The 115,343-nt window shown below is 73.5% G+C and carries 50 protein-coding genes and 1 pseudogene (2 of these 51 only partly in view); 18 read left to right on the top strand and 33 right to left on the bottom strand.

The window, feature by feature from the left end; translation table 11 throughout:
* The 10 genes from AC068B_RS28525 to AC068B_RS28480 form a co-directional block, all read right to left on the bottom strand.
* Positions 1–334, bottom strand: partial view of a class I SAM-dependent methyltransferase gene (locus AC068B_RS28525; RefSeq protein WP_478674472.1) — the 5' portion only. The gene continues 662 nt to the left of window position 1, outside the view; only the first 334 of its 996 coding nucleotides appear in the window; its start codon is at positions 332–334; its stop codon lies off the left edge, out of view.
* Entirely contained in the window at positions 331–1,485 is a 1,155-nt protein-coding gene (locus AC068B_RS28520; protein ID WP_478674471.1) for a DegT/DnrJ/EryC1/StrS family aminotransferase, read from the bottom strand. The genes AC068B_RS28525 and AC068B_RS28520 overlap by 4 nt, the downstream gene beginning before the upstream one ends.
* A 5-nt stretch (positions 1,486–1,490) precedes the next feature.
* Positions 1,491–2,045: a cupin domain-containing protein gene (locus AC068B_RS28515; RefSeq protein ID WP_478674470.1), complete on the bottom strand. Its 555-nt coding sequence runs from the start codon at positions 2,043–2,045 to the stop codon at positions 1,491–1,493.
* A gap of 76 nt (positions 2,046–2,121) precedes the next feature.
* Positions 2,122–3,183, bottom strand: a complete 1,062-nt coding sequence (locus AC068B_RS28510) for a type III polyketide synthase (RefSeq protein ID WP_356268740.1) — start codon at positions 3,181–3,183, stop codon at positions 2,122–2,124.
* 2,548 nt (positions 3,184–5,731) lie between these two features.
* Complete coding sequence (locus AC068B_RS28505; RefSeq protein ID WP_478674469.1) at positions 5,732–6,697, bottom strand: aromatase/cyclase; 966 nt, start codon at positions 6,695–6,697, stop codon at positions 5,732–5,734.
* Positions 6,698–7,042: 345 nt separating this feature from the next.
* Entirely contained in the window at positions 7,043–7,864 is an 822-nt protein-coding gene (locus tag AC068B_RS28500; protein WP_356256006.1) for an AfsR/SARP family transcriptional regulator, read from the bottom strand.
* 489 nt (positions 7,865–8,353) lie between these two features.
* Positions 8,354–9,256, bottom strand: coding sequence for an AfsR/SARP family transcriptional regulator (locus AC068B_RS28495; RefSeq protein ID WP_478674468.1), 903 nt, complete (start codon positions 9,254–9,256; stop codon positions 8,354–8,356).
* Between the two features lie 879 nt (positions 9,257–10,135).
* Positions 10,136–10,828: a ScbR family autoregulator-binding transcription factor gene (locus tag AC068B_RS28490; RefSeq protein WP_478674467.1), complete on the bottom strand. Its 693-nt coding sequence runs from the start codon at positions 10,826–10,828 to the stop codon at positions 10,136–10,138.
* A gap of 229 nt (positions 10,829–11,057) precedes the next feature.
* Complete coding sequence (locus AC068B_RS28485; RefSeq protein ID WP_478674466.1) at positions 11,058–12,650, bottom strand: acyl-CoA carboxylase subunit beta; 1,593 nt, start codon at positions 12,648–12,650, stop codon at positions 11,058–11,060.
* Positions 12,651–12,788: 138 nt separating this feature from the next.
* On the bottom strand, positions 12,789–13,001 hold the full coding sequence (locus AC068B_RS28480) for an acyl-CoA carboxylase subunit epsilon (protein WP_478674465.1): 213 nt from the start codon (positions 12,999–13,001) through the stop codon (positions 12,789–12,791).
* Between the two features lie 779 nt (positions 13,002–13,780).
* Here AC068B_RS28480 and AC068B_RS28475 point away from each other — a divergent pair.
* Entirely contained in the window at positions 13,781–14,449 is a 669-nt protein-coding gene (locus tag AC068B_RS28475; protein ID WP_478674464.1) for a ScbR family autoregulator-binding transcription factor, read from the top strand.
* A 543-nt stretch (positions 14,450–14,992) separates the two neighbouring features.
* Positions 14,993–15,763 carry a glucose 1-dehydrogenase gene (locus AC068B_RS28470; protein WP_478674463.1) on the top strand — a complete coding sequence of 257 codons (771 nt, stop codon included), beginning with the start codon at positions 14,993–14,995 and terminating at the stop codon, positions 15,761–15,763.
* 1,079 nt (positions 15,764–16,842) lie between these two features.
* On the opposite strand, the gene AC068B_RS28465 is transcribed toward AC068B_RS28470, so the two are convergent.
* Together AC068B_RS28465 and AC068B_RS28460 are read right to left on the bottom strand one after the other, a co-directional pair.
* Positions 16,843–17,505 carry a ScbR family autoregulator-binding transcription factor gene (locus AC068B_RS28465; RefSeq protein WP_306338656.1) on the bottom strand — a complete coding sequence of 221 codons (663 nt, stop codon included), beginning with the start codon at positions 17,503–17,505 and terminating at the stop codon, positions 16,843–16,845.
* 1,914 nt (positions 17,506–19,419) lie between these two features.
* Positions 19,420–20,070 carry an HAD family hydrolase gene (locus AC068B_RS28460; protein WP_478674462.1) on the bottom strand — a complete coding sequence of 217 codons (651 nt, stop codon included), beginning with the start codon at positions 20,068–20,070 and terminating at the stop codon, positions 19,420–19,422.
* A gap of 1,691 nt (positions 20,071–21,761) precedes the next feature.
* Here AC068B_RS28460 and AC068B_RS28455 point away from each other — a divergent pair.
* The gene (locus AC068B_RS28455) at positions 21,762–22,745 is read left to right on the top strand and encodes a ScbA/BarX family gamma-butyrolactone biosynthesis protein (RefSeq protein WP_478674461.1); all 984 of its coding nucleotides are present in this window, start codon (positions 21,762–21,764) and stop codon (positions 22,743–22,745) included.
* Between the two features lie 559 nt (positions 22,746–23,304).
* Here AC068B_RS28455 and AC068B_RS28450 read toward each other — a convergent pair.
* The 12 genes from AC068B_RS28450 to AC068B_RS28395 form a co-directional block, all read right to left on the bottom strand.
* Positions 23,305–23,967 (bottom strand): O-methyltransferase, encoded by a 663-nt coding sequence (locus AC068B_RS28450; protein ID WP_478674460.1) that lies wholly within the window; start codon positions 23,965–23,967, stop codon positions 23,305–23,307.
* Between the two features lie 38 nt (positions 23,968–24,005).
* Entirely contained in the window at positions 24,006–25,103 is a 1,098-nt protein-coding gene (locus AC068B_RS28445) for an HAD-IIIC family phosphatase (RefSeq protein ID WP_478674459.1), read from the bottom strand.
* A 108-nt stretch (positions 25,104–25,211) separates the two neighbouring features.
* A complete protein-coding gene (locus AC068B_RS28440; RefSeq protein ID WP_478674499.1) occupies positions 25,212–26,366 on the bottom strand; it encodes an acyl-CoA dehydrogenase family protein in 1,155 nt (384 codons plus the stop codon).
* A 46-nt stretch (positions 26,367–26,412) separates the two neighbouring features.
* Positions 26,413–26,703 carry an acyl carrier protein gene (locus AC068B_RS28435; protein ID WP_478674458.1) on the bottom strand — a complete coding sequence of 97 codons (291 nt, stop codon included), beginning with the start codon at positions 26,701–26,703 and terminating at the stop codon, positions 26,413–26,415.
* Positions 26,703–27,593: a 3-hydroxyacyl-CoA dehydrogenase family protein gene (locus AC068B_RS28430; RefSeq protein ID WP_478674457.1), complete on the bottom strand. Its 891-nt coding sequence runs from the start codon at positions 27,591–27,593 to the stop codon at positions 26,703–26,705. Before AC068B_RS28430 ends, AC068B_RS28435 begins: the two co-directional genes overlap by 1 nt.
* 95 nt (positions 27,594–27,688) lie before the next feature.
* Positions 27,689–33,991 (bottom strand): type I polyketide synthase, encoded by a 6,303-nt coding sequence (locus AC068B_RS28425; RefSeq protein ID WP_478674498.1) that lies wholly within the window; start codon positions 33,989–33,991, stop codon positions 27,689–27,691.
* A gap of 55 nt (positions 33,992–34,046) precedes the next feature.
* Positions 34,047–44,447, bottom strand: a complete 10,401-nt coding sequence (locus tag AC068B_RS28420; RefSeq protein WP_478674456.1) for a type I polyketide synthase — start codon at positions 44,445–44,447, stop codon at positions 34,047–34,049.
* Positions 44,448–44,493: 46 nt separating this feature from the next.
* Positions 44,494–56,487 carry an SDR family NAD(P)-dependent oxidoreductase gene (locus AC068B_RS28415; protein WP_478674455.1) on the bottom strand — a complete coding sequence of 3,998 codons (11,994 nt, stop codon included), beginning with the start codon at positions 56,485–56,487 and terminating at the stop codon, positions 44,494–44,496.
* Between the two features lie 54 nt (positions 56,488–56,541).
* Entirely contained in the window at positions 56,542–71,706 is a 15,165-nt protein-coding gene (locus AC068B_RS28410; protein ID WP_478674454.1) for a type I polyketide synthase, read from the bottom strand.
* Positions 71,707–71,722: 16 nt separating this feature from the next.
* A complete protein-coding gene (locus AC068B_RS28405; protein WP_478674453.1) occupies positions 71,723–86,086 on the bottom strand; it encodes a type I polyketide synthase in 14,364 nt (4,787 codons plus the stop codon).
* 115 nt (positions 86,087–86,201) lie between these two features.
* Positions 86,202–87,284 (bottom strand): arylcarboxylate reductase, encoded by a 1,083-nt coding sequence (locus tag AC068B_RS28400; RefSeq protein WP_478674497.1) that lies wholly within the window; start codon positions 87,282–87,284, stop codon positions 86,202–86,204.
* Between the two features lie 13 nt (positions 87,285–87,297).
* Positions 87,298–88,266, bottom strand: a complete 969-nt coding sequence (locus AC068B_RS28395) for an ACP S-malonyltransferase (RefSeq protein ID WP_478674452.1) — start codon at positions 88,264–88,266, stop codon at positions 87,298–87,300.
* A 556-nt stretch (positions 88,267–88,822) separates the two neighbouring features.
* On the opposite strand from AC068B_RS28395, the gene AC068B_RS28390 reads away from it, so the two are divergent.
* From AC068B_RS28390 to AC068B_RS28380, 3 genes are all read left to right on the top strand, one after another.
* Positions 88,823–89,302: an HIT family protein gene (locus tag AC068B_RS28390; protein WP_478674451.1), complete on the top strand. Its 480-nt coding sequence runs from the start codon at positions 88,823–88,825 to the stop codon at positions 89,300–89,302.
* A gap of 276 nt (positions 89,303–89,578) precedes the next feature.
* Positions 89,579–90,013, top strand: coding sequence for a VOC family protein (locus AC068B_RS28385; RefSeq protein ID WP_478674450.1), 435 nt, complete (start codon positions 89,579–89,581; stop codon positions 90,011–90,013).
* Between the two features lie 269 nt (positions 90,014–90,282).
* Complete coding sequence (locus AC068B_RS28380; RefSeq protein WP_478674449.1) at positions 90,283–91,470, top strand: alanine--tRNA ligase-related protein; 1,188 nt, start codon at positions 90,283–90,285, stop codon at positions 91,468–91,470.
* Between the two features lie 47 nt (positions 91,471–91,517).
* On the opposite strand, the gene AC068B_RS28375 is transcribed toward AC068B_RS28380, so the two are convergent.
* Together AC068B_RS28375 and AC068B_RS28370 are read right to left on the bottom strand one after the other, a co-directional pair.
* Complete coding sequence (locus AC068B_RS28375) at positions 91,518–92,012, bottom strand: DinB family protein (protein WP_478674448.1); 495 nt, start codon at positions 92,010–92,012, stop codon at positions 91,518–91,520.
* 75 nt (positions 92,013–92,087) lie between these two features.
* The gene (locus tag AC068B_RS28370; RefSeq protein WP_478674447.1) at positions 92,088–92,870 is read right to left on the bottom strand and encodes a DJ-1/PfpI family protein; all 783 of its coding nucleotides are present in this window, start codon (positions 92,868–92,870) and stop codon (positions 92,088–92,090) included.
* Positions 92,871–93,071: 201 nt separating this feature from the next.
* On the opposite strand from AC068B_RS28370, the gene AC068B_RS28365 reads away from it, so the two are divergent.
* Positions 93,072–93,692 carry an L-threonylcarbamoyladenylate synthase gene (locus AC068B_RS28365; RefSeq protein ID WP_268769108.1) on the top strand — a complete coding sequence of 207 codons (621 nt, stop codon included), beginning with the start codon at positions 93,072–93,074 and terminating at the stop codon, positions 93,690–93,692.
* Between the two features lie 50 nt (positions 93,693–93,742).
* Here the strand turns inward: AC068B_RS28365 and AC068B_RS28360 are convergent, their stop codons facing one another.
* From AC068B_RS28360 to AC068B_RS28345, 4 genes are all read right to left on the bottom strand, one after another.
* Entirely contained in the window at positions 93,743–96,994 is a 3,252-nt protein-coding gene (locus AC068B_RS28360) for an amidohydrolase family protein (RefSeq protein ID WP_478674446.1), read from the bottom strand.
* 66 nt (positions 96,995–97,060) lie between these two features.
* Positions 97,061–98,848: an Imm49 family immunity protein gene (locus tag AC068B_RS28355; protein ID WP_478674445.1), complete on the bottom strand. Its 1,788-nt coding sequence runs from the start codon at positions 98,846–98,848 to the stop codon at positions 97,061–97,063.
* A 68-nt stretch (positions 98,849–98,916) separates the two neighbouring features.
* Positions 98,917–101,736, bottom strand: a complete 2,820-nt coding sequence (locus AC068B_RS28350) for a CHAT domain-containing protein (RefSeq protein ID WP_478674444.1) — start codon at positions 101,734–101,736, stop codon at positions 98,917–98,919.
* 63 nt (positions 101,737–101,799) lie between these two features.
* Positions 101,800–102,858, bottom strand: a complete 1,059-nt coding sequence (locus tag AC068B_RS28345; RefSeq protein WP_478674443.1) for a hypothetical protein — start codon at positions 102,856–102,858, stop codon at positions 101,800–101,802.
* A gap of 108 nt (positions 102,859–102,966) precedes the next feature.
* Here AC068B_RS28345 and AC068B_RS28340 point away from each other — a divergent pair, with 108 nt between their 5' ends.
* From AC068B_RS28340 to AC068B_RS28310, 7 genes are all read left to right on the top strand, one after another.
* Complete coding sequence (locus AC068B_RS28340) at positions 102,967–103,617, top strand: DUF6338 family protein (protein ID WP_478674442.1); 651 nt, start codon at positions 102,967–102,969, stop codon at positions 103,615–103,617.
* A 38-nt stretch (positions 103,618–103,655) separates the two neighbouring features.
* Entirely contained in the window at positions 103,656–103,874 is a 219-nt protein-coding gene (locus tag AC068B_RS28335; RefSeq protein WP_478674441.1) for a hypothetical protein, read from the top strand.
* Positions 103,875–104,043: 169 nt separating this feature from the next.
* Positions 104,044–105,246, top strand: a complete 1,203-nt coding sequence (locus AC068B_RS28330; protein WP_478674440.1) for an alpha/beta hydrolase family protein — start codon at positions 104,044–104,046, stop codon at positions 105,244–105,246.
* A 48-nt stretch (positions 105,247–105,294) separates the two neighbouring features.
* On the top strand, positions 105,295–105,723 hold the full coding sequence (locus AC068B_RS28325; protein WP_478674439.1) for a GNAT family N-acetyltransferase: 429 nt from the start codon (positions 105,295–105,297) through the stop codon (positions 105,721–105,723).
* 185 nt (positions 105,724–105,908) lie between these two features.
* Positions 105,909–106,811: a glycoside hydrolase family 16 protein gene (locus AC068B_RS28320; protein ID WP_478674438.1), complete on the top strand. Its 903-nt coding sequence runs from the start codon at positions 105,909–105,911 to the stop codon at positions 106,809–106,811.
* A 397-nt stretch (positions 106,812–107,208) separates the two neighbouring features.
* Positions 107,209–107,697, top strand: coding sequence for a transglycosylase SLT domain-containing protein (locus AC068B_RS28315; protein WP_356265473.1), 489 nt, complete (start codon positions 107,209–107,211; stop codon positions 107,695–107,697).
* 102 nt (positions 107,698–107,799) lie between these two features.
* Positions 107,800–108,936, top strand: a complete 1,137-nt coding sequence (locus AC068B_RS28310) for an LCP family protein (protein ID WP_478674437.1) — start codon at positions 107,800–107,802, stop codon at positions 108,934–108,936.
* A 4-nt stretch (positions 108,937–108,940) separates the two neighbouring features.
* On the opposite strand, the gene AC068B_RS28305 is transcribed toward AC068B_RS28310, so the two are convergent.
* Positions 108,941–109,729 carry a methyltransferase domain-containing protein gene (locus AC068B_RS28305; RefSeq protein ID WP_478674436.1) on the bottom strand — a complete coding sequence of 263 codons (789 nt, stop codon included), beginning with the start codon at positions 109,727–109,729 and terminating at the stop codon, positions 108,941–108,943.
* 28 nt (positions 109,730–109,757) lie between these two features.
* Here AC068B_RS28305 and AC068B_RS28300 point away from each other — a divergent pair.
* The 3 genes and pseudogenes from AC068B_RS28300 to AC068B_RS28290 all read left to right on the top strand — a co-directional run.
* Positions 109,758–109,892 (top strand): annotated as a pseudogene (locus AC068B_RS28300) (MerR family transcriptional regulator); the annotation flags it as partial.
* Positions 109,893–110,109: 217 nt separating this feature from the next.
* Positions 110,110–111,702 (top strand): sigma-70 family RNA polymerase sigma factor, encoded by a 1,593-nt coding sequence (locus tag AC068B_RS28295; RefSeq protein WP_478674435.1) that lies wholly within the window; start codon positions 110,110–110,112, stop codon positions 111,700–111,702.
* Between the two features lie 136 nt (positions 111,703–111,838).
* Positions 111,839–112,348, top strand: coding sequence for a DinB family protein (locus AC068B_RS28290; protein WP_478674434.1), 510 nt, complete (start codon positions 111,839–111,841; stop codon positions 112,346–112,348).
* Here AC068B_RS28290 and AC068B_RS28285 read toward each other — a convergent pair.
* Both AC068B_RS28285 and AC068B_RS28280 read right to left on the bottom strand, forming a co-directional pair.
* Entirely contained in the window at positions 112,326–112,901 is a 576-nt protein-coding gene (locus tag AC068B_RS28285) for a VOC family protein (RefSeq protein ID WP_478674433.1), read from the bottom strand. The genes AC068B_RS28290 and AC068B_RS28285 overlap by 23 nt on opposite strands.
* Before the next feature lie 112 nt (positions 112,902–113,013).
* Positions 113,014–114,315: an MFS transporter gene (locus AC068B_RS28280; RefSeq protein ID WP_478674432.1), complete on the bottom strand. Its 1,302-nt coding sequence runs from the start codon at positions 114,313–114,315 to the stop codon at positions 113,014–113,016.
* A gap of 360 nt (positions 114,316–114,675) precedes the next feature.
* Between AC068B_RS28280 and bdeA the strand changes: the two genes are divergently transcribed.
* A protein-coding gene (gene bdeA / locus AC068B_RS28275) for a bis(hydroxyethyl) terephthalate hydrolase (protein WP_478674431.1) crosses the window boundary here: on the top strand, positions 114,676–115,343 show its 5' portion. The gene runs 229 nt beyond the window's last position; the window shows 668 of its 897 coding nt (coding positions 1–668); it begins with the start codon at positions 114,676–114,678; the stop codon falls past the right edge of the window.

Genomic DNA, 115,343 nt, shown 5'->3' with positions numbered 1-115,343 from the left:
GCGCGGCCAGCTTGCCCATGTGGGTGAGCTTGAGGCGGGCCATCGCGGACAGGTCGGCGGGGCGGCCCTTGACCAGGTAGGTGGAGGCGGCGGCGGTGTTGCGGTAGCGGCCGCCGGTCAGCTCGGTGAGGCCGATGCTGACCAGGCCGTCCAGCAGGGTCTGGGCGCCGCGTTCGGAGATCTGGGCGCGCTGGGCGAGCTGGGCGGCGCTGTCCGCGCCGTTGTCCAGGTGGGTGAACACCTGGTGCTCGGCGGCGGCGCCCAGCAGGCCGGTGGACCAGTAGCCGTTGATGAGCCGCAGGATGGTGTCCGGGGTGGGCTGGTTGTCGCTCATGCGGTTCCTCCCCGGCCCGCGGGGGCCGCGTGGGTTCGAAGTGCGGTGCGCAGGGCTGTCACGACCCGGTCGACCTGGTCGGTGCTCAGCTCGGCGTGCATGGGAATGGCCAGGTGGCGGGCGAACAGGTCGGCGGAGACCGGGCAGGCCTGCTTGCCGGCGAAGACCGGCTGCAGGTGGGTGGCCCAGGTGCCGTGGCCGCAGCCGATGCCCTGGCCGCGCAGGTCGCCGGCCAGCGCCGCGCGGTCCACCCGGGGATCCAGGGCGACCAGGTAGGACTGCCAGGCGTGGGTGCGGTCGGCGGGCACCGTCGGCAGCGTCAGGAGGTCCTCGTCGGCCAGGAGCTGGGCGTACTGGTCGGCCACCGCGGCCCGCCGCTCGAGGAGTTCGCCGATCCGGCCGATCTGGACCTGCAGGATGGCCGCGGCGATGTCGGAGAGTTTGAAGTTGTAGCCGACCTCGGTGAATTCCGGGATGGGCAGGCCGACGATCTTCGACTGGTCGAAGATGCTGCCGATGCCGAAGGAGGAGCGCAGCCGGGCGTCGGCGGCGATGGCCGGATCAGTGGCCAGCAGGGCGCCGCCCTCGCCGCTGCTGGCGCCCTTGCGGCCGTGGAAGGACAGGCAGGCGATGGGGGCCAGCGCGCCGGCCTGGCGGCCCTGGTAGGTGGCGCCGACCGCGCAGGCGGCGTCCTCGATGAGGAACAGGCCGTGCCGGTCGGCCAGGGCCTGCAGTTCGCTGTAGTCGGCGGGCAGGCCCACGGTGTCCACCGCGATGATGCCGGTGGTGCGCGGGGTGATGAGGTCGGCGACCGCCTGGGGGTCCACGGTGTGGGTGTCGGGGCGCACGTCGGCGAAGACGGGCACCGCGTCCAGGTAGCGGACCGCGTGGGCGGGGGCGGGGAAGGTGTAGTCGGCGACGATGACTTCGTCGCCGGGCTTGACGCCCAGTGCGAGCAGCGCCAGGTGCAGGGCGGCGCCGCAGTTGCTGACCGCGACCGCGTCCATGGCGTAGCGCTGGGCCAGCTGGGCCTCCAGGGCCTTGCCCTTGGGGCCTTGGCCGGCCGGCCAGCCGGAGGCGAACACCTCGGCGACGGCGGCCAGTTCCTGCTCGCCCAGGCTGGCGTGGACCAGGGGGATGGGAGGGGTCATGGGGCTCACTTCCCGGGGCCGGCGGTGGCGGCGGTGGCGGTGGCGGGCGGCTGGTAGCGCAGGGGGGTGAGTTCCTCGACGTCGTAGCGCTTGCGCATCTCCTCGACGGCCGAGGGGTCCACCGTGGTGCCGCGCGCCCAGATCTCCGCGATCTCTTCGAAGTAGTGCTCGTGGTCGGGCGAGGGGTAGCTCTGGAAGAGCATCTTGACCGGCTTGTCGGTGGCGTTGCGGAAGGCGTGCGGGGTGCCGGGCGGCACGAACATGCAGCCGCCCTCGGCGGCGCGGATGACCCGTTCGCCGCTGGCGGACTGCCAGTGGTGCCAGGTGTCCTTGGTGCGCTCGGTCGGCTCGAAGCACAGCAGGTCCAGCTCGCCCTCCAGGACGTAGAAGAACTCCTGGGATTCGTGGTGCACGTGGGCTCCGACGTCGAAGCCGGGCGGCACGATCACCTCGAAGACGGAGATGACCGAGCCCTGCGCGTGGGTGGCCTTGAAGGTCACCTCCTGCGCCGGAGTGATCAGCTTGCGTCCCTCACCGGGCGGGACGATCAGGCCAGTCATGTGATGGATTTCCTTCGTTCGTACGGACAACTCGCTCGGCGCGAAGGGCCCCGGTGAGGGGCGCTCGTGGCCACGGTCAGCCGGTGGCGGCGTCGCTGTTCCAGCGGCCCAGGGCCATCTCGGCGGTGATGCCGGGGCCGAAGCCGGCGATCAGGCCGGTGGCGTCGTGCATCGGGGTGTCCTCTTCGAACAGGCGCAGGGCGGCGTCCAGGACGACCGCGCTGGCGATGTTGCCGTACTCGGTCAGCGTCGACCAGCTGTGCCTGAACACCTTGCGGTCCACGTCGAGGAACTTGGCGAGGTCGTTGAGGATCCGCGGGCCGCCGGCGTGGACGATGTAGAAGTCCAGGTTGCTGGCGTCCCACTGGTGGCCGGCGGCGAACTCGCGCAGCACCGGGGCGAGCGGCTCCATGGTGCCGGGCACCCGGCGGTCCAGCTGGAAGTGGAAGCCGGTGTCGCGCACCGAGTAGGAGATCCAGTCCTCGGTGTTGGGGATGAGGTAGGAGGAGTTGCGCTCCAGTTCGATGCCGGTGCCGCCGGTGCCGCGCACCACGGCGGCCGCGACGGCGTCGCCGAACAGGCCGTCGGAGAGCAGCGAGCCGATGTCGTCCATGTCGGGCTGGTAGCACAGCGAGCACAGCTCGCAGGAGACGATCAGGACGTTGCTGCCGGGGTGGGCCACGCAGAAGTCGTGGGCCCGGTTGATCGCGGCGCCGCCCGCGGCGCAGCCCAGCTGGGAGATGGGGATCTGCCGGGTGTCGGAGCGGAAGCCCATCTTGTTGATGAGCCAGGCGGTCAGCGAGGGCATGAGGAACCCGGTGCACGACACGTAGATGATCGCGTCGATGTCCCGGGCGTTGACCTCGGCGTTGGCCAGGGCCTCCTCGACGACCTGGGGGGTGCGCTTCTTGGACTCCGCCTCGTAGATGCGGTTGCGTTCGGTCAGGCCCGGGTGCTCGAGGGTCTTCTCGATGGGCTGGACGATATGCCGCTTCAGCACCCCCGTGTTGCGGATCAGTCGAAGCGCCAAGGGAAGCTGCGGCTTTCCGGCGTGGACCCTCTCGGCAAATTCCAGCGTCTCTTCCGCTGTGATGACGTATTCCGGCACACGCACTGACGGCTTGCATAGCCTAGGCATATCGGGAATCCACTTTCTCTAGAGTCTGCCTTCTGCACGTGAAAGAGCTTTCGCGCACTCCCGGTGCCGCCCGGTTCGGGCGGCGGCGGGGGCAGCTGGGACGGCGTCTGCCGCGCCGCCTTCGCCGGGCCCGGACAACCGGCCCCGGCCGGACCGGGGGGTTGCCCGGGCGCCGGGGAAGGCGGCACGGGAGGGTGCACCGGCGCGGGGGCCGGGTGGTGCGGGAACGCGGAAGTGCGGGAACGCGGAAGTGCGGGCGTGCGGGGCCCCGCGGGCATGCGGGGCCGCGGGAGTGCGGGGGCCCGCGGGCATGCGGGAACGGGCCCCCGGCGGGGCGGGGGCGGCGGGGGTGGGGCTGGAGCTGGGCTGAAGCTGGGCTCGGGCTGGGGCTTGGCGTGCGGCCGGGGTGCGTCAGCGGGGGCGCGCCGCACGCGGGATGCGGGATGCGGGGCCGCCGCGGAGGGGCGGGCCCCGGCGGTGCGCGAGGGGTTCGGGGGTGCTGGATGCCTGGCCCGGCGGTGCCGGGAGGGTGCCGACTTCCTTGGCCCGGCGGTGCCGGAGCGGTGCCAACGCCCCTGGCCTGGCGGTGCCGGAGAGGTGCTGGCTCCTTGATCCGACGGTGCCGGAGAGGTGCTGGCTCCTTGGCCCGGCGGTGCCGGAGCGGTGCCAACTCCCTTGGCCCGGCGGTGCCGGACGGATGCTGGCTCCATGGTCGGGCGGTACCGGAGAGGCGCCGACTCCCCTGCCCCGGCGGTACCGAAGAGGTGCTGGCTCCTTGGCCCGGCGGTACCCAAGAGGTACCAACTCCCCTGGCCCGACGATGCCGAGGGGCGCCAGTTCCTCGGCCCGGCGGTACCGGAGCGGTGCGGACTCCCCCTGGCCCGGCGGTGCCGAGGGGCGCCAGTTCCTCGGCCCGGCGGTACCGGAGCGGTGCGGACTCCCCCTGGCCCGGCGGTGCCAAGGGGCGCCAGTTCCTTGGCCCGGCGGTACGGGAGAGGTGCCGACCCCCTTGGCCCAGCGGTGCCGAAGAGGTGCCAACTCCCCAGGCCCGGCGGTACCGGAAAGGTGCGGGCTCCCTGCTCCGGCGGTACCGGAGCGGTTCCGACCCCCTTGGCCCAGCGGTGCCGAAGAGGTACCAACACCCCTGGCCCGGCGGGTGCCGGAAAGGTGCTAACTCCCCAGGCCCGGCGGCGCCGGAAGAGTGCCAGTTCCTTGGTCGGGCGGCGTCCACCGCCCGTGGCCCGCACCGGTCAGGGTGCGGGCGGGCGGTGCGCGGGCTGCGTACCGGCCGTGCGGGGTACGGGAGTCGGCCCGGTGCGCGCGAGGTGCGGGCGGCGCGGGCCGGGTGACGGGCGTAGAGCAGGACGGCGGGCGGGCCCCGGCGGGCCCGGCCGGGCGGACGGGGCGGCTGGAGGGCCGGGGCGGACGGGCGGTCCGGACGGTGGGGCCGGGCCGGTCGGGGTGCGGGAGAACGGGCCGCGCCCCGCCCCCCTTTCCGGCGCGCCTCTCCCCTTCTTATCGGCGTGCCTCTCCCCTGCTGCCCGTGGTCCGGGCCCGCCCGCCCGGGGGCGCTCACGGGCAGCGGCCCCGGGGGGAAGAACGGGGCAGGGCTGGGGCTGGGGACGTGCCGGGCGGGCCGGGCCGCGGCGCACCGTGGCCCGCGCGGGGCGGGGCCCGGCGCCGTGCGGAGGGGACGGCGCCGCGTGCACCCCGCCTTTTCACCGATACCTTTCCCGGCCCGGATTTCGTATCGGCCGAAAAGAGGAGGGAGATGTCCCCGCCGGGGGCCCGCGGCTGCCGACGCAGGGCGTCACGGCATACGGGCGGAGGAATTCGATGGGGGGAAGCGGCGCCGCGGGGGCATGAACTCGGCATGGCCCGTACAAGGCGGCGGATACGACACTCAACCCACCGCCTCAGAACCGGCTTTGGGCAGGGAAGTCGTGCGGAAATAGTGACACGGATGCCGTCCCCGCACCAAGGGACTCCGAAAGTGACGTAGGTCACTGAGTGGGGTGTTGTGCGGCCCGGGATTCCGGGGCCGGCGCCGGGCCGCGTACGGAGTGTCCGGGTCCGTATCTGCCGCCCGGCCGGGGCGGGCTGGCCGCGGCGGCGCCGGGGCGGGGGTGCGCAACGGGGTGGCGGACGGGGCGGTCGGGGCGGACGGGCGGTGCCGCGCCCGGTGCCGCCTGGGCCCGGCTCCCCGCAGCGCACAGCGCCGGGGCCGGGGCGCGCGGGGCCGTCCCGGCGCTTCCCGTCCGGGCGGGGCGGCCCGGCCTGCCCCTCCCCCGGCGTGTTTCCGGCCCGGCGGCGCCGCAACGGCCGGGCGGCGGCGCGCGGTTGCCACCGCGGGGAGAGGGCGGGGCGCAGGCCCGGCCGGAGGGCGGCGGCCCGGCGTGTCGCCCCGGCGTGTCGCGGGCGGCCGGGCCCGGCGGGTGCGGCCCGGCGGACGGGCCGCCGGGGGCGGTGGGGTGCCGGGGCCCGGCTGCGGGGCCGGGCGGGGGCCGGGCTGGGCTGCCGGGGCGGGAGCGCCGGGGGCGGGGTGGGGTCAAAGGACGCGGATGGCGGATTCGGCGTGGCGGCGGGCCAGTTGCAGGGTCTGGCGGCTGTCGCGGGCGAGGTCGGCGCGGATGCGGCGGCGGGCCTCGGCGAGGCCGGTGCCGGGGCCCAGGATCTGTTCGATGCGGTCCTCGCGCAGCAGGGCGTGGTGCTGGGCGACGACCGTGACGCCGCGTTCGTCGGGCAGGACCGACCATTCGCCGCAGTGCGCGGCGAGCAGCGGGCGGGGCACGGTCGCCTTGTGCACGATGCGTCCGGCGTGCGGGAAGCAGATGCGGATGCCGGCCACGCTGGGGGCGGCGCTGCCGTCGGCGGCGGTGAGGTCCAGGGCGACCTTCTGGATGCCGAGGTGGGGTTCTTCCAGGGCGGCCCCGCGCACGTGCGGGAGCTGGCCGGGCCAGTCGGCGACGTCGTAGAGGAAGCCGTAGACCAGTTCGGCGGGCCCGTTGACGCGGATCGACTCGGCGAAGGAGAGGGCCAGTTCGTCCAGGCGGGGCCAGCGTTCGGCCAGGAACTGCAGGCTGTGCAGGGTGGAGCGGCTGTTGTCGGCGGTGACCTGGGCGAGCCAGTCGGCGTCCTGGGGCCGGTCGGGGGCGGCGGTGAACTCGTGTTCCAGGGTCAGCCGGCAGCGGCCGGGCCCCAGCGGCTGCACGCTCCAGTGGCCGGCCATCGAGGTGGCGGGCTCCACGAGCAGGTCCTGGCGGAAGGTGATGCGGCGGTGCACGGGGTCCTGGACGCGGCGGGCGGTCCAGGAGACGATCTGGCCCTGGGCCAGCGCCCAGGCCCGGATCCGCTCGTGGACGCCGTCGAAGTCCAGGCGCTGGGCGTAGATGTTGCGCGGCAGGTAGAGCGGCCAGCGCTCGGGGTCGGCGATCAGCGCGTAGACGGTGGGGGCGGGCGCGGCCACCTCCAGCGTGTGCGACAGCCGGTGGATGCGCTCGCGCTTGCCGGGCACCGGGCCCCCCTTTCTCTTCGCTTTTCTCTGCGCTCGCGCCGTGTGCGCGTCCGCCGTATCGGGCCGGGCCGGGCCGGGTCGGGTGGCCGGGTCCGGGCGTGAGGGGCGGGTCCGGGGTGGGGCCGGTGGTGTGTGCAGTGTGCCCGCTGCGGCTCGACGCGTGCCCGGAGACGGCTCGAGTCCGCCTCGTCCCCCGGCGGGCGGGGAAGGAGGCGGACCCGGGACGGTTGCGGCGGTGCGGGTGGTTCAGGCCCTGCGGGTGGCCCCGGCAGGGCACGTGGTGCGGGCACTACAGGTGATGCGGGTGGTGCACGCGGTGCGGGTAATACGGGTGGTGCGGGTGGTTCAGGCGGCGTAGAGGTCGAAGGTGGAGGTGCGCCGGGGTCCGGCCGTCACGTCCAGCTGGGGGTCGACGGCCAGCATGGCCTGGTGCAGCCGCTGGACCTGCGGGGAGGGCTCCACCCCCAGTCCTTCGATCATGCGGATGCGCAGCTTGCGGTAGATCTCCAGGGCCGAGGCCTGCCGTCCCGAGCGGTAGAGCGCCACCATGGCCTGCGAGTGCAGTCCTTCGTGCTGGGGGTAGCGCGCGGTCAGTTCGGTGAGTTCGGCGATGAGTTCGGAGTGGCGGCCCAGGCGCAGGTCGGCGTCGATGCGCCGCTCCACGGTGCCCAGGCGGGACTCCTCCAGGCGCATGACCTCGATCTCCAGGATGGGTCCGACCCGCACGTCGACCAGGGCGGGCCCGCGCCACAGGGCCAGGGCCCGGCGGAAGCGGTCGGCGGCGGTGGCGTCGTCGCCGGTCTCGAAGGCGGTGCGGCCCTCGGTGGCCAGGCGGTCGTACTCGTGTACGTCCACGCCCTCGGCCGGTATCTGCATCAGGTAGCCGCCGTGCCGGGTGGCCAGGACTTCCTTGGCCGTGCCGGGGGTGCCGGGTCCCAGGGCGGTGCCCAGGTGCCGGCGCAGCTGGAGGATGTAGGTCTGCAGGGTGGTGAGTGCGCTCTGGGGCGGCTCGGTGCCCCAGAGTTCCTCCATGAGCGTGGGGACAGGCATCACCTGTCCGGGGTAGAGGGCAAAAAGGGACAGAATCTGCCGCGGCTTGCGTGCCGTCGGAACAATCGATCCCCCGTTGACCTCGGCGCTCAACGGACCCAGAACCTGAATCTTCATGGGGTTTCTCCGTACTTCGTCGAGTTCTTTTCTTGACTGCATTCCGTCGCCGCGGGCGGTCGCATGCCGTTCGTGGGGCGTCCTCCTTTCGCCGTGCCGGGTGGGTGAGACGGTGTCAGGCGCCCGGTGGGGCAGGCCTGTTGGGCCGGTGGCGCGGGCGGGGCCGGTTCTGCACGCTAGGCGGCGCGGACCAGGTGCGCATGGGCCGGGGTGAAGTCCGTGCGGACGGCGGGCAAACGTTGGGCTGCACGGCTCTTTTCCCCCTCGGGTCCTCGGGTGCCGGTTTCACGGGCGGGTCCGGTCCGCGGCGCTCTCGCGGCGGGCGCGGTGGTGCGCGGTGGGGCGTGGCCGGTGGGGGGCGGCGCACGCGGGACAGAACGCGGCTCGCCCGCCGCAGATCTCGCGGCGGGCGAGTGCGTGGGAGGGGACAGGCAGTCAACAGGCGGGCCGGGGCGGGGCGTCAGCGGTGTCCCGGGCCGGGGCGGCGGCTCACCCGGTGGGCACCAGCCGCTCCCCGGCCGCGGTGGCCGCGGCCACCGCCGCGGCCGCGGGTGCCGTGGGGGGCACCGGGGGCACGGGGTGGGCGGGAGGCTGGGCCGCCAGGTCGTGGCCGGCGGTCAGGATGGAGCGCTGCAGGCGCCGCAGCCGGGCCGAGGGCTCCAGGCCCAGCTCCTGCACCAGGGTGGTGCGCAGCCGCTGGTAGGCGTCCAGCGCCTCGCCGCGCCGGCCCGAGCGGTGCAGCGCGAGCATGTACTGGGCGTGCAGGCTCTCGTGGGTGCGGTAGCCGTTGACCAGCACGGTCAGTTCGGCCAGCAGTTCGCGGTGGCGGCCCAGGCGCAGGTCGGCCTCGATGCGCCGGTCCAGCGCGCACAGCCGGCTCTCGTCCAGCCGCTTGATCTCCATCTGCAGCTGCGGGCCGGCCTGTACGTCGGCGAAGGCGGTGCCCGACCACAGGGCCAGCGCCTCGCGCAGCTGGCGGGCGGCGCCGGTGCAGTCCCCGGCGTCCATCGCCCGGTAGCCGGCGCCCGCCAGCCGCTCGAAGGTGCGCACGTCGCTCGCGCCGCCCCCGCCGCACAGCAGATAGCCGCCGGGCATCGTCACCAGCACGTCCTTGGCGCTGCGGGGCGGCTCGCCCGCCCCGCCAGCGGCGGCGTCCCGGTCCAGCGCGGCGGCGATCAGCTCGCGCAGCTGCAGCACATAGGTCTGCAGGGTGGTGCGGGCGCTGCGCGGCGGCGCCGCGCCCCACAGCTCCTCGGTCAGGGCGGACACCGGCACCATCCGGTCGGCGTGCAGCGCCAGCAGCGCCAGCACCTGCCGGGGCTTGGGGGCCGTGGGCGTGATCGACCGGCCGTTCTCCCGCACCGCCAGCGCACCGAGTACCTCGATGTCCACAGCGTCCCCCTGAAGGTGGTTGATGCCGCTCGCGCCGTCTGCCGCTCGCGGGTCCGATCCCCTTACCGCACCCAGATTCAAATAGATTCGCGGAGCCCTGTCAATACAAAACCGCGTAGCTGGTTTCTAGCAGTGCTGCACCTGACCTCAGGCGATCTACCTGCCATTTCTTGAGTGGATCTTGAGGAAGGGGCAGGTCACACGGGTGCAGACCGGCTGGTTTTGGCCGCGGGTGGCCGGTCCGGTAGGGGTGCGGGCGGGTGCGGAACCCGGTCTTAACGTAAAAACAGCAGGTGTTCGCTGTTTTACGTTGGGTCTAACAGGGGTTGAAATCGCGGGGCGGGGCGGGGCTTTGGGCGGGGCCGGGGCCGGGGGCCTCCCGGGGCCCGGCGCCTCCCCGGGAGCCTCTGGGGGGCCGGGGGCCGGGGGCCTCGGGGTGGGCCGGGTTGGGCCCGAGGGCCTCCCTAGGGGCCCCGGGGGGCCTGGGTGCTTCTGGGGCCTGGCCCGGGGGCCTTCGGGTGGCCTGGGTGCCCCGGGGAGGGGCAGGGGCGCGGGGGCAGGCGGTTTCTGGGGGCGGGGGCCAGGGTTCCGGGGTTTCGGGGTTCCGGGGTTCCGGGGGGCGAGATCTGGGGGCACGGGCCAGGACCTGGGGGCGGGGCCTGGGTCTGGGGTCGGGGCCTGGGTCTGGGGTCGGGGCCTGGGTCTGGGGTCGGGGCCTGGGTCTGGGGTCGGGGCCGGGGTTTTCGAGGGGACCGGGACCCGGGGGCCCGGGGTCCGGGGTCCGGGCCGGAGGTCGAGGCCGGGGTCCGGGCCTGGGGTCAAGGCCGGGGCCTGGTCCGGGGTCCGGGGTCCGGGTTCCCGGGGGTCCTGGCGGTGCCGTTACGGGGCCGGGGCGGGCGGACTGCCCGGAGTGTCCGGGGAGTTCGGGGCGGGCGGACGGCCGGGAGGGGGCGGGGGCTGCGGGCGGCTGGGGGCGGTGGGGCTGTCTGGGGGGTTGTGGGTGAGGCGGGGCAGCATGAGGTCCCAGTACTGGGACAGGGTGCGGTGGGAGAGCCATCGGGGGTCGCTGAGGCCCAGGACGGCGAAGCCGACGGTGGCTGCGACGACGGCGGCCGCGGCCCGGGCCGGGCTCACCCCGGCGGCCAGGGTGCCCTCGCGGCGGGCGGTGTGCAGCAGCGCCTCGACCCAGCGCTGCCAGGCGTCGCGCAGGTCCAGCGGGCCGGTGCGCCAGGCGGCGGGGCCCACCAGCTGGAACCCGGCGCGCACCACCACGTCCTGTTCCAGGGCGTGCAGCAGGGCGTCACCGGCGGCGATCAGGCGCGGCAGCGCGCCGGGGTGGCGTTCCTCGGCCTCCCGGGTGATCTGGTGCAGGGTGACCAGGGAGGCCGCCTCCACGGCGCGGGCCAGGGCGTGTTTGTTCTCGAAGTGGAAGTGCAGCGCCCCGGCGCTGACCCCGGCCCGCCGGCTGATGGTGCCGAGGGTGGCCGGGACGAAGCCGTCCTCGGCGAACACCTCGGCGGCCGCCCGCATCAGTGACTCCCGCGTGCGCGCGGCACGCTCCTGCTGCACCATTGGTGGCTCTCCTGGACTGGGCGGGGCCCGGCCCCGCCGCCGGTGGCACGGGCGGGCGGCGGGGCGGTTCTCCCGGCCCGGGGCCGGGGCGGCGGGCAGGGCGGCGGGGCCGTGCGGGGCCGTGCGCGGCCGTGCGGGGCCGTGCGGGGCGGCGGCGTATTCGCCGCGGGCGGGTGCGGGCGGGCGCCGCGGGCGGATGCCGGGCCGGGGATGGCGGGCGGGCCGGGGGTTACTGCGGGGGGTTGCCGTGTTTGCGGGAGGGCAGGTCGGCGTGTTTGGTGCGGAGCATGGCGAGGGATTTGATGAGGATCTCGCGGGTGTCGGCGGGGTCGATGACGTCGTCGACCAGGCCGCGTTCGGCGGCGTAGTAGGGGTGCATCAGCTCGGCCTTGTACTCCTTGGCCACCCGGGCGCGCATCGCCTGGGGGTCCTGGGCGGCGGCGATCTGCTTGCGGAAGATGACGTTGGCGGCGCCCTCGGCGCCCATCACGGCGATCTCGTTGGTGGGCCAGGCGTAGGTGAGGTCGGCGCCGATGGACTGGCTGTCCATGACGATGTAGGCGCCGCCGTAGGCCTTGCGCAGCACCAGGGAGATGCGGGGCACGGTGGCGTTGCAGTACGCGTACAGGAGTTTGGCGCCGTGGCGGATGATGCCGCCGTGTTCCTGGTCGACGCCGGGCAGGAAGCCGGGGACATCCAGCAGGGTGAGGATGGGGATGTTGAAGGCGTCGCACATCTGCACGAAACGGGCGGCCTTCTCGGAGGCCTCGATGTCCAGGACCCCGGCCAGCGTCTGGGGCTGGTTGGCGACGATGCCCACGACCTGGCCGTCCAGCCGGGCCAGGGCGCAGATGATGTTGCGCGCCCAGCGCTCGTGGACCTCCAGGAACTCGCCGTCGTCGACGAGTTCGTCCAGGACCCGGTGCATGTCGTAGGGGCGGCTGCCGTCGGCGGGCACCACCTGGGCCAGGGCGCCGGTGGCGCGGTCGGCGGGGTCGCCGGCCGGTGCGGCGGGCGGGGTCTGGCGGTTGTTGGCGGGCAGCAGTGAGAGCAGGTAGCGGACCTCGGCCAGGCAGGTCTCCTCGTCGTCGTAGGCGAAGTGGCACACCCCGGAGGTCTCGGCGTGCACGTCGGCGCCGCCGAGCCCGTTCTGGCTGACCTCCTCGCCGGTGACCGCCTTGACCACGTCCGGGCCGGTGATGAACATCTGGGAGGTCTCGCGGACCATGAACACGAAGTCGGTCAGCGCCGGGCTGTAGGCGGCGCCGCCCGCGCACGGGCCGAGCATCACACTGATCTGCGGGATGACGCCGGAGGCCTTCGCGTTGCGCTGGAAGATGCCGCCGTATCCGGCCAGCGCCGCCACGCCCTCCTGGATGCGGGCGCCCGCGCCGTCGTTGAGCGAGACCAGCGGCGCTCCGGCCGCGATGGCCATGTCCATGATCTTGTGGATCTTGGTGGCGTGCGCCTCGCCGAGCGCGCCGCCGAAAATCCGGAAGTCGTGCGCGTAGACGAAGACCGTGCGGCCCTCCACCGTGCCCCAGCCGGTGATCACACCGTCCGTGTACGGCTTCTTGGCCTCCAGGCCGAAGCCCGTGGCCCGGTGCCGGCGCAGCTGCTCGACCTCCTGGAAGGAGTCCGCGTCCAGGAGCAGGCCGATCCGCTCGCGGGCGGTCAGCTTGCCCTTGGCGTGCTGGGCCGCGGTCGCCCGCTCGCCCGGTCCGGCCAGTGCCTGCGCGCGGATCGCGGCCAGTTCGGCCAGCCGGCCCCGTGTCTCGGCCGATGCCGCATCCAGCGCGGAGGGCTCCGTCACCGTCGCCACGACGGTCCCCTTTCTCCTCGGTCGGCCCGGCGGGCGCGGCCGCGGCCGCGCCCGCCGGATTGCTGCCGTGGTGTTCCTGCTCGGGAGTTGTGCGGTGTGGCCGGTGCGCGCCTGGCGCCCGCCGGCCGGTGCGGCGCCTCAGCGCCAGCTGTGCGGCGCCCGGTAGGCCCGGGCGTGCTCCGGCGGGCGCCAGGCATCGGCCGGGCGCCCGGCGCGGGCGGCGTCCTGGCCGCCCGGCGGGCGGCCGGCGGCCAGCGAGAACAGCGTCACGGCGAGCGCGGCGAGCTCTTCGTCGCTGGCCTGCCCGCGCTCGATCCTGAGCAGGGCAGCCCTGCTGTCGACAGCGTCCACGACCCCACCTCCCCTTTAGGGGCCAACGGTCGACCGCCGGGCTCAAAACAGGCTCGGGTCTGCCTGGAGCTCCCCCACGGCGGCACCCAGGAGGCCTTGCCCAGCGGGCCGCTCCCGGGGGCGCCCCGCACGGAAGGCGGGCGGGCACGGAAGGCGGGCGGGCACGGGGAGCGGGGTGAGCCCGGGGTGCGGCGCCGGGGCCGGACCCCGGGCCCCGGGCCCCGGGTCCACGGCCGGGGCCGGACCGGCCCGGACCGCACCGCACCGGGCACAGCGGGCCGGACCACCGCACCGGCGCACCGCACCGGCGCACCGCGCTGCACCATCCGGGCCGGGCCGTCCGGGCCTCACCGTCCGGGCCGGGCCGTCCGGGCCTCACCGTCCGGGCCGGGCTGTCCGGGCGGGGCCGGCCGGGCAGCGGCGGGGTCACCCGGGGGTGTCCGGAAGGGGCAGAGGTGACACACGGTTTGATTAAAAACCGCTTGTACGGTTTTTAATGGGGCTAATGTCACGGGCATGTTCCCCGCAGACAGCTCCGCGCCCCGGCCCGCGGGCGGCCGGAGCGGAACCCCCGGCTTCCGGCCAAAGCGCCGGCGCTGCCCCCGGGCCCGCCCCGTGGACACCTGCCGAGGTGGCCCCCCTGGCGGGCCCGGCGGGCAGGGAAGCGGAATGCGTCACGCCGGGCGGTCCTGGGGGCCGGGTTGCGCCTGCCTCTGGAGATCAAACCGGCAAGTTGGTTTTATACGCCGCCTGGAAACCATTCTTGACGGGAGTCACCAGTGAGCAAGCAGGAACGGGCCACCCGTACCCGCACCGCCCTCATCCTCTCGGCCGCCGACCTGTTCGAGCGGTACGGCTATGTGCGGGCCAGCCTGGATGAGATCAGCTCGGGCGCCGGGGTGAGCCGCGGCGCCCTGCACTTCCACTTCGAGAACAAGGCCGCGGTGGCCGACGCCGTGGAGCAGGCCGCCGCCCAGACGCTGCGGGGGGCCGCGGACGGGGTGCCGCTGGGCCAGGTGAGTGCGGTGCAGTCGCTGATGGACCTCTCGCACCGCATGGTCCACCTGCTGCACGGGGACGTGGTGGTGCGGGCCGGGTTCCGGCTGAACTGCGACACCGGGCCGCGGACCCCGCTGGACCTGCGCCAGGAGTGGCAGGCCTGCGTGCACCGGCTGGTGGCCCGGGCCGCGGACGAACGGGCCCTGGCCGCGGGCGTCTCCCCCGAAGGCCTGGTGGCCACGGTGGTGGCCACCACGGTGGGCCTGGAGGTGCTCAGCCGCGCCAACCGGGGCTGGCTGTCCGCCTCCTCCCTCACCAGCTTCTGGCAGCTCCTGCTGCCCTCGGTGGCCAGCCCGCCGACCCTGGCCGCCCTGCAGCCGGGCGGCACCGGCTCCCCCGCCTTCCCCGATCCCGGCCTGCAGCACACCCACGACACCCCCGCCCGCTGACCCACCCCGCCCCCGCAGTTCGGCCAAGCCCCCGCCGACCCGCCCCGCCCCGGCCGGCGCTCCCCGCCAGAGCCCGCCCCGCACAACCCGCCCCGCAGGCCCCTCCCCCGGACTCCTCCCGCCGGACCCGGCGCGCCCCGGGCCAACGCGCCAACGCCCCGCCCCGCGGCCGGACTCGGCGGGCCGCTGCTGCGGCCCGCAGCAGCGGCCGGGAGCGGGCCCTGGACCGCGGGAACAGGGGGCAGCGCCCGGAAGGCGGGGCGGCCCCGACGGGAGCGCGGAGGGAAAACGGCACCGGGGCAAGGCGATCCCAGGAGGCCGGACGCGATACCCGGAGGGGGACAGCGCCCGCTGGTGCGGGGCGAGTCGGCGCCCCGGGCCGGATCCTGCGCGCACCGCGCCGGGCGGGCACCGGCCCAAGGACGGGCACCACGGCCCCTGTTATCGAACGTGCACGCTAGGCTACCGGCAGGCCCTCCCGTCCCGGCGCGAGCGGGCACCCCGTGCGGCATGCGCCGCCCCAGGCAAGGAGATACGCGGCAGATGACGCAGCAGCAGGGCTCGCTCGCCGGGCAGGTCGCCCTCATCACCGGGGCGAGCAGCGGGATCGGCGCGGCCGCGGCCCGGGTCTTCACCCGGGAAGGCGCCCGGGTGATGCTGGTCGCCCGGCGCGAGGACCGGCTGCAGGCCCTGGTCAAGGAACTGCGCGCCGAGGGCGCCGAGGCCGCCTGCTGCACCGCGGACGTCCAGGTCGCCGCCGACATGCGGCGGGCCGTGCAGCAGACGGTGGACACCTACGGGCGGCTGGACGCGGCCTTCAACAACGCGGGCGCCGCGGTGGAGAAGAGCCCGCTGCACCTGATGGACGACACCGCCTACGACCTGATCATGGAAACCAACGTGCGCGGCGTGTGGAACTGCCTGCGCCCCGAGATCGGCGCCATGCTCACCACCGGCGGCGGCGCCATCGTCAACACCAGCAGCGTGGCCGGCCTGGTCGCCACCTCCGTGGCCGCCCCCTACATCGCCGCCAAGCACGCCGTGGTCGGCCTCACCAAGGTCGCCGCCGTCGAGTACGCCCCCCACCACATCCGCGTCAACGCCATCGCCCCCGGCCTGGCCCGCTCCGAAATGGTCGAGGACTGGTTCGCCCGCTTCCCCGCCCAGGAAGCCAAGAGCAAAGCCTCCTCCCCCCAGAACCGCATGGCCGAACCCGAAGAAATCGCCGAAGCCGCCGCCTGGCTCTGCAGCGACCGCGCCTCCTTCGTCACCGGCGCCACCCTCCCCGTCGACGGCGGCGCCACCACCTGGTAACCCCACCCCGGCCCGGGGACACCACCCCCCTCAGCCCCGGCACGCCGCACCGGCACACGCCCCCGGCCAGCCGCACACCGATCAACCGCCCTCGCACAGCAGGCAGGCAGGGGCAGGCACCCGCAGCGCGGGGCACCGGGCGGACAGGCGCAGCCACACGGGCAGGAGCGGACACCGCACCGCGGCAGGGAGCAGGAGCGGGCCCCGCACCGCGGGCGAACGCAGCGGGCGGGTGCGGTGCGGACCAGGCCGCAGGCGGCACCGCGCCACCGGCACGGCACGGGTGTTGGGGGTGGGAAGACGCCGGACCCGGCCAGCTCCCACCGGGGCACGGGACCGGCGTGCCGGGCGAGAACGGACCGGGCGCCCCACCCAAGTGCAGGCCCCGGGGGGGGGACCCGAGCGGACCGGGCCACACCGAAGTGCCGTGCGGCGGGCGGGGACCGTGCGGTGCGGTGCGCGGCCGGGTGCACCGCACCGGACACGGTGCCCGGCGCGACCGGGATGCGCTCGGCGCTTCCGCCGCCCGGACCGCGGCGCGGCGCGGACACCGCACCGCGGGGCAGGGACCGGAGCGGGCCCGCACCCCGGACGGGCACGGCAGGCAGGCGGGTGCGGCGGGCGGGTGCTGCGGCAGGCAGGCGGGTGCGGCGGGCGGGTGCGGTGCGGACCGCGGCGTACGCGGCACCGCGCCGCCGGCCCGGCACGGGCCCGGAGATGCGGCGGGCCCGGCCACGCCGGGGTACGCGGCCGGGGCGGAAGCGGACCGCGCTACGCCGGAATGCGGCGGTCGGCGGCGCCCGGGGCGCCGCGGCACACCCCGGGACCGGCAAGGACGAACGGACACACCCCCCGGGGGGGGTGGTGGTCCGGCGCCCGGCGCCGCCGGGCCTGGGAGGCGGCACCCACCCGGGCACCGGGCGCGGCCCGCACCCGAGCGCGGCCCGCGGTCCGCGGCCCGCGGTAGCGACACCGGCCGCCCCCGGGGGGGGCGGGCCGGAGGGTGCGGGGCCGCGGCCGGCGGTGCCGCCAGGCGGAGCCCAGCCGGGGCACGCCGCGACGGGCAGCAGCCCGGCGGGTCAGCCGGTGGTGGGGACCAGGGCGGGCGGCGGGACGGACACCGCCTGCGCATACAGCCGCGCCCCCCGGTCCGGGGCCAGGTCCAGCCGGGCCAGCACGGCCGGCACCGTGATCGCCGGTATCACGTGGTCATACAGCACCGAGATGCGCCGCTCGACGTCCGCCAGCCCGCACTCCAGCTGGGAGAACAGCTGCACCCCGTGAAACGAGGACACAATCAGCTCCGCGGTCTGCCGCGGCACCACATGGGAGAGGATCTCCCCGCGCTCCTTGGCCTCGGCCAGCGTCTGCGCCGACAGCTCGATCCAGGCCGGCCACGCACTGCCGTAGTGCTCCCGGCCCTGCGGATCCGAGGACAGCACCGCCCCCGCCCGCACCACCGGATCCCGCGGCAGCCGGTGCGCCAGCAACAGCCCCGCATCCACCCACTCCTGGACCTTCAGCTCCTGGGGCGGCCCCGCATACGCCACCTGCGCCTGCAGCACCCCTCGCGCCAAGGCCTCCTTGGAATCGAAATGGAAATACAGGGCGCCCTTGGTCACCCCCGCCGCCTGCAGAATGTCCGACACCGTCGCCGCCGAATACCCATGCTCGGCAAACACCGCAGCGGCCGCCTCCAGCACCGCACGCCGCGTACGGACAGCACGCTCCTGCTGCGCCACGTGACCTCCCCTGCACCAAGTGCCCCGATCGGGTATGCAGCGGACCCGAAAAAGAAACCGTCGTGGACGTACCTTACCCACACCACCCCCCACCGACCCCGCCAGGGATCTTGACCCACCCCGCCCCGCCCCACCCCCCGCCCGACATATCCCCACCCACACCCCACACCCCGCACACCCCCCACCAGAAACACCATCCACCCCCCACCACCCCACCCCAACCCGCCAACACCCCACACCCCGCACACAACTGACGACCCCTCACCTGACACCCCCTCACCCACCCCCGCACCAACAGGCACACACCCCAGCCCCCGCAGCCGCACCGCACAGGCGAGAGAGACCACCCCGGGCCAGCCCCCACCCGCACACACGACACCCACGAGTGAAACCCGGCCACGAAACACCCCGCCCCCCCCTGCACCACAAAACCCCGGCCACCACCCACCCCTACCGGGCGCATGGCCGCTCGCCCACCACACAAGCCCCCCCCCGCCGCAGGCCCCACGAGCCCGGCAGAACCGCCCCGGGAGGCAAGGGCACCGGCACACCGGAAGGCAAGACCCCCACCACGGGCCACACAGCCGACCGGCAGACACACAGACACGCAGACACGCAGGCGGGCAGGCGGGTAGGCGAGGGGGAGGCGCCGGCGGGCGGGACACCGGCGCGGGCGGCCGACGTGCCCGCACAGCAGGCGGACTTCCACCCACCGAGCCCACCCACCACGCCGCCCGGACACGACCGCCCACCGGCACCCGAGAAGACAGGCCTCACCCGCCAACCCACCGAAAACAGCAACGCCCCACCCCAGCCGCCCCCCACAACGCAGCACCCACGACACCGCAGGGCACGGCGGACACCGGCCCGATGCGCAGGGCGCGGCAGGCACCCGCCCGACGAGGCACCACACCACGCACAGGACCACCGGCACGGCACAACCGAGTACGGCCACCGGCAGGGCGCGGCAGGCACCGGCCCGACCGGGCACCACAGGCCACCGCCACCGGCACGACCGGCAGGGGCCCGGCGGGCCACCACCACCGGCAGGGCGCGGCCACCGGCACGAACGGGCAGGCGGATCACCGGGCGCCGCGGGGGTGAAACACCCGTGCAGCAGGCGCACTTGGGGACAGACCCGCCGACCCCACCACCCCGGCCGGCCCCGCCGCACGGGAGCCCCCCGACACCCCGGGAGGGGAAGGTCTGGCCAACCGGCCGCATCAACGAAAGAGCCAAGCCGCAACCAGCACAACGGAACACGGCCGGGCCAACCCGCCCGCACGGCGCCCCCCACCCCCCCCGCCCACCACCACCAGGCACACCCCCAGCCCCCGGATGACAGACCCCTCACCCGACGCCCCCAGACCACGCCGACAACAACAGGCGGCCCCGGGGGGAAAGGGGGGAGAACCGGCAGAGGACAGCACCGGCAGGGGGGCAGCACCAGCAGGGGGCAGGGGCACCCGGGGCGATCGACCGACCGAAGGCAGGGCCACCCGGGACGATCGGCCGACCCGGGGAGGGGCAGGGAAACCTGCGGCGATAGAGCCAACCGGCGGCAGGAGCGCCCGGAGACAGGGCCGGGCCGAGGGGTGGGGCACTGCTCACCCGGCAGCGGGACCGGCAAGACCACCCGGAGCGCCCGCGCCAGCAGAGCCAGCAGGGCCACCCCGGGGGCACCGGCAGCGGCCAGGCCGCCCGCAGGGCCGGGCAGGCCGCCCCGGGGTGGCAGGACCGCGGAGGCCGGCGCGGCCACCCGGGGACAGGACCGGGCAGGCCCGCGCGGGCACCCGGGGCGGCAGCACCGGCAGGGCCCGCGCACCCCGCAGCCGAAAAGCCCGCCCCACACCCCCGCCACCCACCCGGCAGGGGCAAGTTGGCCCCGGCCCCGGCGGCGTCTACGGCCGCCCGCTACGCCCCCGGCCCGGGCCAGCTGCGCCCGGCCGCCGCCTCCGCATCCACCCGCCGCAGCAGCTCCTCATCGATCTCCCCCAGCGAACGCACCACATGCCGCGCCCCCGCCCGCTCCATCAACGGCCGCTGGAACCCGTTGTCGTAATCACTGGGATGCCCGATGAACGCCACCCCCAGCTCCCGCGCCGCCTGCGCCACCCGCGCCACATCATCAATGAACACCGCCTGGTCCAGCCGCAGCCCGAACACCTCCTCGGTGATCTCCCGGAGCCCCGGCCGGAAATCATTCGTGCACACATACCCCGGCGCATCGAACAACCCCGCCACATCCCCCAGATACCGGTCGAAATGCGCCCGCTCCAACCCCCCGTAACACACCACCGACACCCCCAGCCCCCGCAACCGCTCCAACAACTCATGCGCCCCCGCAAGCACCCGCACCGGATGCTCCACCAGATACCGCTCCCGCTCCTCGAAATACGCCGCCAGCAACTCCTGCGCACTGCCCCCCAACACCTCCGCCGCCGCCCGCGCCGCCACCCCCTGCGACTGCGACAGCAACGCCTGCTCCAACTCCGCCCCGTACACCCCGCCCCGCGACTCCACCAACCGCCGGATCACCGGACCAAAACTGTCATTCAACAACACACCATCAATATTCACCCCCACCAACCGCACATGCCCCAACCCACCCGCACCCGCACCCGCACCCGCACCGGACCCGACCACACCTTCACGACCCGCCATCACAAACCCACCCCTCACGATCAACAACACCCGACACAAACCGAATAAACCCAGCCGGCCAGCCGGCCATCCGCCCGCCCGGCCCTCCACCGAACCGACACCAGACCCCGGCCATCCAACAAACCACACCACCAGACCCGACAACCGACCCGACCACCCGCCCCAAACCCGCAACCCCGACCCAACCCGACACCCCGACCCAACCCGACACCCGGCCCAGCCCGACCCGACCGCCGACCCGAACCAACGGCCGACCCAAACCCGCAGCCCGGCCCAACCCGACCCGGACCGGACCGGACCGGCCCCGACAGCCGACCCGGACCCGCGGCCCGGCCCAAGCCCGATGAACCAGACCCAACCAAACCCGACGCCCCAACCCGGCCCGGCCCGACAGCCAACCCGGCCCCGGCCCGGCGACCAGCCCGACCCGGCACCCCGGCCCGACGGCCGCCCCACCCGAGGGCCAGACCCGACCCGACGACCAGAACCAGCCCAACGACCCAACCCGACACCATCCGGCAGACAGACCCGCGCCGACCCCACAGCCAGCCCGGACCGACCACCAGCCCCCCCACCGGCCGGCCGCCCGCCCCGGCCATCAAGCCCGCACCCACCCCACAGCCAGCCCCGGCCCGACCCGAGCCCCCACCCAGACCCGGCCCAACGACCAGACCCAACCAGCCCGAGGCCAGCGGCCCAACCAGCCCCGCACCCCGGACCGCCCACCCGCCCACACCCGGCCACACCCCGAACCAACCACCCGGACCAGCCACTTGCCCCGACCGCCCCGACCAGCCACCCAGACCAGCCGCTCCCCCGACCGCACACGCCGGACAGCCGGACCACCACCCCGGACCAGCCACCCGCCCGCACCCGGCCGCACCCCGAACCAACCACCCGGACCAGCCACTTGCCCCGCCCCCCCCGACCAGCCGCTCCCACCGACCGCACACCGGGCGGCCGGACCACCACCCCGGACCAACCAACCACCCACCCCGACCGCACACGCCGGACGCCCCAACCAACACCCCGGACCGGCCACGCGCACCAGCCGCCCGCACCGGCCACCGAACGACGACACCCGCCAACCCAACCCGGACCGGACCGGGCCGCCCCGGGCCAACAGCCAGACCAGGCCCGACCCAACCGGCCCCAACCGAACCGACCGCCCAAACCGAACCGAACCAACCGGCCCGAACCGACCGCCCAGGCCGCACAACCACCCGCCCCGCACCGCCGTCATCCCCGCCGACGGCGCGAAAGCATAACAAGGGAACCGGACGCCCGGTTTTCCACCGCAATAAACGGACTACAGAATTCCCCTTAACCCGGGAAACCGGCCCGGCACCCCTTGCCCGCACACCCCCCACACCCCCCGATTTCCCCCCGGCTTCCCCTCCCACCAGGAAGGCAACTACCCAGCGTCACAGAAACCGGAAACCCCGCCCGGAAACCGGAAACCAGCCCGCCCGAACACCCCCCGCCGAAAACCCCCGCACCACTGCATGTAATCACCACCAACCCTTGAAAAGGAAACCGGTGGGTATGTATGTTATGGCGTCACTTTCATTCACCTCCAGGGGGAGAGGTTCATGAGCAGCAGTCTCGTACTGCCCCAGTCGAAAGACACCCAGGGCACCCGCACCACCACCCGCACCACCACCGACGGCACGCCGGCCCCGCCCCGGCTCACCACCACCGTCCCCGCCGAATACGTCCACCGCGCCGCCCTGGCCGAGGTCTTCCTCACCGGCTGCGAAAAAACCGGCCCCGACACCTACACCCTCACCGGCCAATGGCCCCGCGCCCACACCTTCTTCACCACCCCCGACGGACGCCACGACCACCTCCAGGCCTGCGAAACCCTCCGCCAGACCGGCATCTACCTCGCCCACGCCGAACACGCCATACCGCTGGGCCACCACTTCGTCATGCAGGACATGACCGTCACCACCCACCCCGAACACCTCACCATCGGCACCACCCCCACCCACCTCACCCTCCACACCACCCTCACCCGCCCCCGCCGCAGCCCCCAATTCACCATCACCCTCACCATCACCAACCCCCACCACCACACCCTCGCCACCGGCCACGGCCACTTCACCTGCATCTCACCCGCCGCCTACCACCGCATGCGCACCACCAACAACCCCCACACCGACCCCACCACCCACACCCTCCAACACCTCCACCACACCCCCACCCACCAAAACCCCACCACCTACGGCCGCACCCACCCCCACGACCTCGTCCTCAACCCCACCCACCAACCCCACACCTACACACTCAACCCCCACCCCCACCACCCCATCCTCTTCGACCACGACGGCGACCACCTCCCCGGCATGGTCCTCATCGAAGCCGCCCGCCAAGCCACCCACCCCCACCCCCCCACCACCCACCTCACCCACACCCACACCACCTTCCACCACTACGCCGAACTCACCACCCCCACCACCCTCACCACCACCCCACCCACCCACACCCACAACACCACCACCCACACCATCACCACCCACCAAAACAACACCCCCACCCACACCACCACCCTCACCCACACCCACCACCCCTAACCACACGCACACGCACAGGGACAGGGACAGGGAAGCGCACAACACCAGCAACCAGCACACGAGCACACGAGCACACGAGCACACGAGCACACGAGCACAGGCAACCAACACCACCTATGCGCGCACCCGGGCGGGCAAGCACGCGACACAAGCGGACAGCGCGAACAAAACGCAACCCCCTCACACCCACCAACCAACCCGACCCCTCACCCCCACCCACCCCCAGCCACCGAAACCGAACCCGAACCCGAACCCGAAAAAGAACCACACCCCAGACAGCAGAGACAGAGAAGACACAACACTTCACCACCACAATTCCCCCCACCCACCCCGGCCCGGAGCAAAACATTCCGGAACCAGCCGAACACACAAACAACACCCCCCCCCACACCCCGAACCACGAACCCCACACCACAGAAAAAGAAAGAACAGACCGACACCCCCCACCAACCAAACACCCACCCCCACACACCCACCCACACCAACAATTCAATAACCCGCCACTACTGCCCCCCCCTCCGACGAGCTGATACAACCCCAACACAACCACCACCGGCACTCAGCGTTTGCGAGCCAGCGTGATGCCGTCCGCCATCGTCAGCAGCGAGAGGTCCACGCGCTCGTCCTGGGTGAGTGCCGAGTTGAGTTCGCGGATGGCCGAGGTGTCTGCGTCGTCGGCCTCCAGGTCGGCCACTCGGCCCGAGAAGAGCGTGTTGTCGATGACTATGAGGCCCCCGGAACGGATCAGGGCGAGGGTCTTTTCGTAGTAGGAGAGGTAGTTGGACTTGTCCGCGTCGATGAACGCGAGGTCGAAGGAGTGCGGGCCACGCTCGGCGAGCAGGCCGTCCAGCGTGTCCGTCGCCTCCCCCACGCGCAGGTCGATGCGTTCTTCGACGCCGTCGCGCTTCCAGTACTCGACGCCGACGGAGGGCCACCGGTCAGTGATGTCGCAGGTCACCAGCGTGCCGTCGGCGGGCAGTGCGCGGGCCATGCACAGCGTGCTGTAACCGGTGAAGGTGCCGACCTCCAGCACGGCCCTGGCTCCGGTCAGCCTGACGAGCAGGGCCAGTAACTGTCCTTCCTCCGCCATGACTTGCATCGCGACGCCGCCGGGCAGCTGCGCCGTCTCCGTCCGGAGTTCCAGCAGGGTGGCATCGTCACGCAGGGATACGTCCCTGACGTAGGAAAGGAGGTCGGGGGTGAAAGCAACCTGGTTCGCCATGGGGTCGTTTCCTTGTCCATATGAGGGATTACATACTGTTACGTCCGCGGTGCGGCCAGAGGCACTGCCACCACCCGCGTCGTCGTGGAGTGCGGGCGGCGTGCCGGTACCAGGTGCAGGCGTTGCAGGTCGGCGGTCGGTGGCTCGGGGAGCGCTCCGGTGCAGGGGCACGCGCTCTGTTCGAAGCCCGCAAAACGGTAGGCGATCTCCATCATCCGGTTGCGGTCGGTCGGCCTGAAGTCCGCTGCCAGGTGGACTCCCGCGCCTGCCGCCTCGTCGATGAGCCAGTTCAGGATGGTGGCCCCCGCGCCGAAGGACACCACGCGGCACGAGGTGGCCAGGAGTTTGAGGTGCCACAGGTCCCGGTGGCGTTCCAGGAGCAGCACGCCGACGGCGCCGTGCGGGCCGAAGCGGTCGGTGAGGGTGACCACCAGGACCTCGTGGGCGGGGTCGGTGCGGAGGTGGCGCAGGTCGGAGTCCGAGTAGTGCACGCCCGTGGCATTCATCTGGCTGGTCCGCAGGGTGAGTTCCTCGACGCGGGACAGCTCCTCATCGGTGGCCCGGCCGATGCGCATGTTCAGTTCGAGGGTGCGCAGGAAGTCCTCGTCCGGTCCACTCGTCTCGGCCCTGGCGGCCTCGCGGCGGAAGCCCGCCTGGTACATCTCGCGGCGCCGCCGGGAGTCCACGGTCTGGACGGGCGGGGTGAACTCGGGCAGCCGTTGCAGGCCGGTCGCGGTCTCGGCCGGGTAGCAGCGGACCTCGGGGTGGTGGTAGGTGACCTCCGCGCGTTCGGTCGGCTGGTCGTCGATGAACGCGATGGCGCCGAGCGCGAAGTTGAGGGTGTCCGCGATGCGGCGTACCGACTCCGACTTGGGGCCCCAGCCGATCTCCGGCAGGACGAAGTAGTCGGCGACGCCGAGTTTCTCCAGGCGTGCCCAGGCCGCCTCATGGTCGTTCTTGCTGGCCACCGACTGCAGGATGCCTCGGGAGTCCAGCTCCACGATGACGTCCCGGATGGTGTCGGGCAGGGAGACGTCGCCGTCCTCGATGAGGGTGCCCTGCCAGAGGGTGTTGTCCAGGTCCCAGACCAGGCACTTGACGAGCTGCGCCGGGGGCGGGGCGGGGGCCTCGGTCATTCCTGTTCCTTTCTTCCCGTGTACTTCACGCGGTTCTTCCCGTGTACTTCACGCGGTGCCGGTGTGCTTCACGCCGTGCTGGTGTGCTTCACGCCGTGCCTGTGTGCTTCACGCCGTGCTGGCCAGGACGTGCCGCGCCAGCATCAGTTGGCACATTTCGTTGCTGCCTTCGATGAGTTCCATCAGCTTGGTGTCGCGGTAGGCGCGGGCCACGACATGCCCGTCCTGGGCGCCCGCGGACGCCAGGACCTGGACAGCGGTGGCCGCGCCGCGGGCCGCGTGGCCCGCGCTGACGTGTTTGGCCAGGACGGTGGCTGTGACTTGGTCCGGCGACCCGTCGTCCCAGCACCGGGAGGCGTGTTCACAGGCCCGGGTCGCGGTCTGCTCGGCGACGTACAGTTCGGCGAGGTGGCGGGCGACCAGCTGGTGCTCGGCGAGGGGCACGCCGAACTGGCGGCGCACCGAAGCGTGTTGGGCGGCAGCGGTCAGACAGCCGCGCAGGATCCCCGCGCAGCCCCAGGCCACGGACATGCGGCCGTAGGCGAGTGCCGTGGTGACCAGGAGCGGCAGCGGCAGACCCGCACCGCCGAGGAGGTTCTCGGCCGGTACGCGTACGCCGTCGAGGGTGATGTTGGCGTGTCCGGCAGCCCGGCAGCCGAGCGGGTCGGGGATGCGTTCGATGGTGACGCCGGGGGTGGCTGCGGGGACCACCACGGCCGCCGCCTCGGCGCCGGGTGCCGCAACGCCCGGCTCCGACTGCCCGTCCGCATCCTCGTACGACTCCTCGTACGACTCCTCGAGTGTCCCGAACAGGATCAGCTGGTCGGCGTAGTGAGCAGCTGTCACCCAGGCCTTGTGTCCGTCCAGGACGACCCCGTCGCCGTCGCGGCGGATGCGGGTCGTCATGGCGGACAGGTCGCTTCCGGCGCCGCGTTCGCTGAATCCGGTCGCCGCGAGGGCGCCGCCGGTGAGCTGCGGCAGGAAGGCGGCCTGCTGCTCCGGGGTGCCGAAGCGCTCGATGGTCCAGGCGGCCATGCCCTGTGAGGTCATGACGCTGCGCACGGAGCTGCAGAGGCTGCCGACGTGGGCGGTGAACTCGCCGTTGGCGGCGCTGGTCAGGTCCCGGCCGCCGTACGCTGCCGGGACCTGCGCGCACAGCAGTCCGTCGGCGCTCAGTTTGCGCAGCAGGTCCACGGGCAGCAGGCCCGCGCGGTCCCAGGCGTCGGCATCGTCCGCGATGAGGTCGGTGAGCAGGGCGGAGATTGCCGGGACTGCGGAGGTGTGGGTGGTGGCCCCGGGCGAGGGTTGGTCACGCACCGGTTCCTCCGGGGGTGGTCCGGAGGCGGCCCACGAGTGCCGTCATCGAGGTGACGGTGCGGAAGTTGTCGAGCCGGAGGTCGGCGCCGCGGATCGAGACGTTGAAGGATTTCTCCAGGTGCACCACGAGTTCCATCGCGAACAGCGAGGACAGGCCGCCCGAGGCGAAGAGATCCTGGTCGGTGGTCCAGGAACGCTTGGTCCGGGTCTCCAGGAAGCGCAGGATCTCCTTCTCGGTGGCTGCGGAAGCGTCGTTCGTGGCCTGGTTGTCGTGGGTGTCCATCAGTTCTCCTCCTGGTAGTCGTAGAAGCCGCGGCCGCTCTTGCGGCCGAGCTCGCCCTTCTGGACCTTTTCGAGCAGCAGGTCGCACGGGGAGCAGCCGTCGTCGCCGGTGTGCTGGTGCAGCACGTTGAGCGAGTCGACGAGGTTGTCGATGCCGATGAGGTCGGCGGTGCGCAGGGGGCCGGTGGGGTGGCCGAGGCAGCCCTCCATGAGGGCGTCGACGGCTTCGGCGGTGGCGGTTCCTTCCTGTACCACCCGGGCCGCGTCATTGATCATGGGGTGCAGTACGCGGCTGGTGACGAAGCCCGGGGCGTCCCGCACGACGACCTGACGCCGATGGAGCGCCGTGAGCAGCGAGCCGACCGCGGCCATGGTGTCCTCGCCGGTCCGTGCGCCCCGGATGACCTCGACGGTCGGGATGAGGTACGGCGGGTTCATGAAGTGGGTGCCGACCACGTCCGAGGGGCGTATCGCGTGGCCCGCGAGTTGATCGATGGGGATCGACGAGGTGTTGGAGATCAACGGCGTGCCGGGGCGCACCCGCGCCGAGACGTCCGCGAGGGCTTCGGCCTTGAGTTCGGTGATCTCGGTGATGGCCTCGATGACTGCGGTGACGTCGCCGACCACGGCGGTCGTCGTGGCCGTCTCCAGGCTTCCGGGGGTGGTCCCCGTCGGCAGCCGACCCATCAGCTGCGCCATGCGCAGTTCCTGATCGATGCCGGTCTTCGCCCGGTCGAGCTGCTGGTCGTCGGTGTCGACCAGGAGGACCGGCACGCCGTGCCCGACGGCCAGCGCGGCGATACCCGTGCCCATGACTCCGGCGCCGAGGACGGCGATGCGGTGGGAGGTGTGCTGGTGCGGAGGTGTGTCCTGGCGCGGTGCTGGTGTCATGCGTCTCTCCTTGATTGCCCGGGTGTTCGGTCGTTGGTTGCCCGGGTGTTCGGTCGTTCCGGTCCGGGTCGTGCGGGGCTCGTCAAGGGCGTGCCTCACGAGGGGGTCGGGTCGGCGAGGATGTCGGTGAGCCAGCCGGAGATGGTCCGGGCCGTGGTACCGACGTGTTCCTCCATGAGGGAGAAGTGGTCGCCCGGCACGTCCACGACCGTGTGGGCGGTGGGCCAGGCGGCGCGCCAGTCGCCCGCGTCGGGGGCCGGTTCGCCGAGCGGCTCACCGGCGCGGACCAGGAGTGTCGGGGCGTGGACGGCGGGCGGCGTCCAGTCGTCCAGGAGGCGGAAGTAGCGGCCCATCGCGGTGAGGCGGGTGCCGTCCATGGGGGCGGCGCGGCCTTCGCGGGCGAACATCCCGCCGATCAGTACGTCGTTGAACTGGGTCATCCCTTGGTTGTCCGACAGGAAGGTGTCGACCAGGACGACCGCGGCGGGCCCGGCGTCCAGTGCTTCGAGGCGGGCCGCCACGCCATGGGCGAGGGTGCCGCCCGATGAGGAGCCGAGGAGGACCAGGGGCCGCTCCCCCAGGCCCGCCCGCAGGGTTGCGGCCTGGAAGTCCAGGAGCGCGTTCATGTCGGCCGGTACCGGCTCGCCGGGCAGGAAGCCGGGGGCTGCCAGGGCGCTGACTCCGTAGCGGCCGCGGAAGTGTGCGGCGAACCGGGCGTACTGCTGTGCGCCGCCGATGGCGACGACGGAGCCGAAGCAGACCAGGTGCGGGGCGTTGTCGTGCCGGGCCAGGTGCAGCAGTTCGGGGCGGGCGGTGCCGGTGGTCAGGAGGTCGGCTGCGGTGGTGAACTCGGCGCGCAGGGCGGCGGCGTTCTTCAGGAGCGCGATGCCCTCGTCGGTCTTGCCCTGTTCGCATGCCTGGCGGAAGAGGGCTGCGACCGGGTCGGCGGCGGCGCTCGTCGCGGGCTCGTCGCCGCCGGTATCAGTGGTGCTGATTCCGGTTGCGGGGGCACGGTCCTGGGAGGAGGCTGCTTCGGCGGTCAGTTCGTTGCTCAGCAGCTTGGTACTCACTAGTTCATTGCTCAGCAGTTCGGCGAGGCGGGCCGGGGTTCCGCTGTCCAGGACGCTGGTGGGCCGCAGGCGCAGTCCGGTGCGGGCGGTGAGCCGGTTGCGGAGTTCGACCGCGGTCAGTGAGTCGAAGCCGACCGAGAGGAACGCGTCGTCGCCGTTCAGGGCCTCCGCGTCGGCGTGACCGAGCGTGTCGGCCGCCTGGGTGAGGACGAGGTCCAGCAGGATCGCGGCACGCTCGTCCTCGCCGGTGGCAGCGAGGCGTCGGCGCAGTGCCGCGCTGTCGGCCGCTGCCGTGCGGGGGCGGGCAGCGGGGGCCGGGGCCAGTGCGCGCAACAGCGGCGGGACGGCCCCGTCCCGGTAGGCGGTGAGGTCGAGGTGGACGGGGACGAGGGCGGGCTCGTCCAGGGTGAGCGCGGTGTCGAACAGGGCCATACCGTCCTGCGCGCTCAGAGCACGTACACCGCTGCGCGCCATGCGCCGCAGGTCGGTGCCGGTCAGGTCGGCGGTGAGGCCGCTGCGGTCCTCCCACAGGCCCCAGGCCAGCGCGGTGCCGGGCAGCCCGGCGCGGTGCCTGGCCGTCATGAGGGCGTCGGTGGAGGCGTTGGCCGCGGCGTAGGTGGACTGGCCGGGGCTGCCGAAGACCGCGGCCGCGGACGAGTAGACGACGAAGGCCGTCAGGTCGGCGTCGCGGGTCAGCTCGTGGAGGTGCCAGGCACCGTCGGTCTTGGGCCGCAGGACGGCGCTCATCCGCTGCGGTGTCTGGGCTTCCAGGAGCCCGTCGTCGAGGACGCCCGCGGTGTGTACGACGGCACGCAGCGGGTGCTGTGCGGGAATGCCCTCGATGACCGAGGCGAGAGCGGCGCGGTCGGCCACGTCGCAGGCCGCGACGGTGACGCGAGCACCCAACTCGTCCAGTTCCGCGACCAGTTCGCGGGTGCCGGGTGCCCCGGCGCCCCGGCGGCCCAGGAGGAGCAGGTGTCGGGCGCCGTGCCGGGTGACCAGGTGGCGGGCGAGGATTCCGGCGAGGAGGCCGCCTCCGCCGGTGAGCAGGACGGTGCCGTCCGGGTCGATGGGCACGGCGGGGCGTGCGGGGCTCGTCTCCGCTCCAAGGAGTCTCGGCGCGTACAACGTGCCGTCGCGCAGGGCGAGCTGGGGCTCCTCCGCGGCCAGGGCGTCGGCCAGGGCCTGCGGTGTGGCGTCGGCGTCGTCGGTGTCCAGGAGGATGAAGCGGCCCGGGTGTTCGAGCTGGGCGGAGCGCAGCAGGCCCCAGACGGCGGCGCCCGCCAGGTCGACGGGTTCCTCGCCGGGTCCTGCCGCGCCGCGGGTGAGGACGATCAGTGGCAGGGGCGCATCGGCGGTGTCCGTGAGCCAGGTCTGGAGTCGGCCGAGGACGGCCGCGGCCGTGGCGTGGACGGCCTCGGGTCCGGTGGTGCCGGTCGGCGGGCAGGGCAGCAGCACGGCGGCGCTGCCCGGGGGCAGATCGCGGGTGCCGCCCGGCAGCGGCTCGGCGAGGCCTTCGGGCAGCAGACGTGCGTCCGCTTCCCCGAGCAGTGCCCAACTGCCGATGACGGGCCGGGCCTGTACGGATGCGAGCGGGGTCCAGCCGACGCGGTACAGGGAGCGGTTCACGGAGCGCAGCGAGTCGAACGACGCGGTACGCATCACCAGCGAGCCGATGTCCGCGACCGGCCGTCCGTCCTCGTCGGTGATCTGCACGGTCACCGCGTCCGACGGCCCGTCCTGCCCGTCGGACCCGTCGGCTGCGTCGGAGCGCAGGGCCACGCGCAGGGTCCGGGCCGGGGCGGTGGCGGTCAGGCTGACCCGGTGCCAGGAGAACGGCAGGGGTGCCCCGGCGGGGTCCCGTTCCTCGCCGCCGGGCGTGGCTCGCAGGCCCGCCGTCTGCAGGGCGGCGTCGAGGAGTGCGGGGTGCACGGCGAATCCGCCGGGCACGCCCTCGGGCAGGGACACTTCCGCGAGGATCTCCACCCCGTGCCGCCAGGCGGCGCGCAGGCCCTGGAAGGCGGGGCCGTACGCGATGCCGCGGGCATCCATGACGCGGTACAGGTCCTCGATGTCCAGAGGGGTGGCACCGGTCGGCGGCCAGGGGCGCGGCTCGGCGCGGGCGTCCGTCGGCTGCGGGCCGGGGGCGAGGTGTCCGGTGGCGTGCCGCGTCCAGGGTTGCTGCCCGCTGTCGGCGTGCTCGGGCCGGGAGTGGAAGTCGACGGTGCGCCTGCCCGTCTCGTCCGGCACGCCCACGGTCAGGCGCAGATGGACGGCGGCGCCTTGCCCGCCGCGTGCGGACGGCACTTCCGCGGGCAGGACCAGGGGTGCGGCGAGGGTGAGTTCCTCGATCAACGCGCTGCCGAGGCGGGCGCCCGCGTGGGCCGCCATCTCCAGGAAGGCCACGCCTGGGAGCAGGACGGTGCCGGAGACGGCGTGGTCGGCGAGCCAGGGGTGGGTGGCGGTGGAGAGGCGTCCGGTGAACAGGGCCGAGCCGTCCGGAAGTTCGATCGCGGCGGCGAGCAGGGGGTGGCCGGGGTCGCTCTGTCCCGTCGAAGCCGGGTCGCCGCCCGCGGGGGGCGCGGCGAGCCAGTAACGCTGCCGCTGGAAGGCGTAGGTGGGCAGGTCGACGCGGCGGGCGTGGGAACTCTCGTACGTCTTCGCCCAGTTGACGGACAGCCCGGCGGCGTCGGCCTCGGCCAGGGATGCCAGGACGCGCCGCGGTCCGCCCTCCTCGCGGCGCAGGGTGCCGATCACCTCGATGTCGTCGGCGCCCGCGTCGGCCGCCGAGTCCGCGATGCCGTAGGTGAGCGTGGGATGCGGGCTCACCTCGACGAACGTACGGTGGCCCGCGTCGATGAGGCGGCGCACGGCCGCGTGGAAGCGGACGGGTTCGCGCAGGTTGCGGTACCAGTACGCAGGGGTGAGCCCGGCCGGGGTCAGCCACTCGGCGTCGACCGCGGACAGGAGCGGGACGGCGGGTTCCTGCGGGGTGATGCCCGCGAGCGCGGTGTGCAGTTCCTCGCGCAGGGACGCCACGTCGCCGCAGTGCGAGGCGTAGTCGACGGGGATGTTCCAGGCCATCAGGCCCTGTGCGGACAGGTCGGCGACGAGGTCGCGTACGGCCGCCGCACGGCCCGCGACGACCACGACGCGCGGGCCGTTGACCGCCGCGACCGACACCTCGCCGCCGCGTGCCGCAAGGAGGGCGGTGGCTTCGTCCTGCGACATCATCAAGGTCGCCATTCCGCCGCCGCCCGCGAGGGTGGACAGGGCGCGGCTGCGCAGGGCGGTGACGCGGGCGGCGTCCTCCAGGGTCAGGGCACCGGCCACGCAGGCGGCCGCCACCTCGCCCTGGCTGTGCCCGACGACCGCGGCGGGTTCCACTCCGTGGGCGCGCCACACGGCCGCGAGGGAGACCATCACGGTGAACAGGGCGGGCTGCAGGACCTCGACCCGCTCCAGCGGGGCCGCTCCCGGCTCGCCCCGCAGGGTCGCGGTCAGCGACCAGTCGAGGTGCGGGGCGAAGGCCTTCTCGCAGTCGGCGACGCGGGTGGCGAACTCCGGGCAGGAGTCGAGGAGTCCGGCCGCCATGCGCGGCCACTGGGCGCCGAGGCCGGGAAAGACGAACACGGCTCTGCGGGTCCCGCGCGGGGCCGTGCCGCGGGCGCCGTCGGCGGGCGTGTCGCCGTTTGCGAGGGCGGCCAGTCCGTCGAGGAGCTCGGTGCGGTCCGCGCCGACGACGACGGCGCGTTCGGAGAAGCGGGAGCGCCCGGTGGCCAGGGAGAGTCCGATGTCGGCGGGGCGCAGTTCCGGGTCGGCGGCCACGTGGGCGTGGAGTGCGCCTGCCTGGGCCCGGAGTGCCGCCGCGGTTTTGGCCGACAGCGGCCAGGCGAAGGGGCCTTCGTGCTCCCCGCCCCCTTCGTCGGGCTCCTCGGTGGGCACATCGGGGGCGGATTCCACGATGACGTGGGCGTTGGTGCCGCTGGCCCCGAAGGAGGACACCCCGGCGCGGCGCGGCTGTCCCGTCCCGGGCCAGGGCGCGGCGGCGGTCAGGAGCGACACCGCGCCCTCGCTCCAGTCGACCTGCGGGGTGGGCCGGTCGATGTGCAGGGTGCGGGGCAGCAGGCCGTTGCGCAGGGCGAGGACCGTCTTGATGACGCCGCCGACGCCTGCGGCGGCCTGGGTGTGGGTGAGGTTGGACTTGAGCGAGCCGACCCGCAGCGGCCGTTCCGTGGGCCGGTGGCGGCCGTAGGTGGCGAGCAGGGCCTGCGCTTCGATGGGGTCGCCGAGGACGGTGCCGGTGCCGTGCGCCTCGACGTAGTCGACATCGGCCGAACCGAGAGCGGCGCTGTCGAGGGCCTGCCGGATGACGCGCTCCTGTGCGGGCCCGTTCGGGGCGGTCAGGCCGTTGCTCGCGCCGTCCTGGTTGACGGCGGAGCCGCGGATGACCGCGAGGACCGGATGGCCGTTGCGGCGGGCGTCGCCGAGCCGCTCCAGGAGCAGCAGACCGGCGCCCTCCCCGAACCCGGCGCCGTCGGCGGCGGCCGCGAAGGACTTGCTGCGTCCGTCGGGTGCCAGGCCGCGCTGGCGGCTGAAGCCCACGTAGAGGCCGGGCGTGGCCATCACGGTGACGCCGCCCGCGAGGGCCAGCGTGGCGTCGCCCGCGCGCAGGGCCTGGCAGGCCAGGTGGAGGGCGACGAGGGAGGAGGAGCAGGCGGTGTCCAGCGTGACCGCGGGTCCTTCGAGGCCCAGGGTGTAGGCGACGCGTCCGGAGGCGACGCTGGGGATGCTGCCGGTGCCCAGAAAGCCCTCGACCTCTTCGGGCACGCGGGCCAACCGGGACCCGTACTCGCTGTAGATGACGCCCGCGTACACGCCCGTGCGGCTGCCCCTGAGGGTGTGCGGGTCGATGCCCGCACGCTCGACGGCCTCCCACGCGGTCTCCAGGAGCAGCCGCTGCTGGGGGTCCATGGCGAGCGCCTCGCGGGGCGAGATCCCGAAGAAGCCAGGGTCGAATTCGCAGGCGTCGTGGAGGAATCCGCCCTGGCGGGTGTACGAGGTGCCGGGCGCGTCGGGGTCGGCGTCGTAGACGCCGTCGAGGTCCCAGCCGCGGTCGGCGGGGAAGCCCGTGACGGCGTCGCGCTCCTTGACCAGCAGTTCCCACAGGTCCTCCGGTGAGCGAATGCCGCCGGGGTAGCGGCAGCTCATCGCGACGATCGCCACCGGCTCGCGGGGTTCGTCGGCGAGCCTGCGGTTCTCCTGCCGCAGGCGCTGGTTGTCGAGGAGCGAGGCGCGCAGGGCCTCGACGACCTGGTCGCTGGACATGTGGTTCTTCCCTTCCTGCCGTGCCGGTTCGGGCACGTTCGGGTGCGGTGCCGGATCAGCCACGGTTGCCGTCTCCGTTGTGGGGGGCCGGGTCGGGGGCCGGGTCGCCGTCGGTGTTGCCGAGGGCCATGCGGATCAGGCCGTCCACTTCCATCTCCCGGATCGCGTCGGTGTCCTCCGCGGGGTTCTCGGGGGCGCCGGGATCCGTCAGGCGCAGCAGTGCGTCCAGGAGACCGGCGTCGCGCAGGCGGGCGACCGGGATCGCGGCCAGGCGGCGGTGCAGCTCGCGGTCCCCGTGGGTGCCGCCCGGGCCACCGGTGCCGTTGGTGCCGGGCGCGGCCGGGGGTTCGGAGGCGGGTGCCAGGCGCGCGGCCACCAGGGCGGCCACGGCGGCCGGTGTCGGATGGTCGAAAACCAGGGTGGCGGGCAGCCGCAGGCCGGTCGCCGCGTTCAGCCGGTTGCGCAGGTCGACGGCGGTCAGCGAGTCGAATCCGAGGTCCTTGAAGGCCCGTTCGGGATCGATCGCGTCGGCGCCGCCGTGCCCGAGGACGTCCGCCACGCGGGCCCGCACCAGCTCCCCGACGCGCTCCGTGCGCTCCTCGGCGCCCAGGACCGCGAGGTGTTCCCGCAACGACGCGGCCCGGCCCGCGTCGGCCGAGGCTGCCGTGCGCCGGGGCGCGCCGCGGACGAGTCCCCGCAGCAGCGGCGGCAGGGACGCTGCCTCGGTCTGTGTCCGCAGCCGGGCGGGGTCGAGGCGCAGGGGGACCAGGTGCGCGTCGTCGAGGCGCAGGGCGGTGTCGAAGAGGGCGAGGCCCTCGGCGTCGGTGAGCGCGCTCACGCCGCCGCGGGTCATGCGGCGCAGCCCGGTCGGGGCGAGTGTGTCCGTCATCTCGCCGCGCCGCTCCCACAGCCCCCAGGCCAGTGCGGTGGCGGGCAGTCCGAGGCTGCGGCGGTGCTGTGCCAGGGCGTCGAGGAAGGCGTTGCCCGCCGCGTAGTTGCCCTGGCCCGCGTTGCCGATCACGGCCGACGCGGAGGAGAAGAGGATGAAGGCGGCGAGGTCCAGGTCCTTGGTGAGTTCGTGCAGGTGAAGGGCCGCGTCGACCTTGGGGCGCAGCACGGGGTCGAGCCGCTCGGGCGTGAGCGAGGTGACGACGCCGTCGTCGAGGACACCGGCGGCGTGCACGACGGCGGTCAGGGGATGCTCAGCGGGAACGCCCGCGACGAGCTGCTGCACGGCGGTCCGGTCGGCGACGTCGCACGCGGTGAACTCGGCGTGGACGCCGCTCTCTTGGAGGTCGGCGAGCAGCTCGGCGGCGCCGGGCACCGCTCCGCCCCGGCGTCCGGCCAGGAGCAGTCGGCGCGCGCCGTGCCGGGCGGCGAGGTGGCGGGCCACGAGGGCGCCGAGTGCCCCGCCCGCGCCGGTGATGAGGACCGTGCCGTTCGGGTCGAGGGACGCGGAGGGCTCGGAAGGCTCGGAGGCGGGCCCGGGAACCGTGGTGTCCGGCGCGGTGGCTGCCGCGCCGGGCGAGGCCGTCTCCGTGACCGGCATGGCGCCCGGGTCGTCCGCCACGGGCACGCGGGCCAGCCGGGCGGCGAGCATCTGACCTTCTCGTACGGCTAGTTGGGGCTCTTCGAGGTCGAGCCCCGCCGACAGCAGTGCGAGCAGTGTGTCGTGGTCCGTCCCGTCGGTGTCCACCAGGAGGAAGCGGCCGGGGTGCTCGGACTGGGCCGAGCGGACCAGGCCTCGGGCCGCCGCGGCCGCCGGGTCGGGCACGTCCTCGCCCTCGACCGCCGCGACGGCTCCCCGGGTGAGGAACACCAGGCGGGCATCGGCGAACCGGTCGTCGGAGAGCCAGGCCTGCAGCAGCGTCAGTGTGGCGCGTACTGCGGCCCGTACGGCCTCGGCGTCCTGCCCTGCCGTGTCGCACGGCACGAGTACGGCGTCGGGCACGGGCCCGCCCTGAGTGACGGCGGCGGCGAGAGCGTCGAGGTCCGGATGAGTGTCGGGCAGCAGGCCCTCGGCACCGAGCGCGGCCCAGCGCGCGCGGTGCGGCCGGGCGGTGGGCGCGGCGGCGGGCACGGGGTTCCACTCCAGCCGGAAGAGGGAGTCGTGCGCCGGGGCCGGGGCGGTGGCGGTTGCCGAGCGCAGTGTGTCGGTGTGGACAGGCCGGACCACCAGTTCCTCCACGGTGACCACCGGGCGCCCCAGCGAGTCGCTGGCGTGCAGCGAGACGGGGTGGCGGGGATCACAGGACAGGCGTACCCGCAGGTCGGTGGCGCCCGACGCGTGCAGGGTCACGCCGGTCCACGAGAACGGCAGGCGCGCGGTGCCCGGTTCGAGCTCCGCCCCTGCGCCGTCGCCCGGCCCCAGCCACAGGCCCTGGAGCGCCGCGTCGAGGAGCGCGGGGTGGACTCCGAAGGCGGCGGCCGCCGGGTGCTGGCCCTGGGGCAGCCGTACGTCGGTGAACAGCTCGTCGCCCCGTCGCCAGGCGGCGCGCAGCCCCTGGAACGCCGATCCGTAGCCGTACCCGGAGGCGGCGAAGCGCTCGTACAGGTCCTCGATGTCGACCGGTACGGCTCCGGGCGGGGGCCAGCTCGCGTGCTCCGACTGCTCCGACAGCGCATCCGGGGCGGCCTGTCCCCCGTGTTTCGGCTGTTCCGCGACGATGCCCGTGGCGTGCGGTGTCCATCCCGCTTCGGGGGTGTCCTCAGGGCAGGAGAAGACGTCCAGGGTGCGGCGGCCCGAGTCGTCCGGGGCGCCGACCCTCAGTTGGAGCCGCACTCCCCCGCTCTCGGGCAGCACCAGGGGTGCCTGCAGGGTCAGTTCCTCCAGGATGGGGCAGCCCGTCTCGTCGCCCGCCCGCACCGCCAGTTCCACGAACGCGGCGCCGGGCAGCAGGACGACGCCCGATACGGCGTGGTCGGCGAGCCAGGGGTGGGTGTGCAGCGAGAGACGTCCGCTGAGCAGCGTCTCGCCGGTACCGGCGACCTCGAAGGACGCGCCGAGGAGCGGGTGGGCCGGGGAGCCGAGTCCCGCGGCCGTGACATCGCCCGCCCCGGCCGCGGGGTCGGGAACGGCCCAGTAGGGCCGGTGCTGGAAGGCATAGGTGGGCAGGTCGATGCGGACGGCCGCGGTGTCCGCGAACAGCCGCGGCCAGTCGACGGGGCTGCCGTGCGCCCAGGCGGTGGCGAGGGACAGGAGCAGACGCTCCATGCCGCCCTCGTCGCGCCGCAGTGTGCCGAGGACGGCCGCTTCGGTGTCCGTCGACTGCACGGTCTCCTCGACGGCCGGGGTCAGGACGGGGTGCGGGCTCACTTCGATGTACGTGGTGAAGCCCGCACCTGCCAGCACGCGGATCGCGGGCTCGAAGTCCACCGTGCGGCGGAGGTTGGCGTACCAGTAGCCCGCGTCCATCGTCGTGGTGTCGAGCCAGTCGCCGGTCACCGTGGAGTAAAGGGGGATGTCGCCCGCGACGGGCTCGATGTCCTTGAGCGCCGTGCGCAGCTCGGCTTCGAGGCTCTCCATGTGGGCGGAGTGGGAGGCGTAGTCCACGTCGATCCTGCGGGCGCGTACGCCTTCGTCCTCGCAGGCGGCGAGCAGCTTCTCCAGGGCATCGGCATCACCGGAGACCACGACCGAGGACGGTCCGTTGACTGCAGCGAGGGACAGCCGCTCGCCCCACGCGGCGATGCGTGCGCGCGCTTCCTGGGCCGAGACGGCGAGGGACACCATCCCACCCCGCCCGCCCAGTCGGGCGATGGCCCGGCTGCGCAGCGCGACCACCTTCGCCCCGTCCTCCAGCGAGAGGGCGCCCGCCACCACCGCGGCGGCGATCTCCCCCTGCGAATGCCCCACCACCGCGTCGGGCAGCACCCCGAAGGCCTCCCACAGCCGGGCCAGGGACACCATCACCGCGAACAGCACCGGCTGCACCACGTCCACCCGGTCGAGCCCTTCGCCGGACCGGACCACGTCGAGCAGCGACCACGGCGCGTGGGGCGCGAGCGCGGCCTCACACTGCTGCATGGACTCCGCGAACTCCGCTGACTCCGTGAGCAGTTGACGCGCCATGCCCGCCCACTGCGAGCCCTGGCCCGGGAAGATCAGCACGGTGCGCCCTTCGCCGTCCCGCACGCCGCTCACGGAGCAGGCCGGGGTGGCACCCGCGGCCCATTCCGCCAAGGCGGGCAGGAGCAGGGACCGGTCGGCCACGAGGGCGGCCCGGTGCTCGAAGGCGGTGCGGGAAGCCAGGGAGAGCGCGACGTCCGCGACGTCACAGGTGGTAGTGGAGCCCCCGTGCGTCAAGTGGTCCAGGAGCCGGGCGGCTTGGGCCTGGAGCGCTTCGGCAGACCTCGCCGACAGGAGCCAGGGCACGATCGGGGCGGGCAGGGGTGCCGCCGGTTCGGGGCTCGTCTCCCCCGGGGCCTGTTCCAGGACGACCGGAGCCTGCTCCAGGATGACGTGGGCGTTGGTGCCGCTCAGGCCGAAGGAGGAGACGCCCGCACGGCGCGGCCGGTCCCGGTCGGGCCAGGGGGTGGTGTCGGTGGCGAGGGCCACGGCGCCCTGGGTCCAGTCGACGTGGGTGGTGGGCCGGTCGACGTGGAGGGTCGCGGGGACGGTGCCGTGGCCGAGGGCCAGGACCGTCTTCATGACGCCCGCGACGCCCGACAGGGCCTGGGTGTGGCCGATGTTGGACTTCAGGGAGCCGATGAGCAGGGGGTGTTCGGCGGGCCGTTCCTGTCCGTAGGTGGCCAGGAGGGCCTGGGCCTCGATGGGGTCACCGAGGGTGGTGCCGGTGCCGTGGGCCTCGACCACGTCGACGTCGGCGGGCGTCAGGCCCGCGTCGGTGAGTGCGGCCCGGATGACGCGCTGCTGGCTCGGCCCGTTGGGGGCCGCGAGGCCGTTGCTCGCGCCGTCCTGGTTGACGGCGGAGCCGCGTACGACGGCGAGGACGGGGTGCCCGTTGCGGCGGGCGTCCGAGAGCCGTTCGACGAGCAGTACGCCCGCGCCCTCGCCCATCCCCATGCCGTCGGCGCTGTCGGAGAAGGCCTTGCACCGGCCGTCGGCGGCGAGCCCCCGCTGGCGGGAGAAGCTGACGAGGGCACCGGGTGTGGACATCACGGCGACGCCGCCGACCAGGGCGAGGGAGCAGTCGCCCGCGCGCAGGGCGCGGGCTGCCAGGTGCAGGGCGACGAGGGAGGACGAGCAGGCGGTGTCGACGGTGATCGCCGGGCCTTCGAGGCCGAGGGTGTAGGCGACCCGTCCGGAGACCACGCTGGGCGCGCTGCCGGTGAGCAGGTGTCCTTCGCCTTCGGTGGAGCGGGCCACGGCGGAGGCGTAGTCGCTGTAGTTGACGCCGGTGAAGACGCCGGTGCGGCTGCCGCGCAGGGCCTCGGGGTCGAGACCCGCGCGTTCGAGGGCTTCCCAGGAGGTTTCAAGCAGGAGGCGCTGCTGGGGGTCCATGGCGAGGGCCTCGCGCGGGGAGATCCCGAAGAAGCCTGCGTCGAACTCGGCGGCTTCGTGGAGGAATCCGCCGTGCCGGGTGGTGGAGGTGCCAGGGTGGTCGGGGTCGGGGTCGTAGAGCTCCGCCAGGTCCCAGCCCCGGTCGGCGGGGAACGCGGAGACGGCGTCGCCGCGTCCGGTGAGCAGCCGCCACAGGTCGTCCGGGGTGCTGATTCCGCCCGGCAGGCGGCACCCCAGGGAGACGATCGCGAGGGGTTCGTCGGAGGCTGCCGTGGCCTTCTCCTCCGCTGCTGTCCCGTCCGCTGTCCCCTCCACGCCTGCACCCAGCAGGCAGCTCCTGAGGTGGGCGGCGAGCGCGGCCGCCGAGGGATGGTCGAAGACGAGGGTCGAGGGCAGGCGCAGGCCGGTGGCGGTGTTCAGCCTGTTGCGCAGCTCGACGGCGGTCAGGGAGGCGAACCCCAGGTCCTGGAAGGCCCGCCCTGGGGGTACGGCATCGGTGGTGTCGTGGCCGAGGACGGCGGCGGCGTGGGTGCGGACGAGGTCGAGCAGGAGGCGGGACTGTTCGGCGGGCCGTCGGGCGGCAAGGCTTCGGCGGAGTTCCTTGGCGACGGGCGCCGTTGTGGTGCCGGTCTCCTGGGCGTCCAGGGCCTGCCGGGCATCGGCGACGCCTTGGAGCAGCGGACTGGGGCGGCTCGCGGTGAAGACAGGGGCGAACCGTTCCCAGTCGACGTCGGCGACGGTGACCAGCGTCTCGTCGTCGTCGAGGATCTGCTGGAGGACGGCGAGCGCACGGTCGGGGTCGATCCGCGGGAGGCCGTGCTCTTCGAGGTTGAACAGGTCCGCGTCGGCCGCCTCGGCCGCGGGCGCCCAGGGGTTCTCGGCCTGCCAGATGCCCCAGTCGACGGTGGTGGCGGTCAGCCCGCGGGCGCGCCGGTGCTGTGCCAGCGCGTCGAGGTAGGCGTTGGCGGCCGAGTAGGCGCCGTGGTCGCCGCTGCCCCAGACGCCCGCGATGGAGGAGAACAGGACGAAGGCGTCGAGCTCACGGTCCAGGAGGGCGTCGAGGTGTCCGGCTCCCGCGGCCTTGGCGGCGACGACGTGTTCGTACGCCTCGACGGGGATCGTGTCGAGGGGTGCGAGGGCGATGTAGGCGGCGGCGTGCACGACGGCGGTGGGCGGTGTGCCCGCGGCGTCGAGGGCGGACAGGAGCGCTTCGACCTGGGCTCGGTCGGCCAGGTCGCACTCGGGGAAGGTGACGCGGGTGCCTGACTCGGCGAGTTCCGCGGCCAGTGCGGCCGTGCCGGGGGCGTCCGTGCCGCGGCGGCCCGGCATGACGAGGTGGTCGGCGCCGCTACGGGCCAGCCAGCGGGCCAGGTGCGGGCCGAGGGCGCCGGTGCCGCCGGTCAGGAGCACGGTGCCGCGGGGCTTCCAGGTGCGGGCGGGGCGGGCGGGGCGGGGGGCGCGGGCGAGTCGGCGGGCGAACAGGCCGGAGGGGCGGACCGCGAGCTGGTCCTCGCCGGTCGCGTGCAGCGCGGCGCACAGCCGTTCGCGGGCGCGGACGTCGAGCACGGCGGGCAGGTCGATCAGTCCGCCCCAGCGGGCGGGGTGTTCGAGGGCGGCGACCATGCCGGTGCCCCATGCCATGGCCTGGGCGGGGGCGGTGAGCGGGTCGTCCGGCCCGGTGGACACGGCCCCGGAGGTGGCGCACCACAGGGGGGCGGTGGCGCCCAGGTCGCCGAGCGCCTGGACCAGGGCCAGGGTGAGGGCGGTGCCGGTGGGCAGGGCCGGGTGGCCGGGGTGGGGTCCCTCGGCGAGGGCGAGCAGCGACAGGACGCCGGTGAGGGGTACGTCGCCGGATGCGGCGGCCAAGGTGGCGGCGATGCGGGTGCGGTCGCTGCCGTTGCCCTGGACGAGGGAACCGTCGAACTCGGCGGTCACGACGTCCGCGCCGTGCTCGGCCAGGGCCTGAACGGCCGCGTGGGCCACGTCCGTTGCGGGGCCTTCGGTCGGCAGGACCACCAGCCAGCGGCCGGTGAGCGCGGCGGCGGGCGGTTCGGGCACGGGTTGCCAGGTGACGCGGTAGCGCCAGGCGTCGGTGACGGCGGCCTCGCTCCGGCGTCGACGCCAGTCGCCCAGGGCGGGCAGGACCTGGCCGAGCGCCTCGGGGGCGACGGCGAGCGCGTCGGCGGCCTCGGTCACGTCGCCGCGCTCGACGAGCTGCCAGAAGTCGCCGTCGTGCGCGGTCGGCGTCTCGCCGGAGGCGGCGGGCTGCAGCCAGTGGCGGCGCTGCTGGAAGGGGTAGGTGGGCAGGTCCACCCGCCGGGCGCCGGAATCCTCGTACACCGCATGCCAGTTGACGGCCACTCCGCGCACCCACAGCTGTGCGGCGGAGGCGAGGGCCCGGCGCAGTCCGCCCTCGTCGCGGCGGAGGGTGCCGGTGACCACGGTGTCGATGGCGCCCGTGTCCTCGGCGATGTCCTGGACGGGCATGGTCAGGACGGGGTGCGGCGACACCTCCAGGAACACACTGTGGCCCTGCTCGGCCAGGGTGTGGACCGCGCTTTCGAAGCGCACGGTGTGGCGCAGGTTCCGGTACCAGTACGCGGCGTCCATCGTGGTGGTGTCAAGCCGGTCGCCGGTGACCGTGGAGATCAGCGGCACGTGCGATGCGCGCGGGGTGAGGTCGGCGAGGGCGTGCAGCACCTCGTCCCGGACGCGTTCGACGTGCGCCGAGTGCGACGCGTAGTCGACGGGTACGGTGCGGGCCCGGACGTCGCGCTCCTGGCAGGCGGCGACCAGTTCGGCCAGGGCGTCGCGGTCGCCGGAGACCACCACGGCGGCGGGGCCGTTGACGGCGGCGACCGAGATCCGCTCCCCCCAGGGGGCGATCTCCCGCTCGGCCCGGGCGAGGGGCAGGGCGAGGGAGACCATGCCGCCGTCGGCATCGAGGGCGGCGATGGCGCGGCTGCGCAGCGCGACGACCTTCGCGCCGTCCTCCAGGGACAGCGCCCCGGCGACCACCGCGGCGGCGATCTCGCCCTGGCTGTGTCCGACGACGGCGTCGGGTTCGACGCCCCAGGAGCGCCACAGGTCGGCGAGCGAGACCATCATGGCGAACAGGGCGGGCTGGACGACGTCGACCCGGTTCAGGGAGGCGGCTCCGGGTGCGCCGCGCACGACGTCGCGCAGGGACCAGTCGACCAGGCCGGTCAGGGCTTCCTCGCAGGCGGCCATGGACCGGGCGAACGCCGGTGCGGTGTCGAGGAGTTCGCGGCCCATGCCGGGCCACTGGGCGCCTTGGCCGGGGAAGACCAGGGCGACGCGGCCCGGCGGTGGTTCGGCGCAGCCGGTGACGGCGGCCGTGGTCGCCGTCTCGTCGCGGGCCAGTGCGGCGAGGCCGTCGGCCAGTTCCGCCCGGTCTCCCGCCGTCACGACGGCACGGTGCTCGAAGGCGGTGCGGGTGGCGGCCAGCGAGTATCCGATGTCTTCCGGGCGGGCCTGGGGGTCGGCGGCGAGCCGGGCGCCCAGACGTGCGGCCTGGTCGCGCAGGGCGGCGGCGGTGCGCCCGCTGACCACGCAGGGAACGACGGCGGGGGCCGCCGGGCCGGGCTCCGCGGCCGCCGTCCGCTCGTCTTCGGGGGCCTGTTCGAGGATGACGTGGGCGTTGGTGCCGCTCATCCCGAACGAGGAGACGCCCGCGCGGCGCGGCCTGCCGGTACGAGGCCACTCCTGGGCCTCGGCCAGCAGGGCGACCGCGCCCGACGTCCAGTCCACGTGCGGGGTCGGCTCGGTGAGGTGCAGGGTGCGCGGCAGCAGTCCGGCGCGCAGGGCCAGGACGGTCTTGATGACGCCCGCGACACCGGCGGCGGCCTGCGTGTGGCCGATGTTGGACTTCAGCGAGCCGAGCCACAACGGCTGCTCTGCCGACCGGTGCCGACCATAGGTGGCGAGCAGCGCGTCGGCCTCGATGGGGTCGCCGAGGGTAGTGCCGGTGCCGTGCGCCTCCACGGTGTCGATGTCGGCAGCGGTCAGGCCCGCGTCGGCGAGGGCGGCGCGGATGACGCGTTCCTGCGAGGGGCCGTTGGGAGCGGTCAGGCCGTTGCTCGCGCCGTCCTGGTTGACGGCGGAGCCGCGCAGCACGGCGAGGACCGGATGGCCGTTGCGCCGGGCGTCGCAGAGCCGTTCGAGCAGGAGCATGCCCACGCCCTCGCCCCAGCCGGTGCCGTCGGCGGTGGCGGAGAAGGGCTTGCAGCGGCCGTCGCCGGACATGGCGCCCTGGCGGCTGAACTCGGTGAAGACGGACGGCCGTGACATCACCGTCACGCCCCCGGCCAGCGCGAGCGTGCACTCTTCATTGCGCAGGGCCGACGCCGCCTGGTGCAGGGCCACCAGGGAGGAGGAGCAGGCGGTGTCGACGGTGACGGCGGGGCCTTCGAGTCCCAGGGCGTAGGCGACGCGCCCGGACATGACGCTCATCGAGTTGCCGGTCATCAGGAAGCCCTGGACGGTCTCGGGGGCTCCGGCGCCCAGTTGGGCGTATCCCTGGTCGATGGCCGCGGCGAACACGCCGGTGCGGGTGGCGCGCAGGGACGCCGGGTCGATGCCGCCGCGCTCGATCGCCTCCCAGGCGCTCTGGAGCAGCAGGCGCTGCTGCGGGTCCATGGCGAGGGCCTCGTGCGGGGAGACGGCGAAGAACTCGGCGTCGAAGTCGGCGGCCCCGTCGATGAACGCGCCCTGGCACGGCACCCCGTCGGCGCCAAGGCCTGCGGTGTCCCAGCCGCGGTCGCCGGGGATGCCGGTGACGGTGTCGCGGCCCGCGACGAGCAGCTCCCACAGCTCCTCGGGGGTGCGGGCACCGCCGGGGAAGCGGCAGCTCATCGAGACGACGGCGATCGGCTCCTGGTTCCTGGCCTCGGACTCGCGCAGCCTGCGGCGGGTCTCCTTCAGGTCGATGGTGACGCGGTTGAGGTAGTCGCGCAGTTTCTGCTCGCTCACCGGGCTCCTCCGTCCGTCCGCACGGCGGTCACGTTCTGTACGGGACTCACGAGATGCCCAGCTCCTTGTCGATGAGGTCGAAGATCTCTTCGTTGGTGGCGGACTCGATGGCGTCCGGGCCGTCGGCCCCGCCCTCCTTGTCGTCGCCGCCCTCCCCCTCGGCGAGCCGGTCGAGGGCGCCGCGCAGTCGGCGGGCGAGCTCGGACCGGATCTCCCCACCGGCCGCGCCGCCGCGCGCCGCCTCGGCCACGAGCGCGTCGAGCCGGTCCAGTTCGGCGAGGGCCGCGGGAACACCGGTCGCGTCGCCGGGCAGGACCGTGGCGGCGAGGTGGCGAGCGAGGGCCTCGGAGGTGGGGTGGTCGAAGACGAGCGCGGCGGGCAGGCGCTGTCCGGTAGCGGCCATCAGGCGGTTGCGGAGCTCGACGCCGGTCAGGGAGTCGAAGCCCAGCTCCTTGAACGGGCGGACCGGGCTGATCAGTTCGGCGGAGGTATGGCCGAGCACGGCGGCGGCGTGGCCGCGTACGAGATCGAGCAGGACACGGTGTGCCTCGGCGGAGGGCAGTCCGGCCAGCCGGTCGGCGAGCGAGGGGCCCGCCGGGGCGGCGGTCGCGGTGCGCCGCCGTGGGGCGCGGACCAGGGTGCTGAGCAGTGCGGGCACGGGCGTGCCGCTCGCCGCTGCCGCCCTGAGCGCGGCCGTGTCGACGTCGGCCGCGAAGGCGTACGGCGCTTCGGCGCGCAACGCCGCGTCGAAGAGCCGCAGGGCCGCCGCGGTGCTCAGGGCGCCCACACCGCCACGGGCCATCTTGCGCACGTCGGCGTCCGTGAGGTGCGCGGTCAGGGTGCTGCGCTCCTCCCACATGCCCCAGCCGATGGACACGGCGGGCAGTCCTTCGGCGCGGCGCCGGGCCGCCAGGGCGTCCAGGGCGGCGTTGGCGGCGGCGTAGCCCGCCTGGCCCGCGCCGCCGAGGAGGGCGGCGCCGGAGGAGAAGAGCACGAACGCCGCGAGGTCGCTGCCGCGGGTCGCCTCGTGCAGGGCGAGTGCGGCATCCGCCTTGGGCCGCATGACGTGGTCCAGCCGGTCGGGCGTCAGAGCGGTCAGGACGCCGTCGTCGAGGACACCCGCGGCGTGCACGACCCCGGTGAGCGGGTGCTGTGGGTGCACACCGGACAGCAGGTCCGCGAGGGCGGCCGGATCGGTGAGGTCGCATGCCACGACGCGGGCCTCGGCGCCCGCCGCGGCGAGTTCGCCCTGGAGTTCCGTGGCGCCGGGTGCTTCGACTCCTCTGCGCCCGGTGAGCAGGAGATGGCGTACGCCGTGTGCGGTGGCCAGGTGGCGGGCCACGCGGGAGCCGAGGGTGCCGGTGCCGCCGGTGATCAGGACGGTGCCGTCCGGGTCGAGGGGCGCGGGCAGGGTCAGGACGTTCTTGCCGATGTGCCGCGCCTGGCCGAGGTGACGGAACGCCTCGGGGGCCTGCCGCAGGTCCCAGCAGGTGAGGGGCAGCGGGGTGAGGACGCCCTGTTCGAAGAGGGAGAGCACTTCGGCGAGCATGGCGCCGATGCGTTCGGGGCCCGCCTCCATCAGGTCGAAGGCCCGGTAGTGCACGCCGGGGTGCTCGCGTGCCACCGTGTCGGCGTCGCGCACGTCGGTCTTGCCCATCTCCACGAAGCGTCCGCCGCGCGGCAGCAGGGTCAGGGACGCGTCGACGAACTCCCTTGCCAGGCAGTCCAGTACGACGTCGACTCCCCTGCCGTCGGTGGCGTCGAGGAAGTGCTCGGCGAAGTCCAGGGTGCGGGTGGATGCGGTGTGCGGGGCGTCGAGTCCGGCTGCCCGCAGGACGTCCCACTTGGCGGGGCTCGCCGTGGCGTAGACCTCGGCTCCGGCGTGCCGGGCCAGTTGCACGGCGGCCGTGCCGACCCCGCCGGTGGCGGCGTGCACCAGGACCGACTGGCCGCGCTTGAGGCCGCCGAGGTCGAACATGCCGTAGTAGGCGGTGAGGAAAGCGATGGGCACCGCCGCGGCCTGCGCGTAGGTCCATCCGGCGGGGATGCGGGCCAGGGTGCGCCGGTCGGCGACGGCGACGGGTCCGAACGCCCCGCCGAACACGCCCATCACCCGGTCGCCGGGCGCCAAGTCGTCGACTCCGGAACCCACTTCGAGGACGGTGCCCGCGCCTTCGCTGCCGAGCACCGGCTGGTCGGGGTCGAGGCCGAGCGAGACGACCACGTCGTGGAAGTTGAGTCCGGCGGCGCGCACGGCGACGCGGACCTGGCCTGCTTCGAGCGGCGCCTGGACGGTGGTTGCGGGGACGACGGTGAGCCCGTCCACCGCGCCCTGCCCCGCGAGCCCGATCTGCCAGGGCTCGTCCGGCGGCGGCACGAGGGTGCCCTTGGGTGCGTCGGCGGCCAAGCGCGGTACGAGTACCTCGCCTGCGCGCACGGCCAGTTGGTCCTCACCCGCCGCGCGGGCCGCGGCGAGCGCCTCGGTGACGGCGGCGTGCGACTCGGGCCGGTCGTCGAGGTCCACCAGGACGAATCGTCCGGGGTGCTCGCTCTGCGCACTCCGCAGCAGACCCCACACCCCGGACTGCGCCCAGGCGCCCGCCGCTGTCCGGTCACCGGGGTCGGTGCGTACGGCGCCGTGGGTGAGGACGGCCAGGGTGGTGTCCGCGCACCGCTCGTCCGCCAGCCATTCCTGTACGAGAGCCAGGCACGCGGCGGTGGTGGCGCGCAGCAGCCTGGCCGGGTCGCCATCGCCGTCGCCAGTGGAGCTCGGGCAGTCCGTGACGATGAGGGCGGGAGCAGTGGTGTCCGTGTCGGCTCGGAAGGCGGTGAGCGAGGGCCAGCGGGTGGCGTCGTCCGGGGCGACCTCGGGAAGCACGTCGCCGATCAGCCCCCAACTCTCGTACCCCTCGGTGCCATTGGCGGGGGCGGGCACCCACTCCAGGCGGTGCAGTCCGTCCTGGCCGGGTCGTGTCGGGGTCAGGGCGTCGGCCTCGACGGGGCGCAGGTCGAGGGAGGCGGCCGCGAGGATCTCCTGGCCCGCGAGGTCGTACACGGTCAGGGCGACGGCCGCCGGACCGTCGGCGGTGACCCGGGCCCGCAGGCTGGTGGCCCCGGTGCCGTGGACAGTGACGTCGTTCCAGCTGAACGGGAGGCGTGCGGCACCGTCCTGGCCGGGCAGGAGCGCGGCGCTCTGCAGGGCGGCGTCCAGGAGCGCCGGATGCAGGAGGTATCCGGCGGCGTCCGCGTGCTGGCGCTCGTCGAGGACGAGGTCGGCGAAGATCTCACCCTCGCGGTGCCAGGCGGCGCGGATGCCCTGGAACGTGGGCCCGTAGGCGTATCCGGCGGCGGCGAAGCGGTCGTAGAGGTCCGCGGTGTCGACGGGTTCGGCGCCGGGGGGCGGCCAGGCGATCAGGGCGGGGCCCGGCTCCCTGGCCGCGGTGGCGACGGTGCCGGTGGCGTGGAGGGTCCAGGGGGCTCCGGACGCGGCGTCTCCTTCCCTGCGGGAGAAGAGGCTCAGCGCCCGGCTGCCGTCCGCGTCGGCGGCCGTGACCCGGACCTGGACGAGGACGGCGCCCTCCTCGGGCAGGACGAGCGGCGCTTGGAGGGTGAGCTCGTCCACGCCCGTGCCGTCGGCGCCGGTGGCGGCGCGCAGAGCGAACTCCAGGAAGGCGGTGCCGGGCAGCAGCGCAACGTCCTGGACGGTGTGCTCGGCCAGCCAGGGGTGGGTGCGCAGCGAGAGCCTGCCGCTGAACAGCAGCTCTCCGGAGTCGGCGAGTTCGACGGCGGCGCCGAGCAGGGGGTGTCCTGTCGCGCCGAGTCCGGCGGAGGCGACGTCCCAGCTCGTGGCCGGTACGTCGAGCCAGAGGCGTTGCTCCTGGAAGGGGTAGGTGGGCAGCGCGACGCGGGCGGCTCCGGTGCGCGCGAAGACGGGCGTGAAGTCCACCTCGACGCCGTTGGCATGTGCCTGGCCGAGGGAGAGGAGCACGCGGTCCATGCCGCCCTCCTCGCGCCGCAGCGTCCCGGACACCGCGCCGGGTGCGTGCACCGCCTCCAGCGTCTCCTCGACCGCCATGGCCAGTACGGGATGCGGGCTGATCTCGACGTAGGCGGCGAAGCCTTCCGCGGCCAGGGCGCGTACGGCGTCTTCGAAGCGCACCGTGCCCCGGAGGTTGGTGTACCAGTAGCGGGCGTCCATGGCGGAGGTGTCCAGCCAGTCGCCCGTGACCGTGGAGAACAGCGGGATCCTGCCGGTGGCCGGGGCGAGGCCGTCCAGCGCCGTGTGCAGTTCCGTCTCGATCCGCTCCACGTGCGCGGAGTGCGAGGCGTAGTCGACGTCGATGCGGCGGGCCCGGACCCCGTCGCTCTCGCAGCGGGCGAGGAGTTCGTCCAGGGCTTGTGGGTCGCCGGAGACGACGACCGTGGAGGGGCCGTTGACGGCCGCCACGGACAGGCGCTCGCCCCAGGCCGCGATGCGTTCCCCGGCCGCCGCCTCCGTCAGGGCGAGGGACGCCATTCCGCCGTCCCCGGCCAGTCGGGCGGCGATGGCCCGGCTGCGCAGCGCCACGACCCGCGCGCCGTCCTCCAGGGTCAGCGCACCGGCCACCACCGCGGCGGCGATCTCGCCCTGGCTGTGGCCCACCACGGCGTCCGGCACGACCCCGAACGTCTCCCAGAGCCGGGCCAGGGACACCAGGACGGCGAAGAGGGCGGGCTGTACCACGTCGACCCGGTCGAGTCCGGTGCCGTCACGTACGGCACCGGTCAGCGACCAGCCGTCGACGTAGGGCGCGAGCGCGGCCTCGCAGCGGCGCATGGACGCGGCGAACTCCGCGGATTCTGAGAGGAGTTGCCGGGCCATGCCCGCCCACTGCGAGCCCTGCCCCGGGAACACGAACACGGTACGGCCACCGGCGGCCGTGGCGGTGCCCGTCACGACGGGCGCGTCCGGCTCGCCCGCGGCCAATGCCCGCAGGCCCGCCAGGAGTTGCTCACGGCCGCCGACCAGCACGGCGCGGTGCTGGTGGCGGGCGCGGGTGACGGCGAGGGAGAGGCCGATGTCGTCGGTGCGGAGGCCTTCCGCGCGGAGGGTTTCCGCGTCGAGGCCTTCCGTGCCGTCAGTTTCCGTTTCCGTGTGCGGGCTTTCGGTGCACTGGGCCAGCAGTTGGGCGGCCTGGGCGCGCAGGGCTTCGGGGGTCTTGGCCGACAGCGTCCAGGGCATCGGCGTACGGGGGTCGGGGGCCTGGCGCGCGGGCGGCCGCGCCTCGGCGGCCCCTTCCAGGATGACGTGGGCGTTCGTGCCGCTGACGCCGAAGGAGGAGACACCGGCCCGGCGCGTCCCGTCGCCGCCAGGACCGCCGTCCCAGGGGCGTGCCTCGGTGAGCAGCCGTACGTTGCCCGCGTCCCAGTCCACCTGGGGTGTCGGCTCGTCCAGGTGCAGCGTCTTGGGCAGCAGGCCGTGCCGCATCGCGAGGACCATCTTCATGACGCCGCCGACACCGGCGGCCGCCGAGGTGTGCCCGATGTTGGACTTCAGGGAGCCGAGCCACAACGGCCGCTCCTCGGGACGCTGTTGGCCGTACGTGGCGAGCAGGGCCTGCGCCTCAATGGGGTCACCGAGTGTGGTGCCCGTGCCGTGCGCCTCCACGGCGTCGACGTCCCGGGCGCCGAGCCCGGCGTCGTCGAGGGCCGCGCGGATGACGCGCTGCTGGGAGGGCCCGTGGGGTGCGGTCAGGCCGTTGCTCGCACCGTCCTGGTTCACCGCGGAGCCGCGGACGACCGCGAGGACGGGGTGGCCGTTGCGCCGTGCGTCGGAGAGGCGCTCCAGGACCAGCATGCCCGCGCCCTCGCCGAACGCGGTGCCGTCGGCGGCCGCCGCGAACGACTTGCAGCGCCCGTCGGCCGCGAGGCCGCCCTGTCGGCTGAACTCCACGAACAGTTCGGGGCTCGACATCACCGTGACGCCGCCCGCCAGGGCCAGCTCGCACTCCCCGCGGCGCAGCGACTGCACCGCGGTGTGCAGCGCCACCAGCGAGGAGGAGCAGGCGGTGTCGATGGTCAGAGCGGGGCCTTCGAGACCGAAGGTGTAGGCGATGCGGCCGGAGACGATGCTGCCGGAGTTGCCGGTGCCGAGGAAGCCTTCGACGTCCTCGGGGATGTGGGGCAGGAGCCGTACCGCGTAATCCTGCTGCATGAGCCCGACGAAGACCCCGGCGGCCGTGCCGCGCAGCGCGGCCGGGTCGATCCCGGCGCGCTCGATCGCCTCCCAGGTGATCTCGAGGAGCAGGCGTTGCTGCGGGTCCATCGCGATGGCCTCGCGCGGGGAGATGCCGAAGAAGTCGGCGTCGAAGTCCCCAGGGCCGCCGAGGAAGCCGCCCTCGCGGACATAGGAGGTGCCGGTGTGGGCGGGGTCGGGGTCGTAGAGCGCGTCGAGGTCCCAGCCGCGGTCGGCGGGGAAGGGCCCGATGCCGTCGGTGCCGGAGGCGATGAGCCGCCACAGGTCGTCCGGTGTGCGCACGCCGCCGGGGAAGCGGCAGCCCATCGCGACGATGGCGACCGGTTCGTCGGCGCCGGGGGCGGGGGCCGCGCCTGCGCTGTGCGGCGCGCTCGCAGGCGCATCGCTGCCTGCCAGTTCATCGCGCAGCTGGGCGGCGAGCGCGGAGGGTGAGGGGTGGTCGAACACGAGCGTGGCGGGCAGGCGCAGTCCGGTGGCGGCGGTGAGCCGGTTGCGCAGCTCCACCGAGGCGAGCGAGTCGAAGCCGAGGTCGCGGAAGGCGCGTGCCGGGTCGACGGTGTCGCCGGGGGCGTGCCCGAGGACGGCGGCGGCCTGCGCGCAGACCAGTTGCACCAGGGTGCGCAGGCGTTCGGCTTCCGGCTGCGCGGCGAGGCGCTCGGTCAGCGAACCGGCACCGGGCGTGGCGGGTCCGGCCGCCACGGCGCGCCGGACGGGGACCCGCACCAGGCCCCTCAGCAGCACGGGCACCGGCTCGCCCGCCGCGGCCCGGGCGCGCAGGGCCCGGGTGTCGAGCCGGAGCGGCACGAGCGCCGGGGTCTCGACGGTCAGGGCGGTGTCGAAGAGGGCGAGGCCCTCTTCGGTGGTGAGCGGCGGCATGCCCGAGCGGGCCAGGCGGCGCACGTCGGCGTCGCCGATGTGCCCGGTGAGCGCGGAGCGCTGCTCCCACAGGGGCCAGGCCAGGGAGTGCGCGGGCAGGCCGAGCGCGTGCCGTCGCTGGGCCAGGGCGTCGAGGAAGGCGTTGGCGGCGGCGTAGTTGCCCTGGCCGGGTCCGCCGAAGGTGCCCGCGGCGGAGGAGAAGAGGACGAACGCCGCGAGGTTCGACTCCCGTGTCAGCTCGTGCAGATGGAGCGCGGCGTCGGCCTTGGGGCGCAGCACGGTGTCCACCCGCTCGGGGGTCAGCGAGGTGAGGACGCCGTCGTCGAGGGTGCCCGCGGCGTGCACGACGGCCGTCAGCGGGTGCTCGGCGGGGATGTTGTCGAGGAGGGTGGCGAGCGCGGCACGGTCGGCCGCGTCGCAGGCGGCGACGGTGACCTGGGCGCCGAGCGCGGTGAGTTCCTCCGCGATCCCGGCGGCGCCGGGGGCGGCGGGCCCGCTGCGGCTGGTCAGGAGCAGTTGGCGGACGCCGTGCCGGGTCACCAGGTGCCGGGCGACGTGGGAGCCGAGGAGTCCGGTGCCTCCGGTGACCAGGACCGTGCCCTCCGGGTCGAGGGCGGCCGGGACCGGGTCGGCGGCCGGGACCCTGGCCAGGCGGGGAGCGCGCACGATGCCGCCGCGCTGGGCGAGTTGGGGCTCTTCGGCGGCCAGGGCCGCGGCGACGGCCGCGCCCCGCGCCCCGCCGGGCTCCCCGTCGACCGACTGCGGGTCCGGGTCCAGGTCCAGGAGGCCGAAGCGCCCGGGGTGTTCCGACTGGGCCGAGCGCACCAGGCCCCACACGGCGCAGCGGGCCGGGTCGGCGGGGCTCCGGCCGGGGTCGGTGGACACCGCGCCCCGGGTGACGAGGACGAGGCGGGTGCCGGAGAGGCGTTCGTCGGCGAGCCAGGTCTGCAGGGTGTCCAGGGCCTGGTGGACGGCCGCGTGCACGTCTCGCAGTTCATCCGGTACGTCGTCGGGGGCGCCGCCGGGCATGGACGGCACCGGCAGGAGGGCAACGTCCGGGGCGGCGGCACCGGCGTCGAGTGCGGCGAGGAGAGCGGTGATGTCGGCGTGAGCCGTCGGGGCCGCCGCAGCACCTTCCGGTATGGCCCAGTCGCCTTCGGGGTCTTCGGGGTCTTCGGCGCCGATCACCGCCCAGACGGTGTCCGGGCGCACCGCCGGGCAGCTGGCCTCCACCCACTCCACACGGAACAGCGCGTCATGGTGCGCCGGTTGCCCGGCAGGCACCGCGGCGGGCCGCAGCCGCAGGGAGGCGACGGAGGCGACGGGGCTGCCAGTGGCGTCGGCGGCTTCGAGCGCAAGGGTGTCCTCGCCCGTGCGGGTGAGGCGGATGCGCAGGGCGGCGGCGCCGGAGGCATGCAGCGTCGTGCCGCTCCACACGAACGGCATGCGCCCGCCGCCGCTCCCCTCGTCCGCCGCGTCGTCGGCGGTCAGCCCGCTGGCGTGCAGGGCGGCGTCGAGCAGCGCCGGGTGCAGGGCGAACGCCGTGGCGTCCTGGCGCGTTTCGGCGGGGAGCACGGCCTCGGCGAACAGCTCGTCGCCGAGCCGCCAGGCCGCCGTCAGGCCCTGGAAGGCGGGGCCGTAGGCGAAGCCCCCCTCGGCGTAGCGCTCGTACATGCCGTCGAGGTCGAGAGGGGTGGCGCCGGGCGGGGGCCATGCGGTGAGGTCCGCGCTCGTGTCCCGCGCGGGGGTCGGTGCGGTGGGGGTGAGGACGCCGGTCGCGTGGCGCGTCCAGTCCTCGTCGGTTTCGGGGTCGTCGGGCCGCGAGTGCAGGGTGAGGGCCCGGCTGCCGTCGGGGCCGGGGGCGTCTACGGACAGGCGCAGCATGACTCCGCCGAGGGGCGGCAGCACCAGAGGTGCTTCGAGGGTGAGTTCGTCGACGTGGGCGCAGCCGGTGCGGTCCCCGGCCAGGACGGCCAGTTCGAGGAAGGCGGTGCCGGGAAGCAGGGCACTGCCCTGCACGGCGTGGTCGGCGAGCCAGGGGTGGGTGCGCAGCGAGAGCCTGCCGGTGAGCAGGAGACCGTCGCTGTCGGCGAGGGTGACGACCGCGCCGAGGAGGGGGTGGCCGGAGGGGACGAGTCCGACCGAGGCCGCGTCTCCCGTGGGGCCTGCGCCGTCCTCCAGCCAGTAGCGCTGCCGTTGGAAGGCGTAGGTGGGCAGGTCGACCCTGCGGGGGTGCAGCCCGCCGAAGACGGCCTGCCAGTCGACGGGGACGCCGCGCGCGTGCAGTTCACCGAGGGAGGTGAGGAAGCGTCGCGGGCCGCCTTCGCCGCGGCGCAGGGTGCCGGTGGCCAGGGCGTCGGTGGCGGCGGCTGCGGCGGTGTCCTGGAGGGCGCCGGTCAGCACGGGGTGCGGGCTGACTTCGAGCAGGACGCGGTGGCCGTCGGCGAGCAGGGCGCGTGTGGTCTGCTCGAACTGCACGGTGTGGCGCAGGTTGGTGAACCAGTACGCGGCGTCGAGTGCGGTGGTGTCGAGGAGGCCGCCGGTGACCGTCGAGTAGAAGGGCACGTCGGCGGTCCGGGGCGTGATGTCCCGTAAGTCGGTGTGCAGTTGGTCGCGGATCGCCTCGACCTGGGGGCCGTGCGAGGCGTAGTCGACGTCTACGGAGCGGGCTCGTACGCCCTCCGCGTCCAGGGCGGCGAGCAGGGCGTCGAGCGCTTCGGGGGCGCCGGAGACGACCACGGATTCGGGGCCGTTGACGGCGGCGACCGCCAGCCGCTCGCCCCAGGGCGCGATGCGTTCGCGTACGCGGTCCACGGGCAGGGACACCGAGGCCATGCCGCCGTCTCCGGCCAGCGCGCGGAGCGCCTTGGCGCGCAGCGCGACGACCTTGGCCGCGTCGTCGAGGGTCAGCGCCCCGGCCACGCAGGCCGCGGCGATCTCGCCCTGGCTGTGCCCGGCCACGGCGTCGGGCTCGACGCCGTGCGCGCGCCACATCGCGGCGAGGGAGACCATCACCGCGAACAGGGCGGGCTGGACGACGTCCACGCGGTCCAGGCCGGGCGCGCCGGGTGCCTCGCGGATGACGTCGGTCAGGGACCAGTCGACGTGCGGGGCGAGGGCGTCGGCGCAGGCGTTCATGCGGGCGGCGAACTCGGTGGAGCTGTCGAGGAGTTCACGGGCCATGCCGGGCCACTGGGCGCCCTGGCCGGGGAAGACGAAGGCGACCGCCTCGCCCGGCCGGGCGGCCCGGTGCGCCCCAGCGTCCGCGTCGGCGTCGGTTCCGTCGGCCAGTGCGTGCAGCCGGTCGAGCAGGGCGTGCCGGTCGTCGCCGACCAGGACGGCCCGGTGCTCGTGTGCCGCGCGGCGCGTCGCCAGGGTGTGGCCGACGTCCACGGGGTCGAGGCCGGGCGTACTCTCCAGGTGGGCGTGGAGGAGGGCCGCTTGGGCGCGCAGTGCATCGACGCTGCGGGCCGAGAGCACCCAGGGCAGCGGGCCGGTGTGCCGGGGGCGGTCGGTGGGCTCTTCGGCGGCGGGTGCCTCGTCGGCGGCTTCGGCCTGTTCCAGCAGGACGTGGCCGTTGGTGCCGCTGACCCCAAAGGACGACACGGCGGCACGGCGGGGACGCCCGGTCGCGGGCCACGGGACGGTCTCCGTGACGAGCCGTACGGTCCCCGGGGACCAGTCGACCTGTGGTGTCGGGTCCTGGGCGTGCAACGAGGGCGGCACCACCCCGTGCCGCATGGCGAGGACCATCTTGATGACACCGCCCACTCCGGCGGCGGCCTGGGTGTGGCCGATGTTCGACTTCAGGGAGCCGAGCAGCAGCGGCTGCCCTGCCGAGTGCGCGCGGCCGTAGGTGGCCAGCAGCGCCTGGGCTTCGATGGGGTCGCCGAGCGGGGTGCCGGTGCCGTGTGCCTCGACGACGTCGATGTCGGCTGGGGCGAGGCGGGCGTTCTCCAGGGCCTGCCGGATGACGCGCTGCTGGGAGGGGCCGTTGGGGGCGGTGAGGCGGCTGCTCGCGCCGTCCTGGTTGACGGCGGAGCCGCGGACGACGGCGAGGACGGGGTGGTTGTTGCGCCGCGCGTCACTGAGGCGCTCCAAGAGGAGCATGCCGACGCCCTCGCCCCAGCCGGTGCCGTCGGCGGTGGCCGCGAAGGACTTGGAGCGGCCGTCGGAGGCCAGACCGTTCTGGCGGCTCATCTCGACGAAGGGCACGGGGGTCGACATCACCATGGCGCCGCCGGCGAGGGCGAGCGCGCAGTCGCCGTGCCGCAGCGCCTGGCAGGCCAGGTGCAGGGCGACGAGCGAGGAGGAGCAGGCCGTGTCGACGGAGACGGCGGGCCCTTCGAGGCCGAAGGTGTAGGCGATGCGGCCCGAGGCGACGCTGTCGGAGCTGCCGTTGCCGAGGTAACCCTGGATGTCGTCGGGCACCTGGCCGAGGCGGGCGGCGTAGTCCTGGTACATCACTCCGGCGAAGACACCGGTGCGGCTGCCGCGCAGGGTGTGCGGGTCGATCCCGGCGCGCTCGAAGGTCTCCCAGGTGGTCTCGAGGAACAGCCGCTGCTGCGGGTCCATGGCGAGCGCCTCGCGCGGGGAGATCCCGAAGAAGGCCGGGTCGAACGCGGCGACATCGTCGAGGAAGCCGCCTTCGGCGCTGTAGGTGGTGCCGGGGCGCTCCCCCGCCGGGTCGTGCAGGGCGTCGAGGTCCCAGCCGCGGTCGGCGGGGAATCCGGTGATCGCGTCGGTGCCCGAGGCGACGAGCCGCCACAGGTCCTCGGGGGTGCGTACGCCGCCGGGGTAGCGGCAGCCCATCGCCACGACGGCGACCGGTTCGCGGTTCCTTGCCTCGGCCTCGCCGAGGCGCTGCTTGGTGCGGTGCAGGTCGGCTGCCGCCCGCTTGAGGTAGTCCCGGAGCTTGTCGTCATTCACCGTGCATCGTCACCTTTGTGTGCGCGGGGTCAGGGGGCGGGGCGTGGGGCGGTGTCACGGCCTGCCGATTTCCTTGTCGATGAAGTCGAAGAGCTCGTCGTCGGTGGCGGATCCCATCCGCTGTTCGACCTCGCCGCCTTCCGGGGTCGCGCCCGCTCGCACGGCTTCCAGGAGGCTCTGGAGGCGGTCGGTGACGGCGGTGCGTGCGTCGTCGGGCATGCCGCCCCGCAACGCGGCCTCCATGCGGTCGAGTTCGGAAAGGAGTACCGGTGTCGACCTGGCGTCTTCGGGCCCCCCGGGCTGCTCGGGGACGATCTCCTCGGCGAGGTGCCGGGCCATGGCTTGTGCCGTGGGGTGGTCGAAGAGCAGCGTGGCGGGCAGGTGCAGGCCGGTCGCGCCGCGCAGCCTGTTGCGCAGTTCGACGGCGGTCAGCGAGTCGAAGCCCAGGTCCAGCAGGGCCTGTTCGGTGTTGACTGCGGTGGCGTCGGGGAAGCCGAGGACCAGGGCCGCGTGGGTGCGGACCAGGTCCAGGAGGATCCGCTCGCGCGGCGGCCCGGTCAGGCCGGACAGGCGGCGGCGCAGCGCCTCGGCGGCGTCGGGTCCCGGCCCTTCGCCCGCGGCGGCCCTGCGCGCCGGGGTGCGGACCAGACCGCGCAGGAAGGCGGGGACGCCGCCCGCCCCCGCCTGTGCGGCGAGCGCAGCGGTGTCCAGGCGCAGCGGCAGCAGTACGGGGGCGTCAAGGCCGGTGGCGGCGTCGAAGAGGGCGACGCCCTCGGCGGGTGCGAAGGCGACGATGCCGCCCCGGGCGATGCGGGCGAGGTCGGCCTCCCCGAGGTGTCCGGTCATGCCGCCACCGGTCGCCCACAGGCCCCAGGCCAGCGAGGTGCCGGGCAGGCCCTGGGCGCGGCGCCGGTGGGCGAGGGCGTCCAGGAAGGCGTTGGCCGCCGCGTAGTTGGCCTGCCCCATGCCGCCGAAGACACCGGCGATGGAGGAGAACACCACGAACGCGGACAGGGGCCTGTCGGCGGTCAGCTCGTGCAGGTTCACCGCCGCGTCGACCTTGGGCCGCAGGACGTTGTGCAGCTGTTCGGGGGTCATGTCGGCCACGACGCCGTCGTCGATGACGCCCGCCGCGTGCACGACGCCGGTCAGCGGCCGCTTCAGGCCGCGCAGGAGTTCGTGCAGGGCCTGCCGGTCGGCGGCGTCGCAGGCGGCGATGTCCACGTCGGCGCCGAGCGCGGCGAGTTCGGCGCGCAGCCCGTCCGCGCCGACGGCGGCCGGGCCGCTGCGGCTGGTGAGCAGCAGGTGCCGTACGCCGTGGGCGCTCACCAGGTGCCGGGCGATCAGGGCGCCGATGGAGCCGGTGCCGCCGGTGATCAGGACGGTGCCCTCGGTGTTCCAGCAGGGCTCGGCGGCGGGGACGGTGCCGGGGACGTGGGTGAGCCGGGCCGCATGCACCTGGTCGCCTCGCAGGGCGAGTTGGGGCTCGCCTGCCGTGAGGGCGGTGTCCAGGGCGGCGGCGAGGAAGTCCGGGCCGTGCCGGTCACCCTGTTCGCCTGCGCCGTCCGCGGTGTCGAGGAGCACGAACCGGTCGGGGTTCTCGGTCTGCGCGGAGCGGATCATGCCCCAGACGGCGGCGTGTGCGGGATCCGGTACGTCGTCGCCCTCGTCGACGGGCACGGCGCCGGTGGTGACCAGCACCAGCTTCGCGTTCTCGAAGCGGTCGTCGGCGAGCCAGGACCGCACCAACTCCAGCGTACGGGCCGTGTGTACGTGCACCGCTTCGGCCAGGTCACCCGCATCGGTCGGGGGCAGCGCGGTCACCACGACGTCGGGCACTGATGCGCCCGCGTCGAGCGCGGCGCCCAGGGCGGCCAGGTCCGCGTGGACCGGGCCGAGCCCGGAGGTGATGGCCGCGGTGCCGAGGACGGCCCGGAGAGCCGCGGCTGCCGGTGACGGCGCCTGTGTCTGTGTCTGTGCCTGTGCGAGGACCGGCCATTCCAGGCGGTACAGCTCCTCGTACGAGGACGTACGGGCCTGCTGGATGCGGTCCGCCGTCACCGGCCGCAGCACCAGGGAACGGGCGGTGGCGACGGGCCGCCCGGCCGGATCGGCCACGGTCAGGGCGACGGCATCGCGTGCCGTGGGCGTCATGTGCAGACGTACGGCCGAGGCACCCGACGCGTGCAGCCGCACGCCGTTCCAGGCGAAGGGCAGCCAGCCCTGGTCACTGCCTTCCAGGACCCCGAAGGCCAGGGAATGCAGCACGCTGTCCAGGAGCGCCGGGTGGAGGCCGAACTGCGGGGCGTCGGCGTGCTGCTCCTCGGGGAGCCCCGCTTCCGCGTAGACGTCGTCGCCGAGGCGCCACACCGCGCGCAGGCCCTGGAAGGCGGGTCCGTAGGCGAAGCCGCCGTCGGCGAGGCGCTCGTAGAGGCCCTCGATGTCGACGGGTTCGGCCCCCGGGGGCGGCCAGGCGCCGAGGTCGTCCGGGGCGTCGTGCACCGCGGTGGTGAGCCTGCCGCTGGCGTGCCGGGTCCAGTCCTCGCCGGGCGGGGCGTGCTCGGGCCGCGAGTGGACGGCGAAGGCCCGGGTGCCGTCCGTATCCGGTGCCTGGAGGGTGAGTTGCAGGGTCACCGCGCCCTGGTCGGCGAGGGTGAGGGGCGCCTCCAGGGTGAGTTCTTCGACCTCGTCGCAGCCCACCTGGTCGCCCGCGTGGACGGCGAGTTCGAGGAAGGCGGTGGCGGGGAAGAGCGCACCGCCGAGCACGGCGTGGTCGGCGAGCCAGGGGTGGGCGGACACCGACAGCCTGCCGGTGAACAGGAATCCCCCGGTGTCGGCGAGCGGGGATCCCGCGCCCAGCAGCGGATGCCCGCCGGGCAGCAGACCGGCCGCGGGCATGTCCCCGGCGGGCGGGGTGGGCGCGAGCCAGTAACGCTTGCGCTGGAAGGCGTAGGTGGGCAGCTCAGCCGCGACCCCGACAGCACCGCGCCCGGCATCGGCATCGGTGTCGGCTCCGGCTCCGGCTCCGGCTCCGGCTCCGGCTCCGGCTCCGGCGAACAGCCGCGCCCAATCCACCGTTACGCCGTGCACGTGCAGCCGGGCCAGCGCCCCGATGGCCGCGGGCGCTTCCGCCTCGTCCCTGCGCAGCAGGGGCAGCGCGGTGGCGTGGTCGGGAGCGGTGAGGCAGTCCTGGCCGAGCGCGGTCAGGGCCCCGTCGGGCCCGAGCTCGAGGAAGGCGGTGACGCCCTCGGCCTCCAGTGCGCGCACGGCGTCCTGGAAGCGGACGGTCCCGCGCACGTGGCGTACCCAGTGTCCGGGGTCGCGCAGTTCGTTGGCGGTGGCCAGGGCTCCGGTCAGGTCGGAGACGACGGGGATCGTCGGCTCCTGGAAGGTGAGCTGCTCGGCGACCTTGCGGAAGTCGTCCAGCATGCCGTCCATGTGCGGGGAGTGGAAGGCATGGCTGACGTTCAGCCGCTTGGTCTTGCGGCCCTCGGCCCGCCAGTGGTCGGCGATCTCCTGGACAGCGCCTTCGTCGCCGGACAGCACGGTGACGGCGGGCCCGTTGACGGCCGCGACGGCGAGCTCGGCCTCCCTGCCCGCCAGTTGGGGCAGCACCTCGGCTTCGGGGACGGTCAGGGAGACCATCGCCCCGCCGGTGGGCATCGCCTGCATCAGCCTGCCGCGCGCGGCCACCAGGCAGGCAGCGTCGGGCAGGGTGAGGACACCAGCGACGTGCGCGGCGGCCACCTGTCCGATGGAGTGCCCGGTGACGAAGTCGGGCCGCACCCCGTACGACTCCACCAAGCGGTACAGGGCCACTCCGACGGCGAACAGCGCGGGCTGGGTGAAGGCCGTGCTGTCGAGCAGCGCTGCCTCGTGCGTCCCGGGGGCCGCGTGCACGATGTCGCGCAGGGGCCGGTCCAGGTACGGGTCGAGCTCCGCGCACGCCGCGTCGAAGGCGTCGGCGAATACGGGGAAGCGCTCGTAGAGCCCGGCGCCCATGCCCGGGCGCTGGCTGCCCTGCCCGGGGAAGAGGAAGGCGGTCTTGCCCCGGCCCGCCGCCGTGCCGGTGATGACGGCGGCGGAGGGCTCCTCGGCGGCGAGCGCGCCCAGTGCGGCGAGGAGTGCGGCGCGGTCCTCGCCCATGAGCACGGCACGGTGCTCGAAGGTGCTGCGGCCGGTGGCCAGGGCCTCGCCGATGGCGTCGGCGGGCAGGGAGGGGTCGGTGCCGACTCGGTCCAGGAGGCGCTCGGCCTGGGCGCGCAGGGCGTCCTCACCACGTGCGGAGAGCAGCCAGGGCAGCGCGTGCGTGGCGGGTTCGGGCGAGGCGGGCACAGAAGGCGTGGTCGGCGTGGTCGGCGCCTCCTCGCGCAGCCCGTCCCGCACGCCCCCTCGTACGCGTTCTCGTACGCCCTCTCGTAGGCCGTCCGGCGCGGCATCGGGCACGTCGTCCCGTACGTCATCCGGAACGTGTTCCAGGATCGTGTGCGCATTGGTGCCGCTGACGCCGAAGGACGAGATTCCGGCGCGCCGCGGGTGGTCGCCGTCCGGCCAGGCGGTGTTCTCGGTCAGGAGCCGCACGGTGCCCGCCGACCAGTCCACGAACGGGGTCGGCTCGTCGACGTGCAGAGTGCGCGGGAGCGTCCCGTGCCGCATCGCGAGGACCATCTTGATGATGCCCGCGATGCCCGCGGCGGCTTGACTGTGGCCGATGTTGGACTTCAACGAGCCGAGCAGCAGAGGCCGTTCGGCGGGGCGGCCCTGCCCGTAGGCGGCGAGCAGTGCCTGCGCCTCGATGGGGTCGCCCAGCTTGGTGCCGGTGCCGTGGGCCTCGACGGCGTCGACGTCGCCGGGGGCGAGCCCGGCCCCGGCGAGGGCCTGGCGGATGACGCGCTGCTGGCTGGGCCCGTTCGGTGCGGTCAGACCGTTGCTGGCGCCGTCCTGGTTGACTGCGGAGCCGCGCACCAGTGCGAGGACGGGGTGGCCGTTGCGCCGCGCGTCGGAGAGGCGCTCGAGGAGCACCATGCCCGCGCCCTCGGCCCAGGCGGTGCCGTCCGCGGCCGCCGCGAAGGGTTTGCAGCGGCCGTCGGGGGCGAGGCCCCGCTGGCGGCTGAACTCGATGAACGCCCCCGGTGTCGCCATCACGGTCACGCCGCCCGCGAGCGCGAGCGAGCACTCGCCGCCGCGCAGCGCCTGAGCGGCCAGGTGGACGGCGACCAGCGAGGACGAGCAGGCCGTGTCCACGGTGACGGCGGGCCCTTCGAGGCCGAAGGTGTACGCGATGCGGCCGGAGGCGACGCTGCCCGCGCTGCCGATGCCCAGATAGCCCTCGAACTCCTCGGAGGGTTCGGTGACCCGGGAGCCGTAGTCGCGGTAGCTGGAGCCGACGAAGACGCCGCCGCCGCCGCCCCGCACGGAGTGCGGGTCGAGGCCCGCCCGTTCGAAGGCCTCCCAGGCCAGTTCCAGGAGGAGACGCTGCTGCGGGTCGATGGCCAGGGCCTCGCGGGGCGAGATGCCGAAGAAGGCGGGGTCGAAGTGGTCGGCGTCGTAGAGGAATCCGCCTTCGCGGGCGTAGGTGTGGCCCACCCGCCCGGGGTCGGGGTCGTAGAGGCCCGCCAGGTCCCAGCCTCGGTCGGTGGGGAACCCGTCGATGGCGTCGCCGCCGTCGCGGAGCAGCTTCCAGAACTCCTCGGGGGTGCGCACGCCGCCGGGGAAGCGGCAGCTCATGGCGACGATCGCGATGGGGTCGTCGTCGACGGCGGCGACCGGCGCGCGAGGCGCTGCGACGGCGGGGGCGGTGGTGCCGAGCAGCTCTTCGTGGAGGTGGTCCACGAGGGCGACGGTGGTGGGGTGGTCGAAGACGAGCGTGACGGACAGGCGCAGGCCGGTGGCCTGGGCGACCTGGTTGCGCAGTTCCACGGCGGTCAGCGAGTCGAAGCCGAGGTCCTTGAACACCCGCTCGGGGCCGATCGCGGACGGGTCGTCGTGGCCGAGGACGGCGGCGGCCCGCTCCCGCACCACAAGGGCGAGGTGCTCCTTGCGTTCGGCGGCGGAGAGCCCGGCGAGCCGCTGGGCGAGGGTGTCCTCGCCCGGGCCGGTGCCGGGTGCGGACGCGCTGTCGGCGAGGGCGCGCCGCGCCTCGGGCACGTCACGGAGCAGGGGGCTCGGCCGCAGCGCGGTGTAGGCGCGCACGAAGCGGTCCCAGGCGAAGTCGGCGACGGTCAGGCGGGTTTCGTCGTCCGCCAGGGACTGCCACAGGGCGTCGACGGCGAGTTCGGGGTCCATGGCCGGGAGGCCGTTGCGCACCAGCCGTTCGCCGACCGCGCCCGATGCGAGGCTGTCACCGCCCCACAGTCCCCAGGCCAGGGAGGTGGCGGGCAGGCCGCGGTCGCGGCGCGCCTGGGCCAGCGCGTCGAGGAAGGCGTTGGCCGCGGCGTAACTGCCCTGTCCGGTACCGCCGAGGGTCCCGGCGAGGGAGGAGAACAGGACGAACGCCGTGAGGTCCTTGTCCCGCGTCAGGGCGTCGAGGTGCAGCGCGGCGTCGGTCTTGGGGCGCAGCACCCCGGCGGCGCGCTCGGGCGTGAGGGAGTCGAGGACTCCGTCGTCCAGGACGCCCGCGGCGTGGAACACCGCGCGCAGCGGCCGGTGCGCGGGGATGGCGTCGAGGAGGCGGGCCAGGTCGTCACGGTCTGCGGCGTCGCAGGCGGCGATGGTGCACTCGGCGCCCAGTGCGGTGAGTTCGGCGGCCAGGGCCTGGGCGCCCGGTGCGTCCGGGCCGCGCCGTCCGGTCAGCAGCAGATGTGCGGCGCCACCGCGGGCGAGCCTGCGGGCGATGTGGGCGCCGACACCGCCGGTGCCGCCGGTGACCAGGACGGTGCCATCGGGCGTCCAGGCGGTGGCGGTGGGTTCGGGGCGGGCGGCGGCACGGGTGAGGCGCCTGGCGAACAGCCCGGAGGCGCGCAGGGCGAGCTGGTCCTCTCCCCCGCCTCCGTCGCCTCCGTTCGGAGCGCCGCTGCCCTGGGCCAGCGCGTCGGCGAACCGGGCGCGGGCCCGGGCATCCAGGTGTGCGGGCAGGTCGAGGAGACCGGCCCAGCGCTCGGGGTACTCGACGGCGGCGACCCCGCCGAGGCCCCAGGCGAGTGCCTGGAGCGGCGCGTCGAGCGGGTCGGAGCGGCCCACCGAGACCGCTCCGCGGGTCACGCACCACAGGGGCGCCTTCACCTCGGCGTCGCCGAGGCCCTGGAGCAGGGCCGTGGTGAGCACGAGACCGACGGGCAGCGCGCTTCCTTGGTCGTACGGGGCCTCGTCGAGGGCGAGCAGCGACACCACGTTCTGCGCGGGCTCCTGTCGGGCAAGGTCGCGCAGCCGGTCGGCGAGCACCGCGCGGTCGGCGTCCCGGGACCCGACTTCGACGACGACCGGACTGGCCCCGTGTTCCCTCAGGGCCTGCACGCAGCCTTCGACCGCCGGGTCCTGTGCGGCCTCGGCGGGCACGGCCACCCACCAGGTGCCGGCGAGGGCGGGTGTGCCGTCCTGGGGCAGCGCCTTCCAGGTCACGCGGTGGCGCCAGGCGTCCAGAGTGGTGCGGCCGCGGCGCTCGCGCCGATAGGTGGCCAGCGCGGGCGCGAGGGCGTTCATCGCGTCCCGTATGCCGTCCTGTTCGCCGCCGAGGTGGAGCGCCGAGGCGAGCGCGTCGAGGTCCTGTCCTTCGACGGCTGTCCAGAAGCGCTCGTCGGCCGCGTCCGTGCCCGCAGGCGCGGGTGCCGCGTCGGCGGTCGGCGCCAGCCAGAAGTGGCGCTGCTGGAAGGCGTACGTGGGCAGTTCGCAGCGGCGAGCGCCGGTGCCGTCGAAGACCGCATCCCAGTCCAGCGGGTGGCCCAGGGTGTGGAGTTCGGCGAGCGAGGTGAGCAGCCGCCCACGGCCGCCCTCGCCCCGGTACAGGGTGCCGACGACTCCCCCGGCTCCCCCGGCCGCCTCCAGGCCTTCCTGGAGCCAGACGGTGAGTGCGGGGTGGGTGCTCGTCTCGACGAACAGGCGGTGCCCGGCGTCGATGAGGGAGCTCAGCGCCCCGTGGAAGTCGACGGGTCGGCGCAGGTTGCGGTACCAGTACTCGGCGTCGAGCCCGGTCGTGTCGGCCTTGGTGCCGGTCACGGTCGAGTAGAAGGGGATGCGCGAGGGGCGTGGTGCGATGTCGGCGAGGAGGCCGAGGAGTTCCTCGTGGATCTCCTCGACCTGCGGCGAGTGGCCCGCGAAGTCCACGCCGGGGATGGGCCAGCACAGCACGCCGTCGTCGGCGAGCGCGCGCTGCAGCTCGTCCAGGGCCGCGGGGTCCCCGGAGACGGTCACGGTGGTGGGGCCGTTGACGGCGGCGATGCTCAGCCGGTCGGGCCAGGTGGCGAGGCGGGCTGCCACGTCGCCGGGCGCGAGGGGGACGTAGAGCATGCCGCCCCGTCCGGTCAGGGCGCACAGGGCCTTGCTGCGCAGGGCGACGATCCGGGCGGCGTCCTCCAGGGAGAGCGCCCCGGCCACGCAGGCGGCGGCGATCTCGCCCTGGGAGTGGCCGACGACCGCGGCGGGCTCGACGCCGTGGGCGCGCCAGACCTCGGCGAGCGACACCATGACGGCGAACAGGACCGGCTGGACGACGTCGACGCGGTCCAGCGGTGGCGCGCCGGGGTCCTCGCGGAGGACGTCGAGCAGCGACCAGTCGGTGTGCGGGGCGAGCGCGGCGGCGCAGTCGGCGATGCGGGCCGCGAACACCGGGGAGGTGTCGAGGAGTTCACGGGCCATGCCGGGCCACTGGGAGCCCTGCCCGGGGAAGACGAACACCGGGCGCGGGTCAGGGACCGCCGTGCCCCGTACGGCCGCCGGGCCGCCGCGGCCCTCGATCAGCAGGTCGAGCCCGGCGACGAGCGTGTCCCGGTCGGTGCCGACGACGGCGGCGCGGTGCTCGAAGGGAGAGCGGGTGGTGGCCAGTGAGTGTCCGACGTCGACGGGGCGCAGCCCGGGGTGGTCCTGGAGGTGGGCGCGCAGTCGCAGTGCCTGGTCGCGCACGGCGTCGGCGGTCCTGCCGTAGAGCACCCACGGAACGGCGGCGGACTCCTGTGCCGGGCCGGGCTCCGCCAGGAGGTCCTCGGCGGGCGGCTGTTCGATGATGACGTGGGCGTTGGTGCCGCTGAGGCCGAAGGAGGAGACTCCGGCGCGCCGGGGGTGGCCGTTCGCGGGCCACGGCACGGCTTCGGTGAGCAGGGACACCTCGCCCGTGGACCAGTCGACGTTCGGTGACGGCTCGTCCACGTGCAAGGTCGCGGGGAGCAGTTCGTGGCGCATGGCCAGGACCATCTTCATGATGCCCGCGACACCGGCTGCGGCCTGGCTGTGCCCGATGTTGGACTTCAACGAGCCGAGCCGCAGCGGCCGTTCGGCGGGCCGGCCCTGTCCGTAGGTGGCGAGGATGGCCTGGGCCTCGATGGGGTCGCCGAGGGTGGTGCCGGTGCCGTGGGCCTCGACCGCGTCGACGTCGGCGCCGCTCAGGCGGGCGTCGGCGAGCGCCTCGGTGATGACGCGCTGCTGGGCCGGTCCGCTGGGTGCGGTGAGGCCGTTGCTGGCGCCGTCCTGGTTGACGGCGGAGCCGCGCAGGACGGCGAGGACGGGGTGACCGTTGCGGCGGGCGTCGGAGAGGCGTTCCAGGAGCAGCAGGCCGACGCCCTCGGCCATGCCGAAGCCGTCCGCGCCCGCGGCGAAGGACTTGCACCGGCCGTCGGCGGCGAGCCCCCGCTGGCGGGAGAAGCCGGTGAAGGTCAGCGGGGTGCCGATGACCGTCGCGCCGCCCGCGAGGGCCAGGGAGCACTCGCCGCGGCGCAGCGCCTGGGCTGCCGTGTGGACGGCGACCAGCGAGGACGAGCAGGCGGTGTCGACGGTCACGGCCGGGCCTTCGAGGCCCAGGGTGTAGGCGATGCGGCCGGTGAGGACGCTGGTGGAGATACCCGCGACGAAGAGGCCTTCGAGCTCGTCGGGTACGTCCTTCATGCTGCCGCCGTAGCCCTGGTAGGCGGCTCCTGCGAAGACCCCGGTGCGGCTGCCGCGCAGTGTCGCGGGGTCGATCCCGGCCCGTTCCAGGGCCTCCCAGGAGGTCTCGAGGAGGAGGCGCTGCTGCGGGTCCATGGCGCGGGCCTCGCGAGGCGAGATGCCGAAGAATCCCGCGTCGAAGCGGCCCGCGTCGTAGACGAAGCCGCCCGCTGCCGCGTAGCTCTTGCCGGGCCGGTCGGGGTCGTTGTCGTAGAGGTCGTCGAGGTCCCAGCCGCGGTCGGCGGGCAGCCCGGCGATCACGTCGCGGCCCTCGGCGACGATCCGCCACAGCTCTTCGGGGGTGGCGGCGCCGCCCGGGTAGCGGCAGCTCATCGACACGATGACGACGGGGTCGTCGTCGGCGGCTGTGGCGGGAAGTGTCGGCGCGGACTGCGTGGGCGCGGCCTGTTCGCCGAGGAGTTCGGTGTGCAGGTGGCGGGCGAGGGCGCCGGGCGACGAGTAGTCGAAGACGACAGTGACGGGCAGCCGGAGCCCGGTCGCCGTGTTGAGGCGGTTGCGCATCTCCACGGCGGTCAGCGAGTCGAAGCCGAGGTCGCGGAAGGCGCGCCCGGGTGCGATCTCGTCGTGCGCGTCATGGCCGAGGACACCGGCGGCCTCGGTGCGCACGAGGTCCGTCAGATGGCGTTCGCGCTCGGCTTCGCTCAGTTCCCGCAACCGGTCGCGGAGCGTGTCCGCGGTCGGGTCGCGGTCGTCCTGTGCCGTCCGGTCCCGGTCCGGGGCGAGTTCGGCGCGTACTTCGGGGATCGATCCGATCAGGGGGCTCGGTCGGCCGGTGGTGAAGACGGTGGCGAAGCGGCTCCAGTCGATATCGGCGACCAGGACGAGCGTCTCGTCGTGGTCGAGGACCTGTTGGAGGGCGCTCACGCAGGTGGCGGGCGGCATGAAGACGATGCCCTGGGCGCGCAGTTGGTCCTCGACGAGGTTGGCCGCCATGCCTGCGCCGTTCTCGGGGCTCCAGATGCCCCACACCACGGAGGTGGCGGCGAGGCCGCGGGCGCGGCGGTTCTCGGCGAGGCCGTCCAGGTAGGCGTTGGCGGCGGCGTAGGCGCCGTGGATGGCGCTGCCCCACACGCCGGAGATGGAGGAGAAGAGCACGAAGGCGTCGAGGGAGTCCCGGTCGAAGAGTGCGTCCAGGTGCGCGGCGCCGCCCGCCTTGGCGTGCAGGGTGTCGGCGAACTCGGGCAGGTCCGTGTCGGCGAGGGGCACCAGGGATCCGGCGCCCGCGGCGTGCATGACGGAGCGGATCTCGCAGCCGTCGGCCTCCAGCGCCGCGACCAGCGCGGCCAGGGCGTCGCGGTCCGCGATGTCGCAGGCGGCCACGGTGGTGCGGGTGCCCAGGGCGGTGAGTTCTTCGGCGAGTTCCGCGGCGCCGGGCGCGTCGGGCCCGCGGCGGCTGACCAGGACGAGGTGCTCGGCTCCGCCGCGCGCGAGCCAGCGGGCGACGTACGCGCCGAGGCCGCCCGTGCCGCCGGTGATCAGGGTGGTGCCGCGCGGGCTCCAGGTGCGGCGCGGCACGGCGCCTGCCAGCGGGGCCCTGACGAGTCGGCGGGCGTGCACGGCGGAGCCGCGTATCGCCACCTGGTCCTCGTCGGCGAGCCCGCCGAGCCCGGCGAGCACGGTGCGCAGCCGGGCCGCGGTGCGGTCGTCGAGCGCCGGGGGCAGGTCGACGAGGCCGCCCCAGCGCTGCGGGTACTCGAGGGCGGCGACCCGGCCGAACCCCCAGCCGACGTGCTGGGCGGGGCTGACGATCCCGTCGCCGCGGCCGACGGAGACCGCGCCGCGGGTCGCCCACCACAGCGGCGCGTCGATGCCCGCGTCGCCGAGGGCCTGCACCAGGGCGAGGCCGAGCGCGGTGCCTACGGGCACCGACGGGTGGTGCGGGTGGGGCCGTTCGTCGGTGCCGAGGAGGGAGAGGACTCCGCTGACCGGTTCGGCCGCGTCGGCCAGCGCCTCGGTGAGGCGGTCGGCGAGCGGCGCTCGGCCGGTGTCTCCGTCATCGAGTACGAGGGTCAGCACGGCCGCTCCGCCGTCTTCGAGGGCGCGGACGCAGGCCCGGGTCTCGGCGTCGTCGGCGAGGGGCCCGGGCAGCAGGACGAGCCAGCTCCCCGACAGCCGCGCCGCGGATGCGTCGGGCAGCGGCTGCCAGGTCAGGCGGTAGCGCCAGGATTCGACGGCGGCGAGCTCCGCGCGCCGTTCGCGCCAGGTGGCCAGGGCGGGCAGGACGGCGCTGAGCGGGTCCTCGGGGCCGACGCCGAGGGTCGCGGTCAGCTCCGGCAGGTCACCGGTGCGCACGGCCTCCCAGAACCGGTCCTCGACGGGGTCCACCGGTGCGGCCGGGGCTCGGTCCGCGGTGGGTGTGGACTCCAGCCAGTACGGGCGGCGCCGGAAGGCGTAGGTGGGCAGCTCCGCGGCCGCGCCGTGCCCGGTGAACACCCGGGCCCAGTCGGGCGAAAGGCCGCGCGCATGGGCCTGGCCCAGGGCGAGCAGGAAGCGGTCGAGGCCGCCCTCGTCGCGGCGCAGCGTGGCGAGCACGGCGACGGGCTGCTCCGGCGCGGCGTCCTCGGCGGTCTGTGTCACGCCGGGGGTGAGCACGGGGTGGGCGCTGGCCTCGACGAAGAAGCCGTAACCCTGGTCGATGAGGTCGCGCACGGCTTCCTCGAAGCGCACGGTGCGGCGCAGATTGCGGTACCAGTACGCGGGGTCGAGTGCGGTGGTCTCCAGCCAGCCGCCGTCGACGGTGGAGTAGAAGGGGACGGTGGCGGCCTGGGGTGTGATGCCCGCGAGGGCGCTGTGCAGCTTGTCCTCGATCTCTTCGACGTGCGCGGAGTGCGAGGCGTAGTCGACGGGGAGGACCCGCGCTTGGACGTCGCGCGCCACCAGCTCGGCCACGATCCCCTCGATGGCGTCGACGTCACCGGAGAGCACGGTCGCGGCCGGGCCGTTGACCGCGGCCACCGACAGCCGGCCGCCCCACGCGGCCAGGTGGGCCTCCACGTCGGTCACGGGCAGCGCGACCGAGGCCATGCCGCCGCGCCCGGCCAGGTCCGCGAGGGCGCGGCTGCGCAGCGCGACGACCTTCGCCGCGTCGTCGAGGGACAGGGCGCCCGCCACGCACGCGGCGGCGATCTCCCCCTGCGAGTGTCCGATCACCGCGTCCGGTTCGATGCCGTACGCGCGCCACAGCTCCGCAAGGGACACCATCACCGCGAACAGCGCGGGCTGCACGACGTCCACGCGCTCCGGCGGCGGCGCCCCCGCGCCGCCGCGCAGCACGGCGTCGAGCGACCAGTCCACGTATGCGGAGAGGGCTCGCTCGCAGGCGGCCATGCGGGCGGCGAACACCGGGGAGGAGTCGAGCAGTTCGACGGCCATGCCGGTCCACTGCGAGCCCTGCCCGGGAAAGACGAACACGGTCTTGCCGACGGGCCCTGTGGTGCCCTGGGCCAGGCGCGGGGCGGGAGTTCCGGCGGCCAGGGCGGCCAGGCCCTCGGTGAATCCGGTGCGCTCGTCGGCCACGACGACCGCGCGGTGCTCGAAGGCCGCGCGCGTGGTGGCCAGGGCGCGGCCGATCTCCCCGTCGGTGGCTGTGGCGTCGCCGAGGTGGGCGAGCAGCCGGGCGGCCTGGGCGCGCAGGGCGTCCTCGCTGCGGGCTGAGAGCACCCAGGGCACCCATCCCGCGGCGGGTGCGGTCAGGCCGTTCTCCGCAGCCTGCGGAGTCCCGGTCCCGTCCTCCGGCCCGGCTGCGTCGCCTTCGTCCTCTTCGAGGATGAGATGGGCGTTGGTGCCGCTGACCCCGAACGCGGAGACTCCGGCCCGCCGCGGCCGCCCGTCGGCCTCCCAGGGCCGGGCCTCGGTCAGGACGCGTACGTTGCCCTCGGACCAGTCCACGAACGGCGTCGGCTCGTCTACGTGAAGGGTCTTGGGCAGCCGTCCGTGACGCAGCGCCAGGACCATCTTCATGACGCCGCCGACGCCCGCGGCCCCGGAGGTGTGGCCCACGTTGGACTTCAGGGAGCCGAGCCACAACGGCCGCTCGGTGGAACGCCGCTGCCCGTACGTGGCGAGCAGGGCCTGCGCCTCGATGGGGTCGCCGAGGCGGGTGCCGGTGCCGTGCGCCTCCACGGCGTCGATGTCGCCGGGGGCCAGCCGGGCGTCGGCCAGGGCGTCGGTGATGACGCGCTGCTGGGAGGGGCCGTTGGGTGCGGTGAGGCCGTTGCTCGCGCCGTCCTGGTTGACGGCGGAGCCGCGGATGACGGCGAGGACCTGGTGGCCGTTGCGGCGGGCGTCGGCGAGGCGTTCCAGGACCAGGACGCCGACGCCCTCGGACCAGCCGGTGCCGTCCGCGGCGGCCGCGAACGCCTTGCAGCGCGCGTCCGCCGACAGGGCCCGCTGGCGGCTGAAGGCGACGAATGCGTCGGGGGTCGCCATGACCGCGACGCCTCCCGCGAGGGCCATCGTGCACTCGCCGCCGCGCAGCGCCCCGACCGCGAGGTGCAGGGCGACCAGGGAGGACGAGCAGGCGGTGTCGACGGTGAGCGCGGGGCCTTCCAGACCCAGGGTGTAGGCGACTCGGCCGGAGATCACGCTGCCGGCCGTGCCGGTGTCCAGCAGGCCCTGGATCTCGGGGAGGTGGCGTGCGTCGCTGCCGTAGTCGTTGCGCATGGCGCCGATGAACACGCCGGTCCGGGTGGAGCGCAGCGCGGTCGGGTCGATGGCCGCCCGTTCGACGGCCTCCCAGGCGGCCTCCAGGACGAGGCGCTGCTGCGGGTCCATGGCGAGCGCCTCGCGGGGCGAGATGCCGAAGAAGCCCGCGTCGAAGTCGGCGGCGTCGTGCAGGAATCCGCCGTGCCGGGTGAAGGAGGTGCCCGGGTGGTCGGGGTCGGGGTGGTAGAGGGCCTCGGTGTCCCAGCCGCGGCCCGTGGGCCATTCGGTGATGGCGTCGTGCCCGCTGTCCAGGAGGTCCCACAGCCGCTCAGGGGTGTCCACGCCGCCGGGATAGCGGCAGCTCATGGACACGATCGCGATGGGGTCGTGGCGGGCGTCCTCCGCCTCGCGCAGGCGCCGCCTGGCGTCTCCCAGGTCGGCGGTGGCGCGCCTGAGGTATTCGAGGAGCTTCTCGTTCTCCGGCATGTTTCTCGGCTCTCCCTCAGGCCCCGTAATTGTTGTCGAGCAGTTCGAAGAGTTCGTCGGCCGTCGCGGTGTCGACCGCGTCCGCGCCGTCGGCCCGTGGGCCGTCGGGCGGCACTCGTTCACTCCAGGCCCGCAGCAGGTTCCGCAGCCGGGTGCCGATCTCGTCGGCGTCCTGTGTGCCGGTCCCGGTGGTGGCGAGGGCCTCGGCGAGACGGTCGAGCTGGGCGAGCACCGGCTCGGCGGGCCCGGGGGCCGCGCGCAGCTGCCGGTAGAGGTGGTCGGCGAGGGCCGCGGGCGTGGGGTGGTCGAAGACGGCGGTGGGCGGGATGCGCAGCCCGGTGGCCTCGCAGAGTTGGTTGCGGAAGGACACGGCGAGCATGGAGTCGAATCCGGAGCCCACGAAGGGCCGTTCGGGCTCGACGGCGGAGCCCCCGGAGTGGCCGAGGACGGCGGCGGCGTGCGCGGTGACCAGACCGAGCACGGCACGTCGGCCGTCGGTCTCGTCCAGCGCGGCGAGCCGGGCGGTGAGTTGCGCGGCGGGATCGGCCTGTGTGCCGTTGGCGCCACCGGTGCCGTCCGTCGCGTCCGCGCCACCGGTGCCGTCCTTGGCAGGCTGCCCGGGGCGGGCGGGTGCGGGCGGGGCGGCATGGCCGGACCGGCCCGGGGTGGGCAGCCAGTAGCGCTCCCGCTGGAAGGCGTAGGTGGGCAGGTCCGGGTGTGCGGTCACCGGGCGGGGCAGGGCCGCCGCCCAGGCCACGGGAGCGCCGTGCGTCCACGCCTCGGCGAGCGCGGTGAGGATCCGTCCGGCGCCGCCGTCCTCGCGCCGCAGGGTGGCGACGGTGGCGGCGGACGCCCCGGCGCGCTCGGCGGTGCCTGCTGTCGCGGCGGTGAGGACCGGGTGGGGGCTGATCTCCAGGAACAGCTCGTGCCCGGCGGCGAGCAGGGTCTCGGTGGTACGGGCGAACTCGACCGGCTCGCGCAGGTTGCGGTACCAGTAACCGGCGTCGAGGAACGTGCCGTCGACGGCCTCCCCGGTCACGGTGGAGAACAGCGGGATGTCCGCGGACCGCGGCCGCACCCCGGCCAGGGCGGTACGCAACTCCTCAGCCACTTCAGCGACTTGGGCGGAGTGGGCGGCGTAGTCGACGGGGATCCGGCGGGCCCGCACGCCCCCGTTCGCGCAGTCGGACTGCAGGGCGTCGAGGGCGGCGGGCTCCCCGGCGACGACGACGGCCTCCGGGCCGTTGACGGCAGCCACCGCGATCCGCTCCCCGTAGGGCAGGAGAAGTTCGCGGGCCCGGTCCTCGGAGGCGGCGAGTGAGACCATGCCGCCGCGGCCCGCGAGGCGGGTCAGTTCCCTGCTGCGCAGCGCCACGACCATGGCGGCGTCGTCGAGGGTGAGTGCCCCGGTGACGCAGGCGGCGGCGATCTCTCCCTGGCTGTGTCCGACGACCGCGTCGGGTGTCACGCCGTACGCGCGCCAGACCTCGGCCAGGGCGACCATGACGGCGAAGAGCACCGGCTGCACCACGTCGACGCGGTCCACGGGCGGCGCGCCGGGCTCCGCGCGCAGCACGGCGCGCAGTGACCAGTCGGTGTGGGGTGCCAGGGCCCGCTCGCACTCGGCGATGCGGTCGGCGAACACCGGGGAGGTGTCGAGGAGCTCGCGGGCCATGCCGGTCCATTGGGAGCCCTGGCCGGGGAAGACGAACACGGTGCGCGTGCGCCGCGCCCGGCCCGAGGTGACGCCGGGCGCGGGCGTGCCGTCGGCGAGGCCCGTCAGCGAGGCGAGCAGTTCGTCACGGGTGGTGCCCGTGACGGCGGCGCGGTGCGGGAAGGCGGTGCGGGTGGTGGCCAGCGCGTGGGCGACGTCCCCCGGCGGCACGTCCGGGGCGGCTTCGAGGTGGTCCAGGAGGCGGCGGGCCTGGGCGCGCAGCGCGGGCGCCGATGCGGCGGACAGGACCAGGGCGTGCGAGTCGGTGGTCAGCGGTCGGGCCGCGGGGACGTCGGCAGAGACCTGTTCGGGAACCGGAGCCTGTTCGGGCACCGGGCCCTGTTCGAGCACCGGAGCCTGTTCGAGCACCACATGGGCGTTGGTGCCGCTCATGCCGAACGACGAGACCCCGGCCCGGCGCGGGCGCCCCGCACCGTCCCAGGGGCGGGCCTCGTCGAGCAGCCGCACCGCGCCGGTGGACCAGTCCACCTTGGTGGTCGGCTCCGCCGCGTGCAGAGTGCGCGGCAGCACGCCGTGCCGCAGCGCCATGACGGTCTTGATGACCCCGGCGACGCCTGCGGCGGCCTGGGTGTGCCCGATGTTGGACTTCAGCGACCCCAGCCACAACGGCCGTTCTGTGGGCCGCTGTTGACCGTAGACGGCCAGCAGGGCCTGCGCCTCGATGGGGTCACCGAGGGTGGTGCCCGTGCCGTGCGCCTCCACCAGGTCGACGTCCGCGCCGGTGAGTCCCGCGGCGTCGAGCGCACGGCGCAGCACGCGCTGCTGCGCGGGACCGCTCGGCGCGGTCAGGCCGTTGCTCGCACCGTCCTGGTTGACGGCGGAGCCGCGGATGACGGCGAGGACCTGGTGGCCGTTGCCGAGCGCCCGCGAGAGCGGTTCGACGACCAGGACGCCGACGCCCTCTCCCCAGCCGGTGCCGTCGGCGGTGTCAGCGAAGGAGCGGCAGCGGCCGTCGGCGGACAGGCCGCGCTGGCGGCTGAACTCGACGAACACGTCCGGCGATGCCATGACGGCGGCGCCGCCGACCAAGGCGAAGTCGCACTCCCCCGCGCGCAGCGCCTGTCCCGCGAGGTGGAGGGCGACGAGCGAGGAGGAGCAGGCGGTCTCGACGGTGACGGCCGGGCCCTCGGTGCCCAGGGTGTAGGCGATGCGGCCGGAGGCGACGCTGGTCACCGTGCCGCTGAGCAGGTGTCCTTCGACGTCGGCCGCCGGGTCCCGCGGCCCGGTGCCGTACCCCTGGGAGGCGACGCCCAGGTAGACGCCGCCCTGGCTGCCGCGCACCGCACCGGGATCGATGCCCGCGCGTTCGAGCGCTTCCCAGGACGTTTCCAGGAGCAGCCGTTGCTGCGGGTCCATGGCCAGCGCCTCGCGCGGGGAGATCCCGAAGAATTCCGCGTCGAAGTCCCCTGCCGCGTCGAGGAATCCGCCGCCGCTGGTGTAGAAGGTGCCCTCGCGCTCGGGGTCGGCGTCGTAGAGGGAGTCGAGGGGCCAGCCGCGGTCCGTGGGCAGCGCGCCGATGGCGTCCCGCTCGCCGACGACGAGGTCCCACAGGTCTTCCGGCGAGCGGACGCCGCCGGGGAAGCGGCAGGCCATCCCGATCACGGCGAGCGGCTCGTCGGCGGCCGCCCGCGCGCTCGGCCCCGTGGCGGGGAGGCGGGTGGCGGCGGAGCCGGTCAGCTCGGCGTGGAGTCGGGTGGCGAGGGAAGCAGCCGTGGGGTGGTCGAAGGCGATGCTGGCGGCCAGGTTCAGTCCGGTGGCCGCGGCGAGGCGCCCCCGCAGTTCGACGGCCATGAGCGAGTCGAACCCGAGGTCGTGGAAGGGCCGTTCGGCTTCCAGGGCCGCCGCCGAATCGTGGCCGAGCACGACCGAGGCCTCGGTGCGCACGAAGTCGGTCAGGGTGCGGTGCTGTTCCGCTTCCGGCAGGGCGGCGAGCCGGTCGCGCCAGCGGGCGGTGACGTCGGAGCTGTCGCCGCGAGCATCCGCGGAGTCCTGCGGGCCCCGGGACCCGTCAGGCACGTCGTCCGGGCCGAAGGTCCCGGATCCGGCACGGTCGGCCACGAAGTCCGGCTGGTCGTCCGGCAGTTCACTCAACAGCGCACTGTGGCGCCGTGCCGTGAAGGCGGACGCGAAGCGGGCCCAGTCCATGTCGGCGACGACGGCGTGGCCCTGGTCCCGGTCAAGTACGCCCTGGAGCGCGGCCAGCGCCGTTGCGGGGGGCATGGGGACGAGGCCGAGGCGGCGCAGGGCCGTGCCGACCTCGCCGCGCGCCATGCCCGCCCCGGCCCAGGGTCCCCACGCCACGGATGTGGCGGCAAGGCCGCGGGCGCGCCGCCGGTCGGCGAGGGCGTCCAGGTAGGCGTTGGCGGCCGCATAGGTGGCCTGTCCCGCGCTGCCCCACGTCCCGGAGACGGAGGAGAACAGCACGAAGGCGTCGAGGTCCTCGTCTTCGCCGAAAAGGGCGTCGAGATGGGCGGCGCCGTCTGCCTTGGCCGCCGTCTCCTCGGCGAGTCGGCCGGGGGTGCAGTCCTCGATCCGGGTGTCCGAGGTGACCCCGGCGGCATGGAAGACCGCGCGTACGGTGTCGCCGTCGGCCTCGAGCCGGTCCCGCAGGCCTTCCAGCGCGGCCCGGTCGCTCACGTCGCAGGCCGACAGGGTGACGCGGGCACCCAGTCGGTCCAGCTCGGCGGCGAGCGCGTCGCCGCCCGGGGCGTCCGGGCCCCGGCGGCTGGTCAGCACGAGGTGCCCGGCACCCTGCCGGGCGAGGTGGCGGGCCACGTGAGCGCCGAGGCCCCCGGTGCCGCCGGTGATCAGGACGGTGCCACGCGGTGTCCAGCCGTCCGCGCCCGACGACGACGCGCCCGCATCCCTGAGGAGCCGTCGTCCGTACAGGCCGTCGGGCCGGACGGCCAGCTGGTCCTCGGTGCAGCCGTCCTCGGCGGCCCGCACTTCCCCTGCCAGGGCGGCACACAGTCGGCGCAGCACACCGGCGTCGAGTCGACCAGACCCCACGGAATCCCCCAACCCCGCGGGCAGGTCCACCAGTCCGCCCCAGCGGTCGGAGTGTTCGAGTGCGGCGACCCGTCCGAGCCCCCATACCTGCGCCTGCTCCGGATGGGCCGGACCCTGGTCCGCCGCGCCCGTGCCCACGGCTCCGCTGGTGACGCACCACAGCGGAGCGCGCAGCCCGGCGTCACCGAGGGCCTGCACGAGGAGCAGGGTGGCCCGGGTCCCGCCGTCAGAACCCGTGCCCGGGGCGAGCAGCGACAGCACGCCGTCGCCGTCCCCCCGCACCAGCGCCGCGAGCCGGTCCCTCGTCACGTCTGCCGGAACGGAGACGGTGCGCACCTGGGCGCCGTGCTCGGTCAGGGCCCGGACGCAGGCCTGCGCCAGCGGCGTCCGCTCGGCCCCGGCGGGCATGACGAGCAGCCACGTCCCGTTGAGCCGGGCCTCGCGGGGCTCGGGCAGGGCGCGCCACTCGACGCGGTAGGTCCGGCCCCGAACGGCCTCGGCCGTGGGCAGGCCGGGCACGGCGGGCCAGAACCGCCGGTGCTGGAAGGGGTAGGTGGGCAGGGTCACCCGGGGCGCGTGGGCGGGCAGTCCGGCGGTCCAGTCGACGGGCACGCCCCGCACGTGCAGGCTCGCGAGCGCGACAGTGAGCGACTCCGCCTCGGGCCGCCCGTCGCGCAGCAGGGGCAGGGCACGGCAGTCGGCGTCGGCGGGCAGGCACTCCTGCACCAGTGCGGACAGGACGCCGCCAGGACCGAGTTCGAGGCAGCTGGTGGTGTTCTCGGCGTGCAGCTGCCGGGCGCCGTCGAGGAAGCGGACGGTGTCGCGGACGTGCCGCACCCAGTACTCCGGGTCGCACAGCTCGTAGGCGGTGGCCCGTTCCCCGGTGAGGTTGGAGATCACCGGGATGCGGGGCGCCGCGTAGGTCAATTGCTTGGCCACGGAGCGGAATTCCTCCAGCATGGCGTCCATGCGCGCCGAGTGGAAGGCGTGGCTGACCTTGAGTTCCTTGGCCCGGCGGCCTCGGGCGCGGAACGCCTCGGCCACGCTCAGGACGGCCTCGCGGGCGCCGGACAGGACAGTGGAGCGTGGGCTGTTGAGGGCCGCGATGCTCACCCCGTCGGCGCCGTCCGGCAGGGCGGCGAGGATCTCTCGTACCTCTGACTCGTCGCCTTCCACGGCTGCCATGGCCCCGCCCCCGGGCAGCACGTCCATCAGGCGGCCGCGGGCGGCCACCAGCGCGCAGGCGTCCGGCAGGTCGAGGACTCCGGCGGTGTGGGCGGCGGCCAGTTCGCCGATGGAGTGCCCGATCAGCAAATCGGGCCGCACGCCCCAGTGCTCCATCAGCCGGAACAGCGCCACTTGGAGGGCGAACAGGGCGGGCTGGGTGCAGCGGGTGCGGTGCAGCAGCGCTTCGTGGTCCGTCCCGGGCTCGGCGAACATGACGTCGCGCAGCGGTACGTCCAGGTGCGGGGCGAGGTGGCTGAGCACATCGTCCAAGGCATCGGCGAAGACCGGCTCGGTCCGGTACAACTCGGCGCCCGCGCCTGCGCGTTGGCTGCCCTGGCCGGGAAAGAGGAAGGCGGTCCTGCCGGGGTTGCCCGCGTGGCCGGTGAGTACTTGGCCCACGGAGGTGCCGTCGGCCAGTGCCCGCAGGGCCGCGTCCAACGCGGTGCCGTCCCGGCCGAGGACCGCCGCGCGGTGGTCCAGGGCGGTGCGCCGGGTGGCCAGGGCGTGGGCGACGTCGGCCGGGCTGCGGGTCTCCTGCCCCTCACCGCACTCGTTCAGGGCACGGCGGCCCTCGGAGTCGCCGAGGCAGGCGCGCAGTTGCCCGGCCTGCTCGCGCAGCGCTTCGGGGGTGTGGGCGGACAGCAGCAGCGGGACGGTGACGGCGGTGTCCGGCGGGCCGTCGTCCGGGGCGGCAGCGGCCTCCCGCTCCTCGCTCCCGGCGGCCTGTTCGAGGATGACGTGGGCGTTGGTGCCGCTGATGCCGAACGAGGAGACGCCCGCCCGGCGCGGCTCGTGCGTCGCGGGCCAGACGGTGTGGCCGGTCAGCAGCCGAACGCCGCCCGCGGTCCAGTCGACGTGCGGGTTCGGCTCGTCGGCGTGCAGCGTGCCGGGCAGTTCACCGGCCCGCAGCGCGAGGACCATCTTCATGACCCCGGCGACGCCCGCGGCGGCCTGGGTGTGCCCGATGTTGGACTTGACGGAGCCGAGCCACAGGGGCCGGTCGTCGGGGCGGTGGCCGTGGACGGCCTGGAGCGCCTGGGCCTCGATGGGGTCGCCGAGCCGGGTGCCGGTGCCGTGCGCCTCCACGGCGTCGATGTCGTCGGGGGTGAGCCGGGCGTCGGTGAGGGCCGCGCGGATCACCTGTTCCTGGGCGGGGCCGTTGGGGGCGGTGAGTCCGTTGCTGGCGCCGTCCTGGTTGATCGCGGAGCCGCGTACGACGGCGAGGACGGGGTGGCCGCGGCGGCGGGCGTCGGAGAGCCGCTCCAGGAGGAGGACTCCGGCGCCCTCGCCCCAGCCGGTGCCGTCCGCGCCCGCGCCGAACGCCTTGCAGCGGCCGTCGGCGGCCAGGCCGCGCTGGCGGCTGAACTCGACGAACAGACGTGGGGTGCTCATGACCGTGACGCCTCCGGCGAACGCCTGGTCGCAGTCGCCGCGGCGCAGGGCCTGGGCGGCAAGGTGCAGCGCCACCAGGGACGACGAGCAGGCGGTGTCCACCGTGAGGGAGGGGCCGCGCAGGCCGAGGACGTAGGAGATGCGGCCGGAGAGCACGCTGGCGGTGTTGCCGGTGAGGAGATGGCCCTCGGAGATCTCACGGTCGGCTGCCGCGAGGTTCGGGTAGTCCTGGCCGTTGGTTCCGACGAACACGCCGACGCGGCCGCCGCGCATCGTGCCGGGGTCCAGCTCCGCGCTCTCGGCGGCCTCCCAGGCGGTCTCCAGGAGCAGCCTCTGCTGGGGGTCCATGGCGAGCGCTTCACGGGGCGAGATGCCGAAGAACTCGGCGTCGAACCCCGCGGCGTCGTCGAGGAAGCCGCCTCGTGTGCAGTAGGTGGTGCCGGTGCGGTCGGGGTCGGGGTCGTAGAGCCCGGCCGTGTCCCAGCCGCGGTCGGTGGGCCACTCCCCCACCGCGTCCCGGCCCTCGGCGAGCAGCCGCCACAGGTCGGCGGGGCGTCGCACCCCGCCGGGGAAGCGACAGCCCATGCCGACGATCGCGATCGGTTCGTCGTACGTGACCGGGGCGGGGCCCGCCGCCGCGCCGTCCGCGCCCGCGTCGGCGGGCGCGAGGTCGCCGAGCCCGTCCAGGAGGTGGGCGGCGAGCGCCGTGGGTGTGGGCCGGTCGAAGAGGACGGTGGCGGGCAGCCGCACCCCGGTGGCGGTGGCCAGGCGGTTGCGGAGCTCCACGGCGGTCAGCGAGTCGAAGCCCAGCTCCGAGAACGCCCGGTCGGGGCGGACCGCGTCGGGCGTCGTGTGCCGCAGGACCGTCGCCGCGTGGGTGCGCACCAGGTCGATGACGAACCGTTCCCGCTCGGCGCCGGGCACCGCCGCGAGCTGTCCGCGCAGCGCACCGCCTGCGGCAGCCGTGTCCGGCCCGGCGGGTGCGGCACTGCCGACGAGCGTGCTCAGCAGGGCGGTTGCGCGCAGGCCCGTCGTGTCGGCGAAGCGCCGCCAGTCCGCGTCGGCGACGACCACGAGGGAGTCGTCCTCGGCGAGGGCGCGGCCGATCGCGCCGACGGCGGCGGCCGGCGCCATGGAGGGCAGTCCCCGCTCCCGGAGCCGGTCGGCGACCCCGTCGTCGAGCATGCCCTCCCCGGCTGCCCAGGCGCCCCAGGCGATGGCGGTGCCGGGCAGGCCCGCGCCGCGCCGCTCGGCGACGAGGGACTCCAACGCGGCGTTGGCGGCCGCGTAGTTGGCCTGCCCCGCGTTGCCCACGACCCCCATCAGGGAGGTGAAGACGACGAAGGCCGCCAGCTCCTGCCCCGCGGTCGCCGCGTGCAGGACGCGGGCCGCGGTCAGCTTGGCCCGCAGCGAGGTGGCCAGGCGTGCGGGCGTCAGGGAGTCCAGCATGCCGTCGTCGAGGACGCCCGCCGCATGGATGACGGCGCTCAGCGGCCGGTCCTCGGGCAGCGCGGCGAGCAGTCGGGCCGTCTGCCCGGCGTCCGCCGCGTCGCAGGCCGCGATCGTCACGGCCGCGCCGAGTCCTTCCAGTTCGGTCCGCAGCGCGTCCGCGCCGGGTGCGTCGGGGCCGCGGCGGCTGACGAGGAGAAGGTGCGGGGCGCCGTGTGCGGTGTGCTGTGCGGCCAGTGTGCGCGCCACGTGGGCGCCGACACCGCCGGTGCCGCCGGTGATCAGCACGGTGCCGTGCCCGAGCGCGTCGCCCAAGGCCGCGGGGGCGGCGCCGTTGCGGCGTACGGGCGCGGGCAGCAGACGGCGGCCGTGCACGCCGGTCGGGCGCACCGCGACCTGGTCCTCGTCCCGTACGGAGGCCAGCACGGCGGCCAGCCGTCGCAGGGTCCGCTCGTCCGGGCCCGCCCCGGGCACCACCGGCAGGTCGATCAACCCGCCCCAGCGGTCGGGATGTTCGAGGGCCGCGGTACGGCCGAGCCCGGCGACGGCCGCGTACGGCGCGGGCCCGGGCCGCTCTCCGGCCCCCAGCACCGCCGTCCCGCGGGTGACGCACCACAGCGGGGCGTCGACCCCCGCGTCCCCCAGGGCCTGGACGAGGGCGAGGGTGAGGGCGAGGCCGCCGGGCAGGTCGGGGTGGTCCGGGTGCGGGCGCGGCTCGTCCGCGAGGAGGGAGAGGACGCCGTGGACGGGCCGGTCCTCGGCTGCGGCGGCCAGCGCGCCCGCGAGGGAGGCGCGGCTCTGGCCCGGCCCGTCGGCGGAGACGACGGTCAGGTCGAGCCCGAGCGCGACAAGGCCGCGTACGACGTCGGCACTTGCGGCGTGCCCGGCGGCGGAGACGTCGTCGACCGGCGCGGTCTCCGGCCCCGCGGCGCCCGGCCGCTCCGCCCGGGGGCAGACGACGAGCCAGCGGCCCGTCGGGGCCTGGGCGGGCGGCAGGCTCAGCTGCTGCCAGGCCACGCGGTGGCGCCAGGAGTCGGCGCGCCGGGCACGGTCCTGCTCGGTGCGCCAGGCCGTCAGCGCGGGCAGCACTTCACCCAGGGCTTCGGGTGTCACCCGCAGCGTCTGCGCGAGGCGGGCCGGGTCCTCGCGTTCGAGCGCCTCCCACAGCCCGTCATGTCCCGCACCCGGGTCGGCAGTTGTCGGCTCGTGCCAGTAGCGCTCGCGCTGGAACGGGTAGGTCGGAAGGTCGACGCGGGTGGCTCCGGTGCCCGCGAACACGGGCGAGAAGTCGACCGCGAGTCCCCGTACGTGCGCCTCTCCCGCGGACAGCAGCATGCGCGCCAGGCCGCCCTCGCCCCGGCGCAGCGTGCTGAGGACCGTGACGTCGCGCTCCTGGCTCTGCACGGTCTCTTCGACCGCCAAGGCGAGGACGGGATGCGGCGCCACTTCGACGAACGCGCCGTAGCCCTGGTCCGCGAGGGCCCGCACGGCCGGTTCGAAGCCCACGGTGCGGCGGAGGTTGGTGTACCAGTAACCGGCGTCCATGGCGGACGTGTCCAGCCAGTCGCCGGTCACCGTCGAGTACAGCGGGACCGTGCCGGAGCGGGGCGTGATCCCTTCGAGGGAGGCCAGGATCTCGCTCTCGATGGGCTCCATGTGGGCGGAGTGCGAGGCGTAGTCGACATCGACGCGCCGAGCCCGTGCGCCTTCGGTCTCGCAGGTGGCGAGGAGCTCGTCCAGGGCGTCGGTGTCCCCCGACACCACGACCGCCGACGGTCCGTTGACCGCCGCGACCGACAGCCGTTCGCCCCAGGCCGCGATGCGCTCCCGCACCTCGTCCGCGGGCAGCGCGAGGGAGACCATGCCGCCGTGTCCGGCGAGCGCGGCGAGCGCCCGGCTCCGCAGCGCGACGACCTTCGCCCCGTCCTCCAGGGACAGTCCGCCCGCCACGACGGCGGCGGCGATCTCGCCCTGCGAGTGGCCGAGCACGGCGTCGGGCTCGACGCCGAGGGAGCGCCAGAGTGCCGCGAGGGAGACCATCACGGCGAACAGGGCGGGCTGGACGACGTCGACCCGGTCGAGGTCCGCGCCGGACCGCAGCACATCGAGCAGGGACCACCGCGTGTGCGGCGCCAGGGCGGCGTCGCACCGCGCCATCTGGTCGGTGAACTCGGCCGACTGGTCGAGGAGTTCCCTGGCCATGCCCGGCCACTGCGAGCCCTGCCCGGGGAACACGAACACGGTCCCCCGGAGCTTGTCGGCTGTGCCGGTGACCACCGAAGGGCGCGGCTCGCCGGCGGCCAGCGCTGCCAACCCCGACCGCAGCTCCCCCGGGTCGCCGACGATCACCGCCCGGTGCTCAAGGGCCGCCCGGCCGGTGGACAGGGAGAGGGCCAGGTCGGCCGCGGAAAGTCCCGGGGCGTCCGCCAGCCGGTCCACGAGGCGGCAGGCGCTCTCCCGCAGCGCTGCCTCGGTGCGGGCGGAGAGCCGCCATGCGAGGGCCGCGGGCGGGGCGGTCCGGTCGGGGGCGGGGTCGCAGGCCTGGCCGAGGGCGGCAGCGGCGGGAGCCTGTTCCACGATGACGTGGGCGTTGGTGCCGCTGATGCCGAATCCGGAGACGCCCGCCCTGCGCGGCCGCCCGTGGTCCGGCCAGGGCGCCTCTTCGCCGAGCAGCCGCACCCGTCCGGCGCTCCAGTCCACGTACGGACTGGGCTCGTCGACGTGCAGCGTCCTGGGCAGCAGCCCGTGCCGGATGGCGAGGACCATCTTCATGACGCCGCCCACCCCGGCCGCCGCCTGGGTGTGCCCGATGTTGGACTTCAGCGAGCCCAGCAACAACGGGCGCTCCGCCGGGCGCTGTTGGCCGTACGTGGCGAGCAGGGCCTGCGCCTCGATGGGATCGCCAAGCCGCGTGCCGGTGCCGTGCGCCTCCACGGCGTCCACGTCGGCGCCGCGCAGCCCGGAGTTGGCCAGGGCCTGGCGGATGACGCGCTGCTGGCTCGGCCCGCTCGGCGCGGTCAGGCCGTTGCTCGCGCCGTCCTGGTTGACGGCGGAGCCGCGGATGACGGCGAGGACGGGGTGACCGTTGGCGCGGGCGTCGGAGAGCCGCTCGAGCAGCAGCACACCGGCGCCCTCGGCAAGCCCGAATCCGTCGGCGGCCGCGGAGAACGCCTTGCAGCGTCCGTCGGCGGCAAGACCGCCCTGGCTGCTGAACTCGACGAACATGCCCGGCGTCGGCATCACCGTCGCGCCGCCCGCGACGGCGAGCGTGCACTCGCCCTGGCGCAGCGCCTGGACCGCGAGGTGCAGGGCCACCAGGGAGGACGAGCAGGCCGTGTCGACGGTGACGGCGGCGCCCTCGAACCCGAAGGTGTAGGCGATGCGGCCGGAGGCTACGCTGCCGGTGGTGCCGGTGAGGAGATGGCCGTTGCCGTCCTTCGCCTCGTGCAGCCGGGGCCCGTAGTCCATGGTCATCGCACCCATGTAGACGCCGGTGCGGCTGCCGCGCAGGGTGGTGGGGTCGATGCCCGCGCGCTCGAAGGCCTCCCAGGAGATCTCCAGGAGCAGCCGCTGCTGCGGGTCCATGGCGAGCGCCTCGCGCGGGGAGATGCCGAAGAACCCGGCGTCGAAGCGGTCGGCTTCGTGCAGGAATCCGGCCGCGCGCTGGTAGTAGCGGCCCGGACCGATGTCGTCCGGCGCGTCGGGTCCCGCGCCGCTCCAGCCGCGGTTGACGGGGAACTCCGAGAGCGCGTCGGTCCCCTCGGTGAGCAGGTGCCACAGCTCTTCGGGGCTGTCGGCGCCGCCCGGGTAGCGGCAGCCCATCGCCACGATCGCCACCGGGTCGTCGTCTGCGGTCCGTTCGGGCGCGGGGCCGCTGTCCGCACCGGCTCCGGTCTCGTCCGGCTCGTCCAGGATCCGGGTGCGGAGCAGTTCGGCGAGCGCCCGCGGGGTGGGGTGGTCGAAGAGGACCGTCGCGGGCAGCGCGACCGCGGTGGACGCGACGAGCCGGTTTCGGATCTCCACCGCCGTCACGGAGTCGAGGCCGAGGCCGAGGAAGGTCGCGTCGGGGTCGATGGGGCCGGGGCCGCCGAGCACGGCGTCGACCTCCTGGCGTACCAGTTGCATCGCCCGCTCGCGCCGCCCCGCCGGGCTGAGCGCCGCAAGCTCCGTGCGGAGGGCGGCGGCCCGAGCCTCGTCCGTGCCCGAATCGGGCCCTTCGGCACCGCAGTCGGCGTCGAAGAGGTCATGGGGCAAATTGGCGGGCGGCACGTCGAGGTCGGCGAAGACCGCGTCCGTGGAGGGTGTGGCGCCGTGGACACAGAGCTCGCCCAGCGAGGTGAGGAACCGGGTCCGGCCGCCGTGCCCGCGGCGGAGCGTCACCCCGATGCGGGCGGGGACGCCGTGGACGTCGGCGCTCGCCTGGAGGGCAGCGGTGAGGACCGGATGCGGACTGACTTCGAGGAGTACGTGGTGTCCGTCCCGCAGCAGAGCCGCGGTGGCCTGGTCGAAGCGGACGGTCCGGCGCAGATTGCGAGCCCAGTAGTCGGCATCGAGCACCGGGTCGGCGAGGAGGCCGCCGGTCAGGCCGGAGTAGTAGGGGAGCCGGGCGGGCAGCGGCCTGATGCCGACCAGGTCGGTCTGCAGGCGGGGCACGATGGCGTCGATGTGCGGTGAGTGCGCGGCAAGTCCGACGGCGATCTTCCGTGCGTGCAGGCCCGCCGTGGTCAGCCGTGCCGCCAGGTCGGCGGCGGCATCGGCGTCGCCGGACACGATCACGGACTGCGGGCCGTTGACCGCGGCGATCCCCAACCGCCCGTCGTAGGCCGCCAGATGCGGTTCGAGCTCGCCGGGTGACGCCATGACGGAGACCATGTCGCCGCGTCCGCTCAACGTCGCCTGCGCCTGGCTCCACAGGGCGACCACGCGGGCGCTGTCGTCGAGGGAGAGGGCGCCGCAGACGGCGGCGGCAGAGATCTCGCCGCAGCTGTGTCCGAGCACGGCGCCCGGCTGCACCCCGTGCTCGCTCCAGAGTGCGGCGAGAGAGACCCCCACCGCGAACAGGACCGGCTGGACGACGTCCGGCCGCTCCAGGCTCGGCGCCCGGCCGACCGCGCGCAGGACGTCCATGAGCGACCAGTCGATGAAGGGTTCGAGGGCTTGGGCGCAGTCGTCCATCCGGGCACGGAACCCCGGCGCGGTGTCCAGGAGTTCCCTCGCCATGGCGGGCCACTGCGCACCCTGGCCGGGGAAGACGAACGCGGTACTGGTGTCGTGCGGCAGCCCGCGCCCCTCGGCGAGTCCGGCCGCGCTGTGCCCGTCGACGAGCGCGTCCAGCCGCTCCAGGAAGCCTTCCCGGTCCTCCGCCACGAGGGCCGCACGCCATCCGACGGGGGCGTCCGATCCCGCACCGCCGCGGGCGAGCGCGAGCCCGACGCCCGCCGGGTCCCACTCGCCCGCGGCGTTCAGATGGTCGCGCAGCCTTCGCGCCCGCGCCTTCAGCTGAGTCTTGCCGGTGGCGGACAGGACCCACAGGACGGGCACCCCGGTGGGGGGCTTCGGCAGCTTCATGCCACAACTCCTTTGCGGGGACGGCGATTTCGTCACTGCACGGCGGTGGGGAGTGACGTCGACCGAAGGGCCGGGGCCCCGGGAAGGGGACGCACGGCGGCCGGGCAGGGCCGCGTCAGTACAGGCCCTCGGGAGCGGAGTTCGTCACTTGGAGCGGCCGGACATCGGCGACGCCGTCGCAGGGCCAGTCATCGTCGACATGGCGCGCCGCCTGGTCGCGTTCCAGGACGTTCGGGAGGAAGAGGTCGTCGTGCAGCACCGTCAGGCGTACCTGCCCGGAAGCACCGGGGGCGACCACGGAGGTCCAGTCGTCTTTGCGCACGACCTGCATGGTGACCTGTGGGTAGTTCGGCATGTACGGGATCGTGGCGCTGCCCTGCCGTACGCCGAGGAAGGCGGCGTTGCCGAGGGTGTTCCCGTAGCTGATGCCGCAGATTCCGCCGTCGAGCGCGCCGAGGAAGTCCCGGTACATCGTGGCGTTGATCTGGGTGCCGCTCAGGCGCACTCCGTCCAGCGCCGCGACGTGCTCGGGAAAGCGCTGTTTGAGTGCTTGGAAGAGGGCCGGGGTGGTGTTGAGGTAGTGGATTCTCCCCTGACCGAGAGCATCAGTGATCTGGTCGAGGAGGTGCGTCGTGTAGTGGCCGACGTCCGCGAGGCGTCCTTCACGGATGAGCCGTTTGATCCAGCGGGGGTCCATGTCGATCGCGTACACCTGCCCGTCGTGCAGGTCGGCGGCTTCCCACACGCCGTGCCCGATCAGGTGCGGCCCGGTGGGAGTCGCCTGCAGCCAGGTCCGTCCGGGAAGGAACCCTTCCTGCACGAAGGACCAGCGGCGCCAGACGGCCCGATGACGGAGCATGTCCGGTGTGTAGAAGACACGGCACGGGGTGCCGGTGGTGCCGCCGGTGTCCCACACGCGTCCGGCCAGCGGCCGGGGCACGGCCCGTGGTACGAGTTCGGCGGGGTCGGTCGTCCGGAGGTCGGCCAGGGGAAAGGGCCCGAACGCGGAAAGCTCCTCGTAGCGCGCGATGTCGAAGGGATCGAAATCAAGACGGTGCAGCTGCCGCAGCCAGTAGGGGCTTCCGAAGTCCGGGTCGAAGGTCCGCCGGACGACTTGACGGGTCCATCGGTCGATATCGACGTCCAGCCATTCCTTGACCAGGGCACCGGGGTCGGCCGGAGTCGCTGCTCCCCACATGTCGGCCAACACGTCACCGGCCCTGCGCGTCGGATAAGTCGATGCCCAGATCGTAGGCGGTGGTGAGGGCGAGTTGAATGTGCTCGGGCCGCTCCACGTGCACGACGGGGAACGGGAAGTCCAGAATTCCTTCGGGAATGGAAGGACCCATCACGAGGCCGAGGCGGACACCGTGGTCCCGCATCCCCTCGTACACGTCGACCAGGCTGATCGGGTCGGTGGAGTTCCGCTCGAACAGGTCCCGCACATCGTCCGCGGTCTTCAGCGACCCGCGCTCCAGACAGGACAGCAGTTCCTTGTCGGGCGCGGTGAAAGGCATGGTGGCGATGTACGGGGCCATGAACTCCCTGAACCGTCTGCGCAGCGGGGAATGGACCGCGATGGTGCGGCCCGGCAGCGGCACGATCGTGCCGGGGGCCGCGTCGGCAGCCAGCCGCTGCAGCGCGGCCTCGTGTCCGGCGAGCATCAGGATGCGCTGGGAACCGTCGGCGGTGGGGCCGAAGTCGCCGGCGCGGTAAACGCCTTCCCTCCCTCGCCACGGCGGTGGGGAGTCCGCGGACTCCCCGGAGTTCGCTGGTTGGAACGCCAGGGCCACGCCCTGCCGCGGATCGTCGGGCCCGGGGCCCGGCGCGTCTCCGGCGTGCGCCAGCATCGTGAACAGGGATTCCCTGTCCAGGGCCCCGGCCAGGGAGCTGGCCGTCATCGCTCCGAGGCTCAGACCGCCGATCACCGACGGCCGCAGGCCCGCTTCGGCGAGCAGATCGTGCACGGACAGGGCGAGCGCCGCTTCGCGGATCGTGCCGACGCTCTGGCGCCGCTCCTGCTCCTCGGGCAGTTCCGCCCTGAGGATCTGCTCAGCCGTCAGGCCCGTCCACCCGGATATCTGCTCGTACAGCTCCCGCATCAAGGGAGATGACTCATAGAGCTCTATGCCATGGGGCTCGCTGCCCACTCCGCCACCGAACAGATACCCCAGAGACATTCAACACTCCCGTCAAACCGTTCGACACGTGTAGCCGTGCGGGACTTTCCTGCCACCCGAAACGTGAGCTCGGCATCGCGAATGCCGGGCGCGTTCAACACGGGGACAGGGGGCAGAAGTTGAGCAACAAGAAAGCTACGGCCGAGGAGCCGTATGGATCTTCGGCGAGCCTAACACCGTCACTACGGCGGCAAATCCGAAACCTAGTAATCCGGCCACGCCCGCGAAAACACGGCCAACATTTCAGGACCGCACATATAAGCCAATCCACAGACCCGCGGGCAATTGATTTCATATTTGACCAAACAATAAACCTCTTTCACCCGCACCGCGGGGAAAACCGCATGGCCCCTTTGACCTCGGGCGATGCGAACCTCCGCCACTGCCCGAACCACAGGACGAAGGAGGGCCGCCGAGCTCCCCTCAGCGGTGCCGCTCGAGGACGAGTGGAGCCGTTCCCGGGACGGGGCAATGGGGTGAAGTGTCCTGAACCACGAGGAACTTCACGCCGCGACAGCAGGCAACCGGACAGGGCCACTCTGTGTAGGTTCGCCGCATGAGCAGTGACTGGAAGAGGGACCGGATCGGGAGCGCGCTGAAGGGTGAGAACCCCTCCGTGCTGCGGAGGTTGCGGGCGGGATTCGCGGTGATCGGGGACGTTCAGTTCCTGCCGGGGTACTCGGTGCTCCTCGCCGACGATCCCGCCGTGCAGCGCCTGTCGGACATGCCCGAGGAGCGGCGGCTTCGGTTCCTGTCCGACATGGATCAACTCGGGGAGGCGGTCGAGCGGGCCTGCCGCCGGATGGATCCGGCCTTCCGCCGCGTGAACCTGGAGATCCTCGGCAATACGGACCCGTTCCTGCACGCGCACGTCTGGCCGCGGTTCGAGTGGGAGCCCGCCGAGATCGTCCGCGGGCCGGTGTGGCTCTACCCGCGGGAACGGTGGAGTGACGACCGGTTCGCGCTCGGGCCGCAGCACGACGCACTGCGGAAGGCCATCGGCTCCGAACTCGACCGGTTGACGGCGGGTCGCTGACCTACGGGGTTCAACAGGACCCTGACCTGCGGCTACGAGACGGCACCGACAGCCCGTAGCCGTATCTCCTGTCCCCAGTCCTCCCGTCGCGGCCGATCGGCCCGCCCCACCCGTCCGCTCCTGCTCCCGCTTCCTCGCGGGCTGGGCCGCCTCGTACGCCCGCTCCGGAACGCCCCGCTACCCCGCGTACTGGTGGTGACCCGGCCTCGCAGGTACGCCTGATACCGCCGCTTCGGTCGTACCCCGACTGTCAGAGGTGCGCAGTACGGTCCCTCCATGACAGCCAGAATCGACCTGACCCTTGATGGTGCGGACGTACAGGCTCTTGCCGTCTTCTGGAAGACGGCCCTCGGCTATGTCGATGAGCCACCGCCTGCTCCCTTCAAGACACGCGAGGAGTGGTTCGCGCAGTTCGACCTGCCGGAGGACGACTCCGTGGACGACGGCGCGTGGCTCTGTGATCCCGAGGGCGTTGGCCCGCGCCTCAGCATCCTCAAGGTTCCCGAGCCCAAGACAGCGAAGAACCGGCTCCACATCGACGTCCGAGTGCCAGGACACGGCAGCCCTGACGAGCGATGGGCACGGATCAAGGCCGAGTCCGAACGATTGGTGCGAGCGGGCGCGACCGTCCTGGAGAAGTTCGAAGGACACCATGTCCAGCTGGCCGACCCGGAGGGCAACGAGTTCTGTGTCTGCGCAGCCCCTACGTGAGCCGCCAACCACCAGCCGCCGCGGATAATCACGTGCCCTTCCCCGCCGGGCTCGTTATCCTCGGCCACATGAACGTCACAGGCCCGAGCACCAACGCAACCGCGCGAGCGACCAGCTCGCCGGTTGCCGCCGCCTGACGTCCTTCCCACTCCATCGGCGACCGGAAACGGACCGCCGATGATGTTCCGTGGCTCACCCCCACACTCCACCCTTCGTGCGGACCCGTTGTCCGGTGCCTCCCCCGCTTGTGCACGCGAAGGAGCCACCTCATGAACACCGACCAGGTCATCCGTACGTTCGTCGACTATTTCCAGGAGCGCGGACACCGCCGCATCACCGGGTCGACCCTGCTGCCGCCGCCCGGCGACCCCGTGCTGTTCACCACCTCGGGCATGCACCCCCTCACCCCGTACCTGGAAGGACGCCCGCACCCGCTCGGCGACCGGCTCGTCAGTGTGCAGCGTTGTCTGCGCACCACCGACCTAGAAGAGGTCGGCGATCCCACGCATCTCACCGTCTTCGAGATGCTCGGCACCTGGTCACTCGGTGACTACGAAGGGCCGCAAAGCCTGCGTTGGGGGTACGAGCTCCTCACCGAGGGCCTCGGTGTCGATCCCCGCATGATGTACGCCACCGTCTTCGGCGGTGACGAGCGCACCGGTCCTGACACCGCTTCCCAGGAGGTGTGGGGGGAGCTCGGGGTTCCCGTGGAGCTGACCGTGGAGGACAACTGGTGGTCCAACGGGCCGACCGGCCCCTGCGGACCCGACTCGGAGATCTTCCTGTGGACAGGCGACAGGAACGGCGACACCCCGCCGCAGTCGACGCCCACCCAGGACGACCGTTGGGTGGAAATGTGGAACCACGTGACGATGCGGTACCGCAAGCTCGACGACGGTTCGCTCGTGCCGCTCCCCCAGCGCAATGTCGACACCGGGCTCGGCCTCGAACGGCTGGTCTCGACCCTGCAGGGCAAGTCGTCGGTGTTCGAGTGCGATGTGTTCGACCCCTGGCGTTCGCTGGTGCCGGGGTTGTGGCCGCTGGACGAACCGTCGCTGCGGCTCGTCTGCGACCATCTGCGTTCGGCCGTGGTGGTCATCGGCGACGGGGTGCGCCCCGGCAACACCGGTCGCGGCTACGTGTTGCGTCGGCTGGTGCGGCGCCTCCTCACCGTTCTCTGGCGTGACGATCCCGAGCCCGGGTCGCGCGGCCTCGGAGAGCTGCCGGACGACCTGATCCGGCACACCCTGGACCACTTCCGTCAGGACATCGACCCCGTCGACGTACGCGTGATCCTGCTCGACGAGGAGCAGCGGTTCCGTCGGCTCCTGGAGCGAGGCCGCCGGATCCTCGCCCAGCCCCGCTTCCGAGGACCGCTGGACGAGGAGCACCTGCATTACCTCCACGACACGCACGGCCTGCCCCGTGATCTCGTCCTGAGCCTGCGCCCGGAGTAAGGGCCCGGGCGGGTGCGGGCCGGGGTGGCTCTCCCGTCAGTCTCCTGTCAGAGAACCATCCTTTGCCTGCCGTCGATGAGTTCACGGACGGCGTCCAAGTGGCCCGCGTGGGTGGCCGTCTCGGTGATCACGTGCAGGACGACCTCGCGCAGGTTGTCGAGGCGCCAGTCACCGAAGAAGTCCGGCCACCAGCTCGGGGCGGCTTCCAGGTCGGCACCGGCCAGGAAGGCGTCGGCGAGCTCCCCTTCCTTGCGGTAGAGAGCGAAGATCTCCTCGGCCGTCTTCTCCGGGGCGGGCTGCCACGCGTCCTCCCCGGAGCCGAGGATCTCTTCGATCGTCGCTTGCTCCCCCGCGGCAACCGCACGGAACCAGAACTTCTCGTCGTCCAGGGCGAGATGGTGCACCAGTCCGAGGCATGTCCAGCCGGACGGCAGAACCGGGCGCCGCAGCGCCTCCTCGTCCAAGCCTTCCAGGATGCCAAGGACGTGCTCACGCTTGCTCTTCAGAACGCCGAGCAGCGTCGTCAGTTCAGTGTCAGCCATGGGCGTGACCCTATGCGGCCCCACTGACATCCGGCTCGCCGAGCGTCGTGAACAGGCCGGACGAAGGCCCGGCTCTCAGACCGCCGCGTCGGCGATCAGTTTGAGAGCCAGCGCCTCCGTCTCGGCGTCGGCCTTCTCCGGGCTGCCGGTGTCGTAGGGCGGATCGGGGTCGTACTCGACCGCGAGCTGCATCGCCTGCGCCACCTTGGTGCTGGAGAGGCGGGCGGCGAGGTGGAGTCCCATGTCGATGCCCGCGGAAACGCCCGCGGCCGTGATGATCTTTCCGGCCTCGACGAATCGTCCGGGCTTGTACGTCGCGCCGACCTTCTCCAGATAGAACCGCGACGCCCAGTACGTCGTCGCGGGCAGGCCGCGCAGCAGGCCCGCCGACCCCAGAATCAGCGAGCCCGTGCACACCGACGTCGTCCACACCGAGCGGCGGTGGATGCGGCGGATCCACTCGTGGGCCGCGGTGTCGCCCATCATCGCCGTCATCCCCCGATCCCCTCCCCCGGGGACCAGCAGGACGTCGGCAGCGTGTACGTCCCGCATGGCGCGCTCCGCCACCAGGCTCAGCTCCCCCGTGTCCGTACGCACCGGACCCACCTCGCGGGCGACCATCGTCACCCGCACTCCCGGGACCCGGCAGAGCACCTCGTACGGCCCCACCGCGTCTAACGCCGTGAAGCCGTCGTAGAGCAGCACCGCGACGTCCAGCCGTCCGTCCCGTGACGCCGCCTGCGCCGAGCCGCTCACCCCTACGGCGGCCGCGGCTCCTGCTCCCACTGCCCCCGACACCGCGCCCCGCAGCACCCCACGCCGACTCGGCTGCGCCCGACGGATCTCGTCCCTGCCCATGACCACCGATTCCCTTCCTGGTACGGGCGTTGATGCCCGCGCGCTTCCACCCACTTCCACGTACGTCCAAGTAGTCGTGCGCAACCGTGTCCGAGTTCCCCGCCGCCCCCGCCGGAGTTCGCCCGCCGCAGTTCATGGGCGAGCGCCACACCCGCCCCGCCGCGCCCCGGCGGACACACCCTGGTCACCTAGACTCGGCCAATGGCCAAGTACTTCGACGTGCATCCCGACAACCCCCAGCGGCGCAGCATCAGCAGCGTGGTCGACGGGATCCGCTCCGGCGCCCTCGTCGCCTATCCGACGGACTCCTGCTACGCGCTGGGATGTCAGCTCGGCAGCCGTGACGGCATGGACCGCATCCGGTCGATCCGGCAGCTCGACGACCGTCACCACTTCACCCTCATGTGCGAGAGCTTCGCGCAGATGGGGCAGTTCGTTCATCTCGACAACGACGTGTTCCGCGCCATCAAGGCCGCCACGCCCGGTAGTTACACCTTCATCCTGCCCGCCACCAAAGAGGTGCCGCGCCAGATGATGCACCCGAAGAAGAAGACGGTCGGCGTGCGCATCCCCGACCACACGGTCACCCAGGCCCTCCTCGCCGAGCTCGGCGAGCCGCTGCTGTCCAGCACGCTGCTCCTGCCCGACCAGGAGGAGCCGCTGACCCAGGGCTGGGACATCAAGGAGCGGCTCGACCACCTCGTGGACTCGGTCATCGACTCCGGCGACTGCGGTACCGAGCCCACCACCGTCATCGACTTCTCGGACGGCGAGGCGGAGATCGTGCGCCGGGGCGCGGGCGACACCAGCCGCTTCGAGTAGCGGTCCCCCAGAGCGCCGGGCCGGTGTGCGGATCGGCTCAGCTCACCGGCTCAGCTGACCGGTGCGCAGCACCCGTCCCTGCGCATCAGGCGGCCCGCCTTCAGCCAGTACGCCTCGTCGTGTGCGGCGGCGGCACCGTGTCCGGCCCCGTTCTTCCGCTGCCGCCGTTCGAAGGCCGCCGTCAGGTCCGCCGTCCTGTACAGGGTTCCGCCCCGCAGCACCGACACGGTCCGCACCATCGTGTCGAAGTCCGTGAACGGGTCGCCGTCCACCACGGTCAGGTCGGCGACCTTGCCCGCCTCGACCGTGCCCAGCTCCCGGTCAAGACCGAACACCCGAGCTGGCAGCACGGTCGCGGTGCGCAGCGTCTGCGCCGGGGTCAGACCGCCCAGATGGAGGGCGCGCAGGCCCAGGTGGAGGGCGAGGCCCACCGGGACGATGGGCTGGTCGGTGCCGAGGGCCACCTGGCCTCCGGCGGCGAGGATGCGCCGGTAGATGTCGGTTTCCGTGCGGAGCGTGGCCAGCTGGGCCTCGCTCGGCGGGACGGCCGCGCCCGCCTTCACCGCGGCTGCGTCCCAGGGTGGCATCACCGCGGTGACGCGCGGGTCGTCCGCGAGCCCCGGGTCCGCGCCGAGCAGGGGCGCCGAGGTGAACGGTGTGGCGATGAGGGAGAAGGCCGCGCCCCGTGCGGTGTAGATCTCGACGACGTCGTCCCAGGCGCGGCCCGTGGCCGTGATGGCGTGCCCGAACTCCGCGCGCTGGGTGGCCTGCAGATGGGTCGTCAGATCCTGGCCGAGTTGGATGCCGGGCGAGAGCAGGTGGCCTCCCGAGCGCACGCCGAGCTTCTCGTGCGCGAACTGTGCCGCCTCCTCCATCACCCAACCCGGCGCCCGTACATAGGTTTTGACGAAGTCCCAGTCGAGTGCCGTGCCGCGCCGCAGCGAGCGCCGCAGTGCCGCCCGGCTCCGGTGGGCGCGGCCCATGCTGTACGCGACGCGGGAGCCGTCCATGAGTTCGCCCGTCGTGAGGAGGCGGGGGCCTGCCAGTTCGCCCGCGGTCACCGCCTCGCGGATGCGGGCCTGTTCGTAGGCGAAGCCGCCCAGCGACACCGCCGTGGTGATGCCGTACGTCAGTTGGCCTGCCGTCTGGCGTCCGCCGTAGGTCGTCTGCCAGGGGTGCGTGTGCGTGTCCCACAGTCCGGGGACGACCGTGTGGCGCGTGGCGTCGACGCGGCGGCCCGCGGGGCTGCCGGGACCGGCCGGGCGGTGCGCTCGTACGGAGGCGATGCGGCCGTCGCGGACGACGATGTCGACGTCGTCCCGTACCTCGTCCCCGGTGCCGTCCCACAGCCGGCCTGCGTGCACGACGACGTCGGCGGGCGAGGGCCTGCGCTGGTCCACCGGCACCCGTACCGTGCGCGGACGCTCCCCTCCGACACCGATGAGGCGCAGCCGCCCGCTGGAGAGGTAGAGGAGGGACTTCGAGTCGCCTGCCCACGAAGGGTGGTCGGCCGGTTCGTCGCAGAGCATGCGCAGTGCGCCGCGCGGCGTGCCGTCGGGCGTCACGGGCAACAGGCACAGGGCCGATTCGACGATCACCGCGAGCCATCGGCCGTCCGGTGACCAGACGGGGCCCGAGTCGTACCGGTCGGAGAGCGAGGCGTGCGGGGCCACGGCGTGCAGGCGGTCCGCGCCGGTGTCCGCGTCGACGATCCGGATGAGGTTGTAGCCCTCGCGGAAGCGCTGGTTGATGCGGTTGCGGTCGCACAGCGCGACGTACCGGCCGTCGGGCGACCAGCTCGGCCTGCCCGGCAGACCGCCCCCGCCGAGCGGTGTCACCAGCGCGCGTTCGGTGCCCGCCGCGAGGTCGCGCACGACGAGGCGACCGGTCATGTCCAGGCAGGCGAGGCGTTCGCCGTCGGGTGAGAGTGCCGGGTGGACCCGGCCGCCGGTCGCCAGCGCGGTCTCGGCTCCGGTGGCGAGGTCGCGGCGGTACGCGCCGAGCAGTCCGTCGCGGTCGTCGGCGTACACCAGGGACTTGCCGTCCGGTGCCCAGGTCGGGCCGAGCAGGTAGCCGGTGGCCGCTGCCCGGTGGAGTCGCCGGGGCGGTTTGCCGCCCGAAGTGTGCGCGAGCCAGAGCGAGTTGAGGGCGGCGAAGGCGATCCGGCGGCCGTCCGGCGAGAGCGCGGGCAGGTGGATGCCGCGCGTCGGTCGTGCCCGCCCGAGGCCCAGGTCGTACTCCTTGACCCGGTAGTGCGGGCGTGTCACCGGCAGGGTGGCGTCGAAGGGGATCACTTCGGGCTCGCCCGGGTCACCGGCGCCGCCCCGCGCTCCCGAGCGGTCGGGACGTACGAGTGTGAAGCGGCCGTCCACGGTCAGCAGGAGCTTCCCGTCCGCCGTCCAGCGCGGCGGCACCGGAGCCAGGTCGCCGTCGAGCGCGACGGGCCTGCCGTCGACGACGAGGGTGCAGGACGCCTTGGGCGCGGCCGTGGTCCGCAGGTAGGCGAGGCGTATGCCGTCCGGGGCCAGGGCGGGCGTCATGACCTGGGCGGTCGCCGTCTCGGTGTGCGCGACGGTGACGGGGCCCGCACCTCCCGCCGGGACGGACGCGATGGTGCGGGCTTCGAGGGCGGTGCTGCCCTGCGGGGTGGTGACCGGTTTGCCGCGGACGAAGAGCAGGTGTTCGCCGTCCGGCGACCAGGTGGGGTCGAAGTCTTCCCACGGCCCGTCCTGCAAGGGCCCTTCCTGGCCGGGTCGGCCGGTCACACGGGTGATTCGACCGCTCGCGAGCTCCAGGACCTGGATGCGGTACGAGCCGCCCCGCACCGGATCGCCGCCGCGCTCGGACGCGAAGGCGATGCGCGCTCCGTCGGGCGACCAGGCGGGGCCCCGGTCGTCCCAGGGCCCCTCGGTGCGCTGCCGCAGCCCCGTCCCGTCGGCATGCATCGTCCAGATGTGGAACCCGCCGTCCCGATACGCGCAGAACGCGACCGACGCCCCGTCCGGCGCGTACACGGGGCGGTTCGGTTCCAGCCCCGCCGGTGTCAGCGGCACCGCCTCGCCGCCTGTGCGGGGCAGGGACCAGAGCGTGGCCTGCGCCTCGACGACCAGCCGGTCCGCGGCCGGTGAGAGGGTCGCCGCGCCGTTCGTGACGCGGCTGAACGAGAGGGGGACCGTGGCGCGCGGCCGGGCCGGGGCGGGAGCGGCGGCCCCGAGGGCGGCGACCGCCCCGGACGCGCCGGCGGCGACGAACAGTTGACGTCGGGACAGAGGCAACACCGTGTTGTGCCGGTCACAGTCCATGACACAGAACACTCGCCCATCACCACCGCCGTGGACAACACCAAACGACGCCAACACGCCGGTGTTCTACGTCGCGAACTCGCCGAGCCAGCCACGCGTGAGGAAGTGCTTCGGCAGGTACGGCGACTTGTCGTCGACGGGGAAGTCCGAGTCGTACGCCAGGCAGGCCATCGCGAGCGGACCGAGGGCCACCCGGCTGTAGAGCGGCGTGGTCCCGGCCCCTGCCCTGCCGTTCCAGTACCGCTCGTGGTGGGCGAGCGCCTCGGCGAGGGCCTCGGTGAAGGCGTCCCGGTCGCCCGCGATCAGGCGGTGGAGGAGGGCGGCGGGCTGATAGTCGATCAGGTTGAGGAAGTCGGTCGGGGTGCGGGTCGCGACGTCGGGGTGGGAGGTCTCCATGGTGGCGATCAGGTGCTGGACGACGTCGTCCATGGGACGCCTGAGCCAGAACGCCCGCAGCGTCTCGATCCAGTGGAAGACGTACTCGTCGACGGGCGTGGCCCGGCGCAGGTCGTCCAGCGGCACGTCGCAGAGCAGGGTCAGCCGATCCCGTTCCCTGCAGACGAGGGCGAGGTAGAAGGCGTCCAGCCAGGCGTGGGCGTCCGCGCCCGGCACGGGTCCGGTGGCGGGCAGGTGCAGGGAGCGGTCGGCGATGCGGCACTCCACGGTGCCCTGGGCGGAGGCGGTCGTGCGGAACAGTGCCGAGCCGGTCTGCATCGCCCAGACCCACGCCTCCCAGGTCTCCAGGCGTGCGCCGTCGGGGTCGGCGGCGAAGCGTACGTCGCTCAGTCGCTTCGTGGCGGCGAAGGTGTGGGCGACGCCCGCGGAGCTCTGCGCAAGACGGGCGATGCCCTCGGCCGCGGCGGCGGGGTCGAGCTCGGCCGCGTCGGCTTCCGCGCCGACCGGTGCGGGCTGCGACTCGGGCTGGGCGGGCTGCGGTTCCGGCCGTGCGGCCGCGCTCTCGGCGTGCAGCTTCTTCATCACCTCCATCAGCTCGGGCGGCGGCACCACGGTGAAGGTGCGGGTCTCGTGGTCGAAGGCGGTGAGCGAGGTCAGCCGCCCCTGGTGCCACCAGTACAGCCGCGGCGACAGCGCGCCCGGCCCGTCCTCGTAGGCGCCGAGCGCGTACGCGGCCAGGTCGTTGACCGCGTCCACCACCGTGCCGTCCTCGATCGGGTGGAAGGCCAGCAGGTTGCGGCTGGGGAGGACGACGAGCGCGCCTGCCTCCGGCAGTTCACTGCCGGTGGTCGCGCGGGCCAGCTCGGGGAGCACGAGCGCTTTGCTCGCCACGAAAGGCGAGTCTCCGTAGACGGTCCACAGCCGCGCGCCCTGCGGTCCTGTCACCTCGTCGTGCTCGACGAGTTCACGGATGAGGTTGTTCCTGGCTGCCACCCAGAGCTGCTCAAGCCCGGCGCGTGCCACGTCGTGGTCGTCGAGGATGCGCACGGAGGTGGGGGCGTCGAGGGCGAGTGCTAGAAGGAGGCCCTCGGCGACCGGACGCGCGTACCGGAAGGCGTTCGCCATCTCGCCGGGGAAGGCGTCGTCGGGCAGGAGGCGCAGGACCGTTCTGTCGAGCAGTTCCTGCGCGCTCTCCCCGCCCTGCGAAGCGTTGTCCAGCGTCGTGAAGTGCTGTTCGACGAGGCGGGGCCAGTGCTCCTCGGCCGTGGCACGGCACTGGTGCGCCAGGTTGGGGAGCGGGCTGCGGTGCCCGTCGCCCCACAGCACGGCGTCACCCTCGACCCGCGGGCGTATCCCGCTGCGGGTGAGGAAGTGATCGGCTGTCAGGTTCCGCAGGTGTTCGGCCTGCGGGAGAGTCAGCATCGGCAGGTGGGGGTCGGGTGCGTGGTGTTCGTTCACCCGGCGACTCTACGAAGGGAGTGCCGGGCCGATGCAAGAAGGGTGGCTCTGTGTACACCGTAACGGGCTCACGCTCCGACGTGCAGATAGGCCGCCCACAAAGAGGGGAGACCCGGATAGCGGTCACGCACGTCCCTTACCGTGCGGTGCAGGGCGTCGGCGGCGGTGTCGGGCGCGAGACTTCCGTCCGGGCCGGTGGCCAGGTAGGCGTAGAAGGACTCCGCCACGTCGACGGCCAGACGGTCGTTGATCGGCCAGAGCGTCCCGATGACGTGGGTGAAACCGGCGAGTTGGCAAGCGCTGGTCAGGTGAATGGCCTCGTCGGTCAGCTGCCGGTCACCGGGGGCAGCGGTGCTGCAGGCAGAGAGGTAGGCCAGTTGCCCTCGGTCCAGGTTTAGCCGGGCGAGGGCCGACACGGTCAAGGGCCTGGTGGCGTGGTCGTACAGGAGCAGTCGGCTCTGTGAGGGGTCGGTGGCGTTGCTGACGCCATGGCAGGCGAAGTGGGCGATGGCACAGCGCGGGAGGTGCGAGAGCACGAGTTCCGTCGTGGGAGTGTCGGGGCACGCGGCCTCGTCAGGTCTCGGCCCGGTGAGTTGCACGGGGCGTGGCAGACGGGCCCGGACACGGCGGGTCTCCTCGTGTACATGGGGCAGGGGGGCGTCCAGGCCCGGGGTGTCCGGCATGGAAATGATCAGGGACCGCAGGGAATCGGGGGGCTGCTGTCTGCGGTGCTGACGGGTGTGGTGCAGCGTACGGATGGTGGGCGTGTACGAGGAGACCACCCGGTCCATGACAGTGGGGCGTCGGCTCCCGGCCCTGTCGTCGGCGGTGTGGTATCCGGCGGCGTGCAGGGGCAGAGCTCCGAGTGGACCGGCCAGCGTCCACCACAGGCGGGGAAGGCGTTCGCCGTCCGTGGAGGGGCGCAGCTCGCCCAGAGCCGTCAGCTCGGAGATGACAGGCTCGGCCGCTGCGTCCCAGAGCCATTCCAGGACGTGGCGCAGGGCCCGCTGGGCGGAGATCCGGTCGCCGGTGGGCGCGCTCGCCTCGTGCAGCGCCCGGTTGAAGGCGTCAATGCGCCCGAGGGTCTCGTTCTCGGTCAGTCGGGGCAGTGGGCAGGCGGATACTCCGTGGCGGGTCAGCAACAGGGCATCGCTGCGATGACGGTTGACATTGAACGTCACTACAGGACCGTCGACAGCTTCGGGCAGCAGGTCGTCGAGCGTCGGAGGGCGGCCGAAGGTGGCGAAGCCCTCACAGGCCCGGATGCGTTCCAGCAAGGCCTCGAACTCGACGGCGAGCCCGTGCCGCTCGTGACCTCCGCGATCCGCTCTGCCGACGCCGGTCGATATGACCGTCGCGGCATCCTGATCCAGGAGTTCACGCAGCTCAGTGAAGTGAGTGGCCAAGTCGGGGTGTCGGGACCGCAGTTCGCTCAGATCGCTGCGGGCGTCGAGAGTCTGGGAGAGGAGCACGGCACGTCCGGCCTCCGCAAGCCCGAGGGCGCGCATGGCCCGCTGCTGGGCTCCCGTTCGGCTGTCGGCGAGGACGTGAGCCATGGCGTCGGCGGCAAGCTGGCTGGTCGCGATCAGAGCCTGTTGCTGATCGCCACGCTTGAGCCGACGCGGTGCCACTTCAGGCAGCAGCATCACTGCACGCTCCAGGATGTCGGCGGCCCGGCGGGGATCCGTGGGCCCGGCCAGATTCCCGGCGGCGCGGGCGGCCTTGATCCTCGACGATGCCGGGGCGGCCGCCGTCCCGGCTGCCCTTTCCCAGGCTGACAAGGCCTCCGCCCGGTCCCGGGCCGCACCGGTGTGGGTGTATCGGTGCTTCAGGGCCTGGCCCAGACTGGACAGTGCGTTGCTGAAGAGCGGGTGGTCGGCGGGCGTGACGCGCACGGCGGTCCGTCCCACCTTGACTGCTTCGTCGAGCGCCTTCACCTGCCCGGTGTGCTCGAACCGCAACATCAGTGCCGCGCCGAGGAGACTCAGCAAGGACGACGATTCGGCGTGCTCGTCCGGCATGACGCGGACGGCGGACCGGCCCACGCGGATGGCTTCGTCCAGGTCCGACAGCTGCCACCCCAGCTCGAACCTCTCCCTCAGGGCCGCGCCCAGATTTCCCAGGCAGACGGCGCGCTCGAACGGGGCGGCAGGCGATGCCGTGACGGCGGCCCGGAGAAGTTCGATCGACTCGTCGAGAGCCTCGATGGTTCCCTGTTCCCCCAGGGCCCTCCCGAGTTGCATCAGTGAGATGTGACGGCCCGCGGTGTCGGCGGCTTCGTCATGGACGGCAGTACGAAGCAGGTCAACCGCCTCGTCCAGGTCTCCCCTGTCCCCCGTTGCCTCGAAACGGCACTTCAGGGCGGTTCCCAGGTTCGACACCCGTTTCACCCGGTTCGGGTCGTCGTCACCGAGGTCGACGGCAGCGGCCCGATAGGCGCTGATGGCTTCGTCCAGGTCCTCCAGGGCCCCTGCCCTGTCGAAGCGCCGCCACAACGAGTTGCCCAGGTTGTACATGAGCGTGGCACGGTGGGGGGCGCTTTCGGGCGTCGAGCGGACAGCGTCCCGAATCATGCCGGTCGCCTCATCGAGGGTCTCCAAGTTTCCCGTCCTGACGAACAGGGCCTCCAGTGCGAGGCTGAGGTTGGAGAGAACGTGCGCCCTGTAGGGATAGGACTCAGGGGCCGCGTGAAGAGCTGCGCGCCCGAGGCCGATCGCTTCCTCCAGAACCGCCAGCTCGCCGGTTTGTTCGAAGCGTTCAAGAACTTCCGTGCTCCGGTTGGAGAGATGGCCCGCACGCTCGTCATCGCTCGGGCTGCCGGATTCGGCTTCCTTCCCGGACGTCCTGCGCCACGCTCCGCGCAGAGCTGCCCACGGCTTCTTGCCCATGGCGGCCCCCTCCTTGCTCACCGGTCCCGCGGTCGATGCCGGAGTCGGCGAAGCGAATGCCCTTCACCCTCTGCGGAATCTCCGGAGTCCCCGGGGCCTGGGGTTCAGGCGCGCCGCAACGGCCCTCTCCAGCAGCATGGCAGACCACTTCATGCCGTGTTCGCGGAGCAGCTCACCGATGTCGGCAGCCGTGCTCGGCAGGTCCGCCGGGGAGTTGGTGTCACGGGCACGACGCATGCACTCGGCGTAGGCCTCCACGACATACCTCTTGGCTTCGGCCCTCCGTCCCACCTGCGCCAGGATCCTCCCGCAATTCCCCAGAGATGTGGCGTAGTTGAGAGTCGTTGGCCGCTCCGCGATCCTCGCTGCCTGTTTGTGCCAGGTGACAGCCTCCTCGGCAGGGGGCGCGGCGTCCGACCATCGGTCGTGCGCCACCAGCGCGGCAACGACGAAGTCGAGACCACCCGCCAACCGAGAGGCGGACGCATCCGACACGGCGCCCTCGGCGTGCAGGTGGCGCACCAGCCGCACCGACTCCTCGGCGAATGGCAGTGTTTCCCGCTGCCGGTCCGCGCTCTGCAGGACCAGACACAGCCCGTGCAGTGCGAGGGCCAGGTCCATCTCGTGCGCTCCGGGCGTTTCCCGGGTGAACTGTCGCCATCGTTCCACCGAGCCCTCGGCCGCGCGCAGCGCGCCAGAGAAGTCACCCGATTCTGCCAGCGCCTGACCGGCGAGCGAGAGTGCCCGGCAGAGATGGAACCCGTACTCGTCCGGCTCCCGGCGGTCCAACTGCCGGATCAGGTCCAGGCTTTCATCGAGCAGGGGACGGCCCTCGCCGGGCGGCCCCAGGGAGAGCCGGGCAACACCGAGCCAGCCGAGCAGGAAGGCGAGCTGCGGTGCGGAGGCAGGATCGGTGTGCAACAACCGACGGTGCAGTACGATGCCTTCTTCGCAGAGGTCGATGAAGGCCTGGGTGACGGGGCCTGGCCGGTTCATCATCTCGTGGCACAGGGCATAGAGGGCGAGACCGAGCTGGGACTCGTAAGTGAAGGGATCCTTCCGCGCCAGCTCGCGGAAGCGCACCACCCTTGCGTGCGCCACCTTCGTCTCGCGTTCCCCCACGCGTGTGCCTGTACCCGTCGACGGTGGTCACGAACCAGCGATTGCCGGGCCGAGAAGCACGGCTCCAGGGTGGAGTGAACCTCGACTGCCACGCGAAGGGTGGAAGGCATGGGACAGGCTCCTTCCACGGTGTTTCAACTCGCCGTCCTGGTCCTGTTCGTGCTGCCGGGGGCCGTCTATCAGTTCCTCCGCGAGCTCTGGCGCGGGCCGGTGCCCCAGGAGCGCGCGCTGAGTGAACGGGTGCTGCGCGCGCTGGTCGCCTCCGTCGTGCTGGACGCGGTGTACGCGGTTGCCGTCGGGCCCGAACTGCTGCGGCTGGTGCGGGCCGACGACGGCGGGCTCCTGCGAGGAAACGCAGCGGAGCAGCGGGTTCGCCTCGTGGGCCTGTGCGGTCTCGTCCTGTTCGTCGCCGTACCCGCGGCGGCCGCCGCCGCCGTGTCCGTCCTGCAGCGGCGTCGGCTGCGAGCCCGCTACCGCGGCACTCCTTCGGCCTGGGATCACATCTTCCGGGACCGTCGGCCGTGTTTCGTGAGGTTGCGCCTCAAGGACGGTACGTGGGTGGGAGGGTGGTACGGCAATGAGTCGTATGCCACGTCCTATCCTCAGCCACGCGAGCTGCATCTGGAGTCGGCCTGGCGGATGCGCGACGACGGCAGTTTCATCGAGCGGGTCGAAGGGACCGCCGGGCTGCATGTGCGTGGCGCCGATGTGGACATCTTGGAACTGATCGACGCGCCGACCGCCGGAGCCGACGCATGACGCCCGGGGCGAACGGCAGCCAGGAAAGGAGCCTCCCCATGGCCGATGAAATCAACGCTGAGGAACACGAGTTGAGCGTCGCCGAGCTAAGGGTTCTGGAGAGTATGAGCGAGGTGCGCGGCTACTCCCCGCGCGCCTCGGTGGCCGAGCCGACGCAGCCGCCCGTGGGACGGGCGAGCGCCTCGCCGGGGGCGGGACAGCTCGATGTTCCCGTTGCCGGAGACGACGAGGAGACGGAGTCGCCACCCGCGGACTGAGCGTCGCGCCCCGCAGGCGCCCATCCGTCGGGGGAAGTTGGCACAGAGGCACGCCGGGGCACCTCATACCAGGAGCTGACATCGCAGCCGCGCGTACCCCCAGAGTCTGGTCGCGCCGGATACCGTAGGCCGACGAGGCGTCGACCACCTCTCTTCTAGCGTTCTCGGCATGTCGGAAACTCGAACCACCCTGCGTAGACGTGTCCTTGTCACCGCCCTCACCACTTGCCTCGCCCTGCCTGTGGCGGGTGGAGCGACGGCCGTGGCCGCGGGGCCGAGCAGCACAGTCGGCCCCGCCGTCGCCGAGAAGTCCACAGCGGCACTCCACCTCCCCCGCCCCACCGGCCCCTACGCGGTCGGCCGCGACACCCTGCACCTCGTCGACAAGAGCCGCCCCGATCCCTGGGTGCCCTCGGCGGGTGCTCGTGAGCTGATGGCGTCCGTGTACTACCCCGGGCGGCACGGCGGCGGGCGTCCCACCGCGTACACGTCCGAGGAGGAGGCGCGGCTCCTGCTGGAGTGGTGGAAGCAGGACAAGGCGCTCTCCCCCGCCGAGTACAGCGCCACCCGCACCTACGCACGCACCGGGGTGCGCCCCGCGCCGGGGCGGTTCCCGCTGATCGTGCTCTCCCCCGGGTTCACCGCCCCGCGCTCCACGCTGACCCACCTCGCCGAGGACCTGGCGAGCCGGGGCTTTGTCGTGGCCACCGTCGACCACGCCTACGAGTCGCTCGGCACGGAGTTCCCCGGTGGCCGTGTCCTCACCTGCAAGGCCTGCGGACCCGTCGAGGAGCCCGGCGGGGGCGAGCTCGCCACCAAGGGGCGGGCCAAGGACCTCTCGTACGTCATCGACCGGCTGACGCGGACCGGCGGCAAGAACGGCTGGCGGTACGCCCACATGATCGACGACAAGCGGATCGGCGCGGGCGGGCACTCCATCGGCGGGTCCGCCGCGCTCGCCACGATGGCTGCCGACCGCCGCGTGCGGGCCGGTATGAACATGGACGGCCACTTCTACAACGCGCCCAACAGGATCGGCGGCCGCCCCTTCCTGATGATCGGCGCCGAGACGATACACACGCCCGGGGTCGAGGACGGCAAGAACTGGGACGAGACCTGGCCGGGTCTGAACGGCTGGAAGCGGTGGCTCACCGTCAAGGGGTCGGGGCACTTCACGTTCACCGACGTTCCCGTCCTCGCCGAGCAGGCGGGTGTGGCCGACCCCGAGGTGCCCCTGTCCGGTGAGCGCTCCGAGCGGATCACGCGCGCGTACATCGGCGCGTTCTACGAGCAGTGGCTGGGCGGCACCCCCCAGCCGCTGCTCGACGGACCGACGCCGGGGAATCCCGAGGTGACCTTCCAGCGACGCTGACCGGCCGGGCCGCCAGGAACCCCTCGCGGCCCGGCTAGCATGTAACACATGAATTACAATAGTGACCCTTACGAGCTGCGGGTGGAAGTGCCCTCCGTCGAGACCTTCCGCCGCCTGCGCACCGATGCCGGTCTCTCCGACCGGGCTCCCGAAGCCGTCGCGCTCGCCCTTCCGAACACTTGGCACGGCGTGGTGCTGCACCACGAGGGCGAGCCGATCGGCATGGGGCGGATCATCGGTGACGGCGGCACCGCGTTCCAGGTGGTCGACATCTGCGTACACCCCGCACACCAGGGACGCGGCCTCGGCAGGCGCATCATGGCCGCGCTCACCGAGGAGCTGGAGCGGCGCGCGCCCGCGACCGCGTACGTCTCGTTGATCGCCGACGGCCCCGCGCGCTTCCTCTACGAGAAGTTCGGCTTCGCCGACACGGCGACGCACGACTCGATCGGCATGTACCGCTCGATGACCGGTTGATGCCCGCCCGATCACCGTGTGCGGAGAGGTTGGTCCGCACCAACTCCTTGACGGGGCACTGGAGTCTGCCTTAAATCAAGTACTGAACGAAGTGAGCACGACGGATCATGCGCCGCGTTCACTTCTCGACACTCCTTTGTCATGCGCATGCCCCACCCGCCACCGCCCCCACGCGAAGCGATGTGATGACAGTGCCCACCTCACTCAGCCGCCGCACCAAGCTCTGCGCGCTAGCCCTGGCCTGCGGAGCCGCAAGCCTGAGCATGCTCCCCACCGCCTCGGCGGAGACCACGCCCACGACCGAGGCCCGTTCCTCCGCCCCGTCGGCGGCCGCCACCTTCACCGAGGACTTCAACGGCCCCGCCGGATCGGCCGTCGACGGCGGCAAGTGGCAGATCGAGACCGGCGACAACGTCAACAACCACGAGCGGCAGTACTACACGTCGGGCAACAAGAACGCGGCCCTCGACGGCCAGGGCAACCTGGTCATCACCGCCCGCAAGGAGAACCCCGGCAACTACCAGTGCTGGTACGGCCGTTGTGAGTACACCTCGGCCCGGCTCAACACCTCCGGCAAGTTCACGAGCACGTACGGGCACGTCGAGGCGCGGATGAAGGTGCCGCGCGGCCAGGGCATGTGGCCCGCGTTCTGGATGCTCGGCGCCGACATCGGCAACGTGGGCTGGCCCAACAGCGGCGAGATCGACGTGATGGAGAACGTCGGGTTCGAGCCGTCCACCGTCCACGGCACGCTGCACGGCCCCGGCTACTCCGGCTCGGGCGGGATCGGCGCGGGATACACGCTGCCCGGCGGGGAGGCGTTCGCGGACAAGTTCCACACCTTCGCGGTGGACTGGTCACCGAACAAGGTCACCTGGTCCGTGGACGGCAAGGTCTACCAGACCCGCACCCCGGCCGACCTCAACGGCAACAAGTGGGTCTTCGACAAGCCCTTCTTCCTCATCCTCAACCTCGCGGTCGGCGGGTACTGGCCCGGCGACCCGGACGGCGGCACGACCTTCCCCAAGCAGCTGGTCGTGGACTACGTCCACGTGACAGGGGGCAACGCGGCTCCGACCGGCAGCTGAGGCCCGCCGCGGCACGCTTTCCGGGCCCCGGCGGGCCCGGGAGGCGGTCGGCAGGGGCGTCCGGCGCCGCTCCCGCCGGCCGGCGCCCGGCAGGGCCCGCACACCGGTGACCCAGGCCACTTCGCGGGGCCGACGGCTGTGAGGCCACTCATAGGGGCCACGTCACATGCTAAGGACGGTAGTAGCGGCCCCGAGGCCCGGTACGGGGCCTGGGGCTCCGCGAGGGAGGGCTCCGACCAGAGCCTCTTCGTATCTCGGTAGTACGTCACATGATTGCGTCCGTCCCCGGGCGCCGCTAACCCTGGCTGAGTCTTCGGGACGCCGGGATCGCACAGCAGGCACAGTCGCCCGCTCGATCCGGCTCCCCATCTCGTCCCCATCCAGGAGTTGCACCCGCATGTCTCTGACGCGTACCGCCCGGACCCGCAAGTTCTCCGTCGCCGGCATCGCCGCCGCCGGAGCCGCCGCAGCCGCCCTGACCCTCGTCCCCTCCCCCGCCCACGCCGCGGAGCCCGCTCAGGCCGCCGCAGCCGCGCCGCAGGCCGCCAAGGGCGACAAGAACTACCCCGAGAACCTCGACGGCTGGATCCGCGAGTCCCTGGACATCATGAAGTCCAAGGGCATCCCCGGCAGCTACGAGGGGCTCCACCGCAACATCATCCGTGAGTCCGCCGGTGACCCGAACGCCCAGAACGGCTGGGACGTGAACGCCCAGAACGGCACCCCGTCCAAGGGCCTGCTGCAGGTCATCCAGCCGACCTTCGACGCCTACCACGTCGACGGCACCCCCAATAACCTGACCGACCCGGTCGCCAACATCACCGCGGCCGCGAACTACGCCGCCGACAAGTACGGCTCCATCGACAACGTCGACTCCGCGTACTGAGCCCGGGACCTCCGTAACCACCTCCCGGTCCCCGAGCCCGACCCTCAACCCCGATCGATCCGCTGATCCGCTGATCTCCCGGTTCGCGAAGAGAGGCAGCGCATGCCGCACGAGAGCCATGACGAGCACCCGGCACCCCCGGTAGACGGCCCCTCGGTGCCCGGCTACGGGCCCGCCCGGGTCCGCGGCTCGCGGCGCAAGCCCAAGAAGAAGGCCCTGCGGTACGTCGCGTGGGGCGCCCTGGGCCTGACCCTGGTCGGTGGCGGAGGCGTCGCCTACGCCTGGCAGCACCTCAACGGCAACATCCAGGGCACGGACGTGAACGCCGCCCTTGGACACGACAGGCCCGCCGAACAGCGGGACGGATCGATGAACATCCTCCTGCTCGGCTCCGACTCGCGGGCAGGGACCCACGGCCGGTACGGCAGCGGTGTGAGCGGGGCCCGGGCCGACACGGCGATGGTCCTGCACGTCGACAAGTCCCACCAGAAGGCCTCGGTCGTCAGCATCCCGCGCGACACGATGGTCGAGCGGCCCCAGTGCACGCAGTCCCACGGCGGCGGCGCGGCGGGCGCCCAGCAGGCCATGTTCAACTCGTCGTACCAGGTGGGCGGGCCCGCGTGCACCGTGAAGACGGTCGAGAAGATGTCGGGCCTGCGCATGAACCACTACCTCGAAGTCGACTTCAAGGGGTTCCAGAAGCTCATCGACGAGCTCGGCGGCGTGGACATCACCACCCACAAGGTCATCAAGGACCCCAACAGCGGCCTCTCGCTGACCGCAGGCAAGCACACGCTCAAGGGCGAGGAGGCGCTGGCGCTCGTCCGCACCAGGCACGGTGTGGGTGACGGCAGCGACCTGGGCCGGATCCAGCTCCAGCAGGCCTTCATCAAGGCCCTGATCCACCGCGCCAACACCGTCGATCCGCTGAGCGACCCCGCCAAGTCGTACGGCCTCGCGGACACCGCGACCAAGACGATCAGCGCCGACTCCGACCTGGCATCGGCGGACAAGCTGATCGGCCTGGCCAAGGAGCTGAAGGGCATCAGCCCCGACCGCACCGACATGGTGACGATGCCGGTCACCTACGACGCACAGGACGCGGGCCGGGTCCTGCCGCTCGACAAGGCGTCGCACCGGGTCTGGACCGCGCTGCGCCACGACGAGCCGATCCCGAAGTCCGCCACCAAGGAGTCGGTGGGCGACCGGACGGACTCTCCAGTGTCGGCGGGTTCCTGAGCACTCAGGCGGAGGCAACGGCTGAGGCTGAGGCTGCCGCCAGGAAGAACGGAATGGCGACGAGGAAGCGGCCGGACTCGGCCCGTCGGCGCTGTTCGGCCAGCCACCCGTCCGCCCGGTCGCGGCCGACCGCCCCGGCGGCGCGGACCGGCTCGACGAGCCTTTCGAGCAGCGACAGCATCGCGGGTTCGGTGGACACGCTGGTGTGCACCTCGACCGTGCCCTCGTCGAAGCCACCGGCCAGGAGCAGGCCGCGGTACTGACGGCCCGCGCGGGGCATGTCCAGGAGGTCGGCGCGGGCGTGCACGATCGTGCGGGTGAGCGCCGCGTCGGCCGAGTCGATCATGATGGCGTCCCGGTCCTGACCGACCAGGACGATCCTGCCGCCCGGGCAGAGGATCCGGCGGGCCTCCGCCATCGCGCGCCCCGGCTCCCGAAGCAGGTGGAAGACCTTGTCGGCGCGGTAGCCGCGCACGCTTCCGTCGGCGAACGGCAGCTCCTCCGCCCCCGCCTCCCGGAACTCCGCCTCCGGCCACCGCTCCCGGGCCGCCGCCAGCATCGACCGACCGGGATCGACGCCCACCGCGTGGACGCCGCGCCCGGCCAGCTCGCCGACGGCTCGCCCGGCGCCGCAGCCGACGTCCACGACGGTCGAGCCCGGGACGAGGGAGAGCAGTTCGTAGGAGCGGTCCCGCAACCGGGTGGCGCTCGGCAGCCGGTCCGCGGCGTCGAGGACGGCCAACAGGGCTTCGGTGTCGCGGTGCTCTTCCACCGCTTTCCGATTCGTGGACATGGACGTGATGCTGCGACTTGATGTCGACATGAAGTCAAGCGACGACGACGGTGCAGGCACCGGCACCTTGAGCATCGGCGCCATCGCGGCACGGTTCGGCCTGGCCACGCACGTGCTGCGGCACTGGGAGTCGGTGAGCCTGCTGGCCCCCGGCCGGGACACCATCAGGAGCCTGTCCTCGACCGTCGACCGCGACACCCGGCACGAGAGCGGGTGAGCGAACTCTGACCCTCGACCTCATGTCGAGGGTCAGAGTCCACTCGATACGGTCAGCAGACCGGCTTCGACAGAAACCGAGCGGTTTCTGTTATCGCGGCGGGCGCAGGGCGTCTCCCCTGTGTCGGAGGAGACAGGCCCCCCACAAAGAGAGTGGACACAGCGTGAGCAGCGAACGCCAAATCGCGATGATCAGGGCAGCGCAGGACGGAAACCAGCGGGCGCAGGACGCGCTGGTGGCGGAGTACCTGCCGCTGGTCTACAACATCGTCGGACGGGCCCTGAACGGCCATGCGGACGTGGACGACGTGGTGCAGGAGACCATGCTCCGTGTCCTCGGCGGCCTGGACGGTCTGCGCAACCCGGAGACCTTCCGCAGCTGGCTGGTCGCCATCACGATGAACCAGATACGCGGCCACTGGCGGGAGCGCGCTTCGGGCGCGATACCCGCCGGTGGTGGCCTCGCCGACGCGTACGACGTGGTGGATCCCGGCGCGGACTTCGTCGATCTGACCATCACCCGGCTCGGGCTCTCGGGACAGCGCAGGGAGACCGCCGAGGCGACTCGCTGGCTGGACGAGGACGACCGGGCGCTGCTTTCGCTGTGGTGGCTGGAGTCCGCGGGCGAGCTCACGCGGGCGGAGGTCGCCGAGGCGCTGGAGCTGTCGTCGCAGCACGCGGCGGTGCGGGTGCAGCGCATGAAGGCCCAGCTGGAGACGGCGCGCGTCGTCGTGCGTGCCCTGTCCGCCAACCCTCCGTGCGCGGGTCTCCAGCAGATCACCGCAGGCTGGGACGGGGTGCCGTCGGCGCTGTGGCGCAAGCGGCTGGCCCGGCACGCCCGCGACTGCTCGGCCTGCGAGGGCCACTGGTCCAACCTGGTGCCCGCAGAGGGTCTGCTGGTGGGGCTGGGGCTCGTCCCGGTGGGCTCCGCGCTCGCCGGTCTGGTCGTGCCGCCGGACCTCGTCGAGGTCGGCTCGGCCTCCGCCACGTCCGTGCACGGTTCGGCGGCTCCGGTCTCCTCTCGGACGCAGGCCCGCCGTGATCGCGCCAGACGCCGTCGTCGTACGACCGCAGTGGCCGCCGCGGTCGTCGCGCTCGGCATCGGCGGTGGCGCGGTGCACCTCCTCACGGGCCCGGACTCGGACGAGGACACCCCGTCCACCGCCGCGGCCCCCGCCTCGCCCACCGACGCATCGCCCTCGAAGAGCGCCTCTCCCTCCGCCTCCCCCAAGCGCTCCGCGTCCCCCAGCGCAAAGCCCACCCCGAGCAAGACGAAGAAGAAGCCGAAGCCCAAGCCCAAGCCGACGCCGAGCCGCACCTCGGCCAGGCCGAAGCCGAAGCCGGAGGCGTCCGACCCCGCGCCGCCGAAGCCGAGCGGCACGGCCGCGCAGGTCGTCGCCCTGGTCAACACCGAGCGTTCGAAGGCGGGCTGCGGTCCGGTCAGCTCCAACGACAAGCTCGCCACGGCGGCCACCAACCACTCCGCCGACATGGCGGCCCGCGACTACTTCGACCACACGAGCCCGGACGGCAAGGACCCCGGCGACCGCATCACGGCGGCCGGTTACCGCTGGAGCACGTACGGCGAGAACATCGCCCGCGGTCAGCAGAGTCCGGCTTCGGTGATGGACGGGTGGATGAAGAGCCCCGGCCACCGCGCCAACATCCTCAACTGCGACTTCAAGGAACTGGGCGTGGGCATCCACAACGGCTCCGGTGGCCCCTGGTGGACACAGGCGTTCGGCACGGCGCTCTGAGCGGCCGCACTCAGTGCCCTGATCCGTGACGCTCGGCGAGCGAGAGGTTGCCTTTCGCCGCCGAGTGCCTGCCGCGAGTCCCCCGAGTCCCGCCGCGGGTTGAGCCGATCGACGGCACTTGGCAGGCTCGTGCCCCATGACTGATGACTTCGCCAAGGACTATCTGCACAGCGACCTGCGAGAGAGTCGCAAGGTGCTGCTCGGGAAGCTCGACGGGCTCGGTGAGTACGACATCCGTCGCCCGCTGACCTCGACAGGAACCAACCTTCTCGGCCTGGTCAAGCATCTGTCGCTCTGGGAATCCAGGTACTTCGGCGAGGTCTTCGGCCGACCGTACCCCGAACCTCTGCCCCGGTGGGACGACGAGGCCTCGCGGGGCGCCGACCTGTGGGTGACCGAGCACGAGACGCGCGAGGAGATCACCGACCGCTACCGTCGCGTATGGGCGCACTCGGACGCGACGATCACCGCCCTCCCCCTCGACTCCCCCGGCCACGTGCCCTGGTGGCCACGCCCCGACGTGAAGCTGTTCGACATCCTGGTCCACCTGCTCACCGAGACCAGTCGGCACGCCGGACACGCCGACATCCTGCGTGCACAGCTCAACGGTCCGACGGCAGGGATCAGCGCCAGCGGTTGTTGCTGACGTGGTCGCCTGCGAGCCAGCGGGCGAGGTCGGCGTGTGCCGTGGCGCGCCGCTCGGCGTCGATCTTCTCCACGTCGGGGTGGTCGACAGCAAACTCCAGGATCAGCCCGTTGGGATCCGTGATGTACAGCGAGACGCAGAATCCGTGGTCGATCACATGGGCGTCCACCTCCGTATCACCGGCATCACCGGCCGCGATGACGCGCTCCCGTATGGCTTCCTGGGTCGCCGCCTCGACCTTGAAGGCGATGTGGCGTAAGGGGGTGACATTGATCTCGGTCTTGAACTCCTCCTGGTGCTCGGGGTCGGCGAACTGGAAGAAGGCGAGTGCGCTGCCGTCGGCCAGGCCGTAGAGGGCGTGGCTGTACACGCGCTCGGCCCCGTGCAGCACCTCGCGCTCGGTCCACGTGGCCACCAGGGGCAGACCGATCACGTCCTCGTAGAAGCGCCGGTTGGCTTCCTGGTCGTCGGTGATCCAGGCGTGGTGGTGGAGGCGGAGCGGCAGGCTCTGGGGTTGGGCCTGGGGCTGGGTCTGAATCTGGGTCTGAGTCATCGCGAGTCAACTCCGTTGTTCAGAAGGGGCGTTGGGAGGGGTGTTGGGCCGGATACCTGGGTGGCCTCCGACGCTCTGCCCAGCATGCCGCCCGACACGGTTGAATGTTAAATCACTTTGAGCCATTGTTCGCGGGCAGCTCAGCTCCGTCGTGGGGAGAACCGGTCCCGTCCATCCGCCTCCAGGCCGGAAAGATCACCGGGCACAGCGTGGCGAGGAGATACGCGCCGCCAACCGTGAGCAGCGCGGCAGGCAGGCCGATCGAATCCACGAGAACGCCCGTCGCCAGTCCGCCCAGCGGAGTGCCCAGTTGGACCGAGGCGGTCGTCGCACTCAGCACACGGCTGCGGAGCTCCTCCGGCACCGCCTCATACGTCACCGTGGCCGTAACGGGGTTGAGCACTCCGCAGGCGAGACCCTCGACCGCCATGGTGAAGGCCAGCGGCGTGAAGCTGTCGGTGAAGGCGGCCACCACGAAGCGCGGCAGGCCCACGAAGAGAATCGCGACCGTGAACACCGGCCACCGCCGAAAACGGCTGCCCACCGCCCCATAGACCAGCGCCCCCACGAGCGCACAGGCACCGAACGCCGCGTTCAGCAGGCCGAGATCGACGGAACCAGCAAGCTCCTCACGGGCATGTACGGGGAGGAGTACGGCGCTCCAGCCCTGGTCGAGGCCCCTGGTGACCAACGTCATCAGGCACAGCCCAAGCAGCAACGGCGTGGCCGCCACGAAGCGGTAGCCTTCCGCGAGTTCACGGCGGTAGGCGCGCGGCGACGTCGGCCCGACCCGCCGCCCGGCCCGCGCCTCGGGCAGGCCCCGCACCCCGAACGCGAACAACGGCGCGGACACCGCGAAGGTCGCGGCGTCCACCAACAGGACGTACTCGGCGTCGAGTACGGCTATCAGCACGCCTCCGAGAGCGGATCCCGTCAGCGCCGCACAGCGCGCCGCGCCGTCGTACAACCCGGCAGCCCTGGACAGCGGTATTCCGGCGCGTTCGGCGAGCGTGGGCAACAGCACGCCGCGGGCATTTTCACCGGGCGAACGGAACAGCCCGGTCATCGCCATCAGCACGCACAGCATCCAGAAGTGCAGGATGCCGACGAACTGCAGCAACGGGATCGCCGCAACGACGACTCCGCAGGCGAGATCCGAGGCGACACTCACCCGCCGTCGCCCGATCCGGTCGATGACCGGACCACCGACGAGCGCGGCGAGCACTACCGGCAGCAGCGCGCAGAACTCGACGATCCCCACCTTGGCGGCGCTGCCCGTGCGCTGCAGCACGAACCACGGCACGGCCATGTACGTGAGGCAATTCCCGGTGATCGAAACGAGGTTGGCCGCAAGAACCGCTGCCAGAGGACGGCGATCAGCCGTCGCGAAGTCGGTCGAGAAGTCGTCGGACACGACGGTGGTCTCCCATAAGGGGCAGCGCCCACCGCGAACGGAGCAGGTCAGCCGGTGGGCGAGGCGAAGTGGTCAGCGTCTGGCGCGCAGGGCGAGGCGCACCGCGATGCGGTGTCCACGAGCAGCGCCTCCAACACTTCGCCGGGATGACCACCCGGCACCTCCACGCATCCTCCCCGCTGACACCGGTCCTCCGCAACGACGATGCCGTTCGGTACACCGGTGATTTCGCCGATGTCCGTACACCGTCGTCAGCGGCACGGTGAGACCGCCAACCAACACGGCGGTCTCCGCCGGGGCGCTCTCCTCTCCCCCGCACGCCGCCCCCGCGTGGTTCCGCCACGACGAGAGGACCCCTCCGTGCAGCTGCACGTCTTCTCCCGCCCAGTGGTGCGGGCCTGTCTGGCCGCCGCGGTCGCCACCGCGGGGCTTCTCGGCACCGGTCTCGCGCCGGGCGCCCAGGCCGCCGCGGACAACCCATACGAGCGCGGCCCCGACCCGACCGTCTCCAGCATCGAGGCGCCGCGCGGCTCCTACGCCGTCTCGCAGACCACGGTCTCCTCACTCGGGGTGTCCGGGTTCGGCGGCGGTACCGTCTACTACCCGACGTCCACGGCCGACGGCACGTTCGGCGCGGTCGTCATCTCGCCGGGCTTCACCGCCTACCAGTCGAGCATCGCCTGGCTCGGGCCGCGGCTCGCGTCGCAGGGCTTCGTGGTCTTCACGATCGACACCCTCACCACCCTCGACCAGCCCGCCAGCCGGGGCCGCCAACTCCTCGCAGCACTGGACTACTTGACGAAGTCGAGCTCAGTGCGCGGCCGGGTCGACGCGTCCCGGCTCGGCGTGATGGGGCACTCGATGGGCGGCGGTGGCTCCCTGGAGGCGGCCAAGAGCCGTACGTCGCTCAAGGCGGCGATTCCGCTGACCGGCTGGAACACCGACACGACCTGGCCCGAGGTGCGCACGCCGACGCTGGTGGTGGGTGCGGACGGTGACACCGTGGCCCCTGTCGCGAGCCACTCCGA

It is taken from the genome of Streptomyces sp. NPDC042371 (assembly GCF_056437465.1).
This window is presented reverse-complemented; position numbering and strand designations above follow the sequence as displayed.

Bases quoted from the DNA above. Each gene is read 5' to 3' on its own strand.
- AC068B_RS28520 (WP_478674471.1), bottom strand. From the start codon at position 1,485: ATGACCCCTCCCATCCCCCTGGTCCACGCCAGCCTGGGCGAGCAGGAA.
- AC068B_RS28515 (WP_478674470.1), bottom strand. From the start codon at position 2,045: ATGACTGGCCTGATCGTCCCGCCCGGTGAGGGACGCAAGCTGATCACT.
- AC068B_RS28510 (WP_356268740.1), bottom strand. From the start codon at position 3,183: ATGCCTAGGCTATGCAAGCCGTCAGTGCGTGTGCCGGAATACGTCATC.
- AC068B_RS28500 (WP_356256006.1), bottom strand. From the start codon at position 7,864: ATGAAGATTCAGGTTCTGGGTCCGTTGAGCGCCGAGGTCAACGGGGGA.
- AC068B_RS28490 (WP_478674467.1), bottom strand. From the start codon at position 10,828: ATGGTGCAGCAGGAGCGTGCCGCGCGCACGCGGGAGTCACTGATGCGG.
- AC068B_RS28470 (WP_478674463.1), top strand. From the start codon at position 14,993: ATGACGCAGCAGCAGGGCTCGCTCGCCGGGCAGGTCGCCCTCATCACC.
- AC068B_RS28455 (WP_478674461.1), top strand. From the start codon at position 21,762: ATGAGCAGCAGTCTCGTACTGCCCCAGTCGAAAGACACCCAGGGCACC.
- AC068B_RS28450 (WP_478674460.1), bottom strand. From the start codon at position 23,967: ATGGCGAACCAGGTTGCTTTCACCCCCGACCTCCTTTCCTACGTCAGG.
- AC068B_RS28445 (WP_478674459.1), bottom strand. From the start codon at position 25,103: ATGACCGAGGCCCCCGCCCCGCCCCCGGCGCAGCTCGTCAAGTGCCTG.
- AC068B_RS28435 (WP_478674458.1), bottom strand. From the start codon at position 26,703: ATGGACACCCACGACAACCAGGCCACGAACGACGCTTCCGCAGCCACC.
- AC068B_RS28430 (WP_478674457.1), bottom strand. From the start codon at position 27,593: ATGACACCAGCACCGCGCCAGGACACACCTCCGCACCAGCACACCTCC.
- AC068B_RS28425 (WP_478674498.1), bottom strand. From the start codon at position 33,991: ATGTCCAGCGACCAGGTCGTCGAGGCCCTGCGCGCCTCGCTCCTCGAC.
- AC068B_RS28410 (WP_478674454.1), bottom strand. From the start codon at position 71,706: ATGCCGGAGAACGAGAAGCTCCTCGAATACCTCAGGCGCGCCACCGCC.
- AC068B_RS28405 (WP_478674453.1), bottom strand. From the start codon at position 86,086: ATGAAGCTGCCGAAGCCCCCCACCGGGGTGCCCGTCCTGTGGGTCCTG.
- AC068B_RS28400 (WP_478674497.1), bottom strand. From the start codon at position 87,284: ATGTGGGGAGCAGCGACTCCGGCCGACCCCGGTGCCCTGGTCAAGGAA.
- AC068B_RS28395 (WP_478674452.1), bottom strand. From the start codon at position 88,266: ATGTCTCTGGGGTATCTGTTCGGTGGCGGAGTGGGCAGCGAGCCCCAT.
- AC068B_RS28390 (WP_478674451.1), top strand. From the start codon at position 88,823: ATGAGCAGTGACTGGAAGAGGGACCGGATCGGGAGCGCGCTGAAGGGT.
- AC068B_RS28385 (WP_478674450.1), top strand. From the start codon at position 89,579: ATGACAGCCAGAATCGACCTGACCCTTGATGGTGCGGACGTACAGGCT.
- AC068B_RS28380 (WP_478674449.1), top strand. From the start codon at position 90,283: ATGAACACCGACCAGGTCATCCGTACGTTCGTCGACTATTTCCAGGAG.
- AC068B_RS28375 (WP_478674448.1), bottom strand. From the start codon at position 92,012: ATGGCTGACACTGAACTGACGACGCTGCTCGGCGTTCTGAAGAGCAAG.
- AC068B_RS28370 (WP_478674447.1), bottom strand. From the start codon at position 92,870: ATGGGCAGGGACGAGATCCGTCGGGCGCAGCCGAGTCGGCGTGGGGTG.
- AC068B_RS28365 (WP_268769108.1), top strand. From the start codon at position 93,072: ATGGCCAAGTACTTCGACGTGCATCCCGACAACCCCCAGCGGCGCAGC.
- AC068B_RS28360 (WP_478674446.1), bottom strand. From the start codon at position 96,994: ATGGACTGTGACCGGCACAACACGGTGTTGCCTCTGTCCCGACGTCAA.
- AC068B_RS28350 (WP_478674444.1), bottom strand. From the start codon at position 101,736: ATGGGCAAGAAGCCGTGGGCAGCTCTGCGCGGAGCGTGGCGCAGGACG.
- AC068B_RS28340 (WP_478674442.1), top strand. From the start codon at position 102,967: ATGGGACAGGCTCCTTCCACGGTGTTTCAACTCGCCGTCCTGGTCCTG.
- AC068B_RS28335 (WP_478674441.1), top strand. From the start codon at position 103,656: ATGGCCGATGAAATCAACGCTGAGGAACACGAGTTGAGCGTCGCCGAG.
- AC068B_RS28330 (WP_478674440.1), top strand. From the start codon at position 104,044: ATGTCGGAAACTCGAACCACCCTGCGTAGACGTGTCCTTGTCACCGCC.
- AC068B_RS28325 (WP_478674439.1), top strand. From the start codon at position 105,295: ATGAATTACAATAGTGACCCTTACGAGCTGCGGGTGGAAGTGCCCTCC.
- AC068B_RS28320 (WP_478674438.1), top strand. From the start codon at position 105,909: ATGACAGTGCCCACCTCACTCAGCCGCCGCACCAAGCTCTGCGCGCTA.
- AC068B_RS28315 (WP_356265473.1), top strand. From the start codon at position 107,209: ATGTCTCTGACGCGTACCGCCCGGACCCGCAAGTTCTCCGTCGCCGGC.
- AC068B_RS28310 (WP_478674437.1), top strand. From the start codon at position 107,800: ATGCCGCACGAGAGCCATGACGAGCACCCGGCACCCCCGGTAGACGGC.
- AC068B_RS28305 (WP_478674436.1), bottom strand. From the start codon at position 109,729: ATGTCCACGAATCGGAAAGCGGTGGAAGAGCACCGCGACACCGAAGCC.
- AC068B_RS28290 (WP_478674434.1), top strand. From the start codon at position 111,839: ATGACTGATGACTTCGCCAAGGACTATCTGCACAGCGACCTGCGAGAG.
- AC068B_RS28285 (WP_478674433.1), bottom strand. From the start codon at position 112,901: ATGACTCAGACCCAGATTCAGACCCAGCCCCAGGCCCAACCCCAGAGC.